Raw genomic sequence first — 92,982 nt, 5'->3', positions numbered from 1 at the left:
CGCGAATCAGCCCATCGACGCGAGCACCCTGCGGCGCAATAGTGCCAGCGAGAGCAGGATCCCAAGCACCGATGCCGAGGCCGTGGCAATCCACGACAGCTGCCAGCCGCCCACTGCGGCGGCTATCGCCGCGAGTAAAATCGGCCCGACAAAATTGGCGGCGTTGTAGACGTGTTGCATGAGTCCGAGTACGGCAGCTGGAGAGCCGTCGGGAGGCGCCGTGTCGACGGCAAGCCGCATCATGCTTGCCGGTACTGCCGCTCCGCCGAATGAGAACAGTGCTGCCACCGCGATCTGCCAGATGAGTCCGTTTGGTACCGAGTTCCAGTCAAGCGCAAAGAACAGCGCGGAAGTCACGGCCATCGTCGCGAGTGCGGACAACACGAGCAACCGCATCGAGATTCCGCGCTGGAGCAACAGCCCTGTGAGGACGTTTCCGAGACCGTTCAACCCCGCAACGATTGCCGTCGCAATGCCGGCGGTGACCGCATCCACACCGCTGGAGCTGAAAATCGTCGGGAGAAAGCCGATGATCGCACCCCACTGCAGCGTGTAGCACGCGAAGACCAGGGCGATGCCCCAGGGCGGCAGCGTCCGCAGCGTTCGACCGATTCGAATCACGGCGGGGCGGAGCGCGCCGGTCCCGTCCTTGGCGGAAGAATCTGCGCCCACAGTCGACCGCGTCGAGGGATCTGTGGGCACGAGCATGAGCACAACGGGAATCATGATGAAGGTGATCCCGGCCATCACGATCCACCAGGCCTGCCAGTTGACTGTGGTGAGTAGCAGCGTTGAGACGAGGATGGCGATGAAGGCAGCGATTCCCTGAAACGACCCCCACCAACCGAGGGCGACGCTGGCGGTTGAGGTCACGGTATGGCGTCGAATCAGTGCGGGAGCGACCACGGTCGCCATCAGGAATCCGACGCCCTCGAGGCCTCGTGTCACCATCAGGAAGGCTGTGGTCGAGCTAAATGCGCCTGCGAGTGAACCGATTCCGAGTAGCAGCAACCCAATGAGTAAGGTGCGACGGAGCCCGATGAGCTCTGAGAACAGTGACACCACCAGTCCGAGCACCATCGAGCCAATCTGCGCCATGCCGAGGAGCACTCCGGCCGCGACCAGTGACATCCCCAGGTCAGCGCGGATGCCATCGAGCGCGCCGGGGAGCTTCCAGACATGCATGGCTGCCACAACTCCTGCTGCCACCAAGATGATCCAGTGGATGCTTTGAGGTCGCGTGGGTGGCGTGGCCAGCAGATCGTGCTGGCGGGAAGACTCATCCTCGCGAGGTGAGTGACCGAGCGGATGCGACGGGGTCATGGCCTCAGCATAGGTCGCTCCGGTGCCCGGGCTACTTTTTGTACGGGTCGGTGATCTCCCGGAGCTGCTCGAGAAGGGACCGGAGCCTTCGCATTTCTTCTTCGCCGAGGTGCTCGCGCCACTCTGCCTCAATGCGCTCCTCTTCAGCGATTGCGATTGGAGCGATCTCCGCGAGTGCTCGATCGGTGAGCCGTACCACGCGTGCTCGACCATCCTCGGGATCTGGCACACGCTCGACATAGCCCACCGATTCCAGTCGGTCGACAAGTGCGGTCGCCGTTTGCTTCGTGATCTGTGCCTGTTCCGCGAGCTCGGAAATGCGCGTGCCCTCGGGAGCGATGCGCGCGAGCAGGCGACTCTGTGCGAGCGTGACGTCAAAGCCCGCGCCCTTCACTGCATCCACGATTCGATTCTCAGCCGAACGAAAAGCAATAAACATCAGCAGTGATGTCGGGAACTCTCGAGCCGCAGCGGGTCCGCGGGTTTCCTGAGTCTTGGATGAATCGGCCATGCAACCCCTTGAGGTGGTTCGAGTAGCGAACTAAAATAGTTCGCATATCGTACCAAATCTCAACGACGAGAACATGGTGAGGTGCCTCATGAACAATCCAACGTTCACCCAAGATGAACTGTGGGCCGCGATCGATGATCAGCGGCTTCGTACCGCTGATTTGCTCGACACGCTCCGCGAAGCGGACTGGGCGCAGCCATCGCTCTGCAGCGAGTGGACCATTCGCGAGGTTGCTGCGCATCTCACGATGCAGCAGATGGGTCTCTGGCAATTCTTGATCGTGTTCGCGCGCAACCCTGGCGGCCTTAATACGGTGATTCGCAAGGCAACGAAGCGTCAGGCGCGCCTGCCGAAAGAGACCTTCGCGCCGGCGATCCGGGCGATGGTCGGGTCTCGGAAACACAATTTTGGTCTCACCGCGCGCGAGACACTCACGGACATCCTCGTTCACAGCCAGGACATTGCCATCCCGCTCGGTCGTGAGCTCAAGATGGATCGCAAAGCTGCAAGCTGGGCTGCCGACCGAGTCTGGTCTTATCAGGGCAAAGGGCTCGCCGCGGTGTTCCGCAATTTTCCGCTACAAAGGATGCGTCTGGTTGCGACCGATTACGACTGGCAAGTGGGGGAGGGGCCAGAGATCCGCGGTCCGATCTCCGCATTACTTTTGCTGCTGACGGGACGCGCGGTTGCGCTAGAGCAACTCGAAGGGGAAGGCCTGCCCGTCCTGGTTCGGTAGCAGGCTCTCAACCGAATTGTTGAAGTTCAACCACGCCGTGATCCGGAGTTCGCTTGTGACGCGGCCCGCTGGTCTATTCGGCCGGCGGGCCGCTCTCTGCGGCGGCCGGATCCATCCAGAACGGCTCAAAGTGGTTGCCGTCCGGATCATCGAACTGGCCGCCATACATGAAGCCGTGATCCTGGATCTCGCCAACTTTCCCACCTGCCTGGCGGACCGCCTCATTGAAGGCATCCACCGCATCCCGAGAAGGAAGATCGAAGGCAATGAGCGCGAGCGACTGGGTTGACGGGTCACCGACAGACTTACTGCCGATGAAGGTCTGGTAGTAGTCACGTTGCAGTGCCATGAGGTATTGACCGTCAGCGATCTCGACACTGATGGCATTTTCATCGCTGAAATTGTTATTGATGGTCCACCCGATGGCGGTGAAAAACGCTCGCGAGCGTTCAACGTCGGCCACGGGAATGTTCACGAAGATACTCATGCGCACGACTATGCGCCAGCGATCGAATAGTAACCACCCGCAGTCGCTGATAGTTGCTGGCAACCTTCCCTGGTGACGCGACCAAACGCATCCGTGTCGCGGGGAAACCCCGTCGGAAAACCGCTGAAAACCGGATGGCTTACCGGCTCCCGCCCGAAGCACTGTGGTGACAGTCTGAGGTCAGACGATCACGGGGCGAGGACATGAACTTCAAGTACGCACGCAATGACCTCCGCAAAAACTGGGGAGCCAACCTTTCGCTATTCGTAGTGCTCGTCCTGAGCGCGCTCCTCATGGCCACCGGCGCCATGGTGATGGAACGCCTTTCGGGCGCAGTGAACGGACTATTCGAAGAAGCGAAACCGCCGCATTTCCTGCAGATGCACAAGGGCGACTACGACACCGGTGCGCTCGATGCCTTTGCCGCCGAGCACCCCGAAATCGAGTCCTGGTTGATCGAGGACATGATCGGTTTCGACAGCTCCTTCCTCTCGTGGGAACGCCCCGCGACCGGCGAAACCGGAGACCTCTCGGAAAGCCTCATCGACAACCTCTTTGTCGTGCAAAACGAAGAGTTCGACTTCCTGCTGGACGAAACCAACAGCATCCCGCAGGCCGCGGAAGGCGAAGTGTACGTTCCCGTCGCGTACCAGCAGACCTTCGGGTTGGAAGCGGGCGACGAACTCTCGATCCGAACCGATGCCGAGACCGTCACGCTCACCGTCGAAGGATTCGTGCGCGACGCGCAAATGGCATCCTCGCTGTCTTCCGCGACACGATTCCTGGTATCGGCAGCCGACTTCGACAGGCTCTCCGCGGGTGGCGGTGGCATCCCCGAAATCATCGTTGAATATCTCACGACCGACCCCGCACTCGGCGGCGCATTGCAGACCGCATATGAAGCGAATGAGCAACTGCCGATGAACGGGCAGGGCGTGACCTTCGACATCATCCGCGTCATCAACGTCTTCAGTGAAGGTCTGGTCGCAATCGCACTCATGTTCGTGAGTGTGCTGCTGATCGCGATTGCGCTGCTCAATGTCCGCTTCGTGATTCGCGGAACCCTGCAGGATGAAGTGCGAGAGATCGGTGCAATGAAGGCGATCGGGTTGCCGAGTCGTACGATCTCCGGGCTCTACCTATCGAAATACACGGTGATGACACTGCTTGCGTGCGCGGTGGGTGGTGTGCTCGCGATCTTCGCGTCACGCGCACTCACCTCGAGCGTGCAAGCGAACTTCGCGGAAGCCCCGGTGACGGCCGCAACCTTCATTGCCCCGATAGCGGCGCTCCTCGCAGTGTTTGTGCTCGTCATCAGCATCGCATGGGGTGTCTTGCGCGCGGTTGACCGAATCGAAGTGGTCAGCGCTTTGGTCCACGGCAGCACGCTGACCGAGAAACAAACGGCTCGCAAGGCGAAGCGCAGCGGTCGAGGTGTGATTCGGTCGGTATTCCGCGGCTATCGCGGCGGAAACATGAACGCGAAGCTTGCCCGAGTCGACTTGCGGACCGGGTTCGGCCAGTGGGTCTTGATCCCCGTGGTGTTCGCGCTCGCGGCAGTGCTCGTGGCCTTGCCGATGAGCCTGCTCAACACTTTCCAAAGCCAACAGTTCGTGAGCTACCTCGGTGCCCCGGAAAGTGATATGCGAATCGACCTGCAGTATTCCGAGGACGTTGCGGCCACCTACGACGAGGTCGCAGCGGCGCTGGCAGCCGATGATCGTTTCAGCGAAGTCACGAGCTACGCAAACGTCGCCTACGAAATCGAGGGCGAGTCGGGATGGGAAATCTTCCGCACTGAGGTCGGCGATTACTCCGGCAATACGGTTGCGTTCGCACCGGGCTCGGCTCCGGAAGAAGGGCAGATCGCGCTCTCTGCACTCAATGCGGAAAATCTCCAGGTGGGTGTCGGCGACACGATCACACTGCGTGATGGTGAAGAGCTGCTCGACCTCGAGGTGAGCGGGATCTACCAAGACGTGACCTCTGGCGGGCTCACCGCCAAACTTGCTGCCGACTTCCCCGAGAACGCGAACGGCTACGTGCTCTACGCCTCAGGTGCCGACAACCTCGACGTGGGTGCGATCACCGAGGAATACACCGAGGCGTACCCCGCAGCGAAGGTCTACCCGATGGAGACCTACACGCAGCAGACACTCTCCTACGTCGTGAATGCCTTCTCGATGGCCGCCTGGATTTCGCTTGCGCTGACACTCGGAGTCGCCGCACTGATCACGTATCTGTACCTGTCCATGCGACTTTCTCGCGATCGTCAGCGCAGCGGCGTGCTCGCTTCACTCGGGTTTTCAGGTGGGGAACTCGCATGGCAGACCCAGTTCAAAACCATCCTGATGGTCGCACCCGGTGTTGCCGCAGGGCTATTACTCACCGCGACCGCGGGCGAAGCGCTGGTGGGTGGCGCAATGTCACTGACTGGCTTCGGGATCACCGAACTGCAGTTCTTCCCCAACCACGCCCTCGTACACGTGCTCTTCCCGGTCCTGCTCATCGCTGCCGGCGCGCTCGCGGCCTACATCGTGTCGTTGCGATTGCGTAGCAATGACACCTCGGCCTGGCTCAAGGGTTGAGCTTGCCCCGCCTAACAACTTGCGCAGCCGAACCAATACGAAAGCGATTGATTGCTCATGACTATTACGAATCAAGGCACAGGCGCCGCCCAAGGTTCGGTGCTCGCCGCCCACGGCATTGAGAAGACGTTCTTCACGACCACGCCACCCGCCAAAGTGCTGAACGGAATCAACCTCGAGGTGCGTCCGGGTGAATTCACCGTGGTAATGGGTGCTTCCGGTTCCGGAAAATCCACGCTGCTGTACTGCATCAGCGGCATGGACCGTCCCACTGAAGGCACCGTGAAATTGGACGGCCGCGACCTTACGAGCTTCAATAACAAGCAAATGAGCAAGGTTCGACTCGAAGAAATGGGATTCATCTTCCAACAGGCGTACTTCCTCGACAATCTCAACGTGCGCGACAACATCCTGCTGCCGGCGCTCAAGGCTCAGCCGCGCGAGCGTGCGAAGGTCGAGGCGCGAGTGGATGCGCTGCTGAAGCGCTTCGGCATCGACCACATTGCGAACCACGGCGTAACGCAGGTTTCCGGTGGACAGCTGCAACGCGCATCCATTTGCCGTGCCCTCGCCACCGAACCAAAAGTGCTCTTCGCGGACGAACCAACCGGTGCGCTCAACGCGAGCACGTCCGAAGAAGTCATGAATGCGCTCGTCGATGTGCACCGCGACGGCACGACCGTCGTCATGGTGACTCACGATCCGGCTTGCGCCGCACGCGCCGATCGCGTCGTCTACCTGCGCGACGGCCTCGTCGTCGACGAAGTGGCACTTGGCCCGTGGACTCATGAACACAGCGAACAGCGGTCTGACTTCTTGCTCGGCTGGCTGCGCGACCACGGATTCTAAGGTGGACAGCTGTAGCGCGCATTCTCGAGAAAAATGTGACACCGTGGATGCTGCCACGGACGGAGATCTATGACGCCTCGCGATAAGAATGCAGCAAAGATCAAGCCCGGCGACGGCAGCGCACTCAAACCCGTACGCGGATGGGATGCGCTTTGGCGCTCACAATTCGCGATCCGGCTGATGGAGCCGGACGAGTCGGGCAGTGAATTGCCGCGAACCTACGCCGTGGATGTGAACTTTTTTGATTGGGAGACGAGTGCGGCGCTCTATCGCGATGGGCGACAGCACTTGCGGGCAACCTTGCCAGTCAGGTTTCCGGTATACAACGGTGAAATTGACGTCGCAGACTCGACCTTCGGCATGCGCCGCGTGCACTTGATTCGCGGCAAACAGGAGCGGCAGCTGGTGCCGACCCCCGGTACCGCCGAGCACTGGCGCGCACAATTCGGTCGCAACCACCCGATACTTAGTCGCACCATCGGCATTCTCGCGGTTGTCGTGCTCTTGATCGGGCTCGCGGTCTTGGCGCCGCAAATTCTCGAGTGGATCACGAGCATCGAGATGATCGCGGATCGATTTGGCAGGTTTGAGTCACCAATCCAACTTCCCCCGTGGCTGGCCACCTGTCTCACCGTTGCTGGTCTGCTCGCGGCCTTTGAGCGGGCGCTGACGCTGCGCAGCCACTGGCTTATCGACGCCGATACCTGGTGGATGGGCGACTAACGCCAGTCTGGAATAAGTGCGCATCCGGCATGGTTATGACTCAACGTACGTGAGTATTGCCCGACAGCGCGTATTCGTGACGCGCTGATCCCAACCACTGAATTGGAGCACCTTGACCGAGCAGACTGCCCCCGCATCCCGTGAAATCGTTGACTTCTGGTTCGACCCAATCTGCCCATTCGCGTGGATTACTTCGCGGTGGATTCGTGAAGTTGAGACCGTACGCGACATCACGATCAAGTGGCACATCATGTCGCTCGCAGTGCTCAATGAGGGCCGGGAACTCGACGCCGGTTATCGAGAGCTGATGGATCGGGCATGGCTCCCAGCGCGTGCTGTCACGCAGGTACAGGACCGCTACGGTGACGACAAGGTTGGCGATTTCTACACGGCACTCGGTACGCGCATCCACGACGGCGGTAATGACAATTACGAGCAGGTCGTCGCTGAGGCGCTCGCCGAACTGTCGCTCGACGAAAGCATCCTTGAAGCCGCGAAGACCGACGCGCTCGATGACAAGATGCGTGCCTCGCACCAAGAAGGCATCTCGAAAGTTGGGGATGAAGTCGGCACCCCGGTGGTCGCTTTCAACGGCACCGCGTTCTTTGGCCCTGTCATGACCCGCATCCCGCGGGGTGAGAAAGCGGGAGAGCTCTTTGACGCCGCCGTCACCCTCGGATCATTTGAGTACTTCTACGAGCTCAAGCGCTCGCGGACGACCTCGCCAGAATTCGATTAGTCAGTCGGCCCAGAATCTCCAAATTGACGACTGGAATCGCCTCAAATTGACGACTCGCAGTTTGGAGGTGGACGCAAGCACCTCCAATCCAACCGTTCTCATTCGCAGCGAGGCGCAGAAATTTACGACCTCACCGTACGGGGCTAAACCAAAGCTCTCGATAGTTGTCCCCAATTTTGGGTGCTGTGGATAACTCCAGCGGTATCCGAGGTCGCTTGGGATGCTGTTGTTCCTTGGAAGACAGCATTGCGATAGGGGAATTTGATGACCAACAATGAGGGAGCATCGAGGTCGGGGTTGCCTTGGGAGGACCGCGACTATCGGGCCATTATTGCGGCAATTGGCGAAGGTGCGAACGACATCGATGAGGTTGCCCGGTACACGGGGCGCACGACCAGCAGCATCATGAGTAAGTGGCGGCGGCTCTTACCCATCGAGCAACGAACTGCGCCACGAGACCGGGTGATCCCGCTGTTGCGCGGTCATCTCGAGGACCCCAATTATGATTGGCAACTCGCAACGATAACGGATCCGCCACCGCCGCCGATCGTGAGGCCGCCGGCGAAAACTGGGCTCCCTGGGCTGGAATTAGAGGACCTTGAAGACATCGGTTTCGCGGTAGGACTGTCTGCAGTGGTCATGCCTGATGTTCTACGAGAGAGACTTGGCGTTGAAATCGTAACGAGGAATCTGCAACACCGAATTCGAGATCGAAGGGTTGAACAGCTCCTGACGAGTCCGGGCTCAGTAATCAGTGTGGCGGCGGCCGAGGCCGAAGCGAATACCTGGATATCGCGGGTTTACGCCTCGGTATCTCGCTACGCAGGGGCACTTCGGCCCTACAGGTCGGAATGGGACTACGGTCACTCGGTGCGTGAATATGACGAACCGTGGACGACCGCCCATGCCCTCGGCAACGGTGCTGTTGAAGTCGTAGAGCCCGTGGATGAGTATCGTTCAGCGATCGGCGATGAACCCCAGTTCTAAGTGACGTTGACCGGGATGAATGGCGAGGTCAGGTCCCGCAATAGGTTCGGTACGGGCCGAAAGATGAAGGCGCGGGGAGCGCAAACCGGTCGCGATCGGCGCGTGTGGTGAACGGTTCGGTCACAGCTTGGAGCAGTTGACCGAAGGGTTCCATATTTCCAGTAGCTGCGGCTTGCAATGCCTCTTCAACGAGGTGGTTTCTTGGGATGTATGCGGGATTGACGCGATCCATCGCAGCACCGTCGGGACCGATCGCCTTCCAACGATCAAGCCATGCGTCAAACGGATTCGAATCCGGAATCTGTACGCGAAGCGGCACCGTATTGCCACGCGCGGCGTCGGCGAGGTTGCGGAAGAGCGAGGTGTAGTCCACTCGCTCCACCTTCAGAATGTCGAAGAGTTCCGTCACGAGCGTCACGACGGCTTCGGCATCCTCGTGGTGCGCGAGACCAAGCTTTCCACGCATCCCGGTCGCCCATGCCTCGCTGTATTGCGCCGCGAACTTGCCCAGCGCATCCTGCGCAAATTCGATCGCCGTGGCCTGGTCGTCATCGAAAAGTGGGAGGAGCGCTTCGGCAAAACGGGCGAGGTTCCATTCCGCCACCACGGGTTGATTACCGAACTTGTAGCGCCCACCGTGGTCAATCGAGCTGAACACCGCGGTCGGATCAAACTCGTCAAGGAACGCGCACGGGCCGTAATCGATCGTTTCGCCCGAAATAGTCATGTTGTCGGTGTTCATGACCCCATGCACGAACCCGGTGAGCATCCACTGCGCGACCAGCGATGCCTGAGCCGATACAACCCGGTCGAAAAACTCTCGATACGGATGCTCGGAGCTTGCGACCTCGGTGTAATGGCGTTCGATCGCGTGGTCGGCCAAACGGCGCAAGACTCCCTGATCGCCGGTCGCTTTCGCGTATTGGAAGCTGCCGACACGCAAGTGGCTTGCCGCCACACGAACAAGCAGCGCGCCAGTTTCAGGCATCTCGCGGTATACGGTGCGCCCGGTTTGTATTACCGCGAGCGCTCGTGTGCTCGGGATGCCGCTCGCGTGCATCGCCTCGCTCACGAGGAATTCCCGCAGCATCGGCCCGAGCACGGCGAAGCCGTCGCCGCCGCGTGAGAACGGGGTGGGCCCGGAACCCTTGAGGTGGATGTCGCGAAGCTCACCGGCCGAGTCGATGACTTCACCCAGCAGCAGCGCCCGACCGTCGCCGAGTCGTGGCGAGTAACCACCGAATTGATGCCCTGCGTAGGCCTGGGCGACTGGCCGGGCGTCAGCCGGAAGATTTTGTCCGGTGAGGAAACGAATCCCATCCGGTGATTTAAGGTACTCCACGTCGAACCCGAGCTCTACGGCGAGTTCTTCATTGAGCACAAGCAGCTGGGGTGCAGGAGCGTCTTCGGCCTGCCAGGCGACGGCCATCTCGGGCAGCGCGCTCGCGAAACGCGATTCGAGGCGGATGCTCGGAGCAGCTTTCGTACGCTCTGTCGACTCGTGCGTGAGGTCGCGGTCAAGTGCAGCATTCATAGCAGCCTCGCTTCCTTCTTACGAGCTAGGGTACGGCCCGCGGTTCCACGATCGGTGTGTGCCGCGGGCCGTAGCCTGACCCGAGTTGGACGCTGTCCGCGATTAGGCGGATTCGCTGAGGCTCACCACGGCGTCGTCTGAGAAGAGACCGCTGCCGAAGTGGATCTCTACCGGGGCGGCATCAGCGGGGAGATCAAAGACCAGCGTGCCAACCGCGGTGTTGCCAGGGTTGATATCGGTGAACAGCACATCGTTGTCTTCGATGTAGAGGGATGCGGAGCCATCGGTTTCGTGTTCTCGACCCTGGTCGTCGATGAGGACCTGGTTGCTGCTCGAGAAGTACTCTGCCGAATCTCCGGTGTTCGTGACTTCGACATGCACGAGGTAATACACGCCCTGCGGCGTCGAGTTGAGGTACTCGCTTCCGACCTCGGTTACGCCACTCTCGACGCCGGTGATGGTGAACTCGAGATCGCCGGACACCACAGTGTCGCCAATGCCCGCGGCGTTTGGGACTGCATCCGCGTCAGCTGGCTCCTCAGCATCTGCCTGGACCGCTTCGCCATCCTCTGCGGGAGCGGCTTCCTGCTCGGCTACCGCCGATGAATCTTGTTCCGCGGCAGGCACCTCGGCAGAATCATCACTGCCGCCGCCGCTGACGGCGCTGATGAACACGATGAGCAGCACTGCCGCGCCAATACCGGTCAGCACTTTGTGTCGGGCAAACCAGTTCTTCTTCTTTGCCGGTTGCTGCGGTGGCTGGAGCGGCTGCTGCGGATACTGCTGTGCGCCCTGCGCGTTTCCCTGTTGCGGCTGGTTGAATCCTTCACCTTGCTGCGGGCCGCCAGCGTAATTCGAGTTGTGCGACATGACTGTCCTATCTGTGACTGCGATTGCCGAGTAAATATGTGCCTCAAGCCTCTCGAGAGGGCCTTTGTCGGGACCATTCCCGATTGGCTGAAACCGCCCTTGTCGATCGGCTAGTCGGTGCCAGTCGATCGCCAACTGTCGAGATGTCGGAGGCTGGTCGTAAGCTCCAGATGTGAGCGATAAACAGAGGCGAAGCTGGCTGAAGAAAGCACTGCGGTGGGTCCGCACCGTGCTGCTCATGGCGTTGGCTCTGCTTTCCGGGCTGATGGAAATCGTCTACTCCGAGAATGCACAGATCACCAGCGACCCCGAGCACCCAGAGACTGCGGCGGGGATGTTGATCTCGCTCGTGAGTTTATTGGTGCTGCTCGTGCTCACCGTGGGTGTCATATTCAGAGCGCGCTACCCCCTCGCGTTGACGCTGGTGGGTGCGGTGGCGGGCATAGTGCTGCCACTTGGTCCGGTGTTTGCGCTGATCGGGTTGGCCGACTTGATCGCCTATCGACGCGACAAACGCGTGGTGATTGGCGGCGTAGCGGTTGCCTTAGCCGTGGTAGTCGTAAGCGCAATCACCGATATCTATGGGTCGGATTATGGCGCGTCAATCGTCCAGACGTTCCTTGCAAATAGTGACACCCCGGACTCGCGCGTGGAGCTGCCCTTCATCGTGCCGCTGTTCGTGGTGGTGATATCGCTCGCAGTACCGATCGGGATCGGCATACTCATGCGGATGCGCGGCAGCGAGCAGGAAGCGCGTCGTAGTCGCGACGAAATCGACGTTGAACTCACCAGAAGCCAAGAGCGAGAGCGGATCGCCCACGAAATTCATGACGTTCTCGGCCACCGACTTTCGTTGCTGAGCTTGCAAGCCGGGGCATTACGCAACCAAGCCAATGATTATCCCGAGTTGGTCGAGTCTGCGGAGGCGATTCGCGCGAATGCGGCTCAGTCAATGGATGATCTGCGGTTGCTGCTCAATGTCATACAAGGTGAATCGACGCCAGTTTCGCTCGGCCAACTGAGTGAAATTATTCAGTCTTCCGCGGTCGGTAACCAGCAAGTGAATCTCACCGTGTACCTGCAGGATGCAGAGCGGGCACCCGCAGATCTATCGCGAGCGGTCGTGAGAATCGTGCAGGAGGTCATCACGAATGCGCGAAAACACGCTCCCGGCACGGCGCTTCGCTTATCGGTGACGGGTGCGCCCGGTAATGGCATTAGCATTCACGCCGCAAACGTTGTTGCTGAACGCGGGGCTGAGCAGGCTGCGACCGGTCGCGGCCTCACCGGGATGCATGAACGGGTGCGGGTGCTCGGCGGGGACTTTCGTGCAGGTCGCGTGGGAAACGAATTCCGCGTCGAAGCGAATCTGCCCTGGGTGGCGGGGTAGGCACACCGGAAGACCAAGCCGCGACTGCCCTCCCGGAGTGGCCGACGAGCGGTGACGCGTTCGTGATGTCGGAGGCCAGAAATAGACTACTGGCATGACCATTCGTGTACTGCTCGTTGATGACGACCCGCTCACTCGTCGAGCGATAGCGGGCATCTTCGCCGGCCACGAGGAGATTGAGATCGTCGGTGAGCTCGAAAACGGTGTCGGCATCGTGGCTCACGTGCAGGCTTTGCAGCCGGCGGTGGTGTTGATGGACCTCGGCATGCCGGAGGTCGATGGCACTGCTGCGACTGCGGCACTGCAGCAACTCCAATCCCCGCCCGAAGTGGTCATCCTTACCACCTGGAACGTCGACGACGCCATGTTGAAAGCACTTGCCGCGGGTGCATCGGGTTTCCTATTGAAAACTGCGGCGCCGGAAGAGATCATTCGGGCCGTTCAAGCGGCGGCTCAGGGTGAATCCGTATTGTCGCCCGCGAGTGCCCGGCAACTTATTGACTCGGTTAACGCCGATTCGGATCGGCGCGAACGTCGGGTCGCCCGTCGCCGTGTGGAGAAACTCACGCCCCGTGAGCTTGCTGTGGCTGAGCGCATCCCCACTGGCGAATCATCCGCACAAATTGGGGCGACAGTGCATCTTTCGGAAGCGAGCGTCAAGCAATACATTGCCAATATTGCCGAGAAGCTCGGGGTCCAGGGGCGCATCCAAATTGCCGTCTTGATGACGAAAGCGGGCTATGGGCCGAGCCTTTAGGACATTGAGCCGTGATGAAGCGAAGCCGCTAGGTACGCAGCCGCCATAAATCTGAGTTTCAAGGCAACGAGCCGCGCGAAGAACGAATGCGGTCGTCTCATGACGAGGCAAAGCCCGGCACGAGACGACCGCAGGAACTCATCCGGGATTACTCGACGAGCTTGCCCTCGACCGAGTCATCGCCGCGTTCTTCGGCGAGTAAACGGAAGGAATCCGGCGCGGGAGCGAGTGACTCAAAGGTGACACCTTCCGTGACCGACCACACGAAGTTGCCCTGCAGGTTGGGGTCGGTCTCGGGGAAGTCGGCGCGGTTGTGGGCACCGCGGGTCTCGCGTCGCTCAAGTGCTGATTCGAGCGTGGCACGGGCAGCCAGGAGCGATCCCAACAGATCAAAGGCGTGCGCCAGGTCGTCGAAGCCGGCGATGTCGGGGTGCGCGGTAACGTTCTTGGCACGGTCTTCCAGGGCATCCAGCTTCTGCAGGCCCTCCTTGAGCCCTGCTTCGGTGCGTACGACACCCGCGTGGGCGCTCATGAGGTTGCGTAGTTCGCGCTGCAGCCTGCGAGCCGACTCGGTGCCGTGATCGCGCAGCAGCGCCTGCATCTCTTCGCGGGCTTCGGCAACGACCTCGGCATCGCGGTGTACATCGGCACGCGCAACCACATAATCGGTAGCATCCTGACCGGTGAGACGACCGTAGACGAGCAGCTCGATCAGGGAGTTTCCGCCAAGACGGTTTGCGCCGTGCAGACCGGAAGCTGCCTCGCCGATTGCGTAGAGCCCCTCAACCCCGGTGCTGTGCTTATCAGCAGTGACCCACACACCACCCATCGAGTAGTGGGCCGTCGGAGCGATTTCCATCTTGTCCTTGGTGATGTCGAGCATCTGCAGGTCAATCAGAGTCCGGTACACGCGCGGCAGCTTTTCGAGGATCGTCTCGCGCGGCAGGTGCGAGACATCGAGGTAGACGCCGCCCTTGTCGGTGCCGCGACCCTCGGTGATCTCGGTGTAGCCAGCCAGCGCCACCCGGTCGCGGGTCGACAGTTCCATGCGCTCGGGGTCGTACTTCTCCATGAAGCGCTCACCCAGCGCGTTGGTCAGGATGCCGCCCTCACCACGAGCGGCTTCCGAAACGAGCGTGCCGGCGGCGTCATCCGGCTCGAGCAGGCCCGAAGGGTGGAACTGAACGAGCTCCGCGTCACGCAGCTTCGCCCCCGCGAGCGCCGCAAGCCGGAAGGTGTCGCCGGTGTTTTCGTCGCGGCGTGAGGAAGTGTGGCGCCAGATTCGCGTGTGACCACCGGCGGCGAGGATCACCGCATCCGCATGGATCTGTACTGGTGAACCATCGACGATATCGAAGCCGTAGGCGCCGAATACGGTGCCATCAGAGACGAGGATGCGGGTGATGTAGATCGTGTCGATCACCTGGACATTGAGTTCGTCTGCGCGGCGCATCAGGGTGCGCTGGATTTCCAGGCCGGTGTAGTCGCCCGCGTAGCAGGTGCGGCGGTACTTGTGTGCGCCGAAGAAGCGCTGCGAAATGCGGCCGTCCGCTTCGCGAGCGAACGGCATGCCGTAGCGTTCGAGGTCTTCGATGCCCTGCGCGGCATTGCGGGTTACGGTCTCAACGATTGCCGGATCAGCGAGGAAGTAGGACTCGCGCAAGGTGTCGGCGGCGTGCTGTTCCCAGGAGTCTTCCGGATCCATGGTGGCGAGGGCGGCGTTAATGCCACCCGCGGCGAGCGTGGTGTGCGCGTCGTGCTTGCGACGCTTACCAACGGCAAGGACCTGAACGCCTCGTTCAGCCAGTTCGATGGAAGCGCGGAGTCCCGCACCGCCCGTGCCGATAACGAGTACGGAGGTGGACATGAGTCGTTCGGTGGTGTGTTGAGTGATCATGTTCATCCACGTTAGGCATACCTAATCTATTGCGCTAATGCATATTTATGCTTGACGTGATGCGTTTAGGCTATCGGCATGAAACTGCACCAGCTTCGCGCATTTGCCACGGTGGCTCGTATCGGTAATTTCACACGCGCGGCCGAAGAGATGTTCGTCACGCAGCCCTCATTGAGTCGCCAGATCGCCACTCTGGAAGCCGATCTCGGGGTTGAGCTGCTCCATCGAGACCATTCGGGCATCACGCTGACCGATGCCGGTGCCCGGATTCTGCCGATCGCGCGGCGGATCCTGGGGGATACGGAACTTGTGCGTCGGCAACTCGACGAACTCGCGGGGCTGCGCAGCGGCACGGTACGGCTCGGCGCACCACCGACGCTGTGTGTGTCGCTGGTTGCGGATGTGTTGGCTGGTTTCCGCAACGCTCACCCTGGCATCGATCTCCACGTCACCGAGGGTGGTTCCCGGATGCTCGTGGAAGTGCTCGACGAGGGCGGGCTGGATCTCGCACTGGTGGTCACGCGGGGGGAAGCCCCGGTGGTATCCGGCACTGAGTTGGTCCCGCTGATGACGGAAGAACTCGTCGTGATCTCTGCGGTGAATGCGCCATTGGGCGAGTTACTCGACGGCGGGGATGCGGCGGTGGCTGCTCCGCGCGCAGCCATACCGAGTGTGGCCACACCGCGCGCAGCCACGCCGAAAGAGATCACCCTGGCAGAGCTTTCGCGACTTCCGCAGGTCGCGTTCAACCAAAGCTATGACCTTCGCATCGCGACCGATGCCGCGTTCGCGGCCCACAGCCTCAGCCCGACGATCGCCGTCGAGGGGGCCGAGATGGATGCGGTGCTCCGCTTTGTTGAGCGCGGGCTCGGGGTCGCGGTGGTTCCCGCGATGGTGGTGATCGATCGACCTGAGCTGCGAAGCACCCGGCTTGTCGATCCGCACCTCACCCGCACGGTGAATCTCGCGCGGCGCACCGATATCGGACTTTCCGCCGCCGCATCCGAAATGCAGCGATTCGTCTTCGATACCGCAATCGAACTCACCTCAGCCGGCACGAGGTTCGCCGAGTTCGTGACCGCGGTACGGAGCTAGGAGGGTGAGCGAGACCGTGCCCCTACGTATCCCCGAACGGACCAGGTTCGCGACCCTGCGCATCCTGCACCCGAACCGCACCCAACTGCGGAATCTGCCCGGTCACTGTCGGCACTGACGCGGTCAGCAGGGTGCCGTCGGAGCGATGCCAGCCGTTGATGGTGTGCATCCCGAGCTTCTTGCGCTGGCGCGGACCCTGATCGGCGAGGTGGATGACGGTGGGAGCAGTCGGCGTGATGTGCACTTCGTCCCCGCGGACTTTCACCGTCACGGCGCGACCGCGCTCCAGCACAAACGAGATGGTGTCGGGGCGAAGCTCCACCCGCACCCGTGATTCCCGAATGCGCAGTCCAAAGTCGATGCCCTCCCAACTGTCCGGCAGGCGCGGGTCGAAGGTAATTTCACCGTGGTGGTCGCGCATTCCGGCGAAGCCGAATACCGCGCCCATCCAGAGCCCACCCGCTGAGGCGACGTGGATGCCGACGTCGGTGTTGCCGTGGAGGTCGGCGAGGTCGACAAAGGCATTGTGTCGGAAGTACTGCTCGGCGAGCCGCATGTGCCCGACTTCCGCCGCCATCACTGACTGCACCGCAGCCGAAAGGCTTGAGTCGGCGGTGGTGAGCACGTCGTAGTACTCGAAATTGCGCAGCTTTTCTTCGGCCGTAAACAGGTCACCCCGCAGCAGCAGCGCGAGCACCACATCCGCCTGCTTAATGACCTGGAATCGGTAAATCACCAGTGGGTGGAAGTGCAACAGGAGCGGGCGCTGCGAGTCGGGTGTGCGCTCGAGATCCCAGATTTCTTTGTCGAGGAAGGAGGCATCCTGCGGGTGGATGCGGAATTTCTCGTCGTAAGGAATATGCATGTGTTTCGCCGCACGTCGCCAGGCCACGACCTCAATTGGTTGCAAGCCGAGGCGATCCACAATGGGCTCGAAGTCATCCGGGTAGTTCTCGCGCACCATGTCGACCACGTCTGCCGCGATATGCAGGTTCTCTTGGGCCATGACATTGGTGAAGAGGTTGTCATTGACCACCGTCGTGTACTCGTCTGGACCGGTTACACCGTGAATGTGGAAGGTGTCCTGTTTGCCAGCTTGACGCCAAAACCCCAGGTCGTACCACATTCGCGCGGTCTCCACGAAGACATCCACGGCGCCATTGAGCAAGAACGAGGTGTCGCCCGTGGCCGAGACGTACTGTGCCATCGCGTAGGTGATATCGGCGTCGATGTGAAACTGTGCGGTCCCGGCCGCGTAGTACGCGCTCGATTCCTGGCCGTTGATGGTGCGCCACGGGAACAGCGCGCCGCGCTCATTGAGTTCCTCCGCGCGCGTCCGTGCCGCATCGAGCAGGTTGTACCGGAAGCGCAGCGCATTGCGAGCCATGGTCGGCTGGGTATAGCTCAGGAAGGGCAGCACGAAAATCTCGGAGTCCCAGAAATAGTGGCCGCTGTATCCCGAACCGGTCACACCCTTCGCCGGAATCCCCAGACCGTCGGCACGGGCTGCCGCCTGCGCCAGCTGGTAGAGGTTGAACCGCATCGCTTGCTGCAGATCCTCTTGGCCGTGCAGCACGACGTCGGAGGTCTTCCAAAACTCGTTGAGCCACGCCCGCTGATTGGTGTGATGCGTCTGCACCGATTCTTCGATCGCGCGGTCGAGGGTGCGGGCGCAGCGGTCGGCGAGTTCCCGCGGTGGGGCAATGTTCGCGGTGTGATAACTCACATATTTGGTGAGTTTGATTGGCGTGTTCTCACGGCCGTTGAGCCGGTACACCCGCTTTGCGACATCTTCTTGGATGGTGTTCGTCACCTTCCATTCGCCGGTGGCGGCGCCGCCTACGGTGAGGCGGTGGTCCACCGCGCTCGCCACGGACATCCCAGAATTGTGGACGCGGTAGCCGAGCACGAGGCGGCTCCCGTTGTCGCGCTGCACGGTCGGGTCCAGGATGCGTTCTTCGATCACTTCGGCCTTGCGGGGGTCGAAGGTCTTCGAGTCTGCGGGGCTGGTGCCGTTGTTCCCACCGTTCGCCGCAAAGTCGCGGTATTCATCCACGCCATCCTGACGATTCAGGAGCTGACTCGAAATCACGATCGAAGCATCCGCATCCAAGAGCTCAACCTCGTACTCGATTACGGCGAGGTGACGCTCGGTGAATGAGACGAGCCGGCTAGAGCGGATTCGCACGTGCTTGCCGCTCGAGGTGCGCCACGTGAGGTCACGGGTCAGGGTGCCCGCACGCAGGTCGAGTCGCCGCTCGTACACCACAATTTCGGCGGTAGAGAGGATGAACGGCTCGTCATCAACGTAGAGTCGGACTACCTTGGCGTCGGGCGCATTGATGATGGTTTGGCCGACGCGAGCGAATCCGAAGGCTTCCTCCGCGTGCCGGATTGGCCAGGTTTCGTGGAGACCATTAATGAAGGTGCCGTGCTCGGCAGCCTCGCGTCCCTCGTCAATATTGCCGCGCATCCCGATAAAACCGTTGCCCATCGCGAATAGCGACTCGGTGCGGCCCTGCAGCGCGGGGTCGAAGCGTGTCTCGACGATGGCCCACGGGTCAATCGGAAACATGGTGCGGTCGAGCTCTTCACCGGGTAGTGGATCGCGTGATGATGAGGCGCGTTCGGCAGTGTCATTCCACCAGGGGTGCTGCTCGCGAGGGGGAGTGTAAATCGATTCGCTCATGAGCTAGACCTCGGTTTCTGTCGTGGAATGTGCGGTGCGAAGTGGCGGGATGAGTTCGGCCAAGTCGGTGACGACAAGGTCCGCGCCGGATTCGACGAGGGCTTGCGTGCCGACGCCGCGGTCGACGCCGATGACGAGGCCGAAATCTCCGGCGGCCCCGGCTGCGACGCCAGAAAGCGCATCCTCGACCACGGCGCATTCTGCGGAAGGGATGCCGAGTTCGAGTGCGGCGCGCAGGTAGGTGTCGGGCGCGGGCTTTCCGGGGAGGCCGAGTGCTGCGGAATGCACGCCGTCGACGATGACCTCAAACCGGTTATTGAGACCTGCTGCGGTGAGCACGCGCTTGCCATTTCGGGAACTCGTGACGATCGCCGCGTCGATCTCGCGCCGGGTGCATTCCTCGAGGAGCTCGAGTGAGCCCGGATAGGCCGCTACCCCTTCGCTGTCGAGGAGCCGCGCGAAGTGCACATTCTTGCGATTGCCGAGGCCCGCAACGGTTTCGAGTTCGGGAGCATCTTCGGGCGAGCCCTCGGGCAGCACAACACCACGAGAGGCAAGCACGTCGCGCACTCCGTCAAACCGGGGCTTACCGTCGAGATGCTCAAAGTAGTCGGCTTCGGTATAGGGCGCTGCGCCGCGGGAATCGAACTCTGCGGTGAACAGTGCCGCCCACGCGCGACGGTGTACCTCCGCGGTGGGGGTGATTACTCCGTCGAGGTCAAAGAGGAAGGCTCGAATAGTGCTGAGGGTCCGTTCGGGGTTCGCCACAAACATGCCCTCGATTATTGTCTGGTTGAGATAACGGTGGGGTGAACGTGCAAATCCGGGGCCGCGCGAAGATGCGCGACCCCGGATTTGGTGTGTTGGTTTGGATGCGGTGTGGGAGCTAGAGCGGGCTCTGCTTGCGGTTAGCTGCGGCCTCGCTCCTCGTAGCCGTAGCCACGATCAAAGCCGTCTCCCTTGCCGTAGTGGCGCGGGCGATGCCGATTTCGGAAGTCACCCTGCGCAGCTTCATGACCCGAGGCCTGCCCACGCCCATGTCCGTGGCCCCTACGACCACGACCTTCACCACCGCGACCTCGGCCGCCGCGGCCATAGCGTCCCGCATACCCATCGGGTGCGTACTCGGCCATGCGCGACATCCATCGATCAAACTGCTCATCGCCCATTCGCGCGCGGGCTTGCTGGCTCCAACGCTCAAACTCCTCGTCGGGAGCCTCCTCGTCAGCGTTGGCTTCACGCTCGGCCTCGAGCTGTTCAATGATGCGGTCGAGATAGGCGCCGAGCTGTTCACGCTCGTCTTCCGAGAGCGAGCCGAATGCATCCGGTCGCTCTGGTCGAAATTGCTCGGTGTTGCGACCTTCATCGGTGAGATGGATGAGGATGACGCGCTTGTCTTCCTCGGAGGGCTCGCGGCTAATCAGTTCTGAGCGCTCGAGTTTGACGAGCAGCTCGTTGAGCGAGGCCACGCGCATGCCGAGGATGAATGCGAGGTCCTTTGTTGGTACGCCGTCCTGCAGCTTGAGCGCTGCCAGGATGCGGCCCTGGCCGCGCGTTGGATCGGCGGCAAAACCCTGTTCGGTTTTACTCGCGCCGAAGTGTGCGTCGAGGCCGCCCCGTCCTGGTCGTCCGCGACGGCCGCGTGGCTTCATGAGATGAGAAATGTGACGAAACTTCTGAAAAAGTGCTTCGGTATCCATAGTGTGGATCCTTTCCTAAGATGATGGTACCTGTTGAACTGGTACCTGATGAAGAATCTACAGGATGCTGTTGGAAATAGCAACAGATGCCTGTTGTTTTCGTTTGGTGCGCATTCTCGCGGCGCTCTGGATTAAAGTCCGACTGGGTGCCTAAAATGCCCGATGTGACAACGGGGTCACTTTTCGGTTGGCGCCAGCGGGAAGGCTGGCGCCAACCAACTGCTTTCTCAGCGCGTTAGTCACCTCGGTAGACGCACCCCGCGCATCCTGTAATTGCTTCGGTGCCCGCATCCTCACTTGACCACGTAAGGGGTCCGACCCCACGCATCCAGTGATTACGGATACGAGTGCGGCAATGTTGCGGGCATGATCATCACGGCGAATGACAACGGCTTCACCCTCGACGAACCTGACGACTTTTCGCGCCTTCACGTGGACGCGGGCGGCCGCACAACCACTGAGCTCACCGACTTGGCAACGAGCAACGTCGAAGTTGTGCCAATTGCCGATGCGGAACACCTGTGGATCGCGATCGGCTTTCTCCGCAACGGCGACTCGAGCGAAGAGCGCAACCAGCAGATAGCGCGACTCGTCGGCTACGGCGAAGAGCACGGTTGGTACGACAAAGAGGCGGATGCGATCCGCGCGCACATCGAAAACCTGGCGGAGTAGTGCGTTGAGGCGTCGCTGGCGGGGCTGAAGCGCCGCTTCGCGGCTGAACTGCTGCTGGCGCGACTGAAGCGCCACCGTTGGCGCAGAAATACCGCTGCTGGTGTCGAGCATCACTGTTGATGATGCAATGCGGCTTCATTGCTTCCGTAAAAATCCACAACGGGGTCTGAGGTCGCTCGATGTCCCCTAATAACGGGACATCGCGCGACCTGGGGCCCCAATGTGGATTTCGGCGACCGCAATCGTTCGGCGCTCGCAAGTTTTCAGCATCCGCCAACCCTTAGCGGGCGCGAACTTTGCCCGGGAATCAGCTCTGGTCGCGCCGCGCGAAACAATTCTGGCCTCGCCCCTAAGAAGGGACGAGGCCAGAGCGCAGTGCAACCTACTTGAGGCGCGCGATCACTTCCTCAGCGAAGGATGCGGTGGTCGCGTTGCCGCCGAGGTCGGGTGTCGAGATGCCATCGGCAAGTGCGCCTTCGAATGCTGCGGTGAGCGCAACGGCGGCGGCGGATTCACCAAGGTGCTCGAGCATCATTGCCGCGGCCCAGAGTGCGCCGACGGGGTTCGCGATGCCCTTGCCGGCGATGTCCGGTGCCGAGCCGTGCACCGGTTCGAACATCGAGGGGAAGCGGCGCTCCGGATTGAGGTTAGCGCTCGGAGCAATCCCGATCGAGCCAGCGACACCGGCAACGAGGTCGGAGAGGATATCGCCGAAGAGGTTCGAGGCCACAAGAGTGTTGACGCTCGTGGGCTTCATCACGAGGCGAGCGGCGAGCGCATCGATCAGTACCTTCTCTACCTGTACCGAGGGGAACTCGGCGGTCGTTTCGGCGACCACTTCATCCCAGAACGGCATGCTGTGGATGATGCCGTTCGATTTCGTTGCGGACACGAGCTTGCCACCGCGCTGCTCGGCCACGGTCGCGGCGTAGCGTGCGACGCGCGTGATTCCCGCGCGGGTGAACACTGCCTCCTGAAGCGCGAATTCGCCGGGAGTGCCGGTGCCGAAGCGACCACCGATGGTGGAGTACTCGCCTTCGACGTTCTCGCGGACCACCACAACGTCGAGGTTCTCGAGGCCCGGCATGCTTCCCTTGATGCCCGGAAGCAGCCGCATTGGGCGCAGGTTAATGTACTGATCGAACTCGCGACGAATCGGAATGAGCAGGCCCCAGAGCGTAATGTCATCCGGCACGTCGGGTGTACCGACGGCGCCGAGGTAGATCCCGTCGCCGCTCGCCATCTGCTCGAGACCGTCCTCGGGCATCATCCGACCGGTCTTCTTATAGAAGTCGCTGTTCCACTCGCGGATGCGCCAATCGACTGAAAAGTCGTGCAGCTGGGCGACGGCGTCAACCGCGCGCATTGCAACATCGGTGACATCGACGCCGATGCCGTCGCCGGGGATGGAGTCGATTACGTACTTCGCGCTCATAGGTGTCCATTCAATCGGAGGGGCGGATGCGTCAGCCGCCTTGAGCGGGCCAGCTTCGGCCAGATCGAGGATGCGCAGTCCACCTGGTGGTGTCAGTTGACGTGTTGTCTTGACTTTACCGAATGCGGCCTCTGATGCGACGGGGTTACGTTGTCGTTACCAAAGTTATTTTGCGGAGACTATGGGGAGAACCGCGTCACTGCAACGATCTGACCGGCCACAAGGATGAGAAAACCATGAGAACGAAAGTAAATTTATAACGAAGGCTTGACCTTATCGTTACATTCTCGTTACTCTCGGTGAGTCCCATCCCACAAGGAGCCTTTTCTTTATGTCGTTTACCCCCCACAAGGACCAGCCAACTCAGGTCGAGAGTAACGAGCTCGCTGAGCTTGTTGCCGAGATCGAGTCCGGCGAAACCCTCACGAAGCTTGAGGATGACTCCTCGCCTCGTGCGCTGGAGGATGCAGCACAATCGAACACCGTAGAACTTGAAACTGAGACTGAGCCGAACGGTGGTATCCAGTACCGCACTCGTCGCGAGCGTCGTGAAGCTGAGCGTGCCGCCGAGGCGCAAGCGCGTGTTGAGGCTTTCAGTGAATCCCTCCGCGCAGCCAAGGCGGCGAACGTGGTCAGCTCCAGCACCGCCGAGGAATCGGATGAGGTAGAGATCCCCGAGTCCTTCCGGGCACAGTGGCGCAGCACCCGACGCAGCAGCGGCCTGTTCGCTGGCCGTCGAGTCAAGGGCTCCACCGTCGCGATCGGTCTCATGGCTGGCACCGTGGTGCTCGGTACCGGCTCCGCAGCTGCGTTCGCAGCAGTGAGCGCTCCCGAGATTAGCGAAGCCGCCGACACGGAAGCCGCATCCGAGACCGCGGTAGAAACCGCGACTGAGGAAGTAGCCGCGGAAGAATCCGCACCCGCTGACGCACAGACCGCGAGCGAAACCAAGCCCGAGATCGAAGAGACCACCGTTGCATCCTTTGACAGCAGCGCGGTCGCCGGTCTCGCTGCGGAAAACGAAACCGTAGTTGAGGAAGAAGCAACCACCGCTTCGGCTCCGTCGGAGGCATCGACCGCAAGCGCCGCCGTCGCCAGCGTCGTCTGGCCCGTCGGCGAGGGCTCCGGTATCTCGAGCGGTTACGGCCCCCGTAACTCGCCCACCGCCGGTGCCTCGAGCTACCACCAGGGTGTTGACTTCGTGCCAGGTTACGGCGTAGCAGTTGGATCGATGGCCGACGGTACCGTGACCAACGTGAGCTACGGCGGCACGAGCTACGGTAACTACATCGAGGTGCAGCACACCATCGATGGTCAGACCGTGACCACGCTCTACGCGCACCTCTCGGCAATCAACGTGTCGGTTGGCCAGACCGTATCCGCCGGCGAAACCATCGGTAACGTGGGCAACACTGGTGTCTCGACCGGCGCACACCTCCACTTCGAGGTCATCGTCGGCGGCTCGAAAATCGACCCAATCCCGTTCCTGAACCAGCACGCCTAAGCAAAGGCTACGAACGCGGTTCGCGCCTCCGCCGCAGGACCGCCCAGATGGCGCCGGCAACACCGATAGCAACAAGCATCCCGCCGAGCCACCACATCCATTGGCTCCCAGACCCACCCCCGTGTGATTGGCCCGCTTCGATCGAAGCGTGTGAATCGGATGGGGGTGGTGTCGTTTCCGCGGGCAGTAGCGCCGGTGCCTCCGGCGACGCCTCGAAAGGGACACTCGGCGGCTCACCGATCGCCGCGAGCGTCGCATCCAACTCGGCAAACGACATCGCCGAACTCGGATCGGCGAACTTCACGGCCATCGCTGCCGTCGGCGCGCGCACGGCAGCCACGACCGCCTCGGCCGAGAGCGCACCCGGAATATCACTCCAAATCGCGAACATGCCACCGGTGGTCGCATCCACCACCTCGGGCTGACCCGCCACTGACGGGAACACCGTCGCATCCCAGCGCTCGAGAATTGCCTCGCCCGTCGGGTAGTAGTACTCGACGCGCTCACCGAGGACGAAGTACAGGAATTCGTCGTTGACGTTGAGGATCTCGTAGCCTGCGGCCGCGAAGTCGCTCGCGGGGATGGCTCCAGGTGGTCGTTGGGTCCAGTAGGCCACCTCAATCTCGGGATCGAGTTGCACGTGCTCGGCGCGCAGCATCCCATCGCTCCAGACGCGCGGCGCGTAGCCTGCATCGCTGATGGTGGCGGCCTGCTCGTTGACGAAGGCGGTGAGCGCGTCGTAGGCGGTCGCATCCGACCCGTATTCCTCGTGAGCCGCCTGGGTGAGCGTCGCAACCTCGTGGTCACTGGCGAAGTTCACAAACTCGTCGCCGCCGAGATGCCAAGGGACTGGTTCGGCGAACTGCGGCTGTTGAAATAGCTCGGTGTATTCGCCCACGAGGTCGTTGGCGAAGTCGATCGCGTCCGGGTTTGTGATGTCGAGCGCGCCGAACACGGTGCCGCCCGCGGCGTCGCGCAATTGCAGCTCCGGGTAGGTGTCGAGCACGTGGTCCAGGTGCCCGGGCATATCGAGCGAGGGAGTGACCCGGATGTGCAGCGAGTTTGCGAGCTCCACCAGTTCGGTGATTTCGGCTTGCGAGTGCGCCTCGGGTGAAGCGATTTCCGGATGCGTGGTCGACTCGATCGCGAAGCCTTCGTTTTCGGAGAAGTGCAACTCGAGTTCGTTCATTCCGAGCCAGCTCATTTGGTAGAGGAGCGCTTCGAGGGACTCGATCGGGTAGTGCTTGCGGGCGATGTCGATGTGGATGGCGCGGACTTGGTCTGCCGGAAGATTGAAGGTGTATTCGCCCGCGGGGATGCTGCCGGTTGCGGCGAGCTGCTGGAGTAGGGGCCTCGTGGCCCGAAAAATCGCGGTCGAGTCGGCACCGGATGCGGTGAGGCCGGCGGTGTTGGATGCGTCAGGGGTTGCTTGTAGGGACACGGTGGTTGAGTTCGTGTCTGGGTCGGGGTCGGTGTCGGTGTCGGTGTCTGGGTCGGGGTCGGTGTCGGTGTCGGTGTCGGTGTCGGTGTCGGTGTTCGCCCCGGCCTCGGAGTCTGTGTTCGCGTCTGAGCCGTCGCTGGAGTCAGGCACTGAGCCGGTGACGTCATCCGCGGTTCCCTCAGTCTGGAGCAAAATGTCCGCAACGGTCGCGCCTGCGAACGTCCCGTCCGTGGCCGCCGAGACTTCGAATATTTCCGGTCGGGTGTCGAGTATGCCGATCGCGACGAGTTCATCAGCGAGTCGGTTGGCCTCCGCCGCGAGCGATTGGTCGTCGATAAGGATGCGCGTGGTTCCGTCGGGTTCCCAACTGCCGGATGCTTCGGTTAGGTCGACTACTTCGCTGGGTGGTGGCAGCATCGCGAGGGTGTTGGTGCCTGCGCTTGACTCGGTGTCGGCGCTGGTGTTTGCAATTCCGTCGTGGATGCCCGAAGTCGAAGTCGAAGTCGAAGTCGAAGTCGAAGCGGAAGCCGCAGCTGATATTGGCATGCCTGCCGCTGCGGAAGAACTCATCGGCAACAGCATCCCCGCCGCCACTGCGGCCATCCCCATCACGATCACGGTTGTACGTCGACTCACAGCTCTCCACCTCATCGCCACCCTTATCACCGCCATCCGTTTCGCCGCCACTGGTTTCACTCCCGCCGGCTTCGCTGATATTCACCTTGCCACGGTTGACGCATCGCCAATCAACGAACCGTTCTTTGCCTGATCTGGACGTGTTCGATCGCGCCGTGTTCGATCTTGCTGCTCTGGATCACGCGCCGTCCGACTATCTTTAGCTCATTCAGCTCCCGCAAACCTCTTCGCCGCAGAAGTAACTTCCGTCCCTCCGCAGAGTGGTCACTGCTTGGTGTTAATTCGAAGAATTCCAACAAGGAGCGACCACTCTGTGAAGCGGGTCGATCTATCCCATTCCAAAGTGGTCACTGCTTGGGGTTAATTCGAAGAATTCCAACAAGGAGCGACCACTCTGCGAAGGGGGAGGGTGGGAGTGCAGCGCGAGGCTAGACGTAGCGGCGGGCGAGGTGCAGGGACTCGCCGATGTACCCGCCGCCGAAGAGGTGGGCGTGCATGATCACGACCCCGAGTTTGTGCAGGTCCACGCGTTCCTGCCAACCCGGCGCGAAGGGCGACGCCTCGTCGTAGCCGCGGTACACCTCATCCAGGTGCTGAAAGCCGAACACCGCGAGCGTGCCGAGATCGGTCTCAGCATGGCCACCGTGCGCCATCGGATCGATGAGCGTCGCCCCTGTAGCCCCATCGTCATAGAGGACATTGCCCGCCCACATATCACCGTGCACGCGTGCGACAGTGTTGCCCGCGGCGGCTACCAGCTCCGGCTGAGCGACATCGAAATCACCCGCGCGTAGCCGATCTGCGAGTCGATCGAACACGGCGTACTCTGCCTTGTCGATGGCGCCAGCCTCCGAAAGCCTGCGCGCGAAATCCAGGATGCGCGAGTCCGCGTAGAACTCGCCCCAAGTCGATGCAGAATCGGCCCGGTCGAGCACAAGCGGAGTCTGCGAATTCCCCACTGACGGACCGCCCACCCAATCTCGGGGTGGGCATCCCCACCAATCGGCGCCCGCCGCATGCGTCACCGCAAGGCTGCGGCCGAACTTCCGCGCAGCCGCAACTGACGCGCGTCCCGAAGGAATGTGCTCGATTTCGAGGCGCGATTCATCGACTGCGATGACGGCGGCCACGTGGGCTCCGCCAGCGGGCTCGGCCTCAGCGAGCCAGCGAAGTCCAGCGGCCTCGCCGAGGGCATTTCCGGGGGTCTTCGTGAATGTTCGCGTCATGCTTCCACGATAGACATCGCGAGTCGATCGTTGGTGGCGCCTGGGCCGTGAACGATCAAGTCAAGGAATCCACGATAGACAGCGGTGCTGGATCGGGGTTCGACCGCGCGCCTGCTACCCCTCCGCGACGAGCCGCAGGCCAATTTCGAGCGGAACCGCCTGACGCTGCCCGCCCGAATGGGTGAGGGCCTGACCATCTGCATCCACCGTGAGCTGGGTGCGATGGCTGTGAAGCGCATCCAACACCGCAGTGCGATGCTGCGGAAGTGAAAACCAGGCAACGTCCGTCCCGCCACCCGCAGTCGGCATTTCTTCCACGAGCTCGGCATAGGGGATGCGCAGAGTCCGCGCCGCAGCAAGGCTCGCCTCGCGTACGCGCACGTGATCAGGATGCCCGTAGCCGCCAGCATCGTCGTAGCTGATGACGAGATCCGGACGGTTGCGCTCAGTTGCCGCCAGAACATCGGCGATTACTTCCTCCACGGATGCCGCGGTGAGGGAATTCTGGTCGCTGGTGTCGGCGGGACCAGCGAGCCCAGGCCGAATCCACGCCATCCCCGAGTCGCGGTACACCCGCGGCTCGAGCCCTTCAGCACGCGCCGGCGGGAGGCCGAGCCAGTATGCGGCATTGATGCCGAGCGCAGCGACGGAACCGCGCAGTTCTTGCTCGCGAACTTGAGCAAGTTCTGCGGGGTCCGTGTCCTCAGGGAGCACTCCCGCGACGATCTCGCCGGCTTCTCCACGGCAACAGGTCACGAGCGTGACACGCACACCACGTTCGTGCAGCTCGCGCAACAGCGCGCCGCCCGCGAGTACCTCGTCGTCAGGATGCGCGTGGACGACAAGTACGTGTCGGGCCGCGTCGAGTGCCTGGGCGGCCGATGTGGCTGCGGCCTCAGACACGGTCGGCTTCGGTCCCAGCCGTGGCTTCGGCCTCGGCATCGGCCGTCGTCGTCACAGCCACTTCAGCAACCACCAAATTGCGGTAGACCTCGAGCAATTGCTCGGCGGATGCTTGCCACGTCATCGCGCGGGCGTGGCGCAGCGCACCTTCGCCGAGGGAGCGTGTCAGCTCTGGATCGAGCAATAGCTGCGTGATCGTGGCCGCCCACTCTGCCGGATCGCGGGTGTCAACGAGCAGACCAGTTTCGCCGTGAAGCACCGACTCCTGCAGACCGCCCGATCGGTACGCAACCACGGGCAGTCCGGTGGCAGCCGCCTCCAACGATACGAGCCCGAACGTCTCGGAATGTGAGGGCATCAAGGCAATATCGGCGGTCCGAAGCGCGTCGGCAAAGGGCTTCCGCGTGAGTGCACCGAGGAACTCAACGTGTTCTTCGAGACCCTCTCGCGCAACTGTCTCGTGCAGTGAGGCCTCATAGTCCAGGCAGTCGGGCGGCGCAGATCCGACAATCACGAAGTCCGGACGAATCGACTCATCGATGAGCGCGAGGGCCTCGATCGCAAGATCAACGCCTTTGAGTGGATGCAGTCGGCCAGCCGCGATCAACCGCTTCGGTCGCGAGTCGGCTTCAGCAGCCGCACCAGCTGCAGCCGGATGGAAGAGATCCGCGTTCACCCCCGGCGGCACAATGAACACCTGATCCGGATTCGCGCCGAGGCGGCTCACGGCGGTGTCCAGCTCGGCATTGCTGATCACCACGAGCGCGTCTGATTCCTTGGCGAGCATTGCTTCGCCCGCGAGCCGGCCCGGCGATTCCGCCCGTTCACCGGCATCAAGCGGCAGCGAGTTGTCTGCGGCAATGGAGTGGAAGCTCTGCACGAACGGCACACCGAGTTCCCGCGCAATCGGCAGCGCCGCTATCCCGGAGAACCAGTGTTCGCCATGGATCACATCAACCTGCAGCTCGCGCAATAGCGGCGCGAGCTGTTCCCGGAACGCCTCGATATAGAGTTCGTGATCGCCCTTCTCAATGGTCTGCGTGGGACCGGCTTCAAGCACGTGTAGGCGCAAATTCGGCGCAATCTCGGCGAGCGCTGGTGATTGCCGATCCTGGCGGCGCGTGATCATTTCGACCTGGTGGCCGAGGGATGCGAGTTCCTCAGCCTGCGCGCGCACGACGACATTCATGCCCCCAGCATCCTTAGTTCCGGGGTCATCAATCGGGGAGGTGTGAAGCACCACGAACGCGATGTGCAGCGGCGTCAGTGCTCGATCGGCAGAACTCATACCCACGAACATACTTCGCCGCGGCGCAGAATGCGCACTCGACAGCGCCAAAGTTACGACTGTGTGCGCAATTAGCGCAGGATGCCTCGCTCGCGGGCTTCCGCAACCGCTGCGGTGCGGGTGGTCACCCCAAGCTTCGTGAACACGTGGCCGAGATGGGATTTTACGGTGGTTTCGCTCAGAAACAGCGCGGCCGCAATCTCACCGTTGGTGTTCCCACGAGCGACAAGCTGCAGCACCTCAATTTCTCGAGCCGATAGCGAAGCCTGGGGCACGCGCATCCGGTCGAGCAAGCGCCCCGCAATCATCGGCGCGAGCGCGCTCTCACCTGCGGCAGCCGCGCGAACCGCAGCCACCAGTTCGTGCGGGGGAGCATCCTTGAGGAGGTAGCCGCTCGCTCCCGCTTCCACGGCGCCCAGGATGTCCGCATCCGAATCGTAGTTCGTGAGCACGAGCACGTACGGCGCCTCCGGAAGCGCCCGAATTGCGCGCGTCGCTTCAGCGCCGCCCGCGGAGCCGTGCGGACCGAACTGCAGGTCCATGAGCACCACATCGGGCAGGTCGCGCTCAGCGATACGAATCGCCTCCTGCGCAGTCGCGGCCTCGGCGATCACCTCGAGATCCGATTCGAGATCGAAGAGCGCGCGCAGCCCGGCCCGCACGATCGGGTGGTCATCGGCGATGACGAGACGAATCATGAGGCTCCTCAAGAGTGAGACGGACAGTAATCGAGGTTCCAGTGTCGGCGGAAGACCTGACGTGGAGCGTACCGCCGAGCTGTTCCACACGCTCCTGAATCGCACGCAGCCCAAAGGACTCCGACTCGGCGGCTGCCTCACTCACGCTCTCCGCATCGAAGCCCACCCCATCATCCTTGACCGAGAACGTGACCGCGTTCTCGACCCTTAACACGGTGAGCGTCACAGTCTGGGCGTGCGCATGTTGCAGCACATTCGCCACGGCACCCTGCGCGATTCGCAGCAGTGCAGTCTGTACCGGCATCGGCAGGCCCTCGCCCTCATCGCCGCGCACCTTTACGGCAAGGCCCTGTGGCCGCCACTGGCTCTCCGCGAGGCGTTCGAGCGCGGCAAGGAGCCCATCAGCGTCCAGATTCGGCGGGGTGAGTTCGCGAATAAACCGCCGCGTTTCGGCAAGGTTCTGGGCCGCGGTATCGCGAGCGAGCCGGATGTGTTCCACACCCGGTCGGTCGGGATCGGCCTGGTCGGCGGCGTGCAAGAGCATTTGGATGCTCGCGAGCCCCTGCGCGACGGTGTCGTGGATTTCTCGAGCCAGTCTGGCGCGCTCCTGCATCACGCCCGCTTCGCGCTCGGCGGCGTCGAGTTGGTCGAGCGCGGCACGCAGCTCACGCAGGACCTCTTCGCGCTTTTGCACCTCGCGGTGGAGCGCACGAATGGACAGACCGATCGCAATCGCCACGGCGGCACCCACGCACGGCCCCGCGAACACGGCAAGGCTGAACCCGTTGTGATAGCTCAACGCCGCGATCGCTATCCCCGTGGTCAGCAGCACCGCGATGGTCCCGACCACCGCTCCGAGGGCACGCAGATACAGGAAGAACAGCGGAAAGACGAGGTAGGCGCCTTCGGGAATCAGCATGACCAGCACCGCCCACAGCACCGTCAGCCCCGCAAGCCAGAAATACCGTAGCGCGCCCGCGCTTACTCGCAGCCCGAACGCCCACCGTTGGCCCGCGAAGTAGCCCAGGACCAGCAACCCGCAGAGCACCGGCACCGGGATGCTGTGGCCCGCGGGTTCTTGAATGCTCCGGTAAATCGGCAGCACCGCGAGACCGAGAAAGAGCAGGGACAGCCCGACCTCCATCGCGACGTCAACCCGCGATGGAAGAGAACTGCGCATAGCCGAACCCTACGCAGCCCGCCGGCTGCGAGCATCCTCCAAAAGAAGGAATGGCCGACTCTACTGTCGGCCGGATGCGACCCTGCGGATGCTCGATGTTCCGAAGCGCGGCGAAGACGAGTCTGGATGCAGTCACCCAACCGGTGGCAAGAAAGGAACGCATTATGTTTGTCGCCCTTCGCGACCTGCGCTTCGCCCGCGGCCGATTCATCCTCATCGGCTCCGTCGTCGCGCTCATTACTGTGCTCGTCGGATTCCTCAGCGGTTTGACGGGGGGACTTGCGAACCAGAACATCTCCGCCGTGGTTTCGATGCCCGGTGACCGGGTGGTCTTCTCGACGCCGGAACTGGTCGAATCGGGGGCCAGCTTCTCGGATTCCGATGTCACCGAAGACCAGGCCACCGCGTGGGCCGACACCGAGGGCGTCACCGCAGTCGAGCCGATCGGAATCACCCAGACCCGCGTGGAAACCGCGGATGCGCGCACGAGCATCGCGCTCTTCGGCGTCGAACCCTCCTACGCCGACACGGCGCCCACCGACTCGAATATGATCGCGCTCGCGGAACCCGCAGCGGCAGAACTTGGCGTCGATGTCGGCGACAAGGTCACCGTCGCCGGCCACGAATTCACGGTTGAGACCATCGGCGGCGACTGGTGGTATAGCCACACCGCCGTTGCACAGATCACGCTCACCGATTGGCAACACTTCGCGGCCGCGACCGGGAACCCGGATGCGTACGCCACCGTGCTCGCGGTCTCGGGCAATCCCGATTGGGAAGCCGCAGACGCCGCGCACGGCACCTCGGCAGAGGACCTTGTCGGGACGCTGCTCGCACTGAGCGCATTTCGGTCGGAAATCGGCTCGCTGCTGCTCATGGTGGGGATGCTCTTCGGCATCTCGGGGCTCGTAATCGGCGCCTTCTTCACGGTGTGGACAATGCAGCGAAAAGGAGACGTTGCGGTGCTCAAAGCACTCGGCGCGAGCACGCGATCTCTCGTCAAAGACTCCCTCGGGCAAGCACTTATCGTGCTGTTGCTCGGTATCGGGATCGGGCTCGCCGTGGTGGTTGGGCTGGGACTCCTCGCCGGACAAGCGCTGCCGTTCGTACTGTCACCGCTCACCACGCTCGTTCCGGGCGCCATTATGACCCTCTTGGGCCTTGCCGGAGCAGCCTTTGCCTTGCGCTCCGTCACATCCGCAGATCCACTCACCGCACTAGGGAGCAACCGATGATCCGTCTCGACCACATCACCCTCACCTTCCCCGATGGGGAATCCCGCATCACCGCCGTCGACAACGTCTCGCTCACCGCACATCCCGGCACCGTCACCGGCATCACCGGACCGAGCGGCAGCGGCAAATCAAGCCTGCTGGCGGTGGCGGCCACACTCATCCGCCCCGATTCGGGGAAGGTCATGATCGACGAGATCGAAGCCTCCACCCTAAGCCTCGATGAAGCCACGGCGCTGCGGCGCGAGAAGATCGGCATTGTCTTCCAGCAGTCGAACCTCATCCCTTCCCTCACCGCGCGGGAGCAGCTGTGCGCAATGAACGAACTCGGCGCTCGCGGAAGTCGGAAGCGGCGTGCGAAAGCCGCTGACAGAGCCGATGAGCTGCTGGCTGCGGTTGGCCTCGCTTCGCAAGCAGACAAGCGACCGCACCAGCTCTCGGGCGGCCAACGTCAGCGCGTGAACATTGCGCGAGCGCTCATGAACGACCCGAGCGTGCTGCTCGTTGACGAACCCACGAGCGCGCTCGATCAAGACCGAGGCGAGCAGATCATCCAGCTCATTCTCGATCTGACGGACCAGCTCGACACCGCGACGATGCTCGTCACGCACGATCTCGTGCACCTGCCGCAGATGCACTCGGTTGTGGAATTAGTGGATGGGAAGCTGGCGCAAGCTGATCTTGTGCCGGTTCACTAGTTCGGCGGCGCACTGGTCCGGCTGAGCACTGGTCCGGATGCGCGTGCGTCCATCCACGCGCTCGTCCGCCGACGCGCTAAGCAGTCTCGCGGACAACCAACTCGACCGGCAACACCACCGACTCGACTTCTTCTTTGCGCAGCATCCGGTCGAGCAGGCGAGCGGCTTCCCGACCCATCTCGTGCAGGGGTGCGTTGATGGTGGTGAGCCCGATGCCACTTGCCAGCGGCGTGCCGTTGTAGCCCGCAATTGCGATATCCGTGGGGATGCTCAAGCCGCGACTGCGGATCGCGCCAATCGCACCGATCGCCGAGAAGTCGTTCAACGCGAATACGGCACGAGGTCGCTGACCGCTATCGAGGATGCGGGTCATGGTCTCGGCGCCGTTTTCGACGCTGAAGCCCGAATACTCCGTGGTGACCTTGGACATATCGAAGCCCAGCTCCCGCAACCCATCGCGGAAGCCACTTTCGCGATTAACACTGGTTGACACATCCTTATTTGCCGCCAGAATCGCGATGGAATCGTAGCCCTGTTTCACAAAGTGTTCGGCCATGAGGTACCCGCCGCGATAGTCATCCGAGGTGGCGCAGATCGCGGTGCCCGAGGTGCGGTTCACCAGTACGAAGGGAAACCCTCGTGCTTGCAATTTTTCGACGGTGGGATCCTCGAGATGCGCATCACCGAGCAGGATGCCGTCCACGCGGCGATCGAGCAGCTGGGTGATTCTCGCGCTGCGCAGCTCAGGCTGGTCGAGGGAGTGGGTCACCATCGCGAAATATCCCTTTTCGATTGCGACCTCGTCAATGCCCGCGTATATCGCCGCCAGCACGTAGTCGTGCATGAGGGGGAGGACTGCGCCGATGATCCCGGATCGCTTGGTTCGAAGGGATGCCGCGTGGGGGTTCTTCGCGTAGCCGGTCTCTTCCGCGAGATCAATAATCTTTTGCGCGGTTGTGGGGCTTGCCCATTTCGTGGCGGCACCACTGGGGTCATTGAGCACGCGTGACACCGTCGAGGGCGTAACTCCAGCGAGTGCTGCGAGTTCTTTAAGCGTCATGCGACTGTAGGGCGCCATCCGTCGATCTCCGTTGAATCAGGGAAAATGCTAATCGGACGAAATCGCCCGAATTCATTGGATTTTACCGTGAGCGGTCGGTATTCACGCGGAAATAGTTTCGTCATGGTGAGCATTTCGTACAGTTCTGCACTCCAAGCACCGAAGAACCGCAATTATGGCAACCGTTCTGAGCAAGCCTTGCGGCTTGCGGCTTAGTGTGGATCTACGCCGGATTGGTCCAGGCTGATCTGGAACGCACTGGTGGCGGCCGGGGCTCTGATCGCCACCGAATCTGAATTGAGGTGTCGACGATGACTGAACTTGACGATGGTGTGAACCGACAGCGCCACCCCGATCTTCCGGATCTTGCCCACTCTGATCCGCCTCACTTCGGCAGCGGACCCACGACCCACAGCGCCTATGGCGCCGGTGAGCCGCGGTTGGTGATGATCGGTTTTGAACGGGGCGAAGACGCACCGGTGTTTCATCTCACGCGAGAAGTAACCAAGATTGGCTCCGCGCCGGACAATGACGTGGTCTTGGAAGGGCTTTTGCCGCATCACGCCACGATTACGCACACGGATTCCGACGAGTATGTGCTCGATTCGATGGGGGAGACGGAAACCTCTTCGGCAGGCGAAGAATCCCCGTACGATGACGCACCGAAAGGTGCGCGGCTTCGCCACGGTGGCGGTTTCAAGATCGCAGGCTACTCCTTCGCATTTCAGCGTCGCGAGTATGCCGACCACGGCCGCCCGTTCGGTGGACGCACGGGTGGCGAGTTCTCACGGCAATCCCGGCAAGAGTCGCCGCCCGACTACCGTGAAGCGCACACCGGTGCGATCGACCAAGAGCGCATTGCGGATGCGCAGCGGGCTAAGGAAGAAGCCGAACGGCGAGGTGAATCCGACACGACGAGCAGTTAGCGACTTGGGTGGGCTCGCGATTCGTCGAGCGACTACGCCCTGGCGATTAGGAGAGCGAGGATCCACCGGTAAGCGCGTGCCAGGTGCGGTTGACGTAGGCGATTGGCGCGAAGGGGTCTTCGCCGGCGCTCTCTGCGAGTGAGGTTGATAGTCCTCGCACCACGTGGAGGGTGCCGCCCGCGGTCTCGAGTCGAGACACGATTTCACCGCGGACCCAGGTCTTGACGCCGTGATAGTAGGGCTCACCAGTCTCGAGACGGCCCCACAGGCTTGTGTTGGCGAAACGGTCGATGCCGCTGGTTGCCCCTAGTTTGGCGAGCTCGAGGTTCTCCTGCGTCAGGAAGTGCACCACCACGGTTTCAGCTTGCAGCAGTGTGGGAGTGCTCGAGGAGATGGCGGAGGCCGAGAACCCAAGTAGCGGCGGGTCAACCGAGATCGAGAATACCGAGGTTGCCGTGAGAGCTACCGGGCCATTGCCATCGTCTGCGGTGATGAGTGCGACGCCACCGGGGTGGTTACGGAAGACGTTCTTGAATTCATCCACCGACGCCTGTTCCTGCGCGCGGAAGTCGGCTTCCGTGATGCTGCCTTTGAGGTATGGCGGTCGAATTACTTTTGTCATTGAATGCACTGTTTCATCTTGGGGGCCAAGTCACGCGAAGCGCGATCGCTTGGAGGCTACACAGACGAGTGTGGTTGAAACGGCAAGCAAAAGGTAGCTCTGTAACGAATAATTACGCGGTCGAGATTCAGGATGGTGCGCTAGCAACCGGCTGCAGACCGCGCCTTAACGAGGTGTGGCGGGTAACCCCGAAGGATTACCCGCCACACCTCGCTGATGAAGCCGGAGGCGAAACCGCCCCTACTTCTTCAGCTAGAGAATCGAATTAGAGGGCGCGAATGTTAGTCGCCTGCGGGCCCTTCTGGCCCTGCTCGGTCTCGAATTCGACCTTCTGGTTTTCTTCAAGATTGCGGTGTCCACGACCCTCGATCTCGCTGTAGTGTGCGAACAGGTCGGCCGATCCGTCGTCGGGAGCAATGAAGCCGTAGCCCTTGTCCGAGTTGAACCATTTGACGGTGCCAGTTGGCATATGTTTTTTCCTTCGTTGTGCTGAACCGCGTTCGCGATTCGGTTTTTCACGATGATTTGCCATCGTGAAGCTTGTGGGCGCTCGATGTGGCGCACGCAACCTTGCGTGCGCAGAGCGGGTGTGTGGTGCGTGATATCGAACATCTCGCGAGGCGAGTGCGATAGCAACAGACGATAACGGACGGATTACTCGGGAACGATGTGGTCCCCATCCATCGTCAAAACTTTGCGAATAAGTCCGGATTTCTATGAATCACTGCAACCGGGGAATTTCGCATTCGTGTTCAACACTACCCGAGGAATCTCAGTTGCGTAACTCAATCCGGGAGAATGTTTAGATCAATATTTCGCGGATGTTGTGGGCCACGGACATCGCAGTCAGCCCGCTCGTGCGCGGATTACTTGGCGAGGGCGCGTTTTCAAGCGTGAACTCGTAGTCGCCTGCGGTTCCGGATGCGCGGATCACGTGGCGACTCTGGGTTGCCTGCGGGTCTGCTTCGATACTCACTTTGACCCGTTTGAGTGCCCGGTCGAGCGCCGCCGATCGTTCGGCAGGGCTCGCGCCACGGGGCACACGCTCTTGCGTTGCCCACGCGAGGGCAATGGCGACATTTACATTCGCGGGGAACTTCTTAATTGCCGCTTGCGGATCGCCTTCAAAGAGCGTGAACGCGCCGTCCTCGGGGCGGAGTTGCTCCAGCCTGGTGCGCTCTCGCTCATTCATCCACGGACGAATGAGCGCGGAAGCGAGTTTCGAAGTGCGGATCTCGACGGTGTCTAGACCGTCAGCTTTCCCGGACCGGATAGCATCCTGAGCCGCGCATCCGGATCTGCCAGCGCACCGACGCTGGTTAACAACAGGTCCACACCGGCGCCAATCACCCTCGGCCCGTAGAACTTGGCGGCGGGTACACCCGCGCATTCCACCACGAGGTCGGCCCGGCTCAGTGCTTGCGAAAACGCTTCGTCGTCGAAGAGGGGAATACCTGGGGCGGGGTCGCGCTGCTTATCCGGATTGCGCACGAGCGCGCCGAGAATACGCAGTTCACCCCGCTCGAGCTCTGGTGCGAGCAGCGTCGCGAGGTCTTGACCGATGGTGCCGTACCCGATGAGCAGAATGTCAGTCATATCGTCATCGTACGCACGGGCAGTTGCGCGAGGCCTCTACGGGGTGGATTACGAGGTATGTGTCTACAGGGTGTGGATGCGGAAGCCCGCATCCGTGCGGTAAATCGCCACGTCGTACCAGTTTTGGATGCGCGGGATGCCGACCGTTTCGGGTCCGTCATAGTCGCCTACGACAATCGCGGCGGTTCCGGCAAGGCGCGCCGAGGCGAGCCCCGCGCCGGAGTCTTCGAAGGCGGCGCAGGCAGCGGCCGGGATCGCGAGCAGTTCGGCGCCGAGTGCGAAAGGCTGCGGGTCCGGCTTCCCGGCGGTGATGTCGTCCGCGGTGATCGCGAGTGGCGGGAACGGCACATCGGCCGCAGCGAAGCGCTTGATCGCGAGCTCGCGTGGCGCTGAGGTGACAATTGCTACGGGAATCTCTGCCGCGCTTGCCCGGGCCAGAAACGCTGCCGCGCCGGGAACCTCGACCACACCATGCGTGCGCATGAGGCCTTCCGCCTCAATATGATCACGCTCGCGCTGCTGGACCGTTGTCGAGGCTTCGGGGAGGAATTCGCGAACCGTGTCAATCGAAGGGCGGCCGTGGGAGAACGCCATGATGCGCTCGAACTCGACGCCGTGCGTCGCTGCAAATTCGCTCCAGAGCTGTTCGACGAGTGCGTTGGAATCGACGAGTGTGCCGTCCATATCGAGCAGGAGCCCCGAAACGGTGAGGTCAAGCACGGTCGCCTCCTAGCGAGTCGCTATTTTTTGAGTCGGTTGCGCAGCAATACTCGCAATACCAAGCCGCCGAAGACCAGTACCATGAGGGCGCCAGCAATCCAGAATGTAAGGGCGTCGCCGGAACTGCTCATTTCCGGCGGTGGGGTCGCCGATGCGGGAAGCAAGTATCGAATCATAACGGCCTCATTGTCTCACTAAAACTGAAATGTGACGCCGTTAGTCGCCCCGCATCGCGGCTTTGAGGAGCCGATGAGAGGATGGCCGAATCGCACTCTTCAAGAGAAGTGCAGCACGACCGCAGCGAAAGGAAGAAGTCATGTGCCGACTGCTCGCCTACGCCGCACCCCGGGAGACCACGGTCTCGGAGGTGATCGGCGCAGAAAACGCCGGAGCCTTCCAGCGAATGACCACCGTTCACAATGACGGTTGGGGGACCGCTTGGCTCGCCGCCGGTCCCGGCGAGAATCGCGCCGAGGTTGAGTCGCTGCGGGTGTCCACGCCCGGACAGCACGACCCGCTGCTTGAATCTGCGATTACCGAGGATGCCTCGAACGCGCGACTCGTGCATTTGCGACTCGCCACCGACTCGCACAAGCGCACCAAGGTCAATACGCATCCCTTCCTTAAAGAGGAGTTCGCGTTTGCCCACAACGGCACGATTATTCCGGTCGAGATTTTCCGCGAATTGTTGAAGCCCGAGTCCTATGACGATGTCGAAGGATCAACGGACTCCGAACTCTATTTCGCGTTTGTGCGGCAAGAGATCCGCGAAGCCGGTGGCACGGTCGCCGATGGCGTCGTGAGTGCGCTGCAGAAACTGCGCGCCACGTTCCCGGTGGCGAGCCTAAACGCGGTGGTACTCACCGCGGACGAGCTGATCGTGGTCCACGCCAACTCGACCGCGTTTGTGAACGACGAAACTTTCCGCAGCTACGGCATCGACCCCGAGCAGCTGCCGCTCGACCACCGTGAGCACTACTACAAGCTCGCGATGCACCAGGCTGCCGACGGCACCACGGTGTTCTCGTCAACTGGAATCGACCTCGCCGGTTGGAGCCGGGTGCCTGACGACACGATCACCCGCGTTGATCTCGACACGCTCGAACTCACACAGCGGAAGATCTTCGATAGCACGCAGACCGCATCCCGACTCGAACCCACGGCACTCAATGACGCGACAATCTACGATCTCGCGCCACGCCGCCAGCGTCAGACCGGTGAATATAACTGGGCGATCTAGGTGCCCCCACTCAACAAAATCTTGGTCACATATGTGACCAGTCCCCAAAGCTAGTCAGACATTCGTGACCTGGATTTCCAACGTGGCGCAGGCAACAGCCGGCGAACGGGCGACGGGGCGAGTGCCGGCGCGCGAACTGAGCCGCACACGCCCGTGCGAATGGCTCTCTCAGCGCACGTGCTCGTAGACTGGTGGGGTGACTGTGAACCCTGAACTTATGGGCCGTCGATTCGAGCTTCCCGAGCCGTATCTGGTCGGTCGCGAACACGTGCGTGAGTTTGCCCGCGCGGTCTTCGCTACGAATCCCATCCACACCGATCTCGAAGCGGCCCGAAATGCCGGCTACGCCGACCTGGTCGCGCCGTCAACATTTACGGCGGTGCTGCAAGACCGCGGTCTGCAGTTGCTGCTTGCCGATCCGATGGTGACCTTCGAATTGAAGAACGTCGTTCACGGTGATCAGAAATACGAGTTTGCCCGCCCGGTGCTCGCAGGTGACCAGCTCACCACCGCGCTCGAGGTCACGCGCGTGATCGCGCGCGGTCGGGTCAACATGATTCAGGCAACCACCGAGATTCGAGACATTAACGGCGAGATCGTCGTGACTTCGGTCGCGACACTCGTGATCGGAACGGAGGAGCAGGCATGACCGATCTGATTCACGCTGAAGTCGGCGACGTCATCACCGAAAGCCACCTCCACCTCGACCGGGAGGCACTCGTTCGCTACGCGGGTGCCTCGGGGGACTTTAACCCCATCCACTACCGCGACGATATCGCTGCCGAGGTCGATCTTCCCGGCGTGCTCGCACACGGGATGCTGACTATGGGCGCCGCGGTGCAGCCAGTCGTCGAGCTGCTCGGCGACCCGGGCCGAGTCGTGGAGTACCAGGTGAAGTTCACCCGCCCCGTGGTGGTGGACCCTGTCGCCGGAGCCGACGTTAAGATCACCGCCACGATCGGCGCAACTGCTGACGAAAACGGCATCGGACGAATCGACCTTGCGGTGGAGTACGACGGCAAAGCGGTGCTCGGAAAAGCGCAGGTGCGCACACGGTTCGCTGTATGACGACGTTCGCGGAACTCACCACGATGGCCGTGTCCGAGGCTGAAGCGGAGATCCTGGCGCCGGCGACTCGGGAAGAGCTCGCCGAGACCTATCGAAGTCTCGTCGATTCTGGCGAGAGCTTCCTCATCATTGCTGGCGGCTCGAACACGGTCGTGAGCGATGACGGCTTCGCGGGGCAGGTGCTGCGAATCGTGACCCGGGGCCTCGAGTTTGAGGATGCGAACGGTCACGTTCTCGTCCGCGCGGAAGCTGGCGAGTCATGGACGAACCTCGTTGCCCGAACGGTAGCGGACGGGCTCAGCGGCATCGAAGCGCTCGCCGGAATCCCCGGATCCGTGGGTGCCGCTCCGGTGCAAAACATCGGTGCCTACGGGCAAGAGCTGTCGGATGTGCTGACGCGAATCGAGCTCCTCGACGCGGATACCGGTGAGGTCGAGTGGGTCGACGCATCCGAACTGGGGCTCGGGTATCGCACTTCGGTGCTGAAACGGGGCGAGCGCAGAGGGCTCGTGCTGCGAGTCGAGCTCCGGCTCGCGCGAGTTGCCGGTGACGCGGATGCGGTTCCGGGCGCACCCGTTCGCTACGCGCAACTTGCGAAGGCGCTGAACGTGGAAATCGGTGACCGCGTCGATGTCGCGGCGCAGCAGGAAGCGGTGTTGCGCTTGCGTGCCGGGAAGGGGATGGTGCTCGACGCATCCGACCCCGATACTCGTTCGAGTGGTTCGTTCTTTATGAACCCGATTGTTCGGCACGAATTCGCTCGCGAGCTTCCCTATGAAGCCCCCAAGTTTGATGCCGGTGAAGATGAGAACGGCGAGAAGCTGACGAAGCTTTCTGCGGCGTGGTTGATTGATCATTCGGGCGTGAAGCGCGGCTTCGCGCTGCCGAATTCTGGGGCCGCGATTTCGTCAAAGCACACGCTTGCGATCACGAATCACAACGGTGCCACGGCTGAAGAGGTCGTGGAACTGGCGCGATACGTGCGGGCGCGGGTGCAGCAGGAATTTGGCGTGCTTCTCATCCCGGAGCCGAATCTGATCGGTCTCGAGGTTTAGCGACAATGGCGGCCCGCGCCGATACGCTGCACCTATGAGCCCTCGCGACTACGAATTCCGCCCGCCCGAGCCGCGGTTTCCGAAGGACTCCGAGACGAAACCGGCGGCTGAGGATGCGGCGGCTCGCCGTCGACCGCGCGGCCTCGTGATTGGTTCGGTGCTGTCGGGATTCGTGGTGATTGCGCTGGTCGTGGCGCTCGTGATGCTGTGGGGGAACTCGACCGAACCGGTCGCGCTCGACCCGGACAATGATGCTGCCGAGACCACCGAACCGACGGAATCAGCGCCGGAGGAAACCGACCTGATCGGACCGGACGCCACCAATCCGCCGCACACCGTGGCGCCGGGGGATGTGGTTCCGATTGATGTGGATGCGTACTTCCCGGAGGACGTGACCCTTGTGCCGCCGGAACTCGGCGACTGGTCGGAGCAGCAGATCATCAACCGGCCGGATCAGTTCACCGCGGTGAGTCCTGACTATTCGGCCACGATCGAGGTCTGGCAGACGAGCGTGTTCAATACGCCGCAATCGGACGAAGCGCTCACGCACGCGCAACTGAATCGCGTCTCTGACGAATGCTCGAGCGGGAGCAACGTCACCCAGCAGGGGGAGCCGGTTGTGGACACGCTGACCGGCACCGACGACACCAAGCTCGAAGTGCTCGTCTCAAAGGTGACCGGCTGCAATGGCGGCGAGCTGTGGCTCATTGAACGCGTGATGCCGCTGACCCAGGTGCGCTTCCACATCGTGTTGTGGGATGCCTACTCCGTCGCGGACAACGAAGAACTCATTGCCATGTACGAGCAGGTCGCGTTCGAGTTTTAGGCGTTGGCGTTCAGGTATTTGCCGTGCGGCCGACACGTAATCGCGGCCTTTTCCCGCGTGCTCTTCGCCATTTGCTCGCGTGATCATGGGTGATAGCGCTCATCATGGTCGAAGTGCGGCCCATGATGAGCGCTAGCTGCAATGGTTGCGGTGATCATTTTCGCTAGCGCACGTGTGCATTGCTGCTCGCCCACGTAGTCATGGGCGTTAGCGCTCATCATGGTTGGAGTGCGGCCCATGATGAGCGCTAGCTGCAATGATTGCGCGCCCCGTCAGCGCACGACGGCACGGCACGGCACAGCACCGCGGCGCACGACAGCACCCACCAGCACAACAACGCCGAGTCCGCTACATCAAAGAGCGAGCTCGGCGTTGTCGAGGGAACCGTGTTCTGCCAGCAGCGCAGCCTACTGGTTGAACAGTTTCTGCAGGCGCTGAATACCTTCGACGAGCTGCTCGTCGCCGAGTGCGTAGCTAAAGCGCAGGTATCCGGAAGGTCCGAAGGCTTCACCAGGAACCGCAGCGACCTCGGCCTTGTCGAGGATGTAGTCGGCGAGGTCGAGCGAAGTGTCGATGACCTTGCCGTCGTATTCGCGACCTAGCAGTGCTGAGACATCGGCGTAGACGTAGAACGCGCCCTGCGGTACTGGCACGGTCACGCCCTCTACCTTGGTGAGCTCGTCAACGATGAGCTTGCGGCGACGGTCGAAGGCAACACGGAAAGCCTCGATCGGTTCCGAAGGTCCAGTGAGCGCAGCAAGCGCGGCCCGCTGCGCGATGTTGTTGACGTTACTCGTGAGGTGAGACTGCAGGTTGGCGGCGCCTTTGATGACGTCTTCCGGGCCAACCATCCAGCCAACGCGCCAGCCGGTCATTGCGAAGGATTTCGCGACTCCGTTGACGAGAATCGTGCGGTTGTCGAGCGTGGGCACGGCTTCGACGATGGAGATCGCGCGGACCCCGTCATAGGTGAGGTTCTGGTAGATCTCGTCGGCGATGACCCAGATGTCCTTGGACGCGACCCATTCGCCGATCGCGCGAGTTTCTTCCTCGCTGTAGACAGCGCCGGTCGGGTTTGACGGCGATACGAATAGGATGGCGCGGGTCTTGGAGGTGTAGGCAGCTTCGAGTTGTTCCGGAGTCACCTTGTAACCCTGGTCTGCGCCAGCGAATACTTCGACAGTCTTACCGCCAGCAACGCCGATCATCTCCGGATAGCTAGTCCACGCCGGTGTGGGGACGAGCACCTCATCACCGTCGGCGATAACGGCCTGGATTGCTTCGAATACAGCTTGCTTGCCACCGTTGGTCACCAGCACTCGGCTCGCGGGGACATCGAGACCTGAGTCACGACGAGTCTTCGCGGCGATCGCGTCACGCAGCTCCGGCAAACCGACATTTGGCGTGTACTTGTGATTCTTCGGATCCTTGACCGCCTCGAGCGCGGCTTCAACGACGTGCTCGGGAGTGGCGAAGTCAGGCTCACCGGCAGCGTACGAAATCACAGGACGACCCTGCGCTTTGAGAGCTTTGGCCTTGGTGTCGACCTTGATGGTCGCGGAAGGTGCGATATTAGCGATACGGGGCGAAAGACGTGAATCAGTCATGGCTACCAGACTACCTACGCCGAGTGTCCGGCAATACCTCTACTGCACAGGAATACGAGAGACAGGTATGCGGATGCACAGGGAGCAATCGCCTGAGAACGTCGTGGCACAGGATGCAGTCGGAAAGCAAGAACCGGCCGATCCCTTGTGGGGATCCGGCCGGTGAGCAGGGCGGACAGGAATCGAACCTGCAACCTGCGGTTTTGGAGACCGCTGCTCTGCCAATTGAGCTACCGCCCTACGGTCGTCGCGCTCGACAACTCAACTAGGTTACGCCATCCTGGGGGCAGAATCCACTCGGCTAACTCGACAGTGTTGAACGGGTGACGTAACCTGGTTTGGTTGCCAAACGGCATCATGTGGCGTGCCTGGAAACCAATTTTGCTTGGCCAGGGGCGCTGGACACAATACTTCGAAGGGAATCCGCGTGGCGACTGGCACGTCTGGCGATAATCGTGACGACGAAATCACCGAGCCGAACGGTGACACTGTTGACTCCGATGCGACTGACGAGACGGAAGGTTCTGATGCCGCCGAAGGCGCGGACGTCGCTGAACGTGCCGACGGTGAAAAGCCTTCGGTGAAGGATGCGGTTACCGATTCCGAGGACAGCGACGAGAGCGAGCTCGCTGATTCGGACGCGGATGTTGCGGAGCAGTTGGACGCCAAGTCTGAGGATGAGGACTCCGCCGCTGACGATGCTTCGGGCTCGGATGCTGACGATGACTCGGCCGCCGAAGATGACTCGGACGACGATGCCGACGAAGACGACGAGGTAGCTGCCGCGAAATCGAAGAAGAGCTCTGCAGTTGTCGCAGGCACTGCGGCGTCAAAGACCGCGGTGAAGGACAAGCGCAAGAAGCAGGGTAAGACCGCCACTCGCGCGGAAGCTCAGGCCAAGCCCAAAGAGAAGAAAGAAAATGGTCTGGCGCGGTTCTTCCGCGAGGTCATGGCGGAGCTGAAAAAGGTTGTCACTCCGACCCGCAAGGAACTGTGGCGCTACACCCTCGTGGTACTCGTCTTCCTCATCATCGTGATGGGGCTCGTGGCACTCTTTGACTTTGTCTTCAATTACCTGGCTTCCTGGGTATTCGGCGAAGGTCAGGATCTCTTCCCGCAAGCCCCCGCAGAGCAACCCGTCCAGACGGTGCCCGTTCCATAGGGCCCACACCCAAAGCATTCAACGCTCGGGCCCGTCCCGATGCATCCACCGAAGACCGAAGCGAGCTGATTCACCATGGCTGAAGACCGCAATCTTTCTGACCCAAACAACCTGTTCGACTCTGCCGAGGAGCAGGACTCCGAAGTGCACGAGGCGCAGGAGGGCGACTATGTCGAAGAGGTCGACCCCAATTCGATCATTGAGCAGTCCGACGCTGAGTATGACGACACGAGCGATGAGGCCGACGTCACCAGCGAGGTAAGCGACCCTGAGGTTGACGCGCTCGTCAATGACGTGCTCGACATTGACACCTCGGAGGAAGCAGCAGCTCAGGCTGCCGCGACTACCGATGAGGGTGAAGTCGAAGAGGTCGACCCCTACGCCGAGTTCAAGCGTGAGCTGCGGATGAAGCCCGGCAAGTGGTACGTCATCCACACCTACGCCGGTTTCGAGCGCAAGGTGCGCGACAACCTGAACCAGCGCGCTCAGACGATGGACGTCGAGGACTACATCTACGAAGTCCAGGTCCCGATGGAGGACGTCGTCGAGATCAAGAACGGTCAGCGCAAGATGGTGACCCGCGTGCGCATCCCGGGCTACGTCCTCGTGCGCATGGAACTCAACGAAGACACCTGGTCCGTGGTTCGCCACACCCCCGGCGTCACCGGCTTTGTGGGGAACGCTCACAACCCCACCCCGTTGCGGTTCAAGGAAGCATTTGAGATGCTTAAGAGTCTTGTCGACGTGCCGGATGCTGCAGCAGCGGACGGTGCGAAGGCCGAGTCCGGAGCGGGTAAGGCTCCGGTTGCGGAAGTCGACTACGAGATCGGCGAGACGATCACGATCAAGGAAGGCTCTTTCGAGGGCCTCACCGGTTCAATTAGCGAAATCAACCCGGTCAGCGGCAAGCTCACCGCGCTGGTCTCGCTCTTCGGGCGTGAGACGCCGGTCGAACTTGCCTTTGATCAGGTATCCAAGCTCTAGCACCGATACCCGACGCATCCACGCTGCACCCTTGCAAAGCGGACGCACCCCAATTTTCATCCGTTGAGAGCGGATGCATGACCACCGGAACCCGGAACGGCCGGGCTCCCGGGAGAGCAACTGGGCCGCAACCCACGAGCTCGCACGAAAGAAGGAAAACACATGGCACCGAAGAAGAAGGTCACGGGTCTGATTAAGCTGCAGATCCAGGCTGGCGCCGCGAACCCCGCACCCCCGGTTGGTCCGGCGCTGGGTCAGCACGGCGTGAACATCATGGAGTTCTGCAAGGCGTACAACGCCGCCACTGAGTCGCAGCGCGGCAACGTGGTTCCGGTCGAGATCACCGTGTACGAGGACCGCTCGTTCACGTTCCTGCTCAAGACGCCACCCGCAGCAGAGCTCATCAAGAAGGCCGCTGGAGTCAAGAAGGGCTCCGGCGTTCCGCACACCAACAAGGTCGGCAAGATGACCATGGACCAGTGCCGCGAAATTGCCGAGACGAAGAAGACTGACCTCAACGCGAACGACATCGAAGCTGGCGCGAAGATTATCGCCGGTACCGCTCGTTCGATGGGCATCGAGGTTACGGGCGCGTAAGCCCCACCTCATCGTCGCCATCCCACGAAGCATGCGGCTTCGGCGCGACGCTTGAATTATTCCGCGGGAGAGCTGGCCAAGCTCGTCAACCGCACACTCTTGTAAGGAGCAAAACATGGCACAGAAGTCCAAGGCGTACCGCGCCGCGGCAGAAAAGATTGACGCCGACAAGGTCTACACCGTCGCCGAGGCAGCGCGCCTCGCGAAGGAGACTTCGTCGCCCAAGTTCGACAGCACCGTTGAGGTTGCAATGCGCCTCGCTGTCGACCCCCGCAAGGCCGACCAGATGGTTCGCGGTACCGTGAGCCTTCCCAACGGCACCGGTAAGACCGCTCGCGTCATCGTGTTCGCACAGGGCCCGGCCGCTGAAGCCGCTATCGAAGCTGGCGCTGACGAGGTGGGTTCGGATGAGCTCATCGCGAAGGTCGCTGACGGCTGGACCGACTTCGACTCGGCAGTTGCTACCCCCGACATGATGGGTAAGGTCGGTCGCCTCGGTAAGGTGCTTGGTCCTCGTGGCCTCATGCCGAACCCGAAGACCGGTACCGTGACCCCGGATGCAGCCAAGGCTGTCACCGAGATCAAGGGCGGAAAGATCGAGTTCCGCGTGGACAAGCACGCCAACCTCCACTTCATCGCAGGTAAGGCATCCTTCTCGGAGGAGCAGCTCGTGCAGAACCTCGAGGCTGCACTCGAAGAAGTCATCCGTCTTCGTCCGTCATCGGCTAAGGGTCGCTACGTGCAGAAGGCTGCTGTTTCGACGACCTTCGGTCCGTCGATCCCGCTTGACGTATCGGTGTTCTAAACAGCCGCTCTCGCGGTAACTGCGTCGAGCCCCCAGGGCGTGAAGCGCTGGCAAGTAGACAACGAGGCCCCGCATCCAATCCGGATGCGGGGCCTCGTTGTATTCCGTCCAGCGAATTACTGACTGACCGTTCGTTATGGGGTAGATTGGGTGGCGTGGACGAAGACGTCCTGATCTGGCGCCGGTAATGAGTGCCGGATTCACATCATTCTTTCTGACAGCGGAGTCTTTGAATGACGAAATCAACGCCGACGGAATTTGTCGGCACATCCAAGACCGAGCGGCGAAAAGTACTCGCCGCAACAATCGTGGGTACCACCGTCGAGTGGTACGACTTCTTTATCTACGCCTTCGCGGCGGCACTGATCTTTGGCCCGCAGTTTTTTGGGCCGATGGGAGAGGCCTTTGGTGAAGCCGGCCCGACGCTGATTTCATTTGCGTCGATCGGCTTGTCCTTTCTCTTTCGCCCGCTGGGAGCGTTCCTCGCGGGCCACTTCGGTGACAAGTTCGGTCGCAAGCCGGTGCTCGTGGCCACGCTGATCCTCATGGGTGTGGCAACCTCCTTGATTGGTGTGCTGCCGACCGGAGAGTTCGCCGCAATGAGCGCGGTCATCCTGCTCTTGCTGCGCGTCCTGCAGGGTATTTCTGCCGGTGGTGAGTGGGGCGGCGCGGCCCTGATGGCAGTGGAGACCGCTCCCGTGGGTGGTCGAAACCGTGCGGGTGCCTGGCCCCAGCTCGGCGTGCCATTCGGGATGCTGATGGCTACCGGGATGCTCACGGTCCTCCAAGTCACGATGGGGCAAGAAGCGTTTACCGCCTGGGGTTGGCGCATCGCCTTCCTCTTCTCGCTCGTGCTGATCCTGATCGGCTACATCGTGCGCCGTTCGATCGAGGAATCGCCGGTCTTCAAGCAGATCCTCGTCACCGCGAAGAAGGAATCCGCACCAATTCCGGTGCTCTTCAAGCGCTTCCCGCTGATCGTGCTGCTGGCGGCGCTCGTGTTCGCCGGTGACAACGCCGTCGGCTACATGCTCGTCGGCGGTGTCGTCCAGAAGTACGCATCCACGCCGCTCGAAGAAGGCGGAGTTGTGGGTATGGATGGTGGTCAGGTCAGCCTGTTTCTCAACCTCGCCGCAATCTCATGGGCAATATTCACCTATCTAGGTGCCTATATCGCCGACAAGACCAGCGCGAAAACGGTGTTCATCATTGGCTACATCCTGATGATCTTCGCCGCGGGCGCACTCTTCCCACTCGTGGTGATGGGAGGCGAAAACCCGATCTACTTCATCCTCGGAACCTGCCTCCTCGGCATCCCGCTCGGCTTCTGTTACGGACCGCTTTCGGCCTGGTACGCCGAGGTGTTCCCCGCATCCGTACGTTTCTCGGGCGTCTCGATCACATACGCGATCGGCGCGATCATCGGTGGCGCATTCGCACCACTGATCGTGCAGGGCATCTTCGAAGCGAACAACAATGCCTGGGAAGGCGCAGCGGTCTACCTCATGATCATGTCGGCGGTGGGCCTGGTCGGATCCATTCTGCTGCGCAACCGACACGGCATCCCACTGGGTCGAGATATGGAGGACTCCGGCAAGTGGGACGAATGGAAACCCGGGGACCCGATCCCCGAGAACGTGCGAATCTCGCACTAAGTCCCGTAATTCACAGTTCGTCGTAACCAAACGGAGTTAGCGTACTAGCCATGGACACGATCTATACGGCCCTTGCACACGCAAGCGGAGGTGGCCGCGACGGCCACGTTCGTTCAGAGGATGACCAAATCAACTTCGACACCCGCCCACCGAAGGAGATGGGCGGCAGTGGCGAAGGGGTGAACCCCGAGCAACTATTTGCTGCTGGCTATGCGGGATGCTTCCTCGGAGCATTCCATGCAGCCGGTAAGCAGCTCGGTAAGGACACCACCGACGCCGGCGTCTCCACTTCGGTGGGGATCGGCGAGCGTGAACCCACGGGTTTCCAACTCGAGGTCACGCACGATGTGTTCGCTCCGAAGCTCTCTAAGGAAGAGGCTGAGGGAGTCGCGCGCGTCGCCCACGAGGAAATTTGCCCTTATTCGCACGCAACCCGCGGAAACGTTGACGTGACAATCAACGTTGTTGAATAGGAGCTCACTGAATTCGCACTAGTCCCCGGTCAGGCCTTGGGAGTACCCGAGCAGGAACCGGGCGAGACGAGCGAGCTAATCGCCCCCACCCCGAACAGGGGGAGGGGGCGATAACCATTTCCGGCATCGAGTCGCCGCGCGGTCTGCGACTGGCCGCTACGCGACCTCGAGCGAGATTTTTCCGCGCACGTGGCCATCGGCGACCAACTCGTGTGCTTCGGCGATCTGCTCGAGCGGGAACGTCGCATCCAGGTGTGTGCGCAGGTCGCCCTGGTCGGCGAGCTGCGCGATTGTGGTGAGGATGCGCCCGTCGGGTGACAGCTTGAGGGTGGATGCGCGGAGGGATGCGTTGGTCGCGGCGACCTCTTCGTGCATTTCTGGCCAGGAACCGGTTGGGACATTGATGATCAGTCCGCCGTCGCGAAGCACTTTGAGCGAGCGCGATCCGGTGTCTGCGGAAACATTGCCGATGAGATCGAGCACCACATCCACCGGTTCGGTAATGACCTCTTCGAAACGCTGATTGCGATAGTCAATGACTTCGTCCGCACCGAGTTCGCGCAAGAACTCGAGATTGCCTTCGGATGCCGTGGCGATCACGTGGGCGCCGTAGAAGTGGGCGAGTTGCACGGCAAAATGACCGACGCCGCCGGCTCCCGCGTGGATGAGCATCCGCTGCCCGGTGTGGACGCGCGCGGCGTCAACCACACCGGCCCAAGCGGTGAGGGCTGCGAGCGGGGTCGCACCAGCTTCCGCCCACGACATTGACTCGGGCTTCTTCGCCAGCGACATGAACGGTGCCGATACGTACTCCGCGCACGTGCCTTGATAGTGGGGAGTGAGCACCATCCCGAAGACCTCGTCACCGGGCTGGAAGGGTGCGAGTTCGTAGGGGGCTTCCTCGACGATGCCCGCGAACTCATTCCCTGGAATCCATGGAAAACGGTCGATGAATCGCGAGACGCCCTTGCCAGAACGAGTCTTGACATCAATGGGGTTGACGCCGGTGGCTTTGACTCGCACGAGCGTGTCGCTATTGGCAATATAGGGGCGGGGAACCTCGCCGAACTGCAAAACATCCGTCGAACCAAATTCAGAAACCAGGCAGGCGCGCATCAAATCAGTCATAGGGATAGCTTTCCATGCGGGATGCAAGATCCCTTGGGATGCGAACGTCGGTTTCGTTCACGGTTGCGGGGTAGCGTTGAGGAGTGCCTCAAGGTGCCTCGGAAGGAGCCGTCATGCCCGCTGTTGTCTCGCTTACACCTGCCCCCGTAATTGACCGCACGTACTTTGTCGACGCTTTCGACGCTGGCAAAGTGAATCGTGCCACCGAGATTCAAGAGTTCTTGTCCGGCAAGGGAATTAACGTTTCGCGCACGCTTCGCGTGGCGGGTATCCCGACCTCGGCGGTGCTGCCCATCGGCCGTGAAGACGAGCACCTGCTCTTCCGCACTCCCTACCCACAGATTCTGCGCATCCTTCCCATCCCGGGCCGGATGCGCGTCAATACCGCCGTGCTCGAAAAGAACGGTCGGACGACGAACGTTAATCAGAAGGCGGTTCCTGTTCCGCAGCGCGAGTGGGAAGCGGTGATCGATATGACGATCACTGAGATCGAGTCGCTGCACGCCGACTGGCTCGTCGTGTCGGGTTCGGTGCCGCGGCATCCCGAGAACGGCGAGAAGGTGGACTTCACGCGATTGTTCACCGAGGCAAAGCGACTCGGCACGCGGGTGGCGTTTGACTCCTCGGGTACCTCGCTGGACCAATGGACCCGCTCCGGACTCGTGAATCTCATCAAGCCCAACACCGACGAAATCGCCACGCTCGTGAACCGCGAGTTGCACACCGTCGGTGATGTCCTCGAAGCCGGGCAAGAAGTAATAGCCGAGAGCGGTCTCGAGGTCGCGCTGGTCTCGATGGGCGGGGACGGCGCGCTCGCGATTACGAAAGACAAAGCGCTTTGGGGAATTGCGCCGGCCGAAAACGTGGTCAACACCACCGGTGCTGGCGACGCTTCACTGGCAGGTTTCGTTGGTCACTCCATCCTCGGTGCGGGTCAGTTTGGCGGGCGGGCCGACCACGGCTCACTGCCCGATCTCTCGCTGCAGTCGGGGTTGGGCAAGGCAGTCGTGTACGGCGCTCTGGCAGTCACCGTGCCGACCACGATTATCGAATCCGTGACAGATGCACCGACTCCGGAAATCAGCGAACCACCCGTGGATAAGCCGCTGTCGGAACCCACGAAGATCTTCGAAACGCCTTCGGCTTAGTCCCGTGAGGTGATTTCTACGCCGCCGCGGAACACAGCCTGTGGGCGTGCGGTGAGGAGCGAATCCACACCTGTCTCGAAGGGATTCACGTCGAACACGATGAGGTCCGCGGCGGCACCCACCTCGAGTGAACCGAGAAGCGGCGCGGCGCCGCGCACCTGCGCCCACTGACTTGCTCGCGCCGAATCTCGAGTCGCATGCTCGATGGCGTTGGCGAGCGGTACATGCTTATTTGGGCGAATCGGCTTAAGGCCCGGGTCGAGTGCGGATGCACGGGTCGCGGCCACGTAAAGGTTGTGTGCGGGAGCGAACGGCGCAGTTGGCGCATCTGTACCGAATGCCAAGCGTGCGCCATGCGATTCGAATTCGCGCCAGGGATAACCCTGCTCGGCGCGTTCGGCACCGACCATTTTTTCCCAGGTGTCCTGGATGGCCGGGTCAGCGTGCACAGGCTGCATGGATGCGGTGATGCCGAGCTTTGCGATGCGGGCAATATTCTCGGGATCTACGAGCTCCAAGTGCTCGATTCGGTGTCGGCGTGCGCGCCCGTCTGGGAGGGATTCCAACGCAGTGATCGCGAGTTCGGATGCGTGATTGCCGATCGCGTGGATGGCAATCAATAGGTCCGCGGAGTCGGCTTCCTGCACGACACGATTGAGTGCATCCTGTTCCCAAAACGCGGGCGGATGCTCCCCAGTCGAGAATGGCTTGGACATTGCCGCAGTGCACGCATCGATCACACCGTCAACGACAATTTTGATACCCACGACACGGAGGTTATCGACTGACTCGTCCCGAGCGTGTTCTGCCGCGGTGCGGACCGCATCCAAGCTCACCTCGACGTTGTCAGCGGGTGGTATTGACCAATGTGCAGCCACCCGCATGGGCAGCGTCTCGCCATCCTCTGATGCGATGGCCTGCAAAGTCTGCCAGGCCCGCGCATCCATCATCATGTCGACAGCCGACGTGACTCCGGCCTCGAGGTATACGCGCATGGCTTCACGCATGGCGCGCTTGTTCTCGGACTGTGTTGTGTGTTCGGCGAGATAGGCCCACGCGAAATCTTGGGCGGCGGACTCGTACAGCATGCCGTCCGGATTGCCCTGAGCATCACGGCCGAAGTGACCGCCGACGGGGTCAGTGGTGCCCGCATCGACACCCATTTCGCGCAGTGCCGCCGAATTTACCCACACTGAGTGAAGGTCATTGGCGGTGAGATACACGGGGATCTCGGGATAGGGCTCATCGAGGAGCGCTGCGGACGGCTTTCCACCCGGTACAGCTCCGAAGAGCCAGCCACCGCCCACGAGCCGGGGCAGTTCAGGATGCGCGCGCAGGTGATCGTTCAGGATCGCCGTAATCTCGTCAAAGCTTGTCGCATTGCGAAGGTCGGGTCGGATGAGTGATTCCCCGAGCATCAGCAAGTGCGTGTGCGCTTCTACGAAGGCAGGCATGACGAGGCCACCGCTCGCGTCAATCCAGCGGGCAGCCGTATCGGCGCGGCTACGTACTTCTGCATTGGTTCCTACGAATGCGACGCGGTCGTTATCGATGAGCACAGACTCGGCCCAATGGGGGTTCCCGTCTTCGGAACCGAGAAAGCACGCTCCCGATGTGACTACCGTCTGGTTTGACAATGTTGCTCCTGAAAACGTCTGATGCCTGATTAGTACGCGGTTGTGCGAAGGACGTTGAGTCCCTTCGCCGCGGATGTGAGTGCTGCTTGTTCTCGCTCAACGCGCATCGATACCCGCGCTGCGAAGGCCATCGGCACCACGAGAACAAGACTGATTGCGGCCGTAAAGATGCCGAGCGCGGTGAACCCGAATTCCTGGATAACCCAGGCGCCAATCATTGGGGCGAAAGAAGAACCGACGAGATAGACACCCATGATGGGGCCTGACCACTTGCCCTTCGGGTCGAGTGCCGCAGCGATTGCGATGAAGTACATGAATCCGGCAGTGTAGATCGCATTCCAACCGATGAATGCCCAGAGGAAAACGGTGGGGTCGGTAGTGGTTGCGAGCAGCATCTTGAGCGCGGCGCCGCAGAGCAACACGATGATGAGGGGAACCACCCGCCCAATGCGATTGCCGAGGGCGGCAAAGACGGCCGCAACGACGAGACCAGAAATGGTCGAGGCTCCAAGCGCGAAGCCAGCTTCGTCGGCGGTGAGGCCGGCCTGTACGGTACCGATTTCGATACCCATAACCCAGATGGAATCTTCCCCAATAGCCCAGAGCGCGAAGAAGATGAGCACGGCAAATCCTGCGATCGTGACCGTCCGCGGTGAGATAGAACTTGCTGCGTCTTCCTCCGGCACGGTCACTGCAACGGTCTCCACTTCAGAAAGCGGGGCTTTTGGTAGCCACGAAGTGAGGATCAACGCCACCAGCGAGAACGCAGTCAGTGCGGTGAAAACGCTGAATACTGAGATCTCGAATACAGGGATTACAAGCATCACGACACCGATGATTGATCGATTCGTCAGTCCACTGAGTCCCGAGACTCGGTTCGGGTTCTCAAACGCGGCCAGTGCGGCGCCACCCGAAGCGATTGCGGCACCCGTGCCGAGCCCACCGAGCAGGAGGCCGATTACTGCGAACCACAGTTGCCCGGACGTCAGAGCGACGAGACCGAACCCGAACGTGGCGATCGCGAGACCGATTCGGGCGACGAGGCGTCGGTGGGGTCCCTCGGCGATGCGGGTGATGAGGATGCAGGAGATCGCGGTGACGAGGAGGCAACCGGTCAGAATGTTGCCCGAGTCAACTGGGGTAATGCCCAGCGAGGTTTCGAGTGCCTCCATCATGAAAGGAGACAGATTGGCCGTGAGCAGACCGACGATGGCAAGCATGAAAGTAGCGCCGCCGCTGCCGATGCGGAGTGGAATGCGATTTGGGTTCATGGTGACCTGGATTTCTCGCGAGCGACATCGATGTCGCGTGAGTGAAGAACGCTTCAACGGTAACTTAATCGATTAAGTCATGCAAGAGTGAGCTTGAATGGCATTAGCTCGCGCGTTGAAGGGGTCTGACTGCTGCGGGCAGCGAGGTGCGTGCTGTTGGCTTAGGTTCAGACGGGCTGCTGGTTGGCTGGAAAAGATTAATCGATTGAGAGATTCAATCGAGGGCTGTTGTGGATGCTCGAATGTGGAACTCTGTTTTGTGTTCTCGTACTTGCGGAGACCGAGTCTCACTTGTGAGTATGCCGAGCAGCATCTCGGCACACGCCGCACCGAATTCACGAGGACGCAGATCTAGAGCTGTGACTGGGGGATCGAGCAACTGCGCAAACGGTCCGTCAATGTACGCGGCGAGGAGCACATCCACACCGACTTCGCGTCCGCGCGACCGGAGATACGAAGCCGCGGCGGCAGCCGAACTATCGGGAACGGCGATGACTGCATCCACACCATCGTCGAGCTGCTTGCAGGCATCAATGACGCTCCCTTGACCGGAAAGGAAAGGAACCTCGATGAGCTGAACACTCAAGCCACTCGTGTAACCGAAGAGTCTCGACGCCTGGTGCGCTTCAATTCCCCAAGAGTTGTCCGAAGGGGGAAGGAGGACCGCGATTTGTCTCGCCCCGCGTTCGGTAACGTGCGAGAGGAGGTCGTGCATCCGGGCGAGGTGGTCGACATAGACCACCCCAGTCGGTTCAGGCAGTCCAGGCGGGACGCGTTCCGCGGTAACGACAGGTCGAGAGCCTGCCAATATTTGTGCGACTGCGGGTGAGCCACTTGTCGGGTCAATCACGACCACGCCGTCGACATTCGCCAGGGATGATTGAACGCCACCCTGGCGAGGCATGAGTAGCGTCGCGACTTCATGAGCGCTACTCGCATATTCGGCAACGCCGGTCGTGAATTCCATGTAGTAGCCAAGAGACCCGGTGTCTTCGGGCAGATGAAGCCCAATGGTGTGATTGCGTTGGCGGCGAAGGTTTCGCGCGCTGACGTTGACGACATAACCGATGTCTTCCGCCGCAGCGAGTACTGCCAGTCGGGTTTCTTCAGAGACCCCGGGCTTGTTGCGAAGTGCCAGTGATACCGCGGCCGTTGACACGCCAGCGAGTTCGGCAACATGACGGAGTGTGGGTTGCCGCAGTGGCTCCGAATGTTCGGCCTTGTCGTCGGCATTGCGCTTCGTCATGGATCTACCTTCCCACCGAAGCCCCGCTAGCGACCGGAGAACGCGCCCGCAGCGTGTGCCGTCCGAGTTTGTCGGCGGCACCTGGCACAATTGTCGAATGGTTTATTTCCGCCCGACTTCTGCGCAAGTGGCAGAATCCTCCGCATCTGCGGATGACTTCGCGCCCCTCGCTCTCGCAGAACTCGCGGTGGCAGTTCCTGAAGACCTGAACCGTCGCGTGGAGTCGTTCGAGTCGTACGTCGTGCGACAGACGAAGCCCGCCACGGCGCCGACAATCCCCGTTCAGGGCACGGTCTGGAAGTCGGGGATCATCGAAGAATTGCGCAATCCACGGCCCAAGGGACCGGTGGCGCAGCGTATCGTGTGCTCTTCTGATGATCGGGACAATTGGCTCGCGGAACGTCGCCGAGGGATTACCGCGACGGATGCCGCTCGGCTTGCGACACCGACTTCGGTGCGTGCGGTGGCGGCGGATAAGGTGCACGGCAGTTCCTTTGGCGGCAACGCGTTCACTGATTTTGGCCGCAGTCGTGAACCAGTGATCGCCGATTGGATGCGGCAAGAACACGGTATCGCCAGCTGCGGGCTTCTCTTCCGCGCCGAGGAAAACCCCCGCCACCTGGCGACTCCCGATGGACTCGCGGAATGGGGCGACGAAGTCGTCCTCGCCGAGATCAAAACGGTGAACAAGCCGTGGAAGCGCATCCCGCGCAACTATCTGCGGCAGGTGTGGTGGCAGCAATACGTGGTCGGCGCCGAACGCACCCTGTTTGTGTGGGAACGCCACGAGAATTTCGTGGTACAGGATGCCGAACCCAAGTCGGTCTGGATCGATCGCGACGACGAGGAGATCGCGAAACTCGTGAAGCTTGCCGACGAGGTGCTCGCCCGGGTGCATCACGGGGCTTAACAGCGCAGGCCGTAACAATATCTACGGCAGCGACACTTCCGGTCGCACTCGAAGCAAACCCTGGGATGCGCCCAGCGGTTCAAGCCAGACCTTGCCTGCGAGTGACGCTGCCGGTTCCAACAGCAGTCCTGCCTTGATACCAATAAAGGTGATGGTGAGTTGAGCCTGGAGTACCGCATCCGGGTCTGCAACCGAGCCATCATCGGGATCGATTCCCGAGGGGATATCCACCGCGATCACGATCGGCGCCGGGTCGAGAGCGGATGCGATGGCTGCCTTCACCGCAACGACGAACCCTCGTGCCGGGTCGCGAAGCGCGGTGGAGCCACCCGCGGCGGTGCCGCCCGAGCCAATGCCGAGCACACCATCCAGAACTACATCGGCGCCCGCGACCAATGCCGCTGCCGACTCTGGCGATGCATCCAGGATGATCTCTGCACCCTCTTCGCGAGCCGCAGTTTCGGCAGCCTTGTGCAGTTTGCCCGACACCGCGATGACCTGCACTGTGACACCCGCGTTCGAAATGAATGAGGCGGCGTAGGTTGCATCGCCGCCGTTGTTCCCCGGACCGGCGAGCACAAGCACTCGTGAGGTCTCGGGTGAGGGCAGGATGCTCGTGACGTGCTCGGCGAGCGACTGGGCCGCTCGGATCATCAGCGGCACACCCCGTTCGAGGAAAGGAGCTTCAGCTTCGCGGATCTGGGCGGCGGAGTATCCATTACGCATGCCGCCTAGTGTCGCACTGAATCACTCGCTTAGAGAATTGCTCGCATCTGCGAAGGAGCCACGCCAAATTTGGCGCGAAACGCGCGACTGAAGTGAGCCGAGTCTGAGAACCCGCGAGACAATGCGAGTTGGGAAAGCGTGACGTGTGCGGCGCGGCCACTCACGAGTTCGCGGTGAATTCGATCGAGGCGCCTATTCCAGACCCAAGTCATGATGGTCTCGCCTTCTTGGGAGAATGCGCGGTGGACACTACTTGGTGACAGATGCAGGGCCTTCGACACCGAATTCACGCTGAGCGTCGGATCGTCCAGGTTCTCAATGAGATAGCGCTTGATCGCATCGCGGCGAGTCTCAAGATGTCGATCTGCCGGAGGTGTCGTGAGCGAGTGAACCCCGGCGAACACAAGGTGTTCAATGCCTTGCGCCATCGAATGAGCTGCATCAGCATTCAGCGAATCAATATTCGTAGCGAGCGACCGCACGGCCGCGAGCAGTGCGGTATTTGCACTGTGTGTGCCTTGTAGGCTCCGTGCAGTGAGTGAGTCTGCGTTCGGCACATGCCGCTCGAACGTTTCTCGAGAGAACTGCAGCACAATCTGTTCGAAATCGGTCTCGAGCTCGAGTGAGTAGGGACGCAAGGTGTCGTATAGCGCCATGCCGCCGTTGGTGATCCGGGTGGCCCGGCCATCCTGCGTGACGATACAAGAGCCTCGTGACTGAAGACTGACCAAATACCAATCTTCATTCGTAGCGGACCCAATACTTGATTTGCGCCTCGATACGATTTGCTCCGTCGCTTTGACGGTCGAAATCTGCATCCCAGCGAGGGGACGAACATCTATTTGCCCGTCGATGTAATCACGGTCACTGTGAGTAGTGCAGTCGAGATCCACGAATGTCTCTGAGACGGCTTGCGTCCAATAATCAAGCTTCGACCGGCGAGGAATTGACGCCGTCGTCAATATTTTGCCCATACGCCATTCTAAGGCCCGAAAGCCTTGGAAAGTATGACCCAAAGCTCACTCAAGACAGCAGGTTGAGAGAACGGGTCAAATCACTTGACGCACACAATCAACCACCGGATCGACGCTGCTCGTATCGTCGAGACTACGCCAGCAGGTGTCTAATTCGTTCAAAGGAGTACGACGTGAATCATCCAAAGTTCAAGGCGGCCGCAGTTCAAGCAGCGCCAGAATTCCTCGACCTCGATGGCTCGATCGACAAGGCCATTTCACTCATTGAAGATGCCGCGAAAGAAGGCGCTTCTCTCATCGGTTTCCCCGAAGTGTGGCTTCCCGGTTACCCCTGGTATGCCTGGCTCGAGGCTCCAGCGCTTTGGATGGGGAAGTACGCTCAACGCTACTTTGATAACTCTCTTGAATACGGGACTGCCCAAGCTGATCGCATCGCCGCTGCCGCAAAAGAACACAACATTATGGTGTCCATGGGGCTCAGCGAACGAAGTGGCGGAAGCCTCTACATCGCGCAGTGGCTCATTAACCATGATGGCCGCACCATCGTGCAGCGACGAAAACTGAAGCCGACTCACGTCGAGCGCACGATATACGGCGAGGGCGATGGCTCGCATCTCATCGTTTCGGACACCGATCTCGGTCGTATGGGTGGCCTCTGCTGTTGGGAGCACTTCCAACCGCTGTCGAAGTATGCAATGTACTCGCAGCACGAACAAGTGCACATCGCGGCGTGGCCAAGTTTCTCGCTGTATGAGGGTGGTGCCTACGCACTCGGCCCAGAAGTGAATACGTCTGGATCTCGTACCTACGCCGTCGAGGGTCAGTGCTTTGTTATTGCGCCTTGTGCCACTGTCTCGCAAGCGATGGTGGACGAGATGTGCCATGACGATACGCAGCGCCAACTCTTAAAGGTGGGTGGCGGGCACGCACGTATTTTTGGCCCGGATGGACAGCAGCTCAACGAGAACCTGCCGGCAGACGTAGAGGGAAACGTCTATGCGGAGATTGACTTAGGAATGATCTCTGTCGCGAAGGTTGCAGGCGATCCGGTTGGTCACTATTCGCGACCGGATGCAACTCAGCTGTTGCTCAATCGGGGTCAGCGGCGCCCCGTCGTCGAATCAAATGCGTTCTCACAGCGGGAGCAGATTGATTCCTTTGCTGAAACAGAAGACGAAGCCGAAAAGTTGAGCAGCACCGCGATTCCGAACGCGGCCACTCCTAATTCGAGCATTGCCTAACGGGGATTGAGCAATGGAACCGTCGATACCCGAGAACCTCAGGACTCAACGCATTGAACCTTTGAGGATGAAAGAAGGGCATGCGCCTCCCTATCCGTCTTATTCCGGGCGTTTTGGAGCACTCAATACCGGGGTGGTTTGCGCACTGCTTGGAGTGCAGAGCCCACGTCCTTTTTCTGCCAATGCGCAAGTCGCCATTGACGAGTTTTGGCGTGCGTGCGAAGGTGACAATGCCCCTGGGGCCCGTGAGGTTGCGACACATATTGATGAACACGATTTCGAGAATCGGATCATTCTGGCGTATTGGAATGATCCAGCATCGTTCGAGCGCTGGTTTAGCCAGAACGTTGACAACATCGTGATCAGGAATCAATCAGCGGAACGACGCGGGCGGTGGATTGAAGTGATCCATTCGAGGCCGAATGACGTAGAAACGCTGTATTCATCGGACACTTTCCCCGAGGGCGTCTCGCGCGTAGCGGAGGATGGATTTAGTGGAGAGATCCTTGAACACGGCTATTGGGGAAGCATGCGAGACAGGCTTCCACGTTCGCAGACGGAGTCGCTTGAACCAGAAGGAACGCCGGAACACGATGTAGGTGATTTTTCGGTACGCGTGAAACCGCACGAGAACTTCACGATCATCCGTTCGGGTCAAGACTGGAGCGAATGCGACGAACAAGAACTCACCAAGTACTTCACAGATGTTGAACCGCAATTACAGTCAGGCATGGAATTCCTCGTCACGAATGGTGAGGAGGTCGGCTGCTTCAGCAACCGTTACATGCGAAGCTGTGATGTCGACGGGAACCTTATGCCACAAAGTTTTGGCTTGAGTTTCTGGCGGAGCCTCGCTGACCTCGAACGCTGGGCGGAGTCGCATCCCACACACTTGCGGATATTTGGTGCAGCCATGCGTTTCTTACGAGACAACGAAAACACCAAACTACGGCTGAGCCACGAAGTTTCAGTTGTGCCTCGTGCTCAGCAGTACTTTGAGTACAACAGTTGTCACGCGACCACTGGAATGCTTGGTGCTGTGAAAGTGGGCGCTTCGCAGTAGCCAGTGTGCTGTGTTGAGAGATCCCCACGACTCCAGATGGAGTTTCCGTGGGGATCTCTCATCCTCAAGATTGAAGCTCAGTCCGGAGCGCGTGATCTGCGCAAAAGTACGGGCAGGAAACAGACTGTGTTCGGCCGCCTCAATTAGCCTGAACCTCACTCAAGACGAAGGGGAACTGATGGGCTTCATCAAGGCATTTTCCGGTGCAATTGGCGGCATGCTCGCCGACCAGTGGGTCGACTTTCTCGAACCTCCGCGGAACATTCCCGCGACTGCGGCAATCTTTCCAGCCGTCGCATCCGGCACGAACGCAGGTCGCGGATCCAACACCAAAGGCTCAGAGCACGTCATCACCAACGGCTCGAAGATTGTCGTGCCTGAAGGCATTGGCCTCATCACGCTGCAGGACGGTCAGATCACCGGCTTCATCGCAGAACCGGGCGGCTTCATCTACGAGCCGGGACACCAGGACTCGAAGTCAATCTTCACCGGCGGGGGTTTGCTTTCTTCGACCGTGAAGACCTCCTGGGAACGCTTCAAGTTTGGCGGTCGCCCGAGCGTGCAACAGCTCGCGTTCTACGTGAACCTCAAAGAGATCCCGAACAACCGCTTCGGCACGCAGTCGGAAATCTACTGGGACGACTCCTACCTCGGTACCCAGGTCGCGGCGATCACTCGCGGTACCTACACTCTCCGCATCGTCGACCCGATCCTCTTCGTCCGCAACTTCGTACCGCAGAACTACGTCGGCGCCTCGCCACAGATTTTCGACTTCAGCGACGTCGACAATCCCGCCGGCGCCCAGCTGTTCAACGAGGTCGTCTCCTCGCTCGCACCCGCATTCTCGAATTACACGAACGACCCGAACAAGGGCAACCGCATGGCCCGCATCCAGGGCGACTCACTCGGCTTCGCGCAGTCGCTCGCGGGTGCTGTAGAAGAGGGATACAACTGGTCCTCAGACCGCGGCCTCACGATCGTGAAGACCGCCATCCAGGCCATCGAGTACGACGAGACCACGAAGAAGCTCCTTGCTGACGCACAGAAAGCGGATGCGCTGTCCGGCTCGCGCGGTCAGTCCTTCCTGCAACAGTCGATGGCTCGCGGATTTGAATCGGCCGGCGAAAACTCGGGTGGTCAAGGCATCGCGATGATGGGAATGGGCGTTGGCGCTGCCGGCGGTGCGGTGAACTATCAGCAGAACCCAAACCAGCCCGCGCCATACCAAAACCCGTTCCAGGGCGGGCAGCAACAACAGCAGTACCAGCAGGGTCAGCCGCAGCAGGGTCAGTACCAGCAAGGTCAGCAGCCTCCGCAGCAACACCAGCAGGGTCAGCAGCCACCGCAGCAACAGCCTCCCCAGCAGCAGGGCGGTGTCGACGGTGCTGCTAAACTCGCGGAATTCAAATCGATGCTCGACCAGGGCCTGATCACGCAGGAAGACTACGACGCAGCCAAGCGCCGCGCGCTCGGTCTCGACTAGTCAACCGGCGATGCAGTGTGCGAGGAGGGGTCATGGCGGATAACTTTCCGTTCGGACGCGGTATCGGCCGCTCAATATTCAATTCGATCGAGGGCAACCTGCCGCCGCAAGCGCGTGACGGGTTGAACTCGTTCTTGAATAGTGACTCCTCCTCGCAGCACTACGACACCGAGGCGCAGACCTCCCGGCAGCAACCCCCTCGCGGACAGCGCCGCGGAAGTCAGCAGCAGCCGCCGATGCATTCGGATCCTGCCGAAGCGGCGCCATCAGAAGACGGCCCCACGATCAACGTCATTGACACCTCGATCGGAAAAGGCGACGGGCTCGATAAGTGTCCGAAGTGTGGCTCCACCGAGGTCGTGCTGCGCGTTAAAGATGGCACGCTCATGTGCCAGTTCTGCCGTTATGAGTGGAACGAAAAGACCATCGAGGAGAAATTCGGCCTCGAGTCGCCGATCTCCGAGTTGCAGGGCATCCACATGGGGTCCGGTGCAACAAAGATTGAAGAGTCGACCAGGGATGTGCTCACGCTGAAATGCGGCGCGTGCGGTGCCGATGTCGTGGTCAACACCAATGAGGCCATGCAGTCGCGATGCCACTGGTGCCGCAACGTCCTCTCCGTCAACCAACAGGTTCCGAACGGTGCGGTCCCCGACGGGCTCCTACCATTCAGCCTGCCGAAGGAAAAGGCGATTGAGAACATTCGCGAGTTTGTCAGCAAACGAAAGTTCTTTGCGCATCCACAATTCGTAAAGGAGTTCGCGCCCGAATCGGTCGTCGGCGTCTACATGCCCTATTTGACAATGGATGCGAATGCCTCAGTTGAGCTCAACGGTGTCGGCGAGGTGCAGACTCGCTCATATACGCGCGGTTCGGGCGATAACAAGTACCGGGTCTATGACGCGGATGTCTATCAACTCGGACGCAAATTCGACATCACCGTGGACGACGTGTTGATCGAGTCCTCGCAAGAACGCGCGAATATGGATACCGGGCTCAACACGAACAACGTGATTAACGCCATCCAGCCCTTCGACACCAAAAAAGCGGTGTCGTATAACGCGAATTACCTCCGCGGGTTCACTTCGGAGAAACGTGACCTGGACGTACACGCGGTCGAACCAATGGCCAACGGGCGTGTGTTGTCCGTCGCGCGCAGTCGCGCCAATGAGACCACGCGACGCTACGGTCGTGGCGTGCGGTGGGAAGGCGAGCAACTCTCGGTGCACGGTAGCCGCTGGGTTGCGCTCTATGTGCCGGTATGGCTTTATAGCTATTTCGAGACACGAAACGGTCAATCTTTCACGCACTATGTCGCCGTCAACGGGCGTACTGGGCAAACGATGGGTAGCGTGCCTGTGCGAAAAAGCCGACTCTTCGCGGTTTCTGCGATCATCAGCATCATCGGCACCGCGATATCGGGCGCCATTGGTTTCGCGTACATCATGTTTTAGGGGATGCAGACTATGGGCATTGAACTCGCATTTGGCCTCTATGAGGTCGGGCAGCATACGGCCACGCTCGCCGATTCATCTGGCGATGGCGAGGGGATCCTCTACCTGCTGCTCTTGGGACCAGCATCCGGCTTCCTCTTTTATGGCGCGATGATGCGCCGATACCGCAACCACGACAAGCGCTATGAGTACGAGCACCGTTCCGATAGTGAAGTATTCAATCTGCAGTCCTATGACAATAAAGTCGACCGGATCGTCGGCACCCGACAGTCCCGCATCCGTGGTGACAACAGCAAGAAACCTCGCGAACGGCTCGGGCCGAACACGAAAGTCTTTCGTCGCCAGTAGCTGTGGCGCACCTCGAAGCCGATTATTGCTGGTGGGATGCGTATCCCACCTATGCCACGTGTTTCGGTGTGCGCTCGCGGTCTGCCGCATCCGCGTTCTCGAGAATGCTTCCGGCGGTCTCCCGATCGTCACCGGGAGCTTGCGTCCTTGACAGCTTTGAGGGCCACCAAATTGATTTGCCGATGTCATAGGTCAGCGCCGGAACGAGCAGGGTCCGCACCACGAAGGTGTCGAGCAGCACCCCAAACGCCACGATGAAGGCGATCTGCAGCAGGAACAGAATCGGCAGGACCGAAAGCGCGGCGAAGGTCGCCGCTAAGACAAGTCCTGCTGAGGTAATGACGCCGCCGGTGATCGTCAGGCCGCGCAGCACACCCTGCCTCGTGCCGTGCGCGAGCGACTCTTCGCGCACTCTGGTCATGAGGAAAATGTTGTAGTCGATCCCGAGTGCCACGAGGAACACGAACCCGTAGAGGGGAACCGCGGGGTCGGCTCCGGGGAATTCGAAGACGTGATTGAACACGAGCGCCGCCACTCCCATCGCTGTGCCGAAGGACAGCACGGTCGTGAGAATGAGCAGGATCGGCGCGAGCACTGATCGGAGCAGCAGCATCAAAATCAGCGTGATGACCACCAGAACGATTGGGATGATCAGGTTTCGGTCATGGATGGACGCGTCATTGGTGTCGATAGCGGTCGCGGTCACGCCACCGACCAGTGCATCCGGATGCGATTGCGCCAGCTCCGCGCGGATCTCGCGCACCGTGTCGCCAGCCTCGGTGGAGTCGGGCGCGCTGGTCAACGTGCCTTGCAAGAGGACATTGCCGGCGACGATTGTCGGCTCGGCCGCGGGCGTACCCGGAGGGCCCAGCGGTTGGATTCCGTTCTCGGTGACCGGCGCGGTGCCGCTCGGCGAGTCGGCTGCGCTCACGGAGACTGATTCGATGCCTTCAGTGTTGAGCAGCACTTCGGCGCCGTCGAGCAGTTCGTCTTCGGGGAACACGACGTAGACGGGGCTGCCGGAGCCGTCGGGGAAATGCTCGCCGAGATAGGTTTGCCCCTCGCGCGCCTGGGATTCACCAAGCACGAGCTCGGACTGGGCGACTCCGGATGCGTTGAGCTGTGTCGCCGCGAGTGCTCCGAGCAGGAGCACACCGGTGGTTGCGAGCCACACGGTGCGGGGACGCCGTTGCACGAGTCGAGCGACGACACCCCAGAAACCCTTCCGATTCGGTATCCCGTCTTCTGCCGCCACCACCTCGGGTTCGTATCGAGGTCGGCGTGGCCAAAACGCGACCCGGCCGAAGGCAAACAGGATTGCTGGCAGCAGGGTCAGCGCTGCAAGCATCGCAAAGACGATGCCGATTGAGGCGACCGGACCGAGCGCGCTATTAGATTTCAAATCACTGAGCAGCAAGCACAGAAGTCCGGCAATGACGGTACCGCCGGAGGCGAGGATCGGCTCAATAGAGCCGCGAAGGGCCTGTTTGGTGGCGGCCCACTTGTCGTGGGTGCTGCGCAACTCCTCGCGATATCGCGCGACGTAGAGGAGGGAGTAGTCGGTTGCGGCTCCGATTACGAGAATAAAGAGAATGCCCTGCGTCTGACCGCTCAGCAAGACGATCTCGGCTTTCGCGAGCCACCACACGGCAAGTAGCGCCACACAGAGCGCGAACATACTCGTGGAAAGCACCGCCAACGGCAATAAGAGCGACCGATATACGAGGATCAGGATGATGAACACGGCCCCGAGAGCGACGGCAAGCAGGAGCCCGTCGATCCCAGCGAAGGCTTCGGCAAGGTCAGCCGAGAAGCCCGCTGGACCGGTCACGAAGACCTCGATACCTTCGGGCGCATCCTCGTTTAAGGAGGTCGTGAGAGACTCGACAATATCCCCGACCTCGCCGCCAGAATCGAGCGGTACGAATGCCTGCACCGCGAGCCCGTCTTCAGAAGGAATCCCGGGTGAGACTCCGCCGGCTACACCTTCGACATCGTTGAGCGCGGAGACTTGATCTTCGATCGTCGTGAGTTGTGCTTCGGTGAGTGGTTCGTCGGCAACGAACACCAGGATGGCCGGAATCGCATCGGTGTCGCTGAAATCGCCAAGCTGGCCCTGCACCTGAGTCGCCTCGGCGGACTCGGGAAGGTAGGCAGTCTGGTCATTCGATGAGACTTCGGAGACACGACCAAAATAAGGGCCGCCAACCGCGGCGCCAATGAGCCAGGCGAGGATGAGGATCGCGGGAAGGAGCACTCGCAACCAGCGTCGTTTGGGATGCTCGCCAGCATCGGCCGTGATGTTGGTTTCGCGGTCCTCCGCCGGATCCGACTCGGGCGCCGCATGCTTCCCGGAATTACTGGTTTGCATGGCGATCCTCTTCGCGAAAAAAATTGTTTAGCTTGGCTAGCAACTAACTTAGCATAATGCTTGGCTGAGTATGATGTGGGTATGACTGAAAAGGGGGGTGAAGACTCGTCGCGTTCACACGTCTACTCTCTCAATGCCAGCGATCCCGCTGGTGAACTCATTGACCGCACCCACGTCTCGGACGAAGAATCGCGAGAAATTAGTGCAGTCATGCAGGCGCTCGGTCGATTGCGAGAGGCTGAACAGCGGCTCTCGGATGCCTCGCTCAAGTACATGAAGCTCAATGCGACCGATATGCGAGCGCTCCACTTTCTCATTGTGTGTGGAAACACTCGAACCGTGGCAACTCCGGGGGCTATTGCCGCCCACCTCCACATTTCCAGCGCATCCACCACGAAATTGCTTGATCGCCTTGAGCGAGGTGGGCACATAACACGGGCGCCGCATCCTACTGACCGTCGCGCGCTCGCGATTTCCGTCACCGAGCAGACGCGGCAGGCGGCGATGGATACCGTCGGTAGGCAGCAGGCGAACCGGTTCTATGCGGTGCAGCGACTCAGTAGTAGTGAGCGCGAAATTGTGGTTCGATTCCTCGATGACATGGCCGGGGAAATCTCCCTCAAGGATGAGTCGTGGGTAAAACCGGAATAGTGCTTGCAATTCGCGCCGCCGCTCGCCTAAGCTAGTCCTCAGCCTTAGACCGCTGGTGCTCGGCGTGCGTGTGTAACTACTCGTGTTCCGAACGAAGGTTCCTTGTTAAGGACGGCCATCGCAGGTGACTGTAGCAGCGCATCCTCGTATCTGTAGAGGGTGCGCGTTCACGCTCCGGCATCTGCGTCGGAGCGTTTTCTGTTCAAGGATGCGCTCCCCGAGCGCGTACCAGCGGTGCACGAGAAGCACCCGCTTTTGGTGCGCGATTCAAATGAGAGGAGACCCATGGCGACGAAGGAAGCCACAGTCGCAGAGCTCGCGAAGGAATTCGAGAGCTCTTCGGCCATCGTGCTGACTGAGTACCGCGGTCTCACCGTGACCCAGCTCAAGGAGCTGCGTCGTGCACTCGGTGAGTCTGCAAACTACGCCGTGGCGAAGAACACGCTTGCCAAGATTGCAGCGAAAAACGCTGGACTCGAAGGCCTCGACGACCACTTCACCGGACCGACCGCTATTGCGTTCGTGAAGGGTGAGGTTGTCGATGCTGCAAAGGCACTGCGTGACTTTGCCAAGGACAACCCCCTCCTGGCGATTAAGGGCGGCTACTTCGATGGCGCCGTGCTTACCGCGGAGGATGTTGACAAGCTGGCGAACCTCGAGAGCCGTGAAACGCTGCTCGGCAAGCTTGCCGGCGCATTCAAGGCCTCGCTGTTCGGTGCCGCTTACATGTTCACCGCGCCTGCGTCCAAGGCGGTTCGTACCGTCGACGCACTGCGCGAAAAGCAGGAGTCCGCGAACTAGTCCATTCCGGACTCAGCGGCAAATTTCATTACAAGGAGAAAATTAAATGGCAAAGCTTACTGCTGAAGAGCTCATCGAGGCCTTCAAGGAACTGACCCTCATCGAGCTCAGCGACTTCGTGAAGCTCTTCGAGGAGACCTTCGAGGTCACCGCTGCTGCTCCGGTTGCTGTTGCGGCTGCCGGTGGCGCTGCTGGCGGCGACGCTGCACCTGCTGAGGAAGAGAAGTCGGAATTCGACGTCATCCTCGAGTCGGTTGGCGACAAGAAGATCCAGGTCATCAAGGAGGTCCGTGGCCTCACCTCGCTCGGTCTCGGCGAGGCAAAGGCTCTCGTTGACGGCGCACCCAAGGCTGTGCTCGAGGGTGCAAGCAAGGAAGACGCTGAGAAGGCCAAGGAAGCCCTCGAGGCTGTTGGCGCAACCGTTACTCTCAAGTAGTTTCTGCTTGTAACGGCGACAAAACGCGCGTTTAAAGGATGCGGACCAGGGATTTTTTCCTGGTCCGCATTTTTATTTCGAAGTAATACTGAAGTTTGATTGCAACGAAAGGTAACAAGACGGTAACCTCGTTCGCAGGTTGTTTTAAGGAAGCTGTCATTTTCATTCCTGTGAAAATGCGTGGCCTCGACTAAGAGAGAGCTATTACATGACGATTTCGCGTAAGCGTACCGCTGGTGCAGCGGTAGCCGGTACCGCCCTTGTGTTCGGTGCGGTGTTCACCCCTGTTGCTGCGTATGCAGTTGAGGGTGGCGACCCGACCAACACTGACGACTCGACGTTCAGCACCAACGCTGCGGCTGAGATTTCGACTCCAGATAGCTATGAAACTGGCGTAACCGAGGTGCTCGTAGGTGGCACCGGATTCACTCCGGGTGAAGAAGTCGCGCTTGAGCTGAAGCTGGGCGATGGCGAGTGGACCCCCGTTGTAGGTGGCGTGCCTGCAATTGCTGATGAAGACGGAATTTTTAGCACTTCGCTTGAGTTCAGCGACGGAGCGCCCTTCGAGGACGGCACCTACACGGTGCGTGCCACTCAGGGGAGCATCGAGGTTGAGACCAGCTTCGTCGTGGGCGAAATCGCTGAAGAAGAGGCAACGGTTGCAACCGAGAAGAGCGAGTACACGCCTGCTGAAACGGTAGACGGCGTGAACTACACCGGTGCCGGTTTTGACCCTGAAGCTGACTTCACTGTCGAGATCCTCCCCCCGGGTGCAGGTGAAGACGGGTGGGCAGAGGTTGCCCCGGGTGACAACCCAAACGTGACTGACGCAGAGGGTAACCTCAGCGGTGCCGTCGTTCTTTACGAAGGTGACGTTCCGCAGGAATTCGCACTGGGCGAGTACAAAATCCGCGTAATCCAGGGCGAGCTGACGGTTGAGTCCTCGATCTTCATCGTTGCCGAAGAGGACGACCAGACCCCGACCCCAACCGAGACCGAAGCTCCTGTTGAACAGACCCTCACGGTTGAGAAGGACACCTACACGGTTGAAGAGTCGATCAACGGTGTGAACTACCAGGCAACTGGATTCCGTCCCGACGCTCCGTACACGCTCGAGGTTCGCATCCCCGGTAACGACGACTGGCAGGTAGTTCCTGAGGTTGGCGACGGCGAAGAGGCATTCGTTGTTGACGCCGAAGGCAACATTGATGGCACGCTGAACTTCTACGATCAGGCGACTGGCGTTGAGGTGGAATTCCCCGAGGGTTCGTACGACATCCGCGTAGTGCAGGGTGAAGCTGACGACGTCCTCACCGCAGAAGCATCCTTCGTTGTAGGCGAGGCATCGCAGCCGGTCCCGACCGACTCCACTGCTCCGACCGAAACCTCGGATGATGACGACAACAACGACAACGGTTCGGGTGGCGACGACGAGCTCGCTCAGACCGGTGCTGACGACATGCTCCCCGTATTCCTCGCGGGTGGTCTTGTGCTGATGGCCGCTGGTGCTGGCCTTTACGTTGTGCGCCGCCGCATGGAAGCGTAGTCCTGAAGTAGGACACTAAAGAACTGCGGGTCGGATTCTCTTCTGACCCGCAGTTTTTTACTGCCAACATTATTAAGAGCAGATATCATTTTGACAACAAGCGGTCTCACCGTTCCGCACATCTATGAGGAGAACAAGTAATGGCACACAATGCCCGAAGCTTTTCTCGCTCGGCAATCGCCGTCGCTGCAAGCTGCGCCTTGAGCGTCGTCGTCGCCGTACCCGCATTCGCCGATAGCGACCAGGAAGAGCCAACCTTCGCTGCCGTGTCTGTCTCGGCCTCGGCGGTTGCTACCGCGACGGTAAAAGATGACAGCTTGGTCGATTCGATGGCTACCACGGCAACGGTCCCAACCGAGCCCGGTAACGGCTCGGCCGATCCTGACGACTCGGACGATGACGCGGACCCGGAGGCCGAGGTCAACGGAAATGAAGCGGCATCTGCAGACGGCGACGATGATGGTAGTGACAACAGCGCGGATGGCGAGGACTCGGCCTCCGGCGGCGCCGACGCCGATGATGCGGGGTCGAACGGCGATGCCGGATCCAATGGAGGCGGCTCGGCCGACGGTGACGATAATGAGGCCGAAGCCGGTGCTGACGGCGATGACGCAGCTGAGGGCGGCGACGGTTCGGATAGCGGAAGTGATGGCAGCGACGGCGGTAACGGCGGCGACGGCTCGGATCCAGCCCCCACGAACCCGCCCGTAAACCCGCCGACGACCAATCCTGATCTTCCCACCCAGCCGGTGCAACCGCATCCGGAAAACCCGGGAGACGCTGTCGTGCCGGAAGAGCCGGGCAAGGTGGATAACCCAAATCGCGCGCGCGATAACAGTCCGCAAAGTGGCGAGCCCACGCTGAATTCGCCAGTTGCGCCCGAGGGTGGCGACGACGATACGCCACAAGCCACCAGCCCCGAAGACAGCGATGAGACGGATGATTTAGCGAGCACTGGCGCAGATGGTCTGCTCTTCGTGATCGGAATCGGTGCGCTCCTCGTGGTTGCGGGGCTCGTGCTCGTCGTAATGCGATTGCGCAAACGTGGCGGTGAGTAGGTAGCGTCTGCGGGACCGCTAAAAAGCAGGTACGCTATACCGATGTCCGCAACTTTTGCTGCGGCCTGGAGGATTCGCCTAGTGGCCTATGGCGCACGCTTGGAAAGCGTGTTGGGTGCAAGCCCTCAGGGGTTCGAATCCCCTATCCTCCGCCAAAGAACTAGCCCCTGACATGCAAGTTTATTCTTGCGGTCAGGGGCTAGTTCGTTCCTGGGATTAGCCCGAATCCGCCTCAGGGCTGACTGAGCGGTCCGTAGCATTGCCCGTATGCACGAGTCCAAGGCCGCCGCCACGCGGTCGAGCGCGCGCATCCTGATTGGAATCACGTGGGCGATCCTGGGTCTCGGTTTGGCGCTCTGTTTGCTGGCAAACAGCGTGCCGGGCGGAACGGACGTGCTCATCGGGATCTCGAGCGTGGGACTGCTCTTTGTCGCAGTAATTCCCTACCTCATCCTGCTTGCCCTCGCGAGGAGTGCCAAGCGAATGTACAAGAGCGTGATCTGGCTGCCGGTCGCGGCTGCTGCCGGCATACTCCTTGCGAATACACCGGTGCCGCAGCTCGGGCACTGGCCCATCATGAAGTGGAGCCTCGAAGCGCACGAATCGGGTGTCGATGGTGCGGGTGCGGATGCGTGCCCCAGTTTTGCGGGACTCGCTCGAGTCGAGAGGTGCACCGACTTTTCCGGCACGATCGCCTACGACTTCGGGGGCGGTTTCCTCAACCAAGTGGTGATACTGCGGCCCGAGGGAGTGGAACGTGAGGAACTCATTACGCGGGAACCCGGTTCAGGAGGACTCTATGTCCTCGAGGACCTCGGCGACGGTTGGTACGTCGCAATGCAGGAGTGGTGACGCAGCGGTAGGCCTGAGCGCACTGGTTTTCTGCCAGTCCGCAGGCATGAAAAAGTGCCACGGATTGGCTCAACACACGACGAGACGCGCGGAAAAATCAAATCCGTGGCACTTTTTCAGACGGGGCTAGCCGCCCGGGGTGGGCCAGCTGAGCCGGTTACCGGGACGAGCTCAGGCTAAGACACCGACTTAAGCGAAGGAAGCGGAAGCCTCGTCGAGCTTCGTGATCTCTTCAGCGGTGAGCTCGAGCGCAGGAGCCGCCATGATCGCGGGCAGTTGCTCGGTCTTGGAAGCCGAAGCGATTGGTGCGGTCACTCCCTTGGCGAGTAGCCACGCGAGCGCAACTGTCGTGGGCTCGTCGCCACGGGCCTCTGCCACCTCGACCAGTGCATCCACGACATTGAAGCCTTCGTCGGTCGCATAGCCGGAAGCCATACCCTGACGCGCGGCACCTTCAAGGTCTTCGGCCTTGCGGTACTTGCCGGTGAGGAAACCGGAAGCCAATGCGAAGAACGGGAACACGGCTGCGTCAAAGTCACGCGCAATAGGTGCATAGCCCTGCTCGTAGTCAGCGCGCGAAACGAGGTTGTACTGCGGCTGGATTGCAACGGGAACGGTCAGGCCCTTTTCCGTGGCAGTCTCGAACCACTCACGCATCCGTTCCGGGGTGAAGTTCGAGAGTGCAATGTGGTGAACGCGACCCGACTGTACGAGGTCGTGCGCGATCTGCACCTGCTCATCGATTGAGACGCTCTCGTCGTCGTAGTGCGCGTAGTAGATGTCGACGTAGTCGGTCTGCAGTCGTTCGAGCGATTCATTGAGTGCGAGGTCTGCGTTTTCGCGTGAGAGGCCTTGCCGGGAAGTAAGCCCGCCGACCTTGGTTGCGATGATGACGTCCTTGCGGTTGCCGCGAGCCTGCAGCCACTCGCCGAGGATTCGCTCCGAGTCGCCACCGTCGCTGCCTTCTTGCCACTGCGCGTATGAGTCAGCGGTGTCAATGAAGTTGCCACCGGCTTCGACGAATGCGTCAAGCACGGCGAACGAAGCGTCTCGGTCGGATGTCCAGCCGAACGTGTTGCCGCCGAGGTTGAGGGGGAAGATGTCGAGTTCGGTACGAGGGATTCGAGTCATGAAATCTCCTGATTCAAGTCAAGTGGCGATCGGTAGTTACTTGCCATGGAAACTAACCTAACCATTGATGCTTGCCGTGTCAAGTAAATTTGCGATAGGCTCCAGCCATGGTCGATAACAAGGATGTTCGTTGGCTGGACGCGAATGAGACGCAGACTTGGCTTGATTTGTGGTCGACGGTCGCTTGGCTTCCGGCCAGACTCGATGCCCAGCTGCGCGAAGATGCGGGCGTGAGTCTCGCGGAATACCACGTGCTGTCACAGATTTCGATGGCGCCCGATAGAAGGATGCGCTTGAGCGAACTCGCTGAAGTCACCAATACGACGCTCTCGCACTTATCGCGAGTGGTGTCGCGGATGGAACGCGCGGGGTGGGTCGAGCGTGCTCCTGATCCGAACGATGGTCGTTCGACGCTCGGTGTAATTACCGACTCGGGATTGGAAAAAGTCGCCGCGATGGCGCCTGGCCATGTGGCGGCGGTGCGGCACTATGTCTTCGACAATCTCACAGCCACCCAGGCGCTCGCGCTCGGTGATGCCACTTCCCGAATCGTGGCCGCGGTCGCGCCGACCCGCGTCGCACGCGCGACGCAAGACGCGCGAGAGTGAGGTCGGCGGCGTAGGCAGGGCGGCATCCGGGCCGCCGACCGGAAAAGTAAAGGACCCCTCGCGCACCCGCCAGAGCCTGGTTACCCTTGCTTCGTTTCCGACCTGGGGGAGTTGGCCTGGGTGGCGCCACGCGAGGAGCCGTCGTTCATCCTATCGCGCCGGGGCAAGAAATGCATGTCGGATGCGCCGCTCGTCTCATGCGCTGAGATTTCCTTGCGGGTGACAGCGACCCATCCGCCCAAGTCTGAGACTAAATGTCGGTGGCGGTCGTTACGATGGCCGGGTGACTGCAAGCATTTACATCTCCTCGTCCGAAGGCTACTCCGGCAAGCAAGCTGTCGCGCTCGGCGTGCTTGACACGCTCACGAAGCACGTTGGTCGAGTCGGGTTGTTCCGGCCGATCGTCGCCGATCCGGAAAGCGACGATGTGCTGTCGCACATGCTCGATCGTGTCGACACCTCGCTTGAGCTCACCCCAGAAGAATGCGTGGGCACGACCTACGACGAAGTACACGAGGACGGTGCTGCGGCACTAGCCAAGATCATTCACCGCTATGACGCGATGGCGCGTCGCTGCGAGGCGGTAGTGATTATCGGCAGTGACTTTACCGATGTGGGGAATCCCGCGGAGCTTGGCTTCAACGCGCGCGTTGCCGCGAACCTCGGTGCTCCGGTGTTGCTTGTGCTTTCGGGGCGTAATCAGAACGACCTCACCCCGCGCAGCGCCGATGAAATGGCGCAGGTCGCGGCAATCACGATCCCCGAGCTCGAGGCTGAGCACGCGAAGCTCATCGGTGTGATTGTGAACCGCGGTGAGCCGGATGCGCTCGCGGCGATTCGAGAATCAGTCACCGCTGTTGTCCGCGAAGTCTCGAAAGCTGAGACCCAGAATCGTCCCGTTTGGGTGCTGCCGCAGAACCCGATTCTGATTGCACCGACGGTCGCAGAGCTATCCGACTCGGTGGACGGTGAGTTCTACGCCGGCGACCAGGCGCTCATGTCGCGCGAGGTACTCGGGGTCACAGTGTGTGGCATGTCGATGGAAAACGTCCTATCGCGGACTTTTGAATCCGGCGTCGCCGTCGTTGCCGCCGACCGCACTGAGACGCTGGTCGCCTTGCTCCTTGCGCAGCAGGCCGACAACTTCCCGTCACTCGCCGCGATCGTGGTCAACGGACCGTTCGAGTTCTCGTCCACGGTTGAGACGCTCTTGCGCGGCGTGGATCTCAACGTCCCTATCGTTCGCACACAATATGGCACTTTCGAAACCTCGCAGCGCATCGTGAACACCCGCGGTCGATTCTCGGCAGCGAACCGACGCAAGGTGGATGCGGCGCTCGCGGACTTCGTGGAACACGTGGATGCGGAAGAACTCGTTGCGCTGCTCAACGTGCCGGAACCCTCAGTGGTCACGCCGCTGATGTTTGAGTACACGCTGCTTGATCGCGCCCGTCGCGATCGCAAGAAAATTGTCTTGCCAGAAGGTGACGACGATCGCATCCTGATCGCCGCATCCACCCTGCTCGCCCGCGAAGTCGCCGAAATTGTCATTCTGGGGGACACCGAAACTATTCGTCGACGGGCGACGGAACTCGGCGTCAATATCGACGGGGCGGAAATTCTCGCCACCAACAACCCCGAGTTGCTCGACCGGTTCGCGACAGAATACGCGCGTCTGCGCGCGCACAGGGGAGTGACGGTGGAGGATGCTAGACACCGAGTGCAGGATGTGTCCTATTTCGGGACGATGATGGTCCACCTCGGGCTCGCCGACGGCATGGTTTCGGGTGCAGCGCACACGACCGCACACACGATCAAGCCGAGCTTCGAGATCGTGAAAACCAAACCGAGCGTGTCCATTGTGTCGAGCGTTTTCCTAATGTCGCTCGCGGACCGTGTCCTTGTCTATGGGGACTGCGCGGTCAACCCCGATCCCACCGCCGAACAGCTCGCAGACATTGCGATCTCTTCCGCGGAAACCGCGCGGCAGTTCCACATCAACCCGCGTATCGCGATGTTGAGCTACTCGACGGGCGACTCGGGTAGCGGTGCGGATGTCGATAAAGTGCGCGAAGCGACCAAGCTTGTTCGTGAGCGGGCACCGCAGCTGCTCGTCGAAGGCCCGCTGCAATATGACGCGGCGACAGACATGGCCGTGGCTGCGAAAAAAATGCCGGAAAGCGAAGTCGCGGGACGCGCATCCGTATTCATCTTCCCCGACCTCAACACCGGAAACAACACATACAAGGCCGTGCAGCGAGCCGCCGGGGCAGTCGCGATTGGCCCGGTATTGCAGGGGCTGAACAAACCGATTAATGATCTCTCTCGCGGGGCGCTCATTTCTGACATCATCAACACGGTGGCGATTACCGCCATCCAGGCGCAGGCTGAGGCACCAACTCAGCCTGTGACCCAGTAAGGCTCGATCGTCGCGTAGCTGCGACGACCAACCGCGCACTAAAGGTACTTGCTCATGACTGTCGTGCTTGTCGTTAATTCCGGATCCTCTTCGCTGAAGTACCAGCTCATTGAGATGGCGGATGAAACTGTGCTGGCCTCGGGACTGATCGAGCGGATTGGAGAGCCGATGGGGATGGTCACGCATCGCCGCGGTGAAGACAAAATCGCGCGTGAAGTAGAAGTTCCGGATCACGACGTCGCCTTTGAGGCGATGCTGCGTAACTTCAAGGATTTCGGTCCCGCCATGGCGGATGCGCCGCCCGCGGCAGTCGGCCACCGCATCGTGCAGGGTGGTCGGCGATTCTTTGGTCCGACGCTCGTGGATGACGCGGTCGAGCAAGACATCGAGGAGCTCATTCCGCTCGCACCACTGCACAATGGCGCGAACCTCGCGGGCCTGCGAAGTGCCCGCCGAGTATTCGACGGGATTCCGCACATTGCGGTGTTCGACACCGCGTTTCACACGACAATGTCGGATGCGGCGAGCTATTACGCGCTCGACCGCGAAGTCGCGGCCAAGTATCGCGTGCGCAAGTACGGTGCGCACGGAACGAGCCACAAATATGTTTCGGAAGCCGCCGCAAAGCACCTCGAGCGGCCCTATGACGAGTTGCGCACCGTCGTGCTCCATATCGGCAATGGTGCTTCGGCCTGTGCGGTCGACCGAGGCAAATCGATTGAAACCTCGATGGGCATGACCCCGCTGGAGGGGCTCGTGATGGGCACCCGCACCGGCGATATCGACCCGGCGGTGCTGTTCCATCTCCACCGCAAGGGCGGTTATTCGGTGGATGAGCTAGATGTGTTACTGAATCGTCAGTCCGGACTGCTCGGGCTCACCGGCACGAACGATGTCCGCGATGTGACGGCGCGTGCCGCGGCAGGCGATGCGCAAGCAGAGCTCGGGCTCGAAGTGTACGTGCATCGCCTTCGCCACTATGTGGGTGCGTATCTCGTCGCGCTGTCGGGCGCCGATGTGATCGCGTGGTGCGGTGGAGTCGGCGAGAACTCCGCCGAGGTGCGAAAGCGCACGCTTGCCGGTATGGAATGGCTCGGTATCGAGCTGGATGCGCAGCGCAACGAAGCGCGCGGCGACGGCATTCGAGAGATTTCGACCGATGCGTCGCGGGTGAGGGTACTCGTTGTGCCGACCGACGAAGAAATTGAAATCGCGCGGCAGACGCTCGACGCGACTGGTATCAGCGCCGACTAAGCGGCACAGCCACGTCACGCCGCGAAGTGGCGCGGCGAAAAGGCACAGCGAAATGGCGCTGCGAACGTGGGCTCCCCGCGGTAGACGCCTGTATTTGCACCGAACCGAGCACCGTCCGCCACTGATTTGTGGGTGATGACGCTCGGTTCTTTCGTGCGCAAGGGGATGAACGTGGCTAGTTCAGGTACAAGGATTGAATTTCTGGGGCGCACCATTCTGGTACTCCGGTGCCTGAGAGTCAATTCGGCCAATGATGTGACGTGTTACGGCAATAATTCGTTGGAAATAGATACGCAACGATCAATCTTTGGCTAACCTGGTTCCAGTAAATTTTCAGCGCATTTTCAGCTAAAGATTTGCTCAGCCGAATGTGAATTTGAGTTCGCGTCAAAACGCCGTCTGACACCGTCAGGAGGGCGTAATTGTCGCGCCACCGGAGAGGGATATGACAGGGACGTTTCTAACTATTCGCAGGGGGGTTGGCAGCGCTACTTGCATTTGCGCTCGCCATGACCCTTGCCATCGTTGGGTTTGCGCCAGCGGCGAAGGCGGCATCAGAGTCCGTCGAACTCGCCGAGGGCGTTACCGTCACGATGAATTACGACACCAGCGGTGAACTCGCCGGTCAGCCGGTCATGCAAGAAGGTGCCAAGGCATCCTTCCAAATTCGGTATGACAGTTCTGTAGAGCCGGGCTCGAGCGTTTCGTTCCTCGTGCCAGCACAGTTCACCCTTGCCGACCTACCGAGCGGAAACACCGCTGTCGAGAACGTCGTACACGACACAGAAACCAACGTCGTTACATTGACGTTCGCGGACCCGTGGCCCGAGGACGTCTTCGAAGGCGTGCTCGGATTCGAATCCACACTGGTGATTTCCGAATCCTCCGGAATCGAGACGCTTGAGTGGGGTCTCGTTGGGGACACGAATAAATTCCAGCTTTTCCTCCTCAAACAGGGTGAGAACCCGGTGACAATCACCGACGGCGAATCGAAGCGCAAGGTATCCGACAACTTTGGTGAGATCTTCGACATCACCGACAACGCCTTTGTTGTTAAGGAGGGCGCGCCAACGCCCACCGTGCAGTTCGCCATCGCAGTGAACAGCGCTGACGCTCGCGTGGACGCCGTGATCACTGACACGCTCTCGACGGGTCTTGCGTTTGTTCAGAACAGCTTCAAGCTCCGGACCACGACCTACGACGAGAACGGACTCAACCCAACGACCACGACCTACGACGAGAACGGACTCAACCCAACGACCACGACCGTGGATGTTTCAGCAAGCGACATCACGTTCGACGGACAGACCTTCACCTACACTCACACCTTCCCCGCAAGCTCGCAGGCTGAACTGATCTACGACACGGAAGTAACCAACCTGGCCGAGGTTGCTGCTGAGCTCACCGAGCAGTACCAGACTTCGAGCGGTAATGATCGAGCGATCTATCGGTTCAACAACTCCGCAAAGATCGACGACGGCTCCGAACTCACGGCAAGCGCGGAGTTCAACTACGGCCTCCCCGGCATCGGCGTTGGCGAAACTTTCGGGAAGTCCACGAGCTGGCACAACACCTTCGTTGAATTCGACGGAGACGGCTCGCTCCAAGAGCCTAAGGAACTTGAGGTCACCTGGACGCTCACGGCGAACCTGGACCAGTTCGACGGCTCGCACCCGCGTAAGACGCTGACCGACAACCTCGTGATGGCTGACCCGAGTGCCGCAGGCCTCAGCTGGGTCCTGCCCACCGGCGAAGCGCTCGCCGGTACCGAAAACGGCGAGGATCACTCCTTCACCTGGGCTGACTTTGACGGCACCCGTGACGAGTTCCAGGCCGATGCATACGTAAACCACTGGACGGTCACCGATGACAACGTCGTGCTGATCAACTTCGGTAAGGACACGACAAACAACTACACCGTGCAGCTCGTATCGGCCGTGACCGATGCCGCGAACATGTGGGACGGAACCGTCTACGGGTTCGCCGACGGCATCGCGAAGGCGGCTAACAACAAGGCCACGTTCTTCTGGAGCGAAAGCCAAGAGCGCACCGTCGACGCGTGGATCAACATCGTTGACCGCGACGGCCACGGCGACGAGCCCTGGAACAGCGACCAGTTCTTCAACAAGACTGCCGCTCAGGACTCCGTCAAGCTGAACCCCGGGGACACCGCCGACCTGCGCTACACCCTCGAGCTCAAGGCAGGTCCGGTCTCCGGCCTCGGTCACGAGGTTGACCTCGCAACGGCAACGCTCGTTGACTACGTGGACCACAGCGTGTTCGACGTGAACAGCGAGACGCTTCCTGCGATCCAGGAAAAGTCGACCGTCTCGTACAACAACGCAGCGCTTGATGCCGCAGACTACGAGATCAGCCTTGACGAGGACAACAACATCCTCATCAGCCTCACCGAGGCGGGCGCCGACAAGGTAGCTGGCATCGACGAAGGCAAGGGCACGCTCAAGGCGGACCTCGTCCTCACAACGAAGCCGCTCCAGGACAAGCAGGTTGTCGAGATCACGAACCAGGCTGGCGTGCTCGGGAGCGAGAAGGAGACGATCTACGTCTCGAGCTCCTCTTCGAGCGCCACGTCCTTCGGCGACGAAGCACAGATCACCAAGCACGTTCGTGACCAGCAAGACCAGGCGTGGGTCACCAACTTGCGCGCCGATGTGAACGAAGATGGCTCCCTCGCGGACGACACTTTCGTGTACCGCATCCAGTACATCGCTCACGGCAGCTTCGGTAACCTGTCCATCACGCCGGTCATTGACCAGCTCCCCGAAGGCATCGAGTTTCTTGGCTTCCTGAACGAAGCTAATGTCGATGACGAAGAGAACCTGGTGGACCCCGGCACGGTTCAGGATCTCGGGAACAACCTCGTCGCATCCTACGATGCCGACCAGGGACCCTCGGGAACCGTGACGATTCAGAGCAAGGAGAACGCGAACTACCCGGTTGGGCAGACAACGCACGTGAACCTGCTCGTGAAGCTCACCGACTTCGACGAGGACACCCCGGTTGTGAACCAGATTCGCAACGTGGGTGCCACGATCACCCCGACGAACGGCTACCCGCTGAGCGTGCAGAAGCTCGACTCGAGCGACGACAACAAGGTCATTAGTGACTCGAACGCTCGCTTCCAGGTGCTCGATGCCGCGGGTGACGTCGTTGTCGACAACGCCTTCATCCAGGACGGCTACCTCCGTGTCATGGATGGCGACAAGGTCAAGGGCCTGATCGTTGACGAGCCCGGCACCTACACCGTGAAGGAAATCACCCCGCCGGCTGGCTACGCGCTGACTGACGAGGTCCTTACCTTCGAAGTTGTCACCGACGAGGTTCCGGAAGGACAGGTGCTGTACAACAGCCCCGAAACCTTCGCTGTCGGTGACTACACGTGGATCGACGAGAACAACGACGGTATCCAGGACGAAGACGAGCCCATCCTTTCGGGTGTGAGCGTCTCGATCACTGACGCCGACGGCAACCCCGTTACCGACTTCAACGGCAACGAGGTGGCATCGACCACCACTGACGCGAACGGCTTCTACGTCTTCGACAACCTGGTTGCCGGTGACTACAAGATCACCTTCACCCTGACCGAAGAACAGCAAGCCACCTACGGTTTCACGGGCCAGAACAAGGGCAACGACGAGTCGAACGACTCCGACGCGCACCCCGCAACTGGCGAAACCGCGGTCTTCACGCTCAACAAGGACAACGCCAACCTCGACACCGAGTACACGAACGATTCCGGCGTAGAAATTCAGGCGACCAACGGCATCGACCCAACCTGGGACGCTGGCGTGGTCAACAAGAGCTACGCAGTCGGCGACTACACGTGGATCGACTCCGACCGCGACGGCATTCAGGATGCGACCGAAGAAGTACTTCCGGGTGTGACCGTCAACCTGCTTGACGGCAACGGCGAGCAAATTGCCACCACGAAGACGGACGACAATGGATTCTACGTCTTCGACAACCTGCCGGAAGGTATGTACCAGCTCGAGTTCATCCTCACCGAGGAGCAGGCGGCGAAGTACAACTTCACCGACCCGAACAAGGGCACTGATGGTGCGATCAACTCGGACGCGAACCCCGCGACCGGTATCACGCAGCAGTTCAACCTGAACGACAACAACGTGCACCTCACGACCGAGTACACCAACGCATCCGGAACTGTCGTCGAGGCCACTCGTGGCATCGACCCGACCTGGGATGCCGGTGTTGTCGAGAAGAGCTACGCGGTAGGTGACTACACGTGGATCGACTCGGACCGCGACGGTATTCAGGATGCAACCGAAGCCGTACTGCCGGGCGTCACCGTCGAGCTTACCGACGCGGAAGGTAACCCCGTCAAGGACATCTTCGGCAAGGACGTTGCGCCAACGGAAACGGATGAAGAGGGCTACTACCTCTTCGACAACCTCCCCGCGGGTGACTACCAGATCAAGTTCACGCTGACCGAGGAGCAGTCCGAGATCTACCGATTCACGACGCAGAACACTGGCGACGACGAATCGACCAACGACTCGGATGCGAACCCGACGACCGGTGTGACGGCAACGTTCACGCTCGACTCGTCGAACCCGCACCTCGACTCCGAATACCACGGCGTGCAGGCGACCGAAGGCATCGACCCAACTTGGGATGCCGGTGTCATCGGTAAGACCTACGCGGTCGGTGACTACACGTGGATCGACACGAACCGCGATGGAATCCAGGACGAGGGCGAAGACGTACTGCCCGGCGTCAAGGTTGAACTGCTCGACTCGGAAGGCACGGTGCTTGAAGAGACCGTGACCGACGAAAACGGCTTCTACCTCTTCGACGAGCGCGCAGCGGGCGAATACCAACTCCGCTTCACGCTGACCGAAGACCAGGCTGCGACCTACAAGTTCACCACCCAGAACACCGGTGCAACCGGAACTGACTCGGATGTTGACCCTGAGACTGGCCTGACCGTGCCGTTCACCCTGAACGACTCGAACTCGCAGCTCACGACCGACTATGAGAACGCATCCGGCACCGTGGTAACCGCAACCGAGGGCATCGACCCGACGTGGGACGCTGGCGTGATCGTCAAGACCTACGCGATCGGTGACTTCACGTGGATCGACTCGAACCGCGATGGCATTCAGGATGAGGGCGAACCGGTTCTCCCGGGTGTGACTGTCAACCTGTATGACGCCGACGGCGAAGAGATCGCAACCACCACGACAGACGAGAACGGGTTCTACCTGTTCGACGAACTGCCCGGTGGCGAGTACCAGCTCGAGTTCGTGCTGACCGAGGAACAGTCCGTGAAGTACATCTTCACGAACGCGGATGCGGGCGACAGCGACGCACTCGACTCGGACGCGAACACCGAAACTGGTCGCACCATCCTGATCACCCTGGATGACTCGAACGCGGCACTGACGACCGACTACACCAACGCATCCGATGCGGCTGTAAAGGCGACCGAGGGTATCGACCCGACGTGGGATGCAGGTGTGATCGAGCGCTCGTACGCGATCGGTGACTACACCTGGATCGATGAAAACCGTGACGGTGTGCAGGACGAGGACGAACCGGTACTCCCGGGCGTCACCGTTGAGATCACCGACCCTTCGGGTAACCCGGTGAAGGACGTCTACGGCAACGAGGTTCCCTCGACCACCACTGACGAAAACGGCAAGTACATCTTCGACAACCTGCCCGCAGGCGACTACAAGATCAAGTTCATCCTCCCTGAGGAGATCGCGAACGAGTACGTCTTCACCCCGCGGAACCAGGGCGATGACCCAGCCACCGACTCGGATGCAAACCCGACCGGTGACACCACCACGATCACTCTCGGTGAAACCAACGAGTCCATTACCCCGGACTACGACGGTGAATTCGAAGCGACCGAGGGCGTCGACCCGACCTGGGAAGCCGGTGTCGTCAAGAAGAGCTACGCGGTAGGTGACTACACGTGGATCGACGAGAACCGCGACGGTGTGCAGGGCGAGGATGAGCCGGTGCTGCCGGGCGTCATCGTCACCATCACCGATGCTTCGGGCAAGCCAGTCGTGGATGTCTACGGCAACGAGGTTCCCTCGACCGTGACCGACGAAAACGGCTTCTACGTCTTCGACAACCTGCCGAAGGGTGACTACATCATCACCTTCGAAATTCCGGAGGAGTTCGCGGGTACGCACGTGTTCTCGCCCACCGGAAACGGCGGTGCTGACGACTCGGATGCCGACCGCGTGACGGGTAAGACGATCACGATCTCGCTGAACGACTCGAACGAGTACCTCTCAACGGACTACTCGAACGCGTCCGAGACTGTGATCTCGGCCACGCAGGGCATCGACCCAACGTGGGATGCGGGCATCGTCACCAAGACCTACGCGATTGGTGACTTCACCTGGATCGACGAGAACAAGGATGGCCTTCAGGATGAGGGCGAGCCGGTGCTGCCGGGCGTCAGGGTCGAACTGCTCGACGCCGACGGTGAAGTCATTGCCGAAACGGTGACGAACGAGAACGGTTACTACCTCTTCGATGAGCTCGCGGCTGGCGAATACCAGATCCGCTTCACCCTCACCGACGAGCAGGCTGAGATCTACGAGTTCACCTCGCAGAACTCCGGCGAAACCGGAAACGACTCGGATGCTGACTCGGCTGGACTCACCGTGAAGATCGTGCTCGATGACTCGAACGCGTTCCTCACGCAGGAGTACTCGATTGCCGATGTGCTCGCGACCCAGGGCATTGACCCGACATGGGACGCAGGCGTAATCGTCAAGCCGGGCGAGACCATGCCACCGGTGCCGACTCCGACTGACGGACCAGACAACGGTGCGAACGGCGGCTCGGATGCAGGTTCGAACGGCGGTGCCGACAAGGGCGCTGACGGTAGCTCCGACAAGGGTGCTGATGGCAGCGGTGACGGCGATGACCTCGCTTCGACCGGTGCCCAATTCCTCCCGCTCGCGATTGTGGCACTCGTGCTCGCACTCGCAGGCCTCGGAATCACCCTCGCGGTTCGCCGACGTAACCAGCAGGCCTAGTGCCTGACCCCGCGCTAGTGCGCTAGCGCATCCTGAAACTGCCCCGTGAAGCTATTGCTTCGCGGGGCAGTTTCATATTCCTGTGAGGTGTTCGCCTCGGGCTGTGGATGATTCGGCCCGACCCGGCGTGCTACGGCTCCAGAACCTCGAAGGTCATTTTGGCCGGATCGTAGGGTTCGAAGATGATCTCGGGGTCGTAGACATCGATAAAGTTCTCGGTGACAGCGCCGCGGTAGCCGTCCTCACAAGCAGCAAATTCGAGCACATAGTAGCCATGCGAATGGAGGATGATTCGACGGATTGCGGTTCCTTCATCGCCCAACGGGATCTCGGCGCGTTGCCCCGACACTGACGTGACGCACACCGTGCCGTTCTTTGGCCCCGAGATCTGCAATACGACTCCTGTCGATTGCGCTTCGCTGATTTCGAGCCGTGGACTGTCTTCCGCTCCGAGTGTTTTGACGCTTTCGATTGTCAATTCGCCGAAATCGGCCGTCGACTGTTCGGCTTCAGTGAATACCCACACGGAATACTCGTATGTTCCCGCTCGCAGATTGAGGCGTCGAAGATCGAACGACCATGCGCCATCGGCATCCGGTTGCACCAGATATTCCCGACCATTGATGGCGATGGCAACCTGCGCCTCATTGCTTGTCACGCCGTCGAGGATCGGCGCGAGGTAGGCCGTCGTGGAGGTAGGCGTCGTAATTCCACTCTTGAGTGGTGCCCAGTCATGCTGTATCGGGGATGATTGCGGTTGCGGTTCGGCGTGGTCACCATCGCCATCGCCCGGAGCAGTCTCGGAATTTGAATCGCCCGAGGGCACGGGGATAGAAGCGGGGTCAGCGGGGCGAGGAATTGTTCCCGGTGGGGCCGGTTCGACTCGGGGCTGGCTTGCGGGGAAGTCAATATCGTCGCGAAACTCAACTTCGATGCTTGGAATGGACGGATCTTCGATGCCGCGGCCCAAGAAGTTAGTCGGCTCATTCGGAGGCGTGGGTGCGACTGACGAATTTTCGTTGATGTGTTCCGCGTTCTCGGTCGTCTCTTGACGAGTTTCGAACGCCCCACTCGCAGACAATTCGGAATCGATAGTCTCGCGGAAATACGATTCCGGACTCGTGTTCAATTGGGACGAGTCGTTGGGGATGGAAATCGAATCGTCTAGCGGGCTGTCGTCCTGAATATTCTCCGATAGCTGCACCGATTTCTCGATCGCATTCGGATCGGCAGCTTGCGCGCTATTGACTGTTGAGGACGATGGACTGCCCACAATTACGACGGCCGCGATCAGGCCGCCAACGGTGAGTGCGGTCACGCTGCTGAGTGCAGTGGCAGACAATGCACCGCCGGTACCACTCACGACACCGGCAGCCACGCCAAGTGAGGCGCCGCTTGCGAGCGCAGCGGCGGGGAGTGGTGACGCAGCTGGCAGAACTACTCCGAGTGCCGCGAAGCCTCCTGCTGCAAGCGTGACGTTTCGAATCCGCGAGGCGACGGTGCGGAGTTCCTCGTACAGCGCAGAACAAGTGGCGCACTCCCGGAGATGCGCATCCACTTTCGTACGAACCCTTTTCGGTGGGTCATCCGCGATAACTTGCGGCAACAAATCTGCCACGTGACCCGAGCTATCGCTCAGGGACTGCGGAATATGTTGCGCGAGCCAGCGGACGCGTAACCCTGTCCGTGCCCGGCGTCGTAGCGCCGATACTGCGTTTGGCTTGATATTGAGTTCTTGAGCGATTTCAAGCCGCGGCACATCTTCGACTTCGGTGAGCCAGAGCACACGCTGCCAGCGGTGTGGCAATGCCTGGAAAGCCGCCAACAGCTCGCTTGCGCTCGATTCTTCTTCAAGTATGGATTCGGCATGCCGAGAGTCGGTCTCTTCGATTTCAAGACCACTTTCAATCTTGCTGTCGTCTCGTTTCCACGCTATTGCGGTGTTTCTAATCACAGTGAAGAGGTACGCCCGGAACGCTGATTCGGGACCATTGCCATTGACGAAGGTTTGCTCATATACGCGAAGAAACGCTTCGGCGACGAGGTCATCAGCTCGAGAAGGCATCGTTCGGTACGCGACGCGGAGTGCCGCGACCGAATGCCGTTGCCAGAGAGTCGTGTATGCAGACTGATCCCCATTGCGGAGTTGCTGCAGCAGCTCTGCATCAGTGAAACGTCGCTCACCGACACCACTATTTTCGGAATCTGCTGACACTTACAACCTCCAACACGACAAACCACCTCAACAACAGGGCGTACGTCACCCGCCTATTTAAGGAGAGTTCAAGGTGTGGAAAAAGTGACGCGAAATTCTTGTTCTTTTGGGATCAAAGTGGGCGTTCATGACAGTTTAGCGATTTTGAGTCATTTCCGAACCTGCAGGGGAAGCGTCGTCAATCCATTTTTCTATTACTGCGTCACCTTTCCGTAACGTCGTGCTCCCTCTTAGTGGTTATGGAAAATGCCTTCACGCTGGACTCCCGAACCGGGATAAAGGTCACAAGGCCCTCCTGCCAAGCATCATTCGGCTGAATTAATTCATGTTCAGTTAATACAAGGAGAAGAATGTCCGCTTATCGTAAGCAGTCAAATTCTCAACCGCCTCCCGGCAGGTTGAAACAAGGGATAAAGAAAGCACTTGGTGGCGTCGCTGCGGCAGCGGTCATTGCCTCATCGATGGTCGTTGGCCTCGGTGGCGCGAATATCGCCCACGCAAACACCTCAAACGTCACGCCGACGCCGAACCCGGCAATGGTGGGTACGTGTGAGATTGATCTGGCGATCCAGATGGACTACTCGACTTCGATGTCGACGACGCAGCTCGCCGCGCAGGAGAACGCGGTCAAGGATTTGGCCACTGCGCTCCAGGGATACCCCGTGAGACTGGCCCTCTTTAACTTTGGGTCTAATTCCCCGATCGGATCGGGTGCCGCGAATGCTCCACTGCCACTGACTTCGGTGGCGACTCAAGAGGGCGTTGACACGATTCACGCGAAGCTCGACGCATTCAACCGGCCAGGTACCAACTTTACGAACTGGCAGGCGGCCTTCGACTTGGTCCGCACGAGCGGCGAATCCTACGACGCGCTGGCGCTCGTGACCGATGGTAACCCGACGAGGGTTACCCACCCCAACGTTGTTCAGAACACGGCGGACAACCCGGTCAATCAAGCCATTGTCGATGGCGGCGTTACTGCTGCAAACCAGCTCAAGGCCGACGGCACGCGCATTATCGGCGTCGCTGTGACCGACAACCTGGACAGCAACGCGTACGACGCAATGCTCCGTCAGATCCCGCAAGTCTCGGGCACGACAGAGGGCAGCGACTACCACCTCGCTGGCCTATCCGGGCTGCAGCAGACCTTGCTCGACATCGTTAACGAGAACTGCGCTGTCATCGATATTGACAAGGTCGGCACGCTTTCAGCCGATGGCAGCACGATCGATTATGACTTCACGGTTAGCAACAACGGTTCCGTTGCGCTCACCGAAGTTGAGATCGAGGACCCGCTGCCCGGACTCTCCGCAATCAGCTGGGGCACCTGGCCCGGCGCGGAATTCGAACTGCAACCTGGCCAATCGGTGACCGCGACTGCCACCTACACGGTGACGGCCGAGGACCGTGCGAACGGGAACGTGCACAACCTGGCGACAGCGCTCGGTGTGCCGCCTTCGGGAGGGAACCCGGTTGAGGATGAAGATCCTGCCGATGTGCCGGTGCTTCCTGCTGATCCCTCGATCAGCCTGACGAAGACTGCCGACCCCACGACTTATTCGGATGCCGGTGATGTGATCACCTACACCTTCCTCGTCGAGAACGATGGCGAAGTGCCGTTGACCTCGGTCGACGTGACTGATGAGCTCGCAGGTCTCAGTGACATCACCTTCGCTGTCTGGCCGGGTGCTCCTAATGAGCTCCTTCCTGGCGAAACCGTCACCGGAACGGCAACGCTCCCCATCACCCAGGCACACATCCACGCCGGCAAGATTGACAACACGGCGACTGCCACCGGCACGCCGCCCGCACAGCCTGGCGGCGAGACGCCTGATCCAGTAACTGACACGGACGACGCGACTGTAACCGGCCCAGTCCTCGAACCGGGTCTCACGCTTGAAAAAGAAGCGGACGTCGACACCTATGAACTCGGCGACGAGATCTCGTACACCTTCACGATCGAAAACACCGGAAACGCGACACTGAGTGACGTCTCGGTAAACGATCCACTCGAAGGCCTGTCCGCACTGACCTACACCTGGCCCGCAGGCAACGCCGACGGCGTCCTGGAGCCAGGACAGACCGCAACCGCAACCGCGACCTACACCGCCACTCAGGCGGACGTTGACCGCGGGTTCGTGCACAACGCAGCAACTGCAACCGGTACCACTCCTGGTGACCCGAATGACCCGACCACTCCGGGTGAGCCGATCGAGACTCCACCGAGCGAAGTGACCATCCTCGGCTCTAACCAGGATGCAAGCATCTCGCTCGAAAAGTCCCCGGTTCTTTCGGAAGACGGCAATACGGTGACCTACACCTTCGTAGCCACCAACACTGGGAACACGACGCTGAGCGATGTGGTCATTAATGACCCGATGGCGGGCCTTTCGGCAATCGGCTACAACTGGGATGCCGCGACCGCCGAAGGCGTACTCGCTCCCGGTGAGTCGGTGACTGGTACCGCTACCTATTCGGTGACGAACGCGGACCGCGACGCCGGCTCGATTGTCAACCTCGCAGACACTCAGGGGACGCCGCCGAACGCCTTCGACCCGGCGAACCCCGACGGTGAAGGTATCCCACAGGAGCCTGTCACGGACGATGCCCCTGCTCTGGTCACCCTCGAGCAGACCGCAGCGATCCAACTCATCAAGACCGGTGCGCTCGAGAACGATGACACCGCGGTAGTGGGCGACATCGTGAACTACACGTTCACCATCACCAACACCGGTACTGTCTCGCTTGCAGACGTTCAGGTCACTGACGAGATGCTGGCGGATGCTGGCGTCACGATCACGATCGAAGACTCGGCATGGCCGGGTGCGGTCGGTGCGCTGAACATCGGTGAGAGCGTAGAAGGCACCGCGAGCTACCCGCTCACGCAGGCCGATATCGACGCAGGCAAGGTCGACAACGTCGCCATTGCAACCGGTGTCTCCCCGATCGACGACCCAGATAACCCTGGCGAGAAGATCACGCCCAAGGACGAAGACGATGTCACCATTCCGGTGAAGGCGAACCCCGCACTGTCGCTCGAAAAGACTGGCGAGTTTGATGATGAAGCAGCTGTTGGTGACACCATCACCTACGGCTTCACTGTCTCGAACACGGGAAACCAGACCCTGACTGGCATCACGATCACTGACGACATGCTGGCCGATGCTGGCGTGAACATCGAGTTCGCGGATGACGCTTGGCCAGGTGCCGAGGGCGTCCTGGCTCCGGGACAGTCGGTTGCAGCAATTGCTGTCTACACGATTACGCAGGCCGACATCAACGCCGGTCACGTGTACAACCTCGCATCCGCGACCGGTGTACCGCCGACCACGCCCGGTGGCGAAACTCCGCCGCCGCTACCTCCCGTCGAGGATGAAGTCGATCTGCCGACGCCAGGCAATGCGGCGATTAACCTCGTCAAGACTGGCGAACTCGCGGATGGCGCCGCTGCTGGTGACGTGGTGACGTACACCTTCGTTGCCACCAACACTGGCAACCTCACGTTGACGGATGTGTCGATTGCTGACCAGATGGAAGGTTTGTCGGAACTGGTCTATGACTGGACTGACGCGACCGCCGAAGGTGAGCTTGCTCCGGGTGAGTCGGTCACTGCGACGGCGTCGTACACGATGACGCAGACCGATATTGATGCTGGTGGTGTGGTCAACCTGGCCGACACGACCGGTACCCCACCGAACGCCTACGATCCCGAGGACCCCAACGGGCCCGGTGTTCCGCAGGAACCCGTGACCGACGAGGACCCCGCTTTCGTGCCGACCCCGCAGGAAGCTGCGATTCAGCTCGTGAAGACCGGTGCACTGCAGTCGGAGGAAACCCAGCAAGTGGGCGATTCCGTTGAGTACACCTTTGTTGCCACGAACACCGGCAACGTCACGCTCACCGATGTCGAAATCACCGACCCGATGCCTGGACTCGGCGACCTGAGCTACACGTGGCCAGGCGAGAACGGCGTCCTCGCTCCCGGTGAGCAGGTGACCGCGACCGCAGAGTACACGCTGACCCAGGCTGATATCGATGCTGGCGAGGTGGCCAACACCGCGACCATCATTGGCACGCCACCTGCGACCTACGACCCGGAGAACCCGGGTACGCCACAGCCGCAGGACCCGGTTACCGATGAAGACAGCGCAGTGGATCCGCTACAGCCTGCGCCTGCGATTGAACTCGTGAAGACGGGCGAGACCACAGGTAACGCGCTTGCGGGTGACACGGTTGAATACACCTTCGAGGCAACCAATATCGGAAACGTCACCCTCGGCGACGTCGTGATTACCGACCCGCTCCAGGGATTGTCATCGATCTCCTACGAGTGGAATGGCGAACCCGGAGTCTTGGCTCCAGGGGAGTCGGTCAAGGCAACCGCGAGCTACGTGCTGACGGATGCCGATGTCTCGGCGGGTTCGGTAGTCAACACCGCAACCGTCACCGGTTTCGGACCCCTCGACGGTGACCCCGTCGGTGGCCAGCAGGTCACTGATCAGGACTCGGCAACGGTCAACACCGGTACCGAGGATGGCGGTCTTGCTCAAACGGGTGAATCGCTGCCGTTGTTCGGCCTGATCGCCGCACTCGCAGCACTTCTGGTTGGCGCTGGTATCACGCTCGCCGCACGCCGTAAGAAGGAGCAGTCTGCGTGAAATTGACGCCGAGTACGTTGGCTCCGGCCAAGTGGTTGCTCGCTCCGGTCGTTGTCCTCTCCCTCACCGCGTGTGGGGGAGGGGCCACGGACGGCAATAGCGAGACCGGGACCGAAGAAACTGCCGCTGGCAGTTACGTAGAAGTCACTGATCAACAGGGTTCCATCGAGGAGTTCGTCGGAGCATCCGAGGATGCCGAGGTTGAGCGCTGCGAAACCGGAAACGGTGGATGGATCAGTGAGGGAACGGTCACGAACCCCACGGAGGATGCACAAAGCTATCGCCTTTATGTGGCTTTCAACGAGAACCGGGATACCGAGGGGCTCGTGCAGGTCGATATTGAATCGGTAGCGGCCGGTGCCACCGAGAGCTGGCAGGTGGAGGCTCCGATCGACGGCGAAGACCTCGATTGCGTAATCCGCGTCGAACGATTCGCCCCGCAGGGCTAATACCGTCACAACCAGATTAGGGAGTGTTCCGCTGTTTCGGCAGTGGGACACTCCCTATCTCGTTTTATCGCTGTCGTTCTTCGGCCACCGTGTGGCAAATGGCATGGCGTGTGTGGCCTGTGGATGACATGCGAATTCGACGTCGCTGGCGGTCTACGATGGTGGTCATGGTTGCCGCCCTTTATCGTCGTTATCGGCCCGAGTCGTTTGCCGAAATGATCGGGCAGCGTCAGGTGACCGATCCGCTCATGACCGCGCTTCGCACCGGACGGGTCAATCACGCCTATCTTTTCTCCGGGCCTCGCGGCTGCGGCAAGACCTCTTCAGCGCGCATCCTTGCTCGCTGCTTGAATTGCGAGCAGGGCCCGACCCCGGAACCCTGCGGGGAATGCGCATCCTGCCGTGAGCTCGGTCGTGACGGCGGCGGATCGATTGACGTATTCGAGATTGACGCCGCGAGCCACGGTGGTGTGGATGACGCCCGCGATTTGCGCGAGCGAGCGGTAGTGGCGCCGACGCGCGACCGCTACAAAATCTTCATCATTGACGAGGCACACATGGTCACCTCGCAAGGATTCAACGCGCTGCTCAAGGTCGTGGAAGAACCGCCCGAGCACGTCATGTTTATTTTCGCGACCACCGAGCCCGAGAAGGTCATCGGCACGATCCGCTCG

78 protein-coding genes, 2 tRNA genes and 1 other RNA gene are annotated in these 92,982 nt (G+C 60.8%); 47 read left to right on the top strand and 34 right to left on the bottom strand.

Annotated elements, in window-relative coordinates:
- Nucleotides 1-6: 6 nt before the first annotated feature.
- Together ACTHXA_RS06205 and ACTHXA_RS06200 are read right to left on the bottom strand one after the other, a co-directional pair.
- Nucleotides 7-1,323, bottom strand: a complete 1,317-nt coding sequence (locus ACTHXA_RS06205; protein WP_441670451.1) for an MFS transporter — start codon at nucleotides 1,321-1,323, stop codon at nucleotides 7-9.
- A gap of 31 nt (nucleotides 1,324-1,354) precedes the next feature.
- On the bottom strand, nucleotides 1,355-1,834 hold the full coding sequence (locus ACTHXA_RS06200) for a MarR family winged helix-turn-helix transcriptional regulator (protein WP_441670449.1): 480 nt from the start codon (nucleotides 1,832-1,834) through the stop codon (nucleotides 1,355-1,357).
- An 88-nt stretch (nucleotides 1,835-1,922) separates the two neighbouring features.
- On the opposite strand from ACTHXA_RS06200, the gene ACTHXA_RS06195 reads away from it, so the two are divergent.
- Nucleotides 1,923-2,570, top strand: coding sequence for a maleylpyruvate isomerase family mycothiol-dependent enzyme (locus ACTHXA_RS06195; RefSeq protein ID WP_441670447.1), 648 nt, complete (start codon nucleotides 1,923-1,925; stop codon nucleotides 2,568-2,570).
- A 73-nt stretch (nucleotides 2,571-2,643) separates the two neighbouring features.
- Here ACTHXA_RS06195 and ACTHXA_RS06190 read toward each other — a convergent pair whose 3' ends face one another.
- The gene (locus tag ACTHXA_RS06190) at nucleotides 2,644-3,057 is read right to left on the bottom strand and encodes a VOC family protein (RefSeq protein ID WP_441670445.1); all 414 of its coding nucleotides are present in this window, start codon (nucleotides 3,055-3,057) and stop codon (nucleotides 2,644-2,646) included.
- A gap of 203 nt (nucleotides 3,058-3,260) precedes the next feature.
- Between ACTHXA_RS06190 and ACTHXA_RS06185 the strand changes: the two genes are divergently transcribed.
- The 5 genes from ACTHXA_RS06185 (at nucleotide 3,261) to ACTHXA_RS06165 (ending at nucleotide 8,943) form a co-directional block, all read left to right on the top strand.
- A complete protein-coding gene (locus ACTHXA_RS06185; RefSeq protein WP_441670443.1) occupies nucleotides 3,261-5,645 on the top strand; it encodes an FtsX-like permease family protein in 2,385 nt (794 codons plus the stop codon).
- 57 nt (nucleotides 5,646-5,702) lie between these two features.
- Complete coding sequence (locus tag ACTHXA_RS06180; protein ID WP_441670441.1) at nucleotides 5,703-6,494, top strand: ABC transporter ATP-binding protein; 792 nt, start codon at nucleotides 5,703-5,705, stop codon at nucleotides 6,492-6,494.
- A 69-nt stretch (nucleotides 6,495-6,563) separates the two neighbouring features.
- Nucleotides 6,564-7,217 (top strand): hypothetical protein, encoded by a 654-nt coding sequence (locus tag ACTHXA_RS06175; protein WP_441670439.1) that lies wholly within the window; start codon nucleotides 6,564-6,566, stop codon nucleotides 7,215-7,217.
- A 112-nt stretch (nucleotides 7,218-7,329) separates the two neighbouring features.
- Nucleotides 7,330-7,956, top strand: a complete 627-nt coding sequence (locus ACTHXA_RS06170) for a mycothiol-dependent nitroreductase Rv2466c family protein (protein ID WP_441670437.1) — start codon at nucleotides 7,330-7,332, stop codon at nucleotides 7,954-7,956.
- 264 nt (nucleotides 7,957-8,220) lie between these two features.
- The gene (locus ACTHXA_RS06165; RefSeq protein WP_441670435.1) at nucleotides 8,221-8,943 is read left to right on the top strand and encodes a hypothetical protein; all 723 of its coding nucleotides are present in this window, start codon (nucleotides 8,221-8,223) and stop codon (nucleotides 8,941-8,943) included.
- A 28-nt stretch (nucleotides 8,944-8,971) separates the two neighbouring features.
- On the opposite strand, the gene ACTHXA_RS06160 is transcribed toward ACTHXA_RS06165, so the two are convergent.
- Together ACTHXA_RS06160 and ACTHXA_RS06155 are read right to left on the bottom strand one after the other, a co-directional pair.
- Nucleotides 8,972-10,477 carry a protein adenylyltransferase SelO gene (locus ACTHXA_RS06160; protein WP_441670433.1) on the bottom strand — a complete coding sequence of 502 codons (1,506 nt, stop codon included), beginning with the start codon at nucleotides 10,475-10,477 and terminating at the stop codon, nucleotides 8,972-8,974.
- Between the two features lie 102 nt (nucleotides 10,478-10,579).
- Entirely contained in the window at nucleotides 10,580-11,347 is a 768-nt protein-coding gene (locus ACTHXA_RS06155) for a DUF4352 domain-containing protein (protein ID WP_441670431.1), read from the bottom strand.
- 172 nt (nucleotides 11,348-11,519) lie between these two features.
- Between ACTHXA_RS06155 and ACTHXA_RS06150 the strand changes: the two genes are divergently transcribed.
- Together ACTHXA_RS06150 and ACTHXA_RS06145 are read left to right on the top strand one after the other, a co-directional pair.
- Entirely contained in the window at nucleotides 11,520-12,737 is a 1,218-nt protein-coding gene (locus ACTHXA_RS06150; RefSeq protein ID WP_441670429.1) for a sensor histidine kinase, read from the top strand.
- A 94-nt stretch (nucleotides 12,738-12,831) separates the two neighbouring features.
- Complete coding sequence (locus tag ACTHXA_RS06145; protein ID WP_441670427.1) at nucleotides 12,832-13,494, top strand: response regulator transcription factor; 663 nt, start codon at nucleotides 12,832-12,834, stop codon at nucleotides 13,492-13,494.
- A gap of 148 nt (nucleotides 13,495-13,642) precedes the next feature.
- Here the strand turns inward: ACTHXA_RS06145 and ACTHXA_RS06140 are convergent, their stop codons facing one another.
- Nucleotides 13,643-15,391: an FAD-dependent oxidoreductase gene (locus ACTHXA_RS06140; RefSeq protein ID WP_441670425.1), complete on the bottom strand. Its 1,749-nt coding sequence runs from the start codon at nucleotides 15,389-15,391 to the stop codon at nucleotides 13,643-13,645.
- Between the two features lie 78 nt (nucleotides 15,392-15,469).
- Here ACTHXA_RS06140 and ACTHXA_RS06135 point away from each other — a divergent pair, with 78 nt between their 5' ends.
- Nucleotides 15,470-16,486: a LysR family transcriptional regulator gene (locus ACTHXA_RS06135; RefSeq protein WP_441670423.1), complete on the top strand. Its 1,017-nt coding sequence runs from the start codon at nucleotides 15,470-15,472 to the stop codon at nucleotides 16,484-16,486.
- A gap of 22 nt (nucleotides 16,487-16,508) precedes the next feature.
- Here ACTHXA_RS06135 and ACTHXA_RS06130 read toward each other — a convergent pair whose 3' ends face one another.
- From ACTHXA_RS06130 to ACTHXA_RS06120, 3 genes are all read right to left on the bottom strand, one after another.
- Nucleotides 16,509-19,175: a glycoside hydrolase family 65 protein gene (locus ACTHXA_RS06130; RefSeq protein WP_441670421.1), complete on the bottom strand. Its 2,667-nt coding sequence runs from the start codon at nucleotides 19,173-19,175 to the stop codon at nucleotides 16,509-16,511.
- A 3-nt stretch (nucleotides 19,176-19,178) separates the two neighbouring features.
- The gene (locus ACTHXA_RS06125) at nucleotides 19,179-19,949 is read right to left on the bottom strand and encodes an HAD family hydrolase (protein WP_441670419.1); all 771 of its coding nucleotides are present in this window, start codon (nucleotides 19,947-19,949) and stop codon (nucleotides 19,179-19,181) included.
- Between the two features lie 134 nt (nucleotides 19,950-20,083).
- Nucleotides 20,084-20,875 carry a MarR family winged helix-turn-helix transcriptional regulator gene (locus ACTHXA_RS06120; protein WP_441670417.1) on the bottom strand — a complete coding sequence of 264 codons (792 nt, stop codon included), beginning with the start codon at nucleotides 20,873-20,875 and terminating at the stop codon, nucleotides 20,084-20,086.
- 366 nt (nucleotides 20,876-21,241) lie between these two features.
- Here ACTHXA_RS06120 and ACTHXA_RS06115 point away from each other — a divergent pair, with 366 nt between their 5' ends.
- The gene (locus ACTHXA_RS06115) at nucleotides 21,242-21,547 is read left to right on the top strand and encodes a hypothetical protein (RefSeq protein WP_441670415.1); all 306 of its coding nucleotides are present in this window, start codon (nucleotides 21,242-21,244) and stop codon (nucleotides 21,545-21,547) included.
- Nucleotides 21,548-21,929: 382 nt separating this feature from the next.
- Here the strand turns inward: ACTHXA_RS06115 and ACTHXA_RS06110 are convergent, their stop codons facing one another.
- Nucleotides 21,930-22,982 (bottom strand): tartrate dehydrogenase, encoded by a 1,053-nt coding sequence (locus ACTHXA_RS06110; RefSeq protein WP_441670413.1) that lies wholly within the window; start codon nucleotides 22,980-22,982, stop codon nucleotides 21,930-21,932.
- A gap of 331 nt (nucleotides 22,983-23,313) precedes the next feature.
- On the opposite strand from ACTHXA_RS06110, the gene ACTHXA_RS06105 reads away from it, so the two are divergent.
- Entirely contained in the window at nucleotides 23,314-24,486 is a 1,173-nt protein-coding gene (locus tag ACTHXA_RS06105) for a M23 family metallopeptidase (RefSeq protein WP_441670411.1), read from the top strand.
- Between the two features lie 7 nt (nucleotides 24,487-24,493).
- On the opposite strand, the gene ACTHXA_RS06100 is transcribed toward ACTHXA_RS06105, so the two are convergent.
- Complete coding sequence (locus ACTHXA_RS06100) at nucleotides 24,494-26,344, bottom strand: family 20 glycosylhydrolase (RefSeq protein ID WP_441670409.1); 1,851 nt, start codon at nucleotides 26,342-26,344, stop codon at nucleotides 24,494-24,496.
- A gap of 13 nt (nucleotides 26,345-26,357) precedes the next feature.
- Here ACTHXA_RS06100 and ACTHXA_RS06095 point away from each other — a divergent pair, with 13 nt between their 5' ends.
- The gene (locus ACTHXA_RS06095) at nucleotides 26,358-26,696 is read left to right on the top strand and encodes a hypothetical protein (protein WP_441670407.1); all 339 of its coding nucleotides are present in this window, start codon (nucleotides 26,358-26,360) and stop codon (nucleotides 26,694-26,696) included.
- Nucleotides 26,697-26,991: 295 nt separating this feature from the next.
- Here the strand turns inward: ACTHXA_RS06095 and ACTHXA_RS06090 are convergent, their stop codons facing one another.
- The 5 genes from ACTHXA_RS06090 to ACTHXA_RS06070 all read right to left on the bottom strand — a co-directional run bounded on the left by ACTHXA_RS06090 (nucleotide 26,992) and on the right by ACTHXA_RS06070 (nucleotide 31,858).
- Entirely contained in the window at nucleotides 26,992-27,789 is a 798-nt protein-coding gene (locus ACTHXA_RS06090; RefSeq protein WP_441670405.1) for a fructosamine kinase family protein, read from the bottom strand.
- 114 nt (nucleotides 27,790-27,903) lie between these two features.
- The gene (locus tag ACTHXA_RS06085) at nucleotides 27,904-28,692 is read right to left on the bottom strand and encodes a PIG-L deacetylase family protein (protein ID WP_441670403.1); all 789 of its coding nucleotides are present in this window, start codon (nucleotides 28,690-28,692) and stop codon (nucleotides 27,904-27,906) included.
- A complete protein-coding gene (locus tag ACTHXA_RS06080; RefSeq protein ID WP_441670401.1) occupies nucleotides 28,685-29,980 on the bottom strand; it encodes a glycosyltransferase in 1,296 nt (431 codons plus the stop codon). Before ACTHXA_RS06080 ends, ACTHXA_RS06085 begins: the two co-directional genes overlap by 8 nt.
- Before the next feature lie 71 nt (nucleotides 29,981-30,051).
- A complete protein-coding gene (locus tag ACTHXA_RS06075; RefSeq protein ID WP_441670399.1) occupies nucleotides 30,052-30,678 on the bottom strand; it encodes a response regulator transcription factor in 627 nt (208 codons plus the stop codon).
- On the bottom strand, nucleotides 30,653-31,858 hold the full coding sequence (locus ACTHXA_RS06070; protein ID WP_441670397.1) for an ATP-binding protein: 1,206 nt from the start codon (nucleotides 31,856-31,858) through the stop codon (nucleotides 30,653-30,655). Before ACTHXA_RS06070 ends, ACTHXA_RS06075 begins: the two co-directional genes overlap by 26 nt.
- A 164-nt stretch (nucleotides 31,859-32,022) precedes the next feature.
- On the opposite strand from ACTHXA_RS06070, the gene ACTHXA_RS06065 reads away from it, so the two are divergent.
- A complete protein-coding gene (locus ACTHXA_RS06065; protein ID WP_441670601.1) occupies nucleotides 32,023-33,093 on the top strand; it encodes an ABC transporter permease in 1,071 nt (356 codons plus the stop codon).
- On the top strand, nucleotides 33,090-33,788 hold the full coding sequence (locus ACTHXA_RS06060) for an ABC transporter ATP-binding protein (RefSeq protein WP_441670395.1): 699 nt from the start codon (nucleotides 33,090-33,092) through the stop codon (nucleotides 33,786-33,788). Before ACTHXA_RS06065 ends, ACTHXA_RS06060 begins: the two co-directional genes overlap by 4 nt.
- 76 nt (nucleotides 33,789-33,864) lie before the next feature.
- Here ACTHXA_RS06060 and ACTHXA_RS06055 read toward each other — a convergent pair whose 3' ends face one another.
- Nucleotides 33,865-34,848: a LacI family DNA-binding transcriptional regulator gene (locus ACTHXA_RS06055; RefSeq protein WP_441670393.1), complete on the bottom strand. Its 984-nt coding sequence runs from the start codon at nucleotides 34,846-34,848 to the stop codon at nucleotides 33,865-33,867.
- 311 nt (nucleotides 34,849-35,159) lie between these two features.
- Here ACTHXA_RS06055 and ACTHXA_RS06050 point away from each other — a divergent pair, with 311 nt between their 5' ends.
- Nucleotides 35,160-35,774 carry a hypothetical protein gene (locus tag ACTHXA_RS06050; protein WP_441670391.1) on the top strand — a complete coding sequence of 205 codons (615 nt, stop codon included), beginning with the start codon at nucleotides 35,160-35,162 and terminating at the stop codon, nucleotides 35,772-35,774.
- A gap of 46 nt (nucleotides 35,775-35,820) precedes the next feature.
- Here ACTHXA_RS06050 and ACTHXA_RS06045 read toward each other — a convergent pair whose 3' ends face one another.
- The 5 genes from ACTHXA_RS06045 to ACTHXA_RS06025 all read right to left on the bottom strand — a co-directional run bounded on the left by ACTHXA_RS06045 (nucleotide 35,821) and on the right by ACTHXA_RS06025 (nucleotide 38,712).
- Nucleotides 35,821-36,396 (bottom strand): flavin reductase family protein, encoded by a 576-nt coding sequence (locus ACTHXA_RS06045; protein ID WP_441670389.1) that lies wholly within the window; start codon nucleotides 36,394-36,396, stop codon nucleotides 35,821-35,823.
- A 265-nt stretch (nucleotides 36,397-36,661) separates the two neighbouring features.
- The gene (locus ACTHXA_RS06040; protein WP_441670387.1) at nucleotides 36,662-36,865 is read right to left on the bottom strand and encodes a cold-shock protein; all 204 of its coding nucleotides are present in this window, start codon (nucleotides 36,863-36,865) and stop codon (nucleotides 36,662-36,664) included.
- Nucleotides 36,866-37,198: 333 nt separating this feature from the next.
- Nucleotides 37,199-37,588, bottom strand: coding sequence for an aspartate dehydrogenase domain-containing protein (locus tag ACTHXA_RS06035; protein WP_441670385.1), 390 nt, complete (start codon nucleotides 37,586-37,588; stop codon nucleotides 37,199-37,201).
- Between the two features lie 53 nt (nucleotides 37,589-37,641).
- Nucleotides 37,642-37,992, bottom strand: coding sequence for a hypothetical protein (locus tag ACTHXA_RS06030; protein WP_441670383.1), 351 nt, complete (start codon nucleotides 37,990-37,992; stop codon nucleotides 37,642-37,644).
- Nucleotides 37,993-38,055: 63 nt separating this feature from the next.
- The gene (locus tag ACTHXA_RS06025; RefSeq protein WP_441670381.1) at nucleotides 38,056-38,712 is read right to left on the bottom strand and encodes an HAD-IA family hydrolase; all 657 of its coding nucleotides are present in this window, start codon (nucleotides 38,710-38,712) and stop codon (nucleotides 38,056-38,058) included.
- A gap of 316 nt (nucleotides 38,713-39,028) precedes the next feature.
- On the opposite strand from ACTHXA_RS06025, the gene ACTHXA_RS06020 reads away from it, so the two are divergent.
- The 5 genes from ACTHXA_RS06020 to ACTHXA_RS06000 all read left to right on the top strand — a co-directional run bounded on the left by ACTHXA_RS06020 (nucleotide 39,029) and on the right by ACTHXA_RS06000 (nucleotide 42,901).
- Nucleotides 39,029-39,952, top strand: coding sequence for a class II glutamine amidotransferase (locus ACTHXA_RS06020; protein ID WP_441670379.1), 924 nt, complete (start codon nucleotides 39,029-39,031; stop codon nucleotides 39,950-39,952).
- Between the two features lie 196 nt (nucleotides 39,953-40,148).
- Entirely contained in the window at nucleotides 40,149-40,601 is a 453-nt protein-coding gene (locus ACTHXA_RS06015; RefSeq protein WP_441670377.1) for an FAS1-like dehydratase domain-containing protein, read from the top strand.
- Entirely contained in the window at nucleotides 40,598-41,020 is a 423-nt protein-coding gene (locus ACTHXA_RS06010; RefSeq protein WP_441670375.1) for a MaoC/PaaZ C-terminal domain-containing protein, read from the top strand. The genes ACTHXA_RS06015 and ACTHXA_RS06010 overlap by 4 nt, the downstream gene beginning before the upstream one ends.
- Nucleotides 41,017-42,075: a UDP-N-acetylmuramate dehydrogenase gene (locus ACTHXA_RS06005; protein WP_441670373.1), complete on the top strand. Its 1,059-nt coding sequence runs from the start codon at nucleotides 41,017-41,019 to the stop codon at nucleotides 42,073-42,075. The genes ACTHXA_RS06010 and ACTHXA_RS06005 overlap by 4 nt, the downstream gene beginning before the upstream one ends.
- 34 nt (nucleotides 42,076-42,109) lie before the next feature.
- Nucleotides 42,110-42,901, top strand: a complete 792-nt coding sequence (locus tag ACTHXA_RS06000) for a hypothetical protein (RefSeq protein WP_441670371.1) — start codon at nucleotides 42,110-42,112, stop codon at nucleotides 42,899-42,901.
- 407 nt (nucleotides 42,902-43,308) lie between these two features.
- On the opposite strand, the gene ACTHXA_RS05995 is transcribed toward ACTHXA_RS06000, so the two are convergent.
- Both ACTHXA_RS05995 and ACTHXA_RS05990 read right to left on the bottom strand, forming a co-directional pair.
- On the bottom strand, nucleotides 43,309-44,508 hold the full coding sequence (locus ACTHXA_RS05995; RefSeq protein WP_441670369.1) for a pyridoxal phosphate-dependent aminotransferase: 1,200 nt from the start codon (nucleotides 44,506-44,508) through the stop codon (nucleotides 43,309-43,311).
- A 167-nt stretch (nucleotides 44,509-44,675) separates the two neighbouring features.
- Nucleotides 44,676-44,748: transfer RNA gene (locus ACTHXA_RS05990), tRNA-Trp, on the bottom strand.
- A gap of 187 nt (nucleotides 44,749-44,935) precedes the next feature.
- On the opposite strand from ACTHXA_RS05990, the gene secE reads away from it, so the two are divergent.
- The 6 genes from secE (at nucleotide 44,936) to ACTHXA_RS05960 (ending at nucleotide 50,184) form a co-directional block, all read left to right on the top strand.
- Nucleotides 44,936-45,670, top strand: coding sequence for a preprotein translocase subunit SecE (gene secE, locus ACTHXA_RS05985; protein ID WP_441670367.1), 735 nt, complete (start codon nucleotides 44,936-44,938; stop codon nucleotides 45,668-45,670).
- A gap of 75 nt (nucleotides 45,671-45,745) precedes the next feature.
- Entirely contained in the window at nucleotides 45,746-46,654 is a 909-nt protein-coding gene (nusG, locus tag ACTHXA_RS05980; RefSeq protein WP_441670365.1) for a transcription termination/antitermination protein NusG, read from the top strand.
- A gap of 162 nt (nucleotides 46,655-46,816) precedes the next feature.
- On the top strand, nucleotides 46,817-47,251 hold the full coding sequence (rplK, locus tag ACTHXA_RS05975; protein WP_441670363.1) for a 50S ribosomal protein L11: 435 nt from the start codon (nucleotides 46,817-46,819) through the stop codon (nucleotides 47,249-47,251).
- A 115-nt stretch (nucleotides 47,252-47,366) separates the two neighbouring features.
- Nucleotides 47,367-48,056, top strand: coding sequence for a 50S ribosomal protein L1 (rplA, locus tag ACTHXA_RS05970; protein WP_441670361.1), 690 nt, complete (start codon nucleotides 47,367-47,369; stop codon nucleotides 48,054-48,056).
- A 233-nt stretch (nucleotides 48,057-48,289) separates the two neighbouring features.
- Nucleotides 48,290-49,711: an MFS transporter gene (locus ACTHXA_RS05965; RefSeq protein WP_441670359.1), complete on the top strand. Its 1,422-nt coding sequence runs from the start codon at nucleotides 48,290-48,292 to the stop codon at nucleotides 49,709-49,711.
- 50 nt (nucleotides 49,712-49,761) lie between these two features.
- Complete coding sequence (locus ACTHXA_RS05960; protein WP_441670357.1) at nucleotides 49,762-50,184, top strand: organic hydroperoxide resistance protein; 423 nt, start codon at nucleotides 49,762-49,764, stop codon at nucleotides 50,182-50,184.
- 156 nt (nucleotides 50,185-50,340) lie between these two features.
- On the opposite strand, the gene ACTHXA_RS05955 is transcribed toward ACTHXA_RS05960, so the two are convergent.
- Complete coding sequence (locus ACTHXA_RS05955) at nucleotides 50,341-51,312, bottom strand: NADP-dependent oxidoreductase (protein WP_441670355.1); 972 nt, start codon at nucleotides 51,310-51,312, stop codon at nucleotides 50,341-50,343.
- A gap of 113 nt (nucleotides 51,313-51,425) precedes the next feature.
- Here ACTHXA_RS05955 and ACTHXA_RS05950 point away from each other — a divergent pair, with 113 nt between their 5' ends.
- Nucleotides 51,426-52,460 carry a 1-phosphofructokinase family hexose kinase gene (locus ACTHXA_RS05950; protein WP_441670353.1) on the top strand — a complete coding sequence of 345 codons (1,035 nt, stop codon included), beginning with the start codon at nucleotides 51,426-51,428 and terminating at the stop codon, nucleotides 52,458-52,460.
- Here the strand turns inward: ACTHXA_RS05950 and ACTHXA_RS05945 are convergent.
- The 3 genes from ACTHXA_RS05945 to ACTHXA_RS05935 form a co-directional block, all read right to left on the bottom strand.
- On the bottom strand, nucleotides 52,457-54,097 hold the full coding sequence (locus ACTHXA_RS05945; RefSeq protein ID WP_441670351.1) for an amidohydrolase: 1,641 nt from the start codon (nucleotides 54,095-54,097) through the stop codon (nucleotides 52,457-52,459). The genes ACTHXA_RS05950 and ACTHXA_RS05945 overlap by 4 nt on opposite strands.
- A gap of 29 nt (nucleotides 54,098-54,126) precedes the next feature.
- Complete coding sequence (locus ACTHXA_RS05940) at nucleotides 54,127-55,368, bottom strand: MFS transporter (protein ID WP_441670349.1); 1,242 nt, start codon at nucleotides 55,366-55,368, stop codon at nucleotides 54,127-54,129.
- Between the two features lie 214 nt (nucleotides 55,369-55,582).
- Nucleotides 55,583-56,614, bottom strand: a complete 1,032-nt coding sequence (locus tag ACTHXA_RS05935; RefSeq protein WP_441670347.1) for a LacI family DNA-binding transcriptional regulator — start codon at nucleotides 56,612-56,614, stop codon at nucleotides 55,583-55,585.
- Between the two features lie 97 nt (nucleotides 56,615-56,711).
- On the opposite strand from ACTHXA_RS05935, the gene ACTHXA_RS05930 reads away from it, so the two are divergent.
- Nucleotides 56,712-57,524, top strand: a complete 813-nt coding sequence (locus ACTHXA_RS05930; protein ID WP_441670345.1) for a YqaJ viral recombinase family protein — start codon at nucleotides 56,712-56,714, stop codon at nucleotides 57,522-57,524.
- Nucleotides 57,525-57,545: 21 nt separating this feature from the next.
- Here the strand turns inward: ACTHXA_RS05930 and ACTHXA_RS05925 are convergent, their stop codons facing one another.
- Nucleotides 57,546-58,250 carry an NAD(P)H-hydrate epimerase gene (locus ACTHXA_RS05925; protein WP_441670343.1) on the bottom strand — a complete coding sequence of 235 codons (705 nt, stop codon included), beginning with the start codon at nucleotides 58,248-58,250 and terminating at the stop codon, nucleotides 57,546-57,548.
- Nucleotides 58,251-58,279: 29 nt separating this feature from the next.
- On the bottom strand, nucleotides 58,280-59,224 hold the full coding sequence (locus ACTHXA_RS05920; protein WP_441670342.1) for a helix-turn-helix domain-containing protein: 945 nt from the start codon (nucleotides 59,222-59,224) through the stop codon (nucleotides 58,280-58,282).
- A gap of 173 nt (nucleotides 59,225-59,397) precedes the next feature.
- Here ACTHXA_RS05920 and ACTHXA_RS05915 point away from each other — a divergent pair, with 173 nt between their 5' ends.
- The 5 genes from ACTHXA_RS05915 (at nucleotide 59,398) to ACTHXA_RS05895 (ending at nucleotide 64,813) form a co-directional block, all read left to right on the top strand.
- Nucleotides 59,398-60,465, top strand: a complete 1,068-nt coding sequence (locus ACTHXA_RS05915) for a carbon-nitrogen hydrolase family protein (protein WP_441670340.1) — start codon at nucleotides 59,398-59,400, stop codon at nucleotides 60,463-60,465.
- A 13-nt stretch (nucleotides 60,466-60,478) separates the two neighbouring features.
- Nucleotides 60,479-61,528 (top strand): phenylacetaldoxime dehydratase family protein, encoded by a 1,050-nt coding sequence (locus ACTHXA_RS05910; RefSeq protein WP_441670338.1) that lies wholly within the window; start codon nucleotides 60,479-60,481, stop codon nucleotides 61,526-61,528.
- Nucleotides 61,529-61,706: 178 nt separating this feature from the next.
- Entirely contained in the window at nucleotides 61,707-63,011 is a 1,305-nt protein-coding gene (locus ACTHXA_RS05905) for an SHOCT domain-containing protein (protein WP_441670336.1), read from the top strand.
- A 32-nt stretch (nucleotides 63,012-63,043) separates the two neighbouring features.
- A complete protein-coding gene (locus tag ACTHXA_RS05900) occupies nucleotides 63,044-64,465 on the top strand; it encodes a TFIIB-type zinc ribbon-containing protein (protein WP_441670334.1) in 1,422 nt (473 codons plus the stop codon).
- Between the two features lie 12 nt (nucleotides 64,466-64,477).
- On the top strand, nucleotides 64,478-64,813 hold the full coding sequence (locus ACTHXA_RS05895) for a hypothetical protein (RefSeq protein ID WP_441670332.1): 336 nt from the start codon (nucleotides 64,478-64,480) through the stop codon (nucleotides 64,811-64,813).
- Nucleotides 64,814-64,862: 49 nt separating this feature from the next.
- Here ACTHXA_RS05895 and ACTHXA_RS05890 read toward each other — a convergent pair whose 3' ends face one another.
- The gene (locus ACTHXA_RS05890; RefSeq protein WP_441670330.1) at nucleotides 64,863-67,184 is read right to left on the bottom strand and encodes an MMPL family transporter; all 2,322 of its coding nucleotides are present in this window, start codon (nucleotides 67,182-67,184) and stop codon (nucleotides 64,863-64,865) included.
- Nucleotides 67,185-67,265: 81 nt separating this feature from the next.
- Between ACTHXA_RS05890 and ACTHXA_RS05885 the strand changes: the two genes are divergently transcribed.
- From ACTHXA_RS05885 to ACTHXA_RS05855, 7 genes are all read left to right on the top strand, one after another.
- The gene (locus tag ACTHXA_RS05885; protein ID WP_441670328.1) at nucleotides 67,266-67,835 is read left to right on the top strand and encodes a MarR family winged helix-turn-helix transcriptional regulator; all 570 of its coding nucleotides are present in this window, start codon (nucleotides 67,266-67,268) and stop codon (nucleotides 67,833-67,835) included.
- Nucleotides 67,836-68,120: 285 nt separating this feature from the next.
- Nucleotides 68,121-68,636, top strand: a complete 516-nt coding sequence (gene rplJ / locus ACTHXA_RS05880; protein ID WP_441670326.1) for a 50S ribosomal protein L10 — start codon at nucleotides 68,121-68,123, stop codon at nucleotides 68,634-68,636.
- 46 nt (nucleotides 68,637-68,682) lie between these two features.
- Entirely contained in the window at nucleotides 68,683-69,072 is a 390-nt protein-coding gene (gene rplL, locus ACTHXA_RS05875; protein WP_441670324.1) for a 50S ribosomal protein L7/L12, read from the top strand.
- A 208-nt stretch (nucleotides 69,073-69,280) separates the two neighbouring features.
- Nucleotides 69,281-70,618, top strand: a complete 1,338-nt coding sequence (locus ACTHXA_RS05870) for an LPXTG cell wall anchor domain-containing protein (RefSeq protein ID WP_441670322.1) — start codon at nucleotides 69,281-69,283, stop codon at nucleotides 70,616-70,618.
- A gap of 140 nt (nucleotides 70,619-70,758) precedes the next feature.
- Nucleotides 70,759-71,676: a hypothetical protein gene (locus ACTHXA_RS05865; RefSeq protein WP_441670320.1), complete on the top strand. Its 918-nt coding sequence runs from the start codon at nucleotides 70,759-70,761 to the stop codon at nucleotides 71,674-71,676.
- 67 nt (nucleotides 71,677-71,743) lie between these two features.
- Nucleotides 71,744-71,831 (top strand) — tRNA-Ser (locus tag ACTHXA_RS05860).
- Between the two features lie 112 nt (nucleotides 71,832-71,943).
- Nucleotides 71,944-72,528: a hypothetical protein gene (locus tag ACTHXA_RS05855; protein WP_441670318.1), complete on the top strand. Its 585-nt coding sequence runs from the start codon at nucleotides 71,944-71,946 to the stop codon at nucleotides 72,526-72,528.
- 189 nt (nucleotides 72,529-72,717) lie between these two features.
- Here the strand turns inward: ACTHXA_RS05855 and ACTHXA_RS05850 are convergent, their stop codons facing one another.
- Nucleotides 72,718-73,659 carry an aldo/keto reductase gene (locus tag ACTHXA_RS05850; protein WP_441670316.1) on the bottom strand — a complete coding sequence of 314 codons (942 nt, stop codon included), beginning with the start codon at nucleotides 73,657-73,659 and terminating at the stop codon, nucleotides 72,718-72,720.
- A gap of 107 nt (nucleotides 73,660-73,766) precedes the next feature.
- On the opposite strand from ACTHXA_RS05850, the gene ACTHXA_RS05845 reads away from it, so the two are divergent.
- A complete protein-coding gene (locus tag ACTHXA_RS05845; protein ID WP_441670314.1) occupies nucleotides 73,767-74,267 on the top strand; it encodes a MarR family winged helix-turn-helix transcriptional regulator in 501 nt (166 codons plus the stop codon).
- Between the two features lie 46 nt (nucleotides 74,268-74,313).
- On the opposite strand, the gene ffs is transcribed toward ACTHXA_RS05845, so the two are convergent.
- An RNA gene (gene ffs, locus ACTHXA_RS05840) (signal recognition particle sRNA small type) lies at nucleotides 74,314-74,410 on the bottom strand.
- A gap of 140 nt (nucleotides 74,411-74,550) precedes the next feature.
- Between ffs and pta the strand changes: the two genes are divergently transcribed.
- From pta to ACTHXA_RS05825, 3 genes are all read left to right on the top strand, one after another.
- Nucleotides 74,551-76,686, top strand: a complete 2,136-nt coding sequence (gene pta / locus ACTHXA_RS05835) for a phosphate acetyltransferase (protein ID WP_441670312.1) — start codon at nucleotides 74,551-74,553, stop codon at nucleotides 76,684-76,686.
- Between the two features lie 54 nt (nucleotides 76,687-76,740).
- On the top strand, nucleotides 76,741-77,940 hold the full coding sequence (locus ACTHXA_RS05830; protein ID WP_441670310.1) for an acetate/propionate family kinase: 1,200 nt from the start codon (nucleotides 76,741-76,743) through the stop codon (nucleotides 77,938-77,940).
- Between the two features lie 479 nt (nucleotides 77,941-78,419).
- Entirely contained in the window at nucleotides 78,420-84,986 is a 6,567-nt protein-coding gene (locus ACTHXA_RS05825) for an SdrD B-like domain-containing protein (RefSeq protein ID WP_441670308.1), read from the top strand.
- 130 nt (nucleotides 84,987-85,116) lie between these two features.
- Here the strand turns inward: ACTHXA_RS05825 and ACTHXA_RS05820 are convergent, their stop codons facing one another.
- Nucleotides 85,117-87,201: a sigma-70 family RNA polymerase sigma factor gene (locus ACTHXA_RS05820; protein ID WP_441670306.1), complete on the bottom strand. Its 2,085-nt coding sequence runs from the start codon at nucleotides 87,199-87,201 to the stop codon at nucleotides 85,117-85,119.
- Nucleotides 87,202-87,551: 350 nt separating this feature from the next.
- Between ACTHXA_RS05820 and ACTHXA_RS05815 the strand changes: the two genes are divergently transcribed.
- The 3 genes from ACTHXA_RS05815 to dnaX form a co-directional block, all read left to right on the top strand.
- A complete protein-coding gene (locus ACTHXA_RS05815; protein WP_441670304.1) occupies nucleotides 87,552-91,859 on the top strand; it encodes a DUF7507 domain-containing protein in 4,308 nt (1,435 codons plus the stop codon).
- On the top strand, nucleotides 91,856-92,308 hold the full coding sequence (locus tag ACTHXA_RS05810; RefSeq protein WP_441670302.1) for a hypothetical protein: 453 nt from the start codon (nucleotides 91,856-91,858) through the stop codon (nucleotides 92,306-92,308). Before ACTHXA_RS05815 ends, ACTHXA_RS05810 begins: the two co-directional genes overlap by 4 nt.
- A 167-nt stretch (nucleotides 92,309-92,475) precedes the next feature.
- Nucleotides 92,476-92,982: DNA polymerase III subunit gamma/tau (gene dnaX, locus ACTHXA_RS05805; RefSeq protein ID WP_441670300.1), on the top strand; the 507-nt coding region annotated here is incomplete at its 3' end.

Origin of the sequence: Gulosibacter sp., assembly GCF_052090685.1 — a bacterium.
Taxonomy (GTDB): Bacteria; Actinomycetota; Actinomycetes; order Actinomycetales; family Microbacteriaceae; genus Gulosibacter.
This window is presented reverse-complemented; position numbering and strand designations above follow the sequence as displayed.

Bases quoted from the DNA above. Each gene is read 5' to 3' on its own strand.
- ACTHXA_RS06090 (WP_441670405.1), bottom strand. From the start codon at position 27,789: ATGACGCGAACATTCACGAAGACCCCCGGAAATGCCCTCGGCGAGGCC.
- ACTHXA_RS06155 (WP_441670431.1), bottom strand. From the start codon at position 11,347: ATGTCGCACAACTCGAATTACGCTGGCGGCCCGCAGCAAGGTGAAGGA.
- ACTHXA_RS06065 (WP_441670601.1), top strand. From the start codon at position 32,023: ATGTTTGTCGCCCTTCGCGACCTGCGCTTCGCCCGCGGCCGATTCATC.
- ACTHXA_RS06020 (WP_441670379.1), top strand. From the start codon at position 39,029: ATGTGCCGACTGCTCGCCTACGCCGCACCCCGGGAGACCACGGTCTCG.
- nusG (WP_441670365.1), top strand. From the start codon at position 45,746: ATGGCTGAAGACCGCAATCTTTCTGACCCAAACAACCTGTTCGACTCT.
- ACTHXA_RS06160 (WP_441670433.1), bottom strand. From the start codon at position 10,477: ATGAATGCTGCACTTGACCGCGACCTCACGCACGAGTCGACAGAGCGT.
- ACTHXA_RS06165 (WP_441670435.1), top strand. From the start codon at position 8,221: ATGACCAACAATGAGGGAGCATCGAGGTCGGGGTTGCCTTGGGAGGAC.
- ACTHXA_RS06130 (WP_441670421.1), bottom strand. From the start codon at position 19,175: ATGAGCGAATCGATTTACACTCCCCCTCGCGAGCAGCACCCCTGGTGG.
- ACTHXA_RS05910 (WP_441670338.1), top strand. From the start codon at position 60,479: ATGGAACCGTCGATACCCGAGAACCTCAGGACTCAACGCATTGAACCT.
- ACTHXA_RS05830 (WP_441670310.1), top strand. From the start codon at position 76,741: ATGACTGTCGTGCTTGTCGTTAATTCCGGATCCTCTTCGCTGAAGTAC.
- ACTHXA_RS05890 (WP_441670330.1), bottom strand. From the start codon at position 67,184: ATGCAAACCAGTAATTCCGGGAAGCATGCGGCGCCCGAGTCGGATCCG.
- ACTHXA_RS05995 (WP_441670369.1), bottom strand. From the start codon at position 44,508: ATGACTGATTCACGTCTTTCGCCCCGTATCGCTAATATCGCACCTTCC.
- ACTHXA_RS05865 (WP_441670320.1), top strand. From the start codon at position 70,759: ATGGCACACAATGCCCGAAGCTTTTCTCGCTCGGCAATCGCCGTCGCT.
- ACTHXA_RS05885 (WP_441670328.1), top strand. From the start codon at position 67,266: ATGACTGAAAAGGGGGGTGAAGACTCGTCGCGTTCACACGTCTACTCT.
- ACTHXA_RS06135 (WP_441670423.1), top strand. From the start codon at position 15,470: ATGAAACTGCACCAGCTTCGCGCATTTGCCACGGTGGCTCGTATCGGT.
- ACTHXA_RS05940 (WP_441670349.1), bottom strand. From the start codon at position 55,368: ATGAACCCAAATCGCATTCCACTCCGCATCGGCAGCGGCGGCGCTACT.
- ACTHXA_RS05815 (WP_441670304.1), top strand. From the start codon at position 87,552: ATGTCCGCTTATCGTAAGCAGTCAAATTCTCAACCGCCTCCCGGCAGG.
- ACTHXA_RS06195 (WP_441670447.1), top strand. From the start codon at position 1,923: ATGAACAATCCAACGTTCACCCAAGATGAACTGTGGGCCGCGATCGAT.
- ACTHXA_RS05895 (WP_441670332.1), top strand. From the start codon at position 64,478: ATGGGCATTGAACTCGCATTTGGCCTCTATGAGGTCGGGCAGCATACG.
- ACTHXA_RS06140 (WP_441670425.1), bottom strand. From the start codon at position 15,391: ATGATCACTCAACACACCACCGAACGACTCATGTCCACCTCCGTACTC.
- ACTHXA_RS06035 (WP_441670385.1), bottom strand. From the start codon at position 37,588: ATGAATGAGCGAGAGCGCACCAGGCTGGAGCAACTCCGCCCCGAGGAC.
- ACTHXA_RS06055 (WP_441670393.1), bottom strand. From the start codon at position 34,848: ATGACGCTTAAAGAACTCGCAGCACTCGCTGGAGTTACGCCCTCGACG.
- ACTHXA_RS06190 (WP_441670445.1), bottom strand. From the start codon at position 3,057: ATGAGTATCTTCGTGAACATTCCCGTGGCCGACGTTGAACGCTCGCGA.
- ACTHXA_RS06030 (WP_441670383.1), bottom strand. From the start codon at position 37,992: ATGACTGACATTCTGCTCATCGGGTACGGCACCATCGGTCAAGACCTC.
- ACTHXA_RS05870 (WP_441670322.1), top strand. From the start codon at position 69,281: ATGACGATTTCGCGTAAGCGTACCGCTGGTGCAGCGGTAGCCGGTACC.
- rplJ (WP_441670326.1), top strand. From the start codon at position 68,121: ATGGCGACGAAGGAAGCCACAGTCGCAGAGCTCGCGAAGGAATTCGAG.
- ACTHXA_RS05925 (WP_441670343.1), bottom strand. From the start codon at position 58,250: ATGCGTAATGGATACTCCGCCGCCCAGATCCGCGAAGCTGAAGCTCCT.
- ACTHXA_RS05900 (WP_441670334.1), top strand. From the start codon at position 63,044: ATGGCGGATAACTTTCCGTTCGGACGCGGTATCGGCCGCTCAATATTC.
- ACTHXA_RS06200 (WP_441670449.1), bottom strand. From the start codon at position 1,834: ATGGCCGATTCATCCAAGACTCAGGAAACCCGCGGACCCGCTGCGGCT.
- ACTHXA_RS06010 (WP_441670375.1), top strand. From the start codon at position 40,598: ATGACCGATCTGATTCACGCTGAAGTCGGCGACGTCATCACCGAAAGC.
- ACTHXA_RS05935 (WP_441670347.1), bottom strand. From the start codon at position 56,614: ATGACGAAGCGCAATGCCGACGACAAGGCCGAACATTCGGAGCCACTG.
- ACTHXA_RS05850 (WP_441670316.1), bottom strand. From the start codon at position 73,659: ATGACTCGAATCCCTCGTACCGAACTCGACATCTTCCCCCTCAACCTC.
- ACTHXA_RS06175 (WP_441670439.1), top strand. From the start codon at position 6,564: ATGACGCCTCGCGATAAGAATGCAGCAAAGATCAAGCCCGGCGACGGC.
- rplK (WP_441670363.1), top strand. From the start codon at position 46,817: ATGGCACCGAAGAAGAAGGTCACGGGTCTGATTAAGCTGCAGATCCAG.
- ACTHXA_RS06115 (WP_441670415.1), top strand. From the start codon at position 21,242: ATGATCATCACGGCGAATGACAACGGCTTCACCCTCGACGAACCTGAC.
- ACTHXA_RS06000 (WP_441670371.1), top strand. From the start codon at position 42,110: ATGAGCCCTCGCGACTACGAATTCCGCCCGCCCGAGCCGCGGTTTCCG.
- ACTHXA_RS06060 (WP_441670395.1), top strand. From the start codon at position 33,090: ATGATCCGTCTCGACCACATCACCCTCACCTTCCCCGATGGGGAATCC.
- ACTHXA_RS06125 (WP_441670419.1), bottom strand. From the start codon at position 19,949: ATGTTTGTGGCGAACCCCGAACGGACCCTCAGCACTATTCGAGCCTTC.
- ACTHXA_RS06040 (WP_441670387.1), bottom strand. From the start codon at position 36,865: ATGCCAACTGGCACCGTCAAATGGTTCAACTCGGACAAGGGCTACGGC.
- ACTHXA_RS06185 (WP_441670443.1), top strand. From the start codon at position 3,261: ATGAACTTCAAGTACGCACGCAATGACCTCCGCAAAAACTGGGGAGCC.
- ACTHXA_RS05855 (WP_441670318.1), top strand. From the start codon at position 71,944: ATGCACGAGTCCAAGGCCGCCGCCACGCGGTCGAGCGCGCGCATCCTG.
- ACTHXA_RS05950 (WP_441670353.1), top strand. From the start codon at position 51,426: ATGCCCGCTGTTGTCTCGCTTACACCTGCCCCCGTAATTGACCGCACG.
- ACTHXA_RS05955 (WP_441670355.1), bottom strand. From the start codon at position 51,312: ATGACTGATTTGATGCGCGCCTGCCTGGTTTCTGAATTTGGTTCGACG.
- ACTHXA_RS05965 (WP_441670359.1), top strand. From the start codon at position 48,290: ATGACGAAATCAACGCCGACGGAATTTGTCGGCACATCCAAGACCGAG.
- ACTHXA_RS06145 (WP_441670427.1), top strand. From the start codon at position 12,832: ATGACCATTCGTGTACTGCTCGTTGATGACGACCCGCTCACTCGTCGA.
- ACTHXA_RS06070 (WP_441670397.1), bottom strand. From the start codon at position 31,858: ATGCGCAGTTCTCTTCCATCGCGGGTTGACGTCGCGATGGAGGTCGGG.
- ACTHXA_RS05920 (WP_441670342.1), bottom strand. From the start codon at position 59,224: ATGGGCAAAATATTGACGACGGCGTCAATTCCTCGCCGGTCGAAGCTT.
- ACTHXA_RS06075 (WP_441670399.1), bottom strand. From the start codon at position 30,678: ATGATTCGTCTCGTCATCGCCGATGACCACCCGATCGTGCGGGCCGGG.
- ACTHXA_RS06105 (WP_441670411.1), top strand. From the start codon at position 23,314: ATGTCGTTTACCCCCCACAAGGACCAGCCAACTCAGGTCGAGAGTAAC.
- ACTHXA_RS05960 (WP_441670357.1), top strand. From the start codon at position 49,762: ATGGACACGATCTATACGGCCCTTGCACACGCAAGCGGAGGTGGCCGC.
- ACTHXA_RS06110 (WP_441670413.1), bottom strand. From the start codon at position 22,982: ATGAGCGCGAAGTACGTAATCGACTCCATCCCCGGCGACGGCATCGGC.
- ACTHXA_RS05930 (WP_441670345.1), top strand. From the start codon at position 56,712: ATGGTTTATTTCCGCCCGACTTCTGCGCAAGTGGCAGAATCCTCCGCA.
- ACTHXA_RS06205 (WP_441670451.1), bottom strand. From the start codon at position 1,323: ATGACCCCGTCGCATCCGCTCGGTCACTCACCTCGCGAGGATGAGTCT.
- ACTHXA_RS06100 (WP_441670409.1), bottom strand. From the start codon at position 26,344: ATGCTGCCACCACCCAGCGAAGTAGTCGACCTAACCGAAGCATCCGGC.
- ACTHXA_RS06180 (WP_441670441.1), top strand. From the start codon at position 5,703: ATGACTATTACGAATCAAGGCACAGGCGCCGCCCAAGGTTCGGTGCTC.
- ACTHXA_RS06050 (WP_441670391.1), top strand. From the start codon at position 35,160: ATGACTGAACTTGACGATGGTGTGAACCGACAGCGCCACCCCGATCTT.
- ACTHXA_RS06005 (WP_441670373.1), top strand. From the start codon at position 41,017: ATGACGACGTTCGCGGAACTCACCACGATGGCCGTGTCCGAGGCTGAA.
- rplL (WP_441670324.1), top strand. From the start codon at position 68,683: ATGGCAAAGCTTACTGCTGAAGAGCTCATCGAGGCCTTCAAGGAACTG.
- ACTHXA_RS06120 (WP_441670417.1), bottom strand. From the start codon at position 20,875: ATGGATACCGAAGCACTTTTTCAGAAGTTTCGTCACATTTCTCATCTC.
- rplA (WP_441670361.1), top strand. From the start codon at position 47,367: ATGGCACAGAAGTCCAAGGCGTACCGCGCCGCGGCAGAAAAGATTGAC.
- ACTHXA_RS05845 (WP_441670314.1), top strand. From the start codon at position 73,767: ATGGTCGATAACAAGGATGTTCGTTGGCTGGACGCGAATGAGACGCAG.
- ACTHXA_RS06045 (WP_441670389.1), bottom strand. From the start codon at position 36,396: ATGACAAAAGTAATTCGACCGCCATACCTCAAAGGCAGCATCACGGAA.
- ACTHXA_RS05905 (WP_441670336.1), top strand. From the start codon at position 61,707: ATGGGCTTCATCAAGGCATTTTCCGGTGCAATTGGCGGCATGCTCGCC.
- ACTHXA_RS06080 (WP_441670401.1), bottom strand. From the start codon at position 29,980: ATGAGTTCTGCCGATCGAGCACTGACGCCGCTGCACATCGCGTTCGTG.